At 72.0% G+C, this 114145-nt stretch carries 102 protein-coding genes, 2 tRNA genes and 1 riboswitch (2 of these 105 running past the window's edge); of the genes, 68 read left to right on the top strand and 36 right to left on the bottom strand.

Translation table 11 applies throughout. The features are described 5' to 3' along the window. Positions 1-2592, top strand: the 3' portion of a protein-coding gene (locus tag ACZ6BB_RS04140) for an ATP-binding protein (protein ID WP_471613754.1). It extends 81 nt beyond the left edge of the window; only the last 2592 of its 2673 coding nucleotides appear in the window; its start codon lies beyond the left edge, outside the window; its stop codon occupies positions 2590-2592. Between the two features lie 34 nt (positions 2593-2626). Here the strand turns inward: ACZ6BB_RS04140 and pcaDC are convergent, their stop codons facing one another. Genes pcaDC through pcaH form a run of 4 tightly spaced genes read right to left on the bottom strand, consistent with a single transcriptional unit; the run spans position 2627 to position 6544 of the window. Then, entirely contained in the window at positions 2627-3748 is a 1122-nt protein-coding gene (gene pcaDC / locus ACZ6BB_RS04145) for a bifunctional 3-oxoadipate enol-lactonase/4-carboxymuconolactone decarboxylase PcaDC (RefSeq protein ID WP_471613755.1), read from the bottom strand. Continuing rightward, a complete protein-coding gene (gene pcaB / locus ACZ6BB_RS04150) occupies positions 3745-5163 on the bottom strand; it encodes a 3-carboxy-cis,cis-muconate cycloisomerase (protein WP_471613756.1) in 1419 nt (472 codons plus the stop codon). Before pcaB ends, pcaDC begins: the two co-directional genes overlap by 4 nt. Then, positions 5160-5765: a protocatechuate 3,4-dioxygenase subunit alpha gene (gene pcaG / locus ACZ6BB_RS04155; RefSeq protein ID WP_471613757.1), complete on the bottom strand. Its 606-nt coding sequence runs from the start codon at positions 5763-5765 to the stop codon at positions 5160-5162. Before pcaG ends, pcaB begins: the two co-directional genes overlap by 4 nt. A gap of 5 nt (positions 5766-5770) precedes the next feature. Then, a complete protein-coding gene (gene pcaH, locus ACZ6BB_RS04160) occupies positions 5771-6544 on the bottom strand; it encodes a protocatechuate 3,4-dioxygenase subunit beta (protein ID WP_471613758.1) in 774 nt (257 codons plus the stop codon). A gap of 422 nt (positions 6545-6966) precedes the next feature. Here pcaH and ACZ6BB_RS04165 point away from each other — a divergent pair, with 422 nt between their 5' ends. Next, the gene (locus tag ACZ6BB_RS04165) at positions 6967-7428 is read left to right on the top strand and encodes a MarR family winged helix-turn-helix transcriptional regulator (RefSeq protein ID WP_471613759.1); all 462 of its coding nucleotides are present in this window, start codon (positions 6967-6969) and stop codon (positions 7426-7428) included. 2 nt (positions 7429-7430) lie between these two features. Here ACZ6BB_RS04165 and ACZ6BB_RS04170 read toward each other — a convergent pair whose 3' ends face one another. Then, positions 7431-8426, bottom strand: coding sequence for a DUF3048 domain-containing protein (locus ACZ6BB_RS04170; RefSeq protein ID WP_471613760.1), 996 nt, complete (start codon positions 8424-8426; stop codon positions 7431-7433). 130 nt (positions 8427-8556) lie between these two features. Here ACZ6BB_RS04170 and ACZ6BB_RS04175 point away from each other — a divergent pair, with 130 nt between their 5' ends. Next, entirely contained in the window at positions 8557-9747 is a 1191-nt protein-coding gene (locus tag ACZ6BB_RS04175; RefSeq protein ID WP_471613761.1) for a zinc-dependent alcohol dehydrogenase, read from the top strand. Positions 9748-9803: 56 nt separating this feature from the next. Here the strand turns inward: ACZ6BB_RS04175 and ACZ6BB_RS04180 are convergent, their stop codons facing one another. Continuing rightward, entirely contained in the window at positions 9804-10880 is a 1077-nt protein-coding gene (locus ACZ6BB_RS04180; protein ID WP_471613762.1) for an ATP-dependent DNA ligase, read from the bottom strand. Positions 10881-10968: 88 nt separating this feature from the next. Here ACZ6BB_RS04180 and ligD point away from each other — a divergent pair, with 88 nt between their 5' ends. Next, positions 10969-11979 carry a non-homologous end-joining DNA ligase gene (ligD, locus tag ACZ6BB_RS04185; RefSeq protein ID WP_471613763.1) on the top strand — a complete coding sequence of 337 codons (1011 nt, stop codon included), beginning with the start codon at positions 10969-10971 and terminating at the stop codon, positions 11977-11979. A gap of 57 nt (positions 11980-12036) precedes the next feature. Here the strand turns inward: ligD and ACZ6BB_RS04190 are convergent, their stop codons facing one another. From ACZ6BB_RS04190 to ACZ6BB_RS04200, 3 genes are all read right to left on the bottom strand, one after another. After that, entirely contained in the window at positions 12037-14166 is a 2130-nt protein-coding gene (locus ACZ6BB_RS04190) for a HEAT repeat domain-containing protein (RefSeq protein ID WP_471613764.1), read from the bottom strand. Positions 14167-14271: 105 nt separating this feature from the next. Beyond that, positions 14272-16476 (bottom strand): OmpL47-type beta-barrel domain-containing protein, encoded by a 2205-nt coding sequence (locus ACZ6BB_RS04195; RefSeq protein ID WP_471613765.1) that lies wholly within the window; start codon positions 16474-16476, stop codon positions 14272-14274. Then, positions 16476-18956, bottom strand: a complete 2481-nt coding sequence (locus tag ACZ6BB_RS04200; protein ID WP_471613766.1) for a ThuA domain-containing protein — start codon at positions 18954-18956, stop codon at positions 16476-16478. Before ACZ6BB_RS04200 ends, ACZ6BB_RS04195 begins: the two co-directional genes overlap by 1 nt. A 199-nt stretch (positions 18957-19155) precedes the next feature. Between ACZ6BB_RS04200 and ACZ6BB_RS04205 the strand changes: the two genes are divergently transcribed. After that, the gene (locus tag ACZ6BB_RS04205) at positions 19156-20208 is read left to right on the top strand and encodes a multicopper oxidase domain-containing protein (RefSeq protein WP_471614118.1); all 1053 of its coding nucleotides are present in this window, start codon (positions 19156-19158) and stop codon (positions 20206-20208) included. A gap of 33 nt (positions 20209-20241) precedes the next feature. On the opposite strand, the gene ACZ6BB_RS04210 is transcribed toward ACZ6BB_RS04205, so the two are convergent. Beyond that, the gene (locus ACZ6BB_RS04210; RefSeq protein ID WP_471613767.1) at positions 20242-21117 is read right to left on the bottom strand and encodes a hypothetical protein; all 876 of its coding nucleotides are present in this window, start codon (positions 21115-21117) and stop codon (positions 20242-20244) included. A 152-nt stretch (positions 21118-21269) separates the two neighbouring features. On the opposite strand from ACZ6BB_RS04210, the gene ACZ6BB_RS04215 reads away from it, so the two are divergent. Continuing rightward, positions 21270-22328 carry a LacI family DNA-binding transcriptional regulator gene (locus ACZ6BB_RS04215; protein WP_471613768.1) on the top strand — a complete coding sequence of 353 codons (1059 nt, stop codon included), beginning with the start codon at positions 21270-21272 and terminating at the stop codon, positions 22326-22328. A 10-nt stretch (positions 22329-22338) separates the two neighbouring features. Here the strand turns inward: ACZ6BB_RS04215 and ACZ6BB_RS04220 are convergent, their stop codons facing one another. Then, the gene (locus ACZ6BB_RS04220) at positions 22339-22746 is read right to left on the bottom strand and encodes a hypothetical protein (RefSeq protein WP_471613769.1); all 408 of its coding nucleotides are present in this window, start codon (positions 22744-22746) and stop codon (positions 22339-22341) included. A gap of 457 nt (positions 22747-23203) precedes the next feature. On the opposite strand from ACZ6BB_RS04220, the gene ACZ6BB_RS04225 reads away from it, so the two are divergent. Together ACZ6BB_RS04225 and ACZ6BB_RS04230 are read left to right on the top strand one after the other, a co-directional pair. Continuing rightward, a complete protein-coding gene (locus ACZ6BB_RS04225) occupies positions 23204-25039 on the top strand; it encodes a helix-turn-helix domain-containing protein (RefSeq protein ID WP_471613770.1) in 1836 nt (611 codons plus the stop codon). A 67-nt stretch (positions 25040-25106) separates the two neighbouring features. Next, positions 25107-25277, top strand: coding sequence for a hypothetical protein (locus ACZ6BB_RS04230; RefSeq protein ID WP_471613771.1), 171 nt, complete (start codon positions 25107-25109; stop codon positions 25275-25277). A 114-nt stretch (positions 25278-25391) separates the two neighbouring features. On the opposite strand, the gene ACZ6BB_RS04235 is transcribed toward ACZ6BB_RS04230, so the two are convergent. Both ACZ6BB_RS04235 and ACZ6BB_RS04240 read right to left on the bottom strand, forming a co-directional pair. After that, entirely contained in the window at positions 25392-26606 is a 1215-nt protein-coding gene (locus ACZ6BB_RS04235; protein ID WP_471613772.1) for a glycoside hydrolase family 64 protein, read from the bottom strand. A 275-nt stretch (positions 26607-26881) separates the two neighbouring features. Then, a complete protein-coding gene (locus ACZ6BB_RS04240; protein ID WP_471613773.1) occupies positions 26882-27673 on the bottom strand; it encodes a VOC family protein in 792 nt (263 codons plus the stop codon). 282 nt (positions 27674-27955) lie between these two features. On the opposite strand from ACZ6BB_RS04240, the gene ACZ6BB_RS04245 reads away from it, so the two are divergent. The 3 genes from ACZ6BB_RS04245 to ACZ6BB_RS04255 all read left to right on the top strand — a co-directional run bounded on the left by ACZ6BB_RS04245 (position 27956) and on the right by ACZ6BB_RS04255 (position 29958). After that, on the top strand, positions 27956-28204 hold the full coding sequence (locus tag ACZ6BB_RS04245) for a WhiB family transcriptional regulator (protein ID WP_471613774.1): 249 nt from the start codon (positions 27956-27958) through the stop codon (positions 28202-28204). Between the two features lie 212 nt (positions 28205-28416). Beyond that, the gene (locus ACZ6BB_RS04250) at positions 28417-29757 is read left to right on the top strand and encodes an SDR family NAD(P)-dependent oxidoreductase (RefSeq protein ID WP_471613775.1); all 1341 of its coding nucleotides are present in this window, start codon (positions 28417-28419) and stop codon (positions 29755-29757) included. A gap of 128 nt (positions 29758-29885) precedes the next feature. Next, a tRNA-Trp gene (locus tag ACZ6BB_RS04255) sits at positions 29886-29958 on the top strand. Between the two features lie 23 nt (positions 29959-29981). Here ACZ6BB_RS04255 and ACZ6BB_RS04260 read toward each other — a convergent pair. The 4 genes from ACZ6BB_RS04260 to ssgD form a co-directional block, all read right to left on the bottom strand. Further along, on the bottom strand, positions 29982-30959 hold the full coding sequence (locus ACZ6BB_RS04260; RefSeq protein WP_471613776.1) for an acyl-ACP desaturase: 978 nt from the start codon (positions 30957-30959) through the stop codon (positions 29982-29984). Positions 30960-31183: 224 nt separating this feature from the next. Beyond that, the gene (ddaH, locus tag ACZ6BB_RS04265) at positions 31184-31960 is read right to left on the bottom strand and encodes a dimethylargininase (protein WP_471613777.1); all 777 of its coding nucleotides are present in this window, start codon (positions 31958-31960) and stop codon (positions 31184-31186) included. A gap of 159 nt (positions 31961-32119) precedes the next feature. After that, the gene (locus ACZ6BB_RS04270) at positions 32120-33751 is read right to left on the bottom strand and encodes an ABC-F family ATP-binding cassette domain-containing protein (RefSeq protein ID WP_471613778.1); all 1632 of its coding nucleotides are present in this window, start codon (positions 33749-33751) and stop codon (positions 32120-32122) included. A 311-nt stretch (positions 33752-34062) separates the two neighbouring features. Next, complete coding sequence (ssgD, locus tag ACZ6BB_RS04275; protein ID WP_471613779.1) at positions 34063-34479, bottom strand: spore wall synthesis regulator SsgD; 417 nt, start codon at positions 34477-34479, stop codon at positions 34063-34065. Positions 34480-34797: 318 nt separating this feature from the next. Here ssgD and ACZ6BB_RS04280 point away from each other — a divergent pair, with 318 nt between their 5' ends. The 4 genes from ACZ6BB_RS04280 to mmpA all read left to right on the top strand — a co-directional run bounded on the left by ACZ6BB_RS04280 (position 34798) and on the right by mmpA (position 37252). Next, positions 34798-35844 carry a WD40/YVTN/BNR-like repeat-containing protein gene (locus ACZ6BB_RS04280; protein ID WP_471613780.1) on the top strand — a complete coding sequence of 349 codons (1047 nt, stop codon included), beginning with the start codon at positions 34798-34800 and terminating at the stop codon, positions 35842-35844. A 69-nt stretch (positions 35845-35913) separates the two neighbouring features. Beyond that, positions 35914-36240, top strand: a complete 327-nt coding sequence (locus tag ACZ6BB_RS04285; RefSeq protein WP_471613781.1) for a plasmid stabilization protein — start codon at positions 35914-35916, stop codon at positions 36238-36240. 47 nt (positions 36241-36287) lie between these two features. Continuing rightward, positions 36288-36977 (top strand): endonuclease V, encoded by a 690-nt coding sequence (locus ACZ6BB_RS04290; protein ID WP_471613782.1) that lies wholly within the window; start codon positions 36288-36290, stop codon positions 36975-36977. Between the two features lie 128 nt (positions 36978-37105). After that, positions 37106-37252 carry a morphogenic membrane protein MmpA gene (gene mmpA, locus ACZ6BB_RS04295; protein WP_471613783.1) on the top strand — a complete coding sequence of 49 codons (147 nt, stop codon included), beginning with the start codon at positions 37106-37108 and terminating at the stop codon, positions 37250-37252. A gap of 34 nt (positions 37253-37286) precedes the next feature. Here the strand turns inward: mmpA and ACZ6BB_RS04300 are convergent, their stop codons facing one another. After that, on the bottom strand, positions 37287-38465 hold the full coding sequence (locus ACZ6BB_RS04300) for a saccharopine dehydrogenase family protein (protein WP_471613784.1): 1179 nt from the start codon (positions 38463-38465) through the stop codon (positions 37287-37289). A 92-nt stretch (positions 38466-38557) separates the two neighbouring features. Between ACZ6BB_RS04300 and ACZ6BB_RS04305 the strand changes: the two genes are divergently transcribed. The 4 genes from ACZ6BB_RS04305 to ACZ6BB_RS04320 all read left to right on the top strand — a co-directional run bounded on the left by ACZ6BB_RS04305 (position 38558) and on the right by ACZ6BB_RS04320 (position 43785). Further along, positions 38558-38974 (top strand): MmcQ/YjbR family DNA-binding protein, encoded by a 417-nt coding sequence (locus ACZ6BB_RS04305; protein ID WP_471613785.1) that lies wholly within the window; start codon positions 38558-38560, stop codon positions 38972-38974. A gap of 122 nt (positions 38975-39096) precedes the next feature. Continuing rightward, positions 39097-40308 (top strand): CaiB/BaiF CoA transferase family protein, encoded by a 1212-nt coding sequence (locus ACZ6BB_RS04310; protein ID WP_471613786.1) that lies wholly within the window; start codon positions 39097-39099, stop codon positions 40306-40308. 46 nt (positions 40309-40354) lie between these two features. Next, positions 40355-41569, top strand: coding sequence for an acetyl-CoA C-acetyltransferase (locus ACZ6BB_RS04315; RefSeq protein ID WP_471613787.1), 1215 nt, complete (start codon positions 40355-40357; stop codon positions 41567-41569). A 41-nt stretch (positions 41570-41610) separates the two neighbouring features. Beyond that, on the top strand, positions 41611-43785 hold the full coding sequence (locus tag ACZ6BB_RS04320; RefSeq protein WP_471613788.1) for a 3-hydroxyacyl-CoA dehydrogenase NAD-binding domain-containing protein: 2175 nt from the start codon (positions 41611-41613) through the stop codon (positions 43783-43785). Between the two features lie 180 nt (positions 43786-43965). Here ACZ6BB_RS04320 and ACZ6BB_RS04325 read toward each other — a convergent pair whose 3' ends face one another. Further along, on the bottom strand, positions 43966-44697 hold the full coding sequence (locus tag ACZ6BB_RS04325; protein ID WP_471613789.1) for a MerR family transcriptional regulator: 732 nt from the start codon (positions 44695-44697) through the stop codon (positions 43966-43968). A 79-nt stretch (positions 44698-44776) separates the two neighbouring features. On the opposite strand from ACZ6BB_RS04325, the gene ACZ6BB_RS04330 reads away from it, so the two are divergent. The 5 genes from ACZ6BB_RS04330 to ACZ6BB_RS04350 all read left to right on the top strand — a co-directional run bounded on the left by ACZ6BB_RS04330 (position 44777) and on the right by ACZ6BB_RS04350 (position 50927). Next, positions 44777-45256 carry a macro domain-containing protein gene (locus ACZ6BB_RS04330; protein WP_471613790.1) on the top strand — a complete coding sequence of 160 codons (480 nt, stop codon included), beginning with the start codon at positions 44777-44779 and terminating at the stop codon, positions 45254-45256. A 50-nt stretch (positions 45257-45306) separates the two neighbouring features. Beyond that, on the top strand, positions 45307-45783 hold the full coding sequence (locus ACZ6BB_RS04335; protein ID WP_471613791.1) for a F0F1 ATP synthase subunit B family protein: 477 nt from the start codon (positions 45307-45309) through the stop codon (positions 45781-45783). Positions 45784-45892: 109 nt separating this feature from the next. Beyond that, the gene (locus tag ACZ6BB_RS04340) at positions 45893-47857 is read left to right on the top strand and encodes a Xaa-Pro dipeptidyl-peptidase (protein ID WP_471613792.1); all 1965 of its coding nucleotides are present in this window, start codon (positions 45893-45895) and stop codon (positions 47855-47857) included. Further along, positions 47854-49119: a M14 family metallopeptidase gene (locus ACZ6BB_RS04345; RefSeq protein WP_471613793.1), complete on the top strand. Its 1266-nt coding sequence runs from the start codon at positions 47854-47856 to the stop codon at positions 49117-49119. The genes ACZ6BB_RS04340 and ACZ6BB_RS04345 overlap by 4 nt, the downstream gene beginning before the upstream one ends. Before the next feature lie 83 nt (positions 49120-49202). Then, the gene (locus ACZ6BB_RS04350; RefSeq protein ID WP_471613794.1) at positions 49203-50927 is read left to right on the top strand and encodes a BCCT family transporter; all 1725 of its coding nucleotides are present in this window, start codon (positions 49203-49205) and stop codon (positions 50925-50927) included. Positions 50928-50996: 69 nt separating this feature from the next. Here ACZ6BB_RS04350 and ACZ6BB_RS04355 read toward each other — a convergent pair whose 3' ends face one another. Further along, positions 50997-51947, bottom strand: a complete 951-nt coding sequence (locus ACZ6BB_RS04355; RefSeq protein ID WP_471613795.1) for an FAD-dependent oxidoreductase — start codon at positions 51945-51947, stop codon at positions 50997-50999. A gap of 66 nt (positions 51948-52013) precedes the next feature. On the opposite strand from ACZ6BB_RS04355, the gene ACZ6BB_RS04360 reads away from it, so the two are divergent. Together ACZ6BB_RS04360 and ACZ6BB_RS04365 are read left to right on the top strand one after the other, a co-directional pair. Further along, positions 52014-53042, top strand: coding sequence for an oxidoreductase (locus ACZ6BB_RS04360; protein ID WP_471613796.1), 1029 nt, complete (start codon positions 52014-52016; stop codon positions 53040-53042). 73 nt (positions 53043-53115) lie between these two features. After that, complete coding sequence (locus ACZ6BB_RS04365; protein WP_471613797.1) at positions 53116-54756, top strand: ABC-F family ATP-binding cassette domain-containing protein; 1641 nt, start codon at positions 53116-53118, stop codon at positions 54754-54756. A gap of 78 nt (positions 54757-54834) precedes the next feature. Here ACZ6BB_RS04365 and ACZ6BB_RS04370 read toward each other — a convergent pair whose 3' ends face one another. The 3 genes from ACZ6BB_RS04370 to ACZ6BB_RS04380 form a co-directional block, all read right to left on the bottom strand. Further along, positions 54835-57222 (bottom strand): Tex family protein, encoded by a 2388-nt coding sequence (locus ACZ6BB_RS04370; protein WP_471613798.1) that lies wholly within the window; start codon positions 57220-57222, stop codon positions 54835-54837. A 248-nt stretch (positions 57223-57470) separates the two neighbouring features. Beyond that, on the bottom strand, positions 57471-57614 hold the full coding sequence (locus ACZ6BB_RS04375) for an LPFR motif small protein (protein ID WP_471613799.1): 144 nt from the start codon (positions 57612-57614) through the stop codon (positions 57471-57473). A gap of 85 nt (positions 57615-57699) precedes the next feature. Beyond that, a complete protein-coding gene (locus ACZ6BB_RS04380) occupies positions 57700-58566 on the bottom strand; it encodes an SCO6745 family protein (protein WP_471613800.1) in 867 nt (288 codons plus the stop codon). A 127-nt stretch (positions 58567-58693) separates the two neighbouring features. Here ACZ6BB_RS04380 and ACZ6BB_RS04385 point away from each other — a divergent pair, with 127 nt between their 5' ends. Beyond that, on the top strand, positions 58694-59653 hold the full coding sequence (locus tag ACZ6BB_RS04385) for a GlxA family transcriptional regulator (RefSeq protein WP_471613801.1): 960 nt from the start codon (positions 58694-58696) through the stop codon (positions 59651-59653). 11 nt (positions 59654-59664) lie between these two features. Then, on the top strand, positions 59665-60300 hold the full coding sequence (locus ACZ6BB_RS04390; protein ID WP_471613802.1) for a DJ-1/PfpI family protein: 636 nt from the start codon (positions 59665-59667) through the stop codon (positions 60298-60300). Between the two features lie 16 nt (positions 60301-60316). On the opposite strand, the gene ACZ6BB_RS04395 is transcribed toward ACZ6BB_RS04390, so the two are convergent. Beyond that, entirely contained in the window at positions 60317-61060 is a 744-nt protein-coding gene (locus ACZ6BB_RS04395; RefSeq protein ID WP_471613803.1) for an enoyl-CoA hydratase/isomerase family protein, read from the bottom strand. Positions 61061-61307: 247 nt separating this feature from the next. On the opposite strand from ACZ6BB_RS04395, the gene ACZ6BB_RS04400 reads away from it, so the two are divergent. Then, on the top strand, positions 61308-61823 hold the full coding sequence (locus tag ACZ6BB_RS04400) for an ATP-binding protein (protein ID WP_059080109.1): 516 nt from the start codon (positions 61308-61310) through the stop codon (positions 61821-61823). A 42-nt stretch (positions 61824-61865) separates the two neighbouring features. Here ACZ6BB_RS04400 and idi read toward each other — a convergent pair whose 3' ends face one another. From idi to galE, 4 genes are all read right to left on the bottom strand, one after another. Further along, positions 61866-62459, bottom strand: a complete 594-nt coding sequence (idi, locus tag ACZ6BB_RS04405; protein WP_471613804.1) for an isopentenyl-diphosphate Delta-isomerase — start codon at positions 62457-62459, stop codon at positions 61866-61868. 126 nt (positions 62460-62585) lie between these two features. Continuing rightward, complete coding sequence (locus ACZ6BB_RS04410) at positions 62586-63113, bottom strand: GNAT family N-acetyltransferase (RefSeq protein ID WP_471613805.1); 528 nt, start codon at positions 63111-63113, stop codon at positions 62586-62588. Continuing rightward, positions 63104-64042 (bottom strand): cation diffusion facilitator family transporter, encoded by a 939-nt coding sequence (locus ACZ6BB_RS04415; RefSeq protein ID WP_471613806.1) that lies wholly within the window; start codon positions 64040-64042, stop codon positions 63104-63106. Before ACZ6BB_RS04415 ends, ACZ6BB_RS04410 begins: the two co-directional genes overlap by 10 nt. 168 nt (positions 64043-64210) lie before the next feature. Then, the gene (galE, locus tag ACZ6BB_RS04420) at positions 64211-65179 is read right to left on the bottom strand and encodes a UDP-glucose 4-epimerase GalE (RefSeq protein WP_471613807.1); all 969 of its coding nucleotides are present in this window, start codon (positions 65177-65179) and stop codon (positions 64211-64213) included. Positions 65180-65592: 413 nt separating this feature from the next. Here galE and ACZ6BB_RS04425 point away from each other — a divergent pair, with 413 nt between their 5' ends. The 20 genes from ACZ6BB_RS04425 (at position 65593) to ACZ6BB_RS04520 (ending at position 86856) form a co-directional block, all read left to right on the top strand. Then, positions 65593-67398, top strand: coding sequence for a DUF5941 domain-containing protein (locus tag ACZ6BB_RS04425; protein WP_471614119.1), 1806 nt, complete (start codon positions 65593-65595; stop codon positions 67396-67398). Beyond that, the gene (locus tag ACZ6BB_RS04430) at positions 67395-68147 is read left to right on the top strand and encodes a phosphocholine cytidylyltransferase family protein (protein WP_012999194.1); all 753 of its coding nucleotides are present in this window, start codon (positions 67395-67397) and stop codon (positions 68145-68147) included. The genes ACZ6BB_RS04425 and ACZ6BB_RS04430 overlap by 4 nt, the downstream gene beginning before the upstream one ends. Beyond that, positions 68135-69199: an iron-containing alcohol dehydrogenase family protein gene (locus ACZ6BB_RS04435; RefSeq protein WP_471613808.1), complete on the top strand. Its 1065-nt coding sequence runs from the start codon at positions 68135-68137 to the stop codon at positions 69197-69199. The genes ACZ6BB_RS04430 and ACZ6BB_RS04435 overlap by 13 nt, the downstream gene beginning before the upstream one ends. Positions 69200-69227: 28 nt before the next feature. Further along, positions 69228-69956: a CDP-alcohol phosphatidyltransferase family protein gene (locus tag ACZ6BB_RS04440; protein ID WP_471613809.1), complete on the top strand. Its 729-nt coding sequence runs from the start codon at positions 69228-69230 to the stop codon at positions 69954-69956. Continuing rightward, positions 69953-70837 carry a glycosyltransferase family 2 protein gene (locus ACZ6BB_RS04445; RefSeq protein ID WP_471613810.1) on the top strand — a complete coding sequence of 295 codons (885 nt, stop codon included), beginning with the start codon at positions 69953-69955 and terminating at the stop codon, positions 70835-70837. The genes ACZ6BB_RS04440 and ACZ6BB_RS04445 overlap by 4 nt, the downstream gene beginning before the upstream one ends. 95 nt (positions 70838-70932) lie before the next feature. Further along, on the top strand, positions 70933-71862 hold the full coding sequence (locus tag ACZ6BB_RS04450) for an ABC transporter permease (RefSeq protein ID WP_471613811.1): 930 nt from the start codon (positions 70933-70935) through the stop codon (positions 71860-71862). After that, positions 71855-72622: an ABC transporter ATP-binding protein gene (locus ACZ6BB_RS04455; protein ID WP_471613812.1), complete on the top strand. Its 768-nt coding sequence runs from the start codon at positions 71855-71857 to the stop codon at positions 72620-72622. The genes ACZ6BB_RS04450 and ACZ6BB_RS04455 overlap by 8 nt, the downstream gene beginning before the upstream one ends. A 417-nt stretch (positions 72623-73039) precedes the next feature. Beyond that, positions 73040-73942 carry a squalene synthase HpnC gene (gene hpnC / locus ACZ6BB_RS04460; RefSeq protein ID WP_471613813.1) on the top strand — a complete coding sequence of 301 codons (903 nt, stop codon included), beginning with the start codon at positions 73040-73042 and terminating at the stop codon, positions 73940-73942. Beyond that, positions 73939-74889, top strand: coding sequence for a presqualene diphosphate synthase HpnD (hpnD, locus tag ACZ6BB_RS04465; RefSeq protein WP_471613814.1), 951 nt, complete (start codon positions 73939-73941; stop codon positions 74887-74889). The genes hpnC and hpnD overlap by 4 nt, the downstream gene beginning before the upstream one ends. Further along, the gene (locus ACZ6BB_RS04470) at positions 74889-75029 is read left to right on the top strand and encodes a DUF6380 family protein (protein WP_471613815.1); all 141 of its coding nucleotides are present in this window, start codon (positions 74889-74891) and stop codon (positions 75027-75029) included. Before hpnD ends, ACZ6BB_RS04470 begins: the two co-directional genes overlap by 1 nt. Then, positions 75026-76453, top strand: a complete 1428-nt coding sequence (gene hpnE, locus ACZ6BB_RS04475) for a hydroxysqualene dehydroxylase HpnE (RefSeq protein ID WP_471613816.1) — start codon at positions 75026-75028, stop codon at positions 76451-76453. Before ACZ6BB_RS04470 ends, hpnE begins: the two co-directional genes overlap by 4 nt. A 68-nt stretch (positions 76454-76521) precedes the next feature. Next, on the top strand, positions 76522-77595 hold the full coding sequence (locus tag ACZ6BB_RS04480; RefSeq protein WP_383892263.1) for a polyprenyl synthetase family protein: 1074 nt from the start codon (positions 76522-76524) through the stop codon (positions 77593-77595). A gap of 137 nt (positions 77596-77732) precedes the next feature. Then, entirely contained in the window at positions 77733-79727 is a 1995-nt protein-coding gene (gene shc / locus ACZ6BB_RS04485; protein ID WP_471613817.1) for a squalene--hopene cyclase, read from the top strand. After that, complete coding sequence (locus ACZ6BB_RS04490; RefSeq protein ID WP_471613818.1) at positions 79727-80371, top strand: phosphorylase family protein; 645 nt, start codon at positions 79727-79729, stop codon at positions 80369-80371. Before shc ends, ACZ6BB_RS04490 begins: the two co-directional genes overlap by 1 nt. A gap of 5 nt (positions 80372-80376) precedes the next feature. After that, a complete protein-coding gene (gene hpnH, locus ACZ6BB_RS04495; RefSeq protein ID WP_471613819.1) occupies positions 80377-81399 on the top strand; it encodes an adenosyl-hopene transferase HpnH in 1023 nt (340 codons plus the stop codon). A 4-nt stretch (positions 81400-81403) separates the two neighbouring features. After that, entirely contained in the window at positions 81404-82561 is a 1158-nt protein-coding gene (gene ispG / locus ACZ6BB_RS04500; RefSeq protein WP_471613820.1) for a flavodoxin-dependent (E)-4-hydroxy-3-methylbut-2-enyl-diphosphate synthase, read from the top strand. Positions 82562-82602: 41 nt separating this feature from the next. Next, the gene (gene dxs / locus ACZ6BB_RS04505; RefSeq protein WP_471613821.1) at positions 82603-84570 is read left to right on the top strand and encodes a 1-deoxy-D-xylulose-5-phosphate synthase; all 1968 of its coding nucleotides are present in this window, start codon (positions 82603-82605) and stop codon (positions 84568-84570) included. Next, a complete protein-coding gene (locus ACZ6BB_RS04510; protein WP_471613822.1) occupies positions 84567-85973 on the top strand; it encodes an aspartate aminotransferase family protein in 1407 nt (468 codons plus the stop codon). The genes dxs and ACZ6BB_RS04510 overlap by 4 nt, the downstream gene beginning before the upstream one ends. 131 nt (positions 85974-86104) lie before the next feature. After that, the gene (locus tag ACZ6BB_RS04515; RefSeq protein WP_471613823.1) at positions 86105-86737 is read left to right on the top strand and encodes a helix-turn-helix domain-containing protein; all 633 of its coding nucleotides are present in this window, start codon (positions 86105-86107) and stop codon (positions 86735-86737) included. Next, positions 86734-86856 (top strand): DUF6126 family protein, encoded by a 123-nt coding sequence (locus ACZ6BB_RS04520; protein ID WP_059080090.1) that lies wholly within the window; start codon positions 86734-86736, stop codon positions 86854-86856. The genes ACZ6BB_RS04515 and ACZ6BB_RS04520 overlap by 4 nt, the downstream gene beginning before the upstream one ends. A 14-nt stretch (positions 86857-86870) precedes the next feature. Here the strand turns inward: ACZ6BB_RS04520 and ACZ6BB_RS04525 are convergent, their stop codons facing one another. Further along, positions 86871-87668, bottom strand: coding sequence for a tyrosine-protein phosphatase (locus ACZ6BB_RS04525; RefSeq protein ID WP_471613824.1), 798 nt, complete (start codon positions 87666-87668; stop codon positions 86871-86873). Between the two features lie 223 nt (positions 87669-87891). Here ACZ6BB_RS04525 and ACZ6BB_RS04530 point away from each other — a divergent pair, with 223 nt between their 5' ends. The 4 genes from ACZ6BB_RS04530 to ACZ6BB_RS04545 all read left to right on the top strand — a co-directional run bounded on the left by ACZ6BB_RS04530 (position 87892) and on the right by ACZ6BB_RS04545 (position 93349). After that, a complete protein-coding gene (locus tag ACZ6BB_RS04530) occupies positions 87892-89967 on the top strand; it encodes an alpha-galactosidase (protein WP_471613825.1) in 2076 nt (691 codons plus the stop codon). Between the two features lie 305 nt (positions 89968-90272). Then, positions 90273-90429, top strand: a riboswitch (cyclic di-AMP (ydaO/yuaA leader). A gap of 4 nt (positions 90430-90433) precedes the next feature. After that, a complete protein-coding gene (locus ACZ6BB_RS04535) occupies positions 90434-91432 on the top strand; it encodes a M23 family metallopeptidase (protein ID WP_471613826.1) in 999 nt (332 codons plus the stop codon). Positions 91433-91656: 224 nt separating this feature from the next. Then, entirely contained in the window at positions 91657-92373 is a 717-nt protein-coding gene (locus ACZ6BB_RS04540; protein WP_471613827.1) for a DUF6250 domain-containing protein, read from the top strand. Between the two features lie 190 nt (positions 92374-92563). Further along, on the top strand, positions 92564-93349 hold the full coding sequence (locus ACZ6BB_RS04545) for an SGNH/GDSL hydrolase family protein (protein ID WP_471613828.1): 786 nt from the start codon (positions 92564-92566) through the stop codon (positions 93347-93349). 192 nt (positions 93350-93541) lie between these two features. On the opposite strand, the gene ACZ6BB_RS04550 is transcribed toward ACZ6BB_RS04545, so the two are convergent. Both ACZ6BB_RS04550 and ACZ6BB_RS04555 read right to left on the bottom strand, forming a co-directional pair. After that, entirely contained in the window at positions 93542-94162 is a 621-nt protein-coding gene (locus tag ACZ6BB_RS04550; protein ID WP_471613829.1) for a TetR/AcrR family transcriptional regulator, read from the bottom strand. A 41-nt stretch (positions 94163-94203) separates the two neighbouring features. Beyond that, entirely contained in the window at positions 94204-95385 is a 1182-nt protein-coding gene (locus ACZ6BB_RS04555) for a Glu/Leu/Phe/Val dehydrogenase dimerization domain-containing protein (protein ID WP_471613830.1), read from the bottom strand. 180 nt (positions 95386-95565) lie between these two features. Between ACZ6BB_RS04555 and ACZ6BB_RS04560 the strand changes: the two genes are divergently transcribed. The 15 genes from ACZ6BB_RS04560 to ACZ6BB_RS04630 all read left to right on the top strand — a co-directional run bounded on the left by ACZ6BB_RS04560 (position 95566) and on the right by ACZ6BB_RS04630 (position 110368). Beyond that, positions 95566-96744 carry an MBL fold metallo-hydrolase gene (locus ACZ6BB_RS04560; RefSeq protein WP_471613831.1) on the top strand — a complete coding sequence of 393 codons (1179 nt, stop codon included), beginning with the start codon at positions 95566-95568 and terminating at the stop codon, positions 96742-96744. A 390-nt stretch (positions 96745-97134) separates the two neighbouring features. Beyond that, positions 97135-99429: a sensor histidine kinase gene (locus ACZ6BB_RS04565; protein ID WP_471613832.1), complete on the top strand. Its 2295-nt coding sequence runs from the start codon at positions 97135-97137 to the stop codon at positions 99427-99429. A gap of 80 nt (positions 99430-99509) precedes the next feature. After that, positions 99510-99941: a roadblock/LC7 domain-containing protein gene (locus ACZ6BB_RS04570; protein WP_275455118.1), complete on the top strand. Its 432-nt coding sequence runs from the start codon at positions 99510-99512 to the stop codon at positions 99939-99941. Between the two features lie 2 nt (positions 99942-99943). Further along, positions 99944-100315, top strand: a complete 372-nt coding sequence (locus tag ACZ6BB_RS04575) for a DUF742 domain-containing protein (RefSeq protein WP_012999161.1) — start codon at positions 99944-99946, stop codon at positions 100313-100315. Further along, positions 100293-100892, top strand: coding sequence for a GTP-binding protein (locus ACZ6BB_RS04580; protein WP_471613833.1), 600 nt, complete (start codon positions 100293-100295; stop codon positions 100890-100892). The genes ACZ6BB_RS04575 and ACZ6BB_RS04580 overlap by 23 nt, the downstream gene beginning before the upstream one ends. Next, on the top strand, positions 100889-101446 hold the full coding sequence (locus ACZ6BB_RS04585) for a GAF domain-containing protein (RefSeq protein ID WP_471613834.1): 558 nt from the start codon (positions 100889-100891) through the stop codon (positions 101444-101446). Before ACZ6BB_RS04580 ends, ACZ6BB_RS04585 begins: the two co-directional genes overlap by 4 nt. 195 nt (positions 101447-101641) lie before the next feature. Beyond that, on the top strand, positions 101642-102670 hold the full coding sequence (tdh, locus tag ACZ6BB_RS04590) for an L-threonine 3-dehydrogenase (protein WP_471613835.1): 1029 nt from the start codon (positions 101642-101644) through the stop codon (positions 102668-102670). A 154-nt stretch (positions 102671-102824) separates the two neighbouring features. Beyond that, complete coding sequence (locus ACZ6BB_RS04595) at positions 102825-104024, top strand: glycine C-acetyltransferase (protein ID WP_471613836.1); 1200 nt, start codon at positions 102825-102827, stop codon at positions 104022-104024. Positions 104025-104096: 72 nt separating this feature from the next. Then, positions 104097-104996, top strand: a complete 900-nt coding sequence (locus ACZ6BB_RS04600; protein ID WP_471613837.1) for a LysR family transcriptional regulator — start codon at positions 104097-104099, stop codon at positions 104994-104996. Positions 104997-105037: 41 nt separating this feature from the next. Next, positions 105038-105394, top strand: coding sequence for an MmcQ/YjbR family DNA-binding protein (locus tag ACZ6BB_RS04605; protein WP_471613838.1), 357 nt, complete (start codon positions 105038-105040; stop codon positions 105392-105394). 179 nt (positions 105395-105573) lie between these two features. Further along, a tRNA-Pro gene (locus ACZ6BB_RS04610) sits at positions 105574-105647 on the top strand. Positions 105648-105941: 294 nt separating this feature from the next. Then, a complete protein-coding gene (locus tag ACZ6BB_RS04615) occupies positions 105942-107003 on the top strand; it encodes an ArsR family transcriptional regulator (protein ID WP_471613839.1) in 1062 nt (353 codons plus the stop codon). Between the two features lie 187 nt (positions 107004-107190). Next, positions 107191-108126: a hypothetical protein gene (locus ACZ6BB_RS04620; protein ID WP_471613840.1), complete on the top strand. Its 936-nt coding sequence runs from the start codon at positions 107191-107193 to the stop codon at positions 108124-108126. Between the two features lie 87 nt (positions 108127-108213). Further along, positions 108214-108672 carry a hypothetical protein gene (locus ACZ6BB_RS04625; RefSeq protein WP_471613841.1) on the top strand — a complete coding sequence of 153 codons (459 nt, stop codon included), beginning with the start codon at positions 108214-108216 and terminating at the stop codon, positions 108670-108672. Between the two features lie 235 nt (positions 108673-108907). Continuing rightward, a complete protein-coding gene (locus ACZ6BB_RS04630) occupies positions 108908-110368 on the top strand; it encodes a tetratricopeptide repeat protein (protein WP_471613842.1) in 1461 nt (486 codons plus the stop codon). Between the two features lie 13 nt (positions 110369-110381). On the opposite strand, the gene ACZ6BB_RS04635 is transcribed toward ACZ6BB_RS04630, so the two are convergent. The 5 genes from ACZ6BB_RS04635 to ACZ6BB_RS04655 all read right to left on the bottom strand — a co-directional run. After that, positions 110382-110909: an NUDIX hydrolase family protein gene (locus tag ACZ6BB_RS04635; protein ID WP_005484552.1), complete on the bottom strand. Its 528-nt coding sequence runs from the start codon at positions 110907-110909 to the stop codon at positions 110382-110384. A 109-nt stretch (positions 110910-111018) separates the two neighbouring features. Further along, on the bottom strand, positions 111019-111732 hold the full coding sequence (locus ACZ6BB_RS04640; protein WP_471614120.1) for a GntR family transcriptional regulator: 714 nt from the start codon (positions 111730-111732) through the stop codon (positions 111019-111021). 43 nt (positions 111733-111775) lie between these two features. Beyond that, entirely contained in the window at positions 111776-112777 is a 1002-nt protein-coding gene (locus ACZ6BB_RS04645; protein ID WP_471613843.1) for a proline racemase family protein, read from the bottom strand. Between the two features lie 25 nt (positions 112778-112802). Continuing rightward, positions 112803-113699: a dihydrodipicolinate synthase family protein gene (locus tag ACZ6BB_RS04650; protein WP_471613844.1), complete on the bottom strand. Its 897-nt coding sequence runs from the start codon at positions 113697-113699 to the stop codon at positions 112803-112805. Positions 113700-113790: 91 nt separating this feature from the next. Further along, a protein-coding gene (locus ACZ6BB_RS04655) for an FAD-dependent oxidoreductase (protein ID WP_471613845.1) crosses the window boundary here: on the bottom strand, positions 113791-114145 show its 3' portion. The gene runs 1142 nt beyond the window's last position; only the last 355 of its 1497 coding nucleotides appear in the window; its start codon lies beyond the right edge, outside the window; its stop codon occupies positions 113791-113793.

The following is a 114145-nucleotide window of genomic DNA, read 5'->3' on the forward strand; positions in this document are numbered from 1 at the left end:
ATCGACGAACTCCGCGTCGACCAGGCGTCACCCGGGAGCGTCCTGGTCTTCGACGGCGAGGCCGGCGTCGGCAAGACCGCCCTCCTCACCGAGGCCCGCAGGATAGCCGAGGAGCGGGGCTGCACGGCCTGGTACGCACGGGGCGGTGAGACCGTCACGTCCGTCCCCTTCAACGTCGTACGCCAGTTGCTCCAGCCCGGCCTGCTCGGGCTGATGGAGGAGGAGACCCGCGAGTACCTGGGCGACTGGTACGACATCGCCGGACCCGCGCTGGGAGTCGCGGAACCCGGCGCGCGCCAGCCCGACCCCCAGGGCGTCTGCGACGGTCTGGTCGCCGCCGTGAACCGTCTCGTGCGCCGTGCGTGGCCGCTCGTCCTGCTGATCGACGACGTCCACTGGGCCGACCAGGAGACCCTGCAGTGGCTGTCCGCCCTCGCCGACCGCCTGAGCGAGATGTGCGTCCTCGTCGTGATGGCCTACCGCCCCGGTGAGGCCACCGGCGAGCGGGCCGAACATCTCGCCGGGATCGCCGCCAAGGCCCGGCCGGTCACCACCCTCAGCGCACTGACCCCCGGGGCCACCGCCGGGCTCACCCGCGCCACGGTCGGCCGGCACGCCGACGACCCGTTCTGCCGCGAGGTGTGGGCGGTGACCGGCGGCAACGCGTACAACACCGTCGAGCTTCTCGCGAAGGTGAAGGACAGCGGACTGGATCCGGTCGAGGACTCGGCCGCCGAACTGCGCGCCCTGAACCGCTCGGCGCGGGGCCACGGCCTCGTCGCCCGCCTCGAAGAACTCGGTGTCGAGGCCACCCGCTTCGCCTGGGCGGCGGCCATCCTCCACACCGGCATCACCGTGGAGATCGTGGCACGCCTCGCCAGTCTGTCCCTGGCCAAGGCGAGACTGTGCGCCGAACTGCTGACCTCCGCCCGCATTCTCACCGAGCCCGATCCGGCCAACCGTCAGGTGGACGACGGAGACCTGGAGTTCGTGCATCCGCTGATCGCCACCGCGGTCTACGACTCGATCCCGCCCGGCATCCGGACCGCGTTCCACGGAGTCGCCGCGACGGCCGTCACCGAGTCCGGGCGCGGTGCCGCGGCGGCCTCCCGCCACCTCATCGAAGTCCATCCGGACGGCGAGGCCGACCTGGTCGAACAGCTGCGGGCCGCCGCGAAGGAACACCTGGCCGTGGGCGCCCCGGACGCCGCCCGCCGCTGTCTGGAGCGAGCCCTGAAGGAGCCGCCCCTGCCGGACGTCCGGGTGCGTGTGCTCTACGAACTGGGCTGCGCCACCCTACTCACCTCCCCGGCCACCACCGTCGCCTACCTCCGCTCGGCACTCGCCGAACCGGGACTCGACAACGCGGAACGGGTGGACGCGGTGTTCCGCCTCTCCCAGGTGCTGGTGCACAACGACCAGCTGGACGAGGCCGTCCGTACCGTCGACGCGGAGATCGCCCGGCTGGATCCGGGACCCGCCCGGATGCGGCTCCAGGCCGCGCGGTACATGTGGGAGGGCGTCCACGCGGGCGAGGAGCTGCCGCCGACGCATTCCCAGGAGCTCGCCGCGCTCGCCGCGACCTGCACGGGCCGGGACAACTCCGAGCGGGCGCTGCTCATCCTGCGCGGCTTCGACGCGATGACACGCGGCGAGAACGCCGAAGAGGTGGTGGAACTCTGCGACCGCGCGCTCGTCAACGGCCGCCTCGCGCCCGGGCTCGGCTGGACCGACTCCGAGTGGGGCATCGAACTGCTGCTGATGCTGGCCACCACGTACGCCTACGCCGACCGGCTCGACCGCGCGGAGAGCCTGTACACCGAGGCGTTGCGGACCTACGAGTCCGACGGATGGAGCGGCGGCCATCTGGCCCTCGCCCACGCCTATGTCGGGCTCGGACACCGTATGCGGGGCCGCCTCAGGGACGCGGAAGCCTCGCTGCGCAAGTCGCTGGTGCTCGCCGAGCGGGTCGGTCGCGGACTGCCCCTGTACTGGACCACGACCTGCAACCTCGTCGACACGCTCCTCGTCCGCGGGCACGTCGACGAGGCATGGCAGGTCGCCGAGCAGTACAACTTCGCCCCGCCGTACCCGTCCACCATCGTGCTGCCCGAACCTCGCTCCGTCCGCGGACGGCTGCTCCTCGCCGTGGGCCGCACCAAGGAGGGCATCAACGAACTGGAGGCCGCCGAGAAGGCCACGGCCACGCGGGGGCACCACAACCCCGTGTCGGCCACCTGGGGCGGAGCCCTGGCCCGGGCCCTCGCCACCGAGGACCCGCGCCGCGCCGCCGAACTCGCCGCGAGCGTCCGCCGCCGTGCCGAACGCTTCGGCACGGACACCGCCATCGGCGAGGCACTGCGCGTCGAGGCGGCACTCGCCACCGGCCGCAACGCCGTCTCCCTCCACACCCAGGCGGTCACCTACCTGGCCGCGTCGCCCGCCGCCTACGAGCACGCCGCGGCCCGCGTCGAGTACGGCACCGCCATCCGCTCGGTGTCCGAACTCGAACGGGGCCTGACCCTGGCCGAGTCCTGCGGCGCCGACGGTCTGGCCCGGCAGGCACGGGAGGCGATCGACCGGCTCGGCTAGGGCGGGGCCGGTGTCCTGGCCCCGGGCGGGCCGCTCAGTCCTGGTCCTCCTCCGCCAGCACCCGCTGGGCCGTGGCGAAAGCCGAGTTCGCCGCGGGCACTCCGCAGTAGACGGCGCTCTGGAGGAGGACGGCGCCGATCTCCTCAGGGGTGAGGCCGTTGCGGCGGGCGGCCCGGATGTGCATGGCCAGTTCGTCGTAGTGGCCGTGGGCGACCAGCGCGGTCAGGGTGATCATGCTGCGTTCGCGGCGCGACAGGGTGGGGTCGGTCCAGATCTCGCCCCAGGCGTAGCGGGAGATGAAGTCCTGGAAGCGGGCCGTGAACGGCGTCTGCCGGGACTGGGCGCGGTCCACGTGCGCGTCGCCGAGGACCTGGCGGCGCACCTCCATACCGCGTTCGGCGTGGCCGTCGAAATGCCCGCGCAGAGCGGCCAGTACGGCTTCCGGACGCTCGGCGGGGGCGAGGTGGGAGGCACCGGGGATCTCCGTGAGCGACGATCGGGGCACCGCGTCCGCGATCTCCCGCAGATGTGCGGGCGGTGTCGCCGGATCCTGCCGGCCGGCGACGAGAAGCGTGGGCGCGGAGATGCCCGGCAGGTCCTCGCGGATGTCGAAGGAGGCGAGCGCGTCGCAGCAGGCGGCGTAGGCCGCGGGGTCGGCGTTGCGATGGTCGTCGACCAGTGCCGGCACGGTGAACCCGGGTGTGAACCAGCGTGCGTCGGCGGTCTCCGCCAGCCCCGCGAGCCCCTCACGGCGCACCAGCTCCGCCCGCTCCCGCCACGGCCGGGACCCGTTGAAGTGGGCCGAGGAGCAGATCACGGCGAGGGACGAGACCCGCTGTGGGTGGTGCGCCGCCAGGTGCAGCCCGACCGCGCCGCCCAGGGAGACCCCCGCGTACGCGAACCGCTCGATGCCCAGGGTGTCCGCCAGGCCCAGCACCAGTGCGGCCAGGTCACCGACCGTCGCCCCGGGGGCGATCAGGCCGGCCGGGGAGCCGCCGTGCCCCGGCAGGTCCCAGCGGATCACCCGGTGCGTGATCGACAGTTCGGGCGCCACCTTGTCCCACAGCCCGGCCGACGTGCCGAGGGAGGGGCCGAGCAGCAGCGGGGGAGCGGAAGTCGGGCCTTCCGCACGGTGGTTGAGGATCCTGTCGGTCAACGTCGCTCCAGTGCACGGTCGGTGAGGGTTCCGGCGGAGCCGGTGTAGCGCCTGGGATCGACGAGATCCGTCAGGTCGAGATCGAGGTCGCTCAACTCCGGCTCCTCGGCCAGCAGTTCGCCCAGCGGGCGGCCCTCGGCGTGGACCCGCCGGGCCGCCCGGGTCAGCAGCTCCTTGGCGCGGGCCCGGCCCAGCACGGGGGCCAGCTCGGCCGCCAGCCGCTCGGAGACGATCAACCCGTGGGTGAGGTCCAGATGGGAGCGCATCACGTCGGCGTTCACCCGCAGCCCCCGCGCGAGGTCCACCGCGTCCCGCGCCGCACCGCCGACCAGGCGCAGCAGATCACGCAGCGGCTCCCACTCGGCGTGCCACGCCCCGGCCGGCCGCTCGTCCTCGGCGGCCTGCGCGCCGTACAGTGCCGCCGCCAGCTGGGGCGCCCGCCGGGCCGCCGCCGCGATCAGCGTGGACCGTACCGGGTTCGCCTTGTGCGGCATCGCCGACGAGCCGCCCCCGCTGCCCTCGGCGACCTCCGCGATCTCCGTACGGGCCAGGGTGAGCACATCCGCCGCGATCTTCCCCAGGGCGCCCGCGGCGAAGGCGAGCGCCCCGGCGAGGTCCGCGATCGGGGTGCGCAGGGTGTGCCAGGGCAACTCGGGCTCGCGCAGACCCAGTTCACGGGCGTACGCGGCGACGAGGGCACGGGTGTCGGGCGGGGTGTCCACCGGGAGACCGGCTGGGGCCGGGGAGTCCGCCGGGGCGGGCCCGTTGCCGACCGCGTTCTCCGCGCCGGTCGCCCGGAAGACGGTGAAGGCCGCCAGCGTGCCCGCCGCGCCCCCGAGCTGCGCGGGCAGGCTCGCCCGTACGACCGCGAGCCGGTCCCGGGCGTCCAGGACCAGGGAGCGCCAGCCCGCCGCCTTCAGCCCGAAGGTCGTGGGCACGGCGTGCTGGGTGAGCGTGCGGCCCGGCATCACGGTGTCCCGGTGCGCGGCGGCGAGGGCGGCCAGCGCGGACTCCGTACGCCCGAGGTCGGCCAGGATCAGGTCGAGGGTGCGGGCGGCCACCAGCATCGTCGCCGTGTCCATGATGTCCTGGCTGGTCGCCCCCCGGTGGACGTACGGACCGTAGGGGTCGCCCACCGCCTCGGTGAGGTCCGCGACCAGCGGGATCACCGGGTTGCCGCCGCCGCGGGCGCGCTCCGCGAGGGACCGTACGTCGAAGGCGGCGGCGTCGGCGGCCGACGTCACCGCGGGCCCGGCCGCGGCGGGGACCAGCCCCAGCGCGGCCTGGGCGCGGGTCAGCGCGGCCTCGGCGTCGAGCAGAGCCCGCAGGTAGGCGGTGTCGCCGGTCGCGGACGCGGCCGGGGAGCCGGTCCACCCGGGGGCGAGCAGACCGGCGTCGGCGTCAGCAGAAGTCACTGGAACTCCAGGAAGACCGTCTCGCCTTCGCCCTGAAGGCGGATGTCGAAACGGTAGGTGCCGTTCCCCTGGTCCTCGGCGATCAGCGTGCTCCGGCGCGCCTCGTCCACCCGGGAGAGCAGCGGGTCGGCGGTCAGCGCCGCCTCGTCGCCCGGCAGATAGATCCGGGTGAACAGATGGACGAGCAGGCCCCGCGCGAAGACGCACACGCTGAGGTACGGCGCGTTCCGCCCGCGCGCACCGGGCCGCAGCGTACGGGCCGTCCAGTGGCCGGCCGCGTCGGCCTGGACGCGGCCCCAGCCGGTGAACTCCACGCCGTTGCGGCCGAGGAAGCCGCCGCTCGCGGGGTCGCGCCGCATGGAGCCGTCGACCCGGGAGAGGTTGCCGTCCGGGTCGGGGCCCCACAGCTCCAGGAAGGCGTCCGGCAGCGGGGCGCCCTCGCCGTCGAGGATGTGGCCGTGGAGGGTGATCGTGTCGGGGTGGCCGACGGGGGCGATGTCGCCGCCGCCGGGGAAGGGCAGGGCGTGGCCGTAGAACGGGCCGACCGTGTGGGACGGAGTCGGGAGCACCGTCTCCGGGCAGCTGGTGTCGATCTTCGTCATGGCGGTCAGCGTCCTTCTTCGATCCAGGTGGCCTGTGGGCCGTCGAGCACGATGTCCCAGGCGTAGCCCATCGAGAACTCCGGCACGGACAGGCTGTGGTCGTAGGTCGCGACCAGCCGCTGCCGGGCCGCGTCGTCCGTCACCGACTGGATGATCGGGTCGTAGGGGAACAGCGGGTCGTTCGGGAAGTACATCTGCGTCACGAGCCGTTGGGTGAAGGCCGAGCCGAAGAGCGAGAAGTGGATGTGGGCCGGCCGCCAGGCGTTGACGTGCTGGCGCCACGGGTAGGGGCCCGGCTGGATCGTCGTGAAGTGGTACCGCCCTTGGTCGTCGGTCAGGGTGCGGCCGACACCGGTGAAGTTCGGGTCCAGGGGCGCGTCGTGCTGCTCGCGCTGGTGGGCGTAGCGGCCGGCCGAGTTGGACTGCCAGATCTCGACCAGCTGGCCGCGCAGCGGGCGCCCGGCGCGGTCGAGGAGCCGGCCGGAGACGGTGATGCGCTCACCGATCGGCTCGCCGCTGTGCTGGCGGGTGAGGTCGTTGTCGATCTCGGTGATGTCCCGTTCCCCGAAGGCGGGTGAGGCCAGCTCCACCAGCTCCGGGTCCTGGGTGACGTCGATCCCGATGGGCGGCTGCTTGGGGTGCCGCAGCACCGAGGACCGGTACGGGGCGTAGTCCCGGCGCGGCTGGTGTTCCACGGGCGCGCCGTCGGCGACGCGCTTGGCGTAGGCGGCGTGTTCGGCGGCGATCTCCTGGTCGATGTCCGCTTGGGTGAGAGTCATGGCGGTTCCTGACGTCTTGTCGGGCTCGTCGAAGTCGGGGGCCGGGGGCCGGGGCGGGGCGCGGGCGGGGGTCCGGATCACGCCCCCGAGGGGTGCGGGGCCGCGTCCGAGGCAGAGTGCTCCAGGGCGGGGGCGGGGCCCCGGTCCACCTCGGTTCATCTCTGCGATTTAGTCAGCGCACTGAGTATTTAGGTGAAGTTTCGTTCACGCTGCCACCTCGTCGGTCCTCTCGTCAAGGCCCGTGAGCGTAGTGATGTCACTCGTGTGCGGGGATCTGGACACACTCTGCCGGATGTCGGATGATTATTCAGTGCACGTACGAATCGCCGTCCATGGCTGATGGCTGATGGCTGATGGCTGATGGCTGATGGCTGATGGACGTCGGCGCACGGTGTCCGACTCATTCGAGCCGAGGAGTGAACATGGCCGCGGTGGACCTCTCCGCCCATCCCGGGCACCTGGCCCGGCGGCTGCAGCAGGCCCACTACCTGCTGTGGAACGCGATGGTCTCCGAGGAGATCACCTCGCCGCAGTTCGCCGTCCTCAACACGCTCGTCGCCGAGCCGGGGCTCGACCAGCGCACGGTGGGGGAGCGGGTGGGGCTCGACCGTTCCACGATGTCCGAGGTCATCAGCCGGCTCGGGCGCCGGGGCCTCCTTGGCAAGGTGCGCGATCCGCAGGACGGGCGGCGGTTCCTGCTCCGGCTCACGGAGGACGGCGTGCGCACGCACCGCAGGCTCACGGTACGGACGGCCCGGATGAACCAGGTCTTCCTGGCGCCGCTGTCGGCGGACGAGCAGGACCTGTTCTTCGAGCTGATCCGGCGGGTCGCCGACGCGGCGGAGGAACTGCGCAGCCCCGCCGAGCCCTCGGGCGCCCGGTAGTCTCACGCCTTCACGTACACCACCCACACCTGGCCTCGCGCGAAGTCCAGAGGCTTGCCGTCCGTCGTCGTGAAGGTCGTGCCGTCCGTCGCGGTCCGGCGCTCCCAGCGCGCGTCGAAGGCGCGGCCGTCCCGCAGGACCTCCGCCCGCCCCGAGCCGACCGTCTGTGTGTACGGGGTGTTGTTGCCCAGGTAGTCGTGGAAGCGGGACGCGCGGATCGTCACGTGCTGGACGACGACCGTGGCCGGGGCGACCCGGGCGCCGTCCGTGGTGATCGTCGGGGTGCCGTCCATCGAGACCTGCCAGCGGTGGCTGTCGCCGGACCAGGTGAAGGTGAAGCGGGCCGCCGGATAGCGAACGGTGCGGGAGTCCTCGGGCGTGCCGCCGTCGGGGGCGGGACCGTAGCGGAAGCCGGTGGTCAGGGCGTCGGCGCCGGGCGGCGGGCCGACCAGCTTCACGGGGCGCAGATACAGGTTGTGCGGGACCGGCTTCTCGTCGCCGCGGTAGTACGCGTCACCGGCGTCCTCGGGGGTCTTGGCGTGCAGCGGTGCCCGGTCTATCAGCGGCAGGAGCTTGCTCTGCGCGCCGGAGAAGGCCAGGGTCGGCTCGTCGAACTGGCGCAGCAGCTCCAGATCGGACTCACGGGCGCTGCGCACCGGGCCGACGCTCGCCGGGAACTTCGTCGCGTACACGGCCATCAGCCGGCTGAGACCGCCCTCGACCTGCTCGGCGTAGACCACGTCGGCGCCGTCGAGGCCGGTCTGGGGGCGGGCGGCGGAGACGTTGTCGATCTTCACGGCGAGCACGGAGCCCGCGGGTGGCGCACTGGCCCGGTCGTCGCCGCTGCCGTCACTGCGCCCGTGCCCGCCGTCGCCGTCCGGGCCGGTACAGCCCGCCAGCAGGGCCGCCGCGGCCAGGGCGGCGAGCAGTGCCCCCGTCGTCGCGCGGCGCCCCGCCCGCGCTCGCGGTCTTCTGCCTGTCGAGCTCGTCTCGTCCATGATGTCTTCGATTGTGCGCTTATCCGGTGATGGATGGCCATACCGGTTCGTTTCTGACTGGTTCGGGGGTGAGGTGTCGGGTACCCGGGCGGAACGTGCCGACCGAGACAGGGAACGGAGCGTGGGCGCGATGAAGGCAGTGACGTGGCAGGGCAAGCGGGACGTGCGCGTGGAGACCGTGCCCGATCCGGTGATCCAGGAGCCGACGGACGCGGTCATCCGGATCACGTCCACCGGGCTCTGCGGCTCCGACCTGCACCTGTACGAAGTACTCACCCCCTTCATGACGCCGGGCGACATCCTCGGGCACGAGCCCATGGGCATCGTCGAGGAGGTCGGCGCCGGAGTGCCCGACCTGGCGGTCGGGGACCGGGTGGTCGTGCCGTTCCAGATCGCCTGCGGCGCCTGCTGGATGTGTCTCACCGGCCTTCCCACCCAGTGCGAGACCACCCAGTGCACCGGCGAGGGCATGGGGGCCGCCCTCTTCGGCTACACCCGGCTGTACGGTGCGGTCCCGGGTGCCCAGGCCGAGTACCTGCGCGTACCCCAGGCACAGTTCGGCCCGATCAAGGTGCCGCAGGGACCGCCCGACGACCGCTTCCTGTATCTCTCCGACGTGCTCCCCACCGCCTGGCAGGCGGTCGAGTACGCGCACATCCCGCCCGGCGGCAGCGTCGCCGTGCTCGGCCTCGGCCCCATCGGGGACATGGCCTGCCGGGTGGCTCTGGAACGCGGTGCCGAGCAGGTGTTCGGGATCGACCTGGTGCCCGAGCGGCTGCGCCGGGCACGTGAGCGAGGTGTCGAGACGTTCGACCTGCGGGACTACGAGGACGAGAAGGACCTGGTCGGCGCGGTCCAGGACCGCACGGCCGGACGTGGGCCCGACTCCGTGATCGACGCCGTCGGCACCGAGGCGCACGGGAGCGCGGTCGCCCGGCTCGTCCAGAACACCGCCGGGCACCTGCCCCGCGCGATCGGCGCGCGCGTCGCCGAGCACTTCAGCGTGGACCGGCTGGCAGCCCTCTACACCGCCATCCACCTCGTACGACGTGGTGGCACCATCTCGCTCTCCGGTGTGTACGGCGGCAAGGCCGACCCGCTGCCGCTGCTGACCATGTTCGACAAGCAGATCCGGCTGCGCATGGGCCAGGCGAACGTCCGCACCTGGACCGACGACATCCTGCCCTTCCTCACCGACGGTGACCCCCTCGGTGTCGACGACTTCGCCACCCACCGGGTGCCGCTCGCCGACGCGCCGCACGCGTACGAGATGTTCCAGCGCAAGGAGGACGGGGCGATCAAGGTCGTCATGGAGCCCTGACGGGCGGCCCCGGCGCCGGGCCTCGACGGGCGGCCACGGCGCCGGGGCGGAGGCCGTCAGGGTCCGGTGCCGGGGCCGAGGATCTCCGCCAGGTCGTAGGTGACCGGCTCCTCCAGCTGCCCGTAGGTGCAGCTCTCCGCCGTGCGGTCCGGGCGCCAGCGGCGAAAGCGGGCCGTGTGGCGGAAGCGGACGCCGTTCTCCATGTGGTCGTACGCGACCTCGGCGACCCGCTCGGGCCGCAGCGGCACCCAGGAGAAGTCCTTCTTCGCCGACCACCGGCTCGGCGCCCCCGGCAGCCGGGCCGTCTCGTGCGCCGCCTCCTCGGACCAGGCCGCCCAGGGGTGCTCCCCGGCGTCCTCCATGCGCCACGGCTCCAGCTCCGCCACCAGTTCCGCGCGCCGCTTCATCGTGAAGGCGGCGCAGACGCCGATGTGCTGGAGGGCGCCGCCGGCGTCGTACAGGCCCAGGAGCAGGGAGCCGACGACCGGCCCGCTCTTGTGGAAGCGGTAACCGGCCACCACCACGTCCGCCGTCCGCTCGTGCTTGATCTTGAACATGGCCCGCTCGTCCTGCCGGTAGCGCAGATCGAGCGGCTTGGCGATCACCCCGTCCAGGCCCGCCCCCTCGTACTGCTCGAACCACCGCTCCGCCAGCTCGCGATCCGTGGTCGCCGGAGCCACGTGCACCGGGGCCGTCACCCCGGACAGGGCCAGCTCCAGCAGCGCGCGCCGGTCGGTGAGCGGGACGTCGAGCAGCGACTCGTCGTGCAGGGCGAGCATGTCGAAGGCCACGAAGGAGGCCGGAGTCGTCTCCGCCAGCATCCGGACGCGGGAGTCGGCGGGGTGGATGCGCTCGGTCAGGGCGTCGAAGTCCAGGTGCCCGCCCCGCACGATGACGACCTCGCCGTCCATCACACAGCGCTCCGGCAACCGCTCGCGCAGGGCTGCGACCAGTTCGGGGAAGTACCTGGTCAGCGTCTTGCCCGTACGGCTGCCGATCTCCACCTCGGCGCCGTCGCGGAACACGATCGCCCGGAACCCGTCCCACTTCGCCTCGTAGTGCATGGCCGGCGGGATCTTCGCCACGGACTTGGCGAGCATCGGTTTCACGGGCGGCATCACCGGCAGATCCATGCTCCGATTCTGCGACCGCGGTCCGGGCGCCGCGCGGTGGGATACGCCGGGTATGCGGCTTTCCGCCGCTCCGCCTACCGTGGCTCGCATGGGCGAAGCGGTGGAGCTGGAGGCGGCGGGGCGGACGGTACGGCTGTCCAGCCCGGGGAAGGTCTTCTTCCCGGAGCGCGGCTTCACCAAGCTGGACCTCGCCCGGTACTACATCGCCGTGGGCCCCGGCATCCTGCGCGCCCTGCGCGACCGGCCCACCACGCTGGAGCGCTACCCGGAGGGGGTGACGGGCGAGAACTTCTTCCAGAAGCGGGCCCCCAAGAACATGCCCGACTGGATCCCCACCGCCCACATCACCTTCCCCAGCGGCCGCAGCGCCGACGAGATGTGCCCCACCGAGGTCGCCGCCGTCGTGTGGGCCGCCCAGTTCGGCACGCTCACCTTCCACCCGTGGCCGGTCCGCCGCGCCGACGTCGACCGCCCCGACGAACTCCGGATCGACCTCGACCCCCAGCCCGGTACCGACTACGCGGACGCGGTCCGCGCGGCGCACGAGCTGCGCGAGGTGCTGCACGAGTACGGCGGGCTGCGCGGCTGGCCCAAGACCTCCGGCGGCCGGGGCCTGCACGTCTTCGTGCCGATCCGGCCCGACTGGACCTTCACCCAGGTGCGCCGGTCCGCCATCGCCGTGGCCCGCGAACTGGAGCGCCGGATGCCCGAGCAGGTGACCACGGCCTGGTGGAAGGAGGAACGCGGCGCGAAGATCTTCGTCGACTACAACCAGACCGCCCGCGACCGCACCATCGCCTCCGCGTACTCCGTACGGCCCCACCCGCACGCGCCCGTCTCCGCCCCCCTCACCTGGGACGAGGTCGGGGCCGCCGCGCCGCGCGACTTCGACCTGGGGACCATGCCGTCACGTTTCGCCGAGGTGGGGGACGTCCACGCCGACATGGACGAGCACGCGTTCTCGCTGGAAGCGCTGCTGGAACTGGCGGCACGGGACGAACACGACCACGGCCTCGGGGATCTGCCGTATCCGCCGGAGTACCCGAAGATGCCGGGCGAGCCGAAGCGGGTGCAGCCGAGCAGGGCCAAGAAGGACTGACGCGCCGCTCGTGGCGCGCGGGTGGTACGGGTGACGGGGGAGGAGGTGCCCCGCCTGTCACGCAGTGCTCCCTTCCGGGCCGGTCCCCGCGCCGGTCTCCAGGGCCGTGACCATGCGGCGGCAGTCCCTCAGCAGTTCCTCGTCGGCCGTGATGTCCTGGCCGGAGTCGGCGGACCCGTCGTGGTGATGGCGGCGCGGTGACGCCAGCTCCGCCCGCAGCAGGGGAAGCGCCGGTGCCGCGGCGGCGCCCATCTCGGCGAGGCAGGCCGCGAGGGACGGCCGGAACCCCGGGTCGGCGGTCCAGTGGTGCAGCAGGCGCGGCAGTGCCGCCTCGGTGTCGGCGGTCACCTGCCAGAGGGCGATCGCGGCGCGGGCGGTCCCGTCCGCCGTGCGCAGGACGTCGCTCAGGGGCGCCGCCGCCGGCCCCAGGGAGCCGAGCAGCCGCAGGGCGAGGTCGCGGACGGCCCGGTCGCCGGACTCCAGACCGGACCGCAGGGCGGGCAGCGCCGTCGCGGTGTCCCCGGTCGTCGCCCACAGGGCGTGGGCCGCAGCCAGACGGTCGTCGGGGGACCCGGCGTCCCGGGTCAACTCCCGCAGCAGCGGCGCCGTTCCGGACGCCGCCTCGCCGTAGCGGGACAGGGCGCGCAGCACGCACCGCCGCGTCGTTCCGCTGCCCCCGCCTGCCCGGAGCCGTCCGACGAGCAGATCCAGCGACTCGGCGTGCGCGATGAGACCCAGCCCGCCGACGAGCCGGTCCCCGGTGCTGCTCCGGTCGTCCGGTCCGAGCGCGGCGAGCCGGTCGTGCAGCACGGGTCCCAGCTCGGCGGCGATCTCGGGGTCGAACGCCCGCAGCCACCGTTGGAGATTCGCCGGTGGTTCCGGGAGCCGGCCCACCACGGACCCCACCGCGTTCACCACGCGCTCGTCGCCCCGGAGCGCGAGCAGGTCGATGGCCCTGCCGAACGCCATGTCGTCCCAGGACAGGCCGCTCTCGTCGCCCCGGGTGCCCGCCGAGAACTCCATGAGGAAGGAGACCACCTCATCGGTCACGACACCGGTGATCGGGGCGAGATCGCGCAGCTGCCCCAACGCGGCTCGGCACAGCGGGAGTTCCGGCTCGCGCAGCTGCCGGGCGAGCGCGGTCACCGGTTCGTCGTCCGGGGCCCGCCAACCCCGCAGCACCTCGCCGCACATGGCGATCGCCCGCATGCGCCGCTCCCGGTCGGGGCTGCCGAGCTGGTCGATCAGCAGCGGGAACCGTAGGTCGGTCCGGTCCCCCAGGCCGCGGTGCAGCCGGCGCAGGACGTCGGGGGTCGCGTCGGAGCCGGCCTCCGCGTGCTGTGCGGCTTCCAGCTCGCGCAGATGCGACACCAGTGTGTGCGTCCGGGGACGCTCCGGCGTCTGCCGAGCCGTCCCGGCGGCGGACGTCTTCCGCTCGTACGCGTGCCGCATCACCGCGATGGCGATCTCCGCGGTGTCCTCCGGCAGCGACCCCGGCGCGCAGCGCGCCAGGTGATCGAGCGCGGTCAGCCGTGCCTCGGGGGCGCAGTCCTCCGATCGGGCCGCCGCGCCCAGCACGGGACCCGCCCGCTCCGCCACACCTTCCCCGTGCTCGACCGCCAGCTCTCCGACGGCGTCCACCAGGGCCAGCTGCGCCTCCGCGTCCCGCTCGTGCGGCAGCCGGGCCCTCAGCGCGGCGAAGGCCCGCACCGGGTCCGGGTGCAGCCGGGCCAGCGAGGCGGCGGCCGCCGCCCGTACCTCGGGGTCCGGGTCGGTGAGCAGCCCGAGGAAGACGTCCGCACGCGCGCGGACCCCCTCCCAGGCGTCCAGGAACGGCCGGACGTACGCCGCGTCCTCCTCCTCGTCCTCGAAGAGGCCGCCGATCTCCTCCGGATCGGGCTTCTCCTCGCCCTCGCCCCCGATGCTGCCCAGCAGATACACGATCGCGGCGCGGTCGGCGAGGCCCTCCCACGACGCCAGCTCGAACAGGAACGGGATGCAGGCCACGGTGCTGTCGTACACGTTCCCCTGGTGGTGCACCGCCCCGTACATGCCGTCCAGCGCGAGGTCCCGCTCGGCGGGGTCGTCCGAGGCCAGACCCCGCAGCAGGTCCGGGACGTCGGTCGCCGAATCGGTGTACGCATGCCCCATCGACGCCCAGTCGACGTCGTCGATCCCCGTGAGCACAAAGCCTCCCCGTCGCACGGCAGTGGCGTACGGCAGCCACAGGTCACAGCTTGCCGTACGCCACCGACAACGGGCCGGTCGGGCCGGAGCGGCTCCGGGGAGTCCCTACAGCTCCTTGATCCTGACGTCCCGGTAGGAGACGACGTCCGTCGTGCCGTGCACCTGGAGGCCGAGGTAGCCGGAGGCGAACCGCCGCCCGTCCGTGCCCGGGTCGTCCGCGCGGGGCGGGCTGAAGTCCTGGCCGCCGGTGTTGTCGAACTCGTTGATCAGGACGCCGTTGCGGTAGACCGAGTAGTGCTGGTCGACCACGCGGATCTCGTAGTCGTTCCAGGTGCCTTTCTGGGTGACGCCCGCGCCGGCGAGCCCCACCCGGTCGAAGCCGTACACCGACCCGGTCTTGTACATGTCGCCGTCGGGCCGGTCGAAGACCTGGACCTCATGGCCGTACTTGATGGCGACCCACTCCGGCCGCGACTCCTCCGGGTGGTCGTGGACCCCGGGGAAGCGTACGAACACACCGGAGTTGGCGTTGCCCGTGCCGGGGGCGTCGTCACGCCACTGCAGGCGCAGCGAGAAGTCGCCGTACTTCCGTTCGGGGAACCACAGCATGCCGAGCCCGGCCCTCGTGGTGCCGGAGGTGATCGAGCCGTCGGTGTTCCGTGCGAACGAACCGCCGCCCACCTGCTGCCACTTGGCGAACGACTCGGCCGTGCCGTCGAGGATCGTGCGGTAGCCCTCCGTCTGTCCGGGCCTGCCGATGCCGGACTCCTGCGCCGCCTCCCGCACGGCGGTGTGCTCGCGCGCGTCGACGACCCCGTCCCTGAGCAGCTTGCCGAGGACGGTGTCCACGTGCTTCAGGAACAGGGCGTGGGACGTCCACTCCTTCTCGTCCTCGATCAACTCGTTGATGCGGCACCGGTTGTCGGTGACCCGGTTCGGCACTCCCGAGTCGACCGTGCCGACGAAGACCGTCAACCGCTCGTCGTACTCGGCGCAGTTGGGGGCGGGAACCCCGCCGCCCGCGACGACGGTGAAGCTCACCGAGCGCGCGGCGGCCGTGTTGCCCGCCCTGTCGCTCGCCCGGTAGGTCACCGTGTGGGTGCCCGCGCGATCGACCACCACGGGCGCGGTGTAGGCGAGATAGGGGCCGCCGTCCAGCGAGTACTCGATCGCGGCGACGCCCGAGCCGCCGTGGTCGGTCGCGCTGACGGTGACCTTCGCGCTCCTGAGGTACGCGCCGGCGGAGTTCCGCTCGCCCTCGACGGTCGCGCCCGTCACCGGGGGAGTCCTGTCGTCGGCGGGCGGTGCCACGACGGTGAAGCCGACGTTCTTCTCCGCCGCGACGTTCCCCGCCTTGTCCGTGGCCCGGTACCGCACCTTGTGCGTGCCGGTCTCGTGCACCATCACGGGTGCGGTGTACGGCCGCCAGGCCCCCGAGTCGCCGAGCGCGTACTCGATGGTGTTGACGCCCGATCCGGTGTCCGACGCGGAGACGGTGACCGTCGCCATGGACACGTAGTCGCCCTGCGGGTTCTTCTCGCCGGTCACGGTCGCCGAGGTCTCCGGCGCGGTCGTGTCGTCCGTCGGCGGCGCCACGACGGTGAACCCGACGCTCTTCTCGGCCGCCGTGTTGCCCGCCCTGTCGACCGCCCGGTAGCGGACCTTGTGCGTGCCGACCCGGTCGATCACCACGGGCGTGGTGTACGGCAGCCAGGCGCCGGTGTCGCCGAGCGCGTACTCGACCCGCTCGACCCCGGAGCCGCCCGTGTCGGTCGCCCGCACGGTCACCGACGCCGAACCGACGTACGCGCCCCCGGAGTTCTGCGTCCCGGCGACCTCGGCCGACGTCTCCGGCGCGGTGGTGTCCTCCCCCGTCCCCTCCGTCACCACGAGGATGCCCTGCATCTGACCGTGCCCGGGGATCGTGCAGTAGTAGCGGTAGCGGCCCGGGGTGAGCGTGACCTCGGCGGTGTGCCGGCCGCCCTGGTCGTCGCCGGGGTTGGCGAGGATGTTCAGCGGCACGTCGTTGTTGTACTCCGGGTCGGAGACGTCGAACGTCAGGGTGTGCGGCATCCCCATGGTGTTGCCGGTCGCCCTGCTGTTCTCGAAGACGATGGTGGCGGGGCCCGCCACGGCGGTCTGCGGGGCGGTCGGGTACTTGGTGATGTCGTCACCGGCGGTCCAGGTCAGCACCTGGGCGGCGGCCCGCTCCCGCGAGCCCTCCGTACGGCCGGACGCGGGCGTCGACGTCAGCCCCGCCACCGTCAGCAGGGCAGCCAGCAGGACCGCCCACACACGTCTGTTCCCCATCACTCCGCCTTCCTCGCCAGTTCGCCGGCCGCCGGCGTCGGACCGCCGCCCGTGTAGGTGACGCGCCACAGCGCCGACCTGGCGTCCGAGGTGAAGAAGCCGCGTCCGTAGTCGAGGACGTACAGCGCGCCGTCCGGTCCGAACTTCCAGTCCATGAGGTTCCTGATGCCGTCGGCCCCGACCGGCACGATCTTCTTCAGCGACTCCGCGTGGACCGGGAGTCCGCCGCTGCCCTGGTTCTTCGGATCCATGACCACCGCGTGGCGCGGCTGGTCGGCGTCGTAGAAGTCGCCGACGAACCACTTGCCGTCCCAGTAGGCGGGCCAGCGGAGCGAGTCGTCACCCGAGGCGGAGTACCGGTAGACCGGCCCGTTCATCGTGGCCTGGCCGCCGCCCTTGAGCCACGGCAGCAGGTACGTGGCCTCCTCGTTCTTGTACGAGGGCAGGCCGCTCGCGTCCCGGGGGAAGTCGGGGGCGCCGCCCTGCGGCGAGTACCAGATGTTGTTGCCGGTCACCGGGGGCAGGTTGACGAGCCCGTCGTTGTTCGGGGACTCGTTCTTCGGGTGGTCGCAGTCGTACCAGCCCAGCGGCTTCGACGGGTCCGGCAGATTGCGGTCCCGGTAGGGCTGCTTGTTGCCCATGCAGTACGGCCAGCCCCGGTTGCCGGCCTCGGTGATCGCGGCGAACGTGTCGTACTTCGCCGGACCCCAGGTCGTCGACGGCGTGCCCGCGTCCGGGCCGACCCAGCCGGCGTAGAGGACGTCGGTCTGCCGGTCGACGAAGATCCGGGCGGGGTTCCTGACGCCCATCACATAGATCTCGCCGCGTGTCTTGCCGCCGCCCTCGGCGGTCTCGCGGCCGGTGAAGAGGTTGCCCGGGGGCAGGGTGTAGGTGCCGTCGGGCTCCGGATGGATGCGCAGGATCTTGCCGTTGAGGTTGTTGGTGTTGCCGGCGGTGCGGCGCGCGTCGGCGAACGACAGCCCCTTGTAGTTCGGTTCGGGGTTGTTGCCGGAGTAACCGCCGCTGAACCCGCTGGAGTTGTTGTCCCCGGTCGCGATGTACAGGTTGCCCTTGGAGTCCCAGGTCATCCCGCCGCCCGCGTGACAGCAGCTGTGGATCTGCACCGGCCACTTGAGCAGCGTCTTCTCGCTGCCCAGGTCCAGCTTGTTCGTCGCGAGGTCGAGGGTGAAGCGGGAGACGCGGCGCTCGGCCGTCCGGCTGTCGCGGTCGATCCGGGAGTGCGGTGTGTAGTGCAGGTACACCCAGCCGTTCTGCTGGAAGCCCGGGTCCAGCTCGATGCCCAGCAGTCCCTCCTCCACCTTGATCAGCTCGTCGCCGCCGCCCTTGTTGCCGAAGACGGTGAGCGCGCCCGCGAGGGTGACCTTCTTCGTCCTCGGGTCGTAGACGTGGATCTCGCCCCTGCCCTTGCCGATGTCGGGGCTGTTCCAGTCGGTGACCACCGGCCGGGACGAGTCGGCGCCGCCCCGGCCGATGTAGAGGACCCGTCCGTCGGGTGCGGTGACCAGGCCGTGCGGCTCGCCGATCTGGTCGTTCTGCCCCGGCTGGTTGGGCCGGGTCAGCCGCTCGGCCTTGTAATTGGCGTCGATGGTGGCCTTGCAGTCGGCGCGGGCCAGCCGGGACGTCCACAGCAGGGCGCCGCGCAGATGGCCGCGGAAGTCGCTCTCGTCGTACGCCGAGACTGTTCCGCCCATCGCCGTGTAGAAGGAGCGGCCGCCGTCGTAGTCCCGGCACCAGCTCACCGGATGGTCCCAGCCGTTGGCGCTCGCTCCCGGCTGGTACGTGGACTCGCGGACCCGGGCCACGGTGTGCACGGTGCCGGAGGGGTTCTTGGTCCAGTTGAGCCACTTGTCCGGCCGCTTCCACTGCACGGGCAGGTCCTTGGTGGCCGGATGCCTCCGGTCGCCGACCTCGACGGTCGCCCGCTGTACGGCCGTCGGGCCGGACGCGGCCGGGCGGGCACCGATCAGGCCAGTGAACCAGTCCGAGTACGGCTCGGCGCGGGCCGCGTCATGGACGCCGACGAAACCGCCGCCCGCCTCCATGTAGCTCTCCAGCCCCGCCTCCTGCTCGGGATCGAGGACGTCTCCGCCGCCGGTGAGGAAGACGACGGAGTTGAACCCGCTCAGCCGGCTCGCGTCGGTGAAGACGGACGCGTCGCCGGTGGCGACGACCTCGAACCGCTCGGAGACCGGCCCCGACAGACCGATCCGCTCGATCGCCTCGATCCCGGCGTTCACCACGGGCGACTCGTCCCCGGCCGCCGCGGAGCCGTGGAAGATCAGTACCCGGGGGCCGGAGCCGCCCGGCGGCGAGGTGATCGACATCGTTGTCAGCTGCGGTTCCGGCGCCTGGCCCGCATGGGCCGCGGGGCCCGACAGGAGCCCCGCGGCGACGACCGAAGCGGTCAGCGTGGCCGCCCAGGCCCGTCTCCTGGTGTCGCTCAACCCTCGTAAGTACATGGGCACCTCCTCGGTCACAGCAACAGCGCCATGGAAGCTAGCCCCCATTTGAGCGGCTCGCCAAGACCTATGACCGGAATGGTGCGAACTTTGTCCCGGGTGTGGAGAAACGGCTGGCGTGCCGCTACCGTCACACAGGTTGATCACAGGTGCGTCTCTGCAAGATCCGTATGAGCGTGGGGAGTTCCGCATGGACGCGATGGACAGACGAGGCTTCAACCGGCGGGTGCTGCTGGGCGGCGCGGCCGCCGCGACATCGTTGTCCGTGGCCATCGACACCGTCGCTGCCCCCGAGGCCGTGAGCGCCGCCGCCAAGGCGAGGAGGGCTCCGGCGGGCGGTGAGGTCAAGCACGTCAAGATGTACGCCGAGAAGCTGGCCGACGGGCAGATGGGCTACGGACTGGAGAAGGGCAAAGCCTCCGTACCGGGCCCGCTGATCGAGCTGAACGAGGGCGACACGCTGCACATCGAGTTCGAGAACACGATGGACGTGACGGCGAGCCTGCACGTCCACGGCCTCGACTACGAGACCTCCAGCGACGGCACCAAGCTGAACAGGAGCGAGGTCGAGCCCGGCGGCACCCGCACCTACACCTGGCGCACCCACGCCCCCGGCACCCGTCCGGACGGCACCTGGCGTCCGGGCAGCGCCGGCTACTGGCACTACCACGACCACGCCGTCGGCACCGAACACGGCACGGGCGGCATCCGCAAGGGTCTCTACGGTCCGGTCGTCGTCCGCCGCAAGGGCGACGTCCTGCCGGACAAGACGGTCACGGTCGTCTTCAACGACCTGCGCATCAACAACAAGCCCGCCCACACCGGCCCCGACTTCGACGCCACCGTCGGTGACCGCGTCGAGTTCGTCGTCATCACGCACGGCGAGTACTACCACACCTTCCATTTGCACGGTCACCGCTGGGCCGACAACCGCACCGGCACACTCACCGGCCCCGACGACCCCAGCCAGGTCGTCGACAACAAGATCGTCGGCCCCGCCGACTCCTTCGGCTTCCAGGTCATCGCGGGCGAGGGCGTCGGGGCCGGCGCCTGGATGTACCACTGCCACGTCCAGAGCCACTCGGACATGGGCATGGCGGGCCTGTTCCTGGTGCGCAAGACGGACGGGACGATCCCGGGGTACGAGCCGCACAAGCCGCACACGGCCGCCGATCCGCACACGGCCGCCGATCCGGAGGCGGCCGGCTCGACGGACGGGGCCGGCTCGGCCGGGATCTCCTACCACCACTGAGACACGGGCAGGACGGGCGACGCCCGCAAGGGCTCACTCCGCCCAGGACGCCTCGACATCGAACACGAACCACTCGGCGTACGGCTCCTCCTGGACGTACAGCCGCGACCCCCGGCTCACGACCCGGCGCCTTCGGCGCACGGGGGCGCCGTCCGGGCGGGTCAACGGCGCCGTGCGGGTGGTCTCGACGGAAGAGTCGGTGAGGCGCGCCAGGGTGAGCAGGTCGTGGGCGCCCCGGTAGCCGCCGAGGAACGCGACCCGGTCCTCGTGCACGGCCACGCCCCTCGCGCCGCGCACCCCCGTGGTACGTGCCCGGGCCGGGCCGTCGCCCCGGATCTCCACCAGTGGGAACCCTGTGTAGGGGTACACCCAGGTCGCGGCACGGCCCACATTGAGGGCGTAGCAGTCGGCGATGTGGCCGACACCCGGCGGTGGCCGGTACGCCCACAGCGGGGTGCCCGTGCTGCTCCAGCGGCGTGCGCCCGGCGCGCTCAGCGGGTCGCCGAAGACGCCCTCGTCGAAGTAGCCGATCCACAGATCACCGGCTTCGTCGGTCAGCAGGTGCTCGATGCCGTCGCCCACGCCGAACGCCCACGAGGGGCGGCCCAGCGGGTCGAAGATCTGCACCTGGTCGGTACCGTCACGGCTGCGTGAGTCGGCGACGACGAAGCCGCCGTCCGGAAGGGCGTCGAGCAGGGGAAAACGGGCCGACACCGGGCCGAGCCCTGTCGCGTGGGAGCCGCAGTCCGCGACCGTGACGACCACGGCGTCGTACGGCGCCGAAGGTTTCGCGTGCTCGGTCAGCAGCCAGTGGGCACCACCGAAGGCGTCGACCGTGCTGTGTCGGAGGTGAAGGTCGCGGTACGCGCGCGGGAGGCGGGCGTACGGGGACAGGCGCTCAGCCCTCATGGGCCTTTCTCATGGTCATCCGGGGATCCTCGGGCACCGACGGCCCGTCGCGCAATGGGATTTCGGCCGCGCCGGCCGATGATCAGGGAGCGCTCTCAACGGTTTCTCTCCGGGGCTATCCTGATCGCACCCGCCCCGGAGGAGAGACCCCAGTGACCGAGACAGCGTCGCGCCCCACGTTGGAGGCCGTGGCCGCGCGGGCCGGGGTGTCCAGGGCGACGGTCTCGCGGGTGGTCAACGGGGGCGAGGGCGTGCGGGAGGTACTGGTCGAGCGGGTGCGCAGGGCGGTCGAGGAACTCGGGTACGTGCCGAACCAGGCGGCCCGCAGCCTCGTCACCCGGCGGCACGACGCCGTGGCCGTGGTGATCGCCGAACCGGAGACCAGGGTCTTCGCCGACCCCTTCTTCGCGCTGCAACTCCGGGGCATCAGCAAGGAGTTGACCGCGCACGACTCCCAACTCGTCCTGCTGCTCACCGAAGGCCCGGAGGACTACGCGCGCGTGGGCCGGTATCTCGCCGGCGGGCACGTCGACGGGGCGCTGGTCTTCTCGCTGCACCTGGACGACCCGCTGCCGGGGCTGATCCGGGGCGCCGGCGTCCCGACCGTGTTCGGCGGCCGGCCCGGCTGGGCGGACGGCGCGCGCGGCGACACGCCCACCGTGTACGTCGACAGCGACAACCGGGGCGGCGCCCGGGACGCGGTACGCCATCTCGTCGGCCTCGGCCGCACCCGGATCGCCCACATCACCGGGCCTCTCGACCAGACCTCCGCGGTGGACCGGCTCGACGGGTTCCGGGACGTCATGGTGGACGCCGACCCCCGGCTGATCGAGGAGGGCGACTTCACCCCGGCGGGCGGGGAGCGCGCGATGCGGGCACTCCTCGACCGCTGCCCGGAGGTGGACGCGGTGTTCGCCGCCAACGACGTGTCGGCGGCCGGGGCGCTGCGCGTGCTGCGGGAGCGGGGGCGGCGGGTGCCCGAGGACGTCGCCGTGGTCGGATTCGACGACATGCTGCCGGTGGCCGAGCACTCCGAACCGCCGCTGACGACGATCCGTCAGGACATCGAGGAGATGGGCCGGTTGATGGCCCGGCTGCTGCTCCGGGGGCTGGAGCGGCGAGTCGCCGACCGACAGGCGGGCCGGACACCGGTCGGCGCGCCGACCAGCGTGGTCCTGCCGACCACGTTGGTGCGACGCGCCTCCGCGTAGGAGCTCCGGCTCAGCAGACGACCCGGTCGAAGTAGAAGTGGTCGGCGCTGGTGATCTTCCGCCAGATGGCGTCCTTGCCACGGCGGTCCTCCGACTTCGCTTCCCTCGACTGGCCCCACCAGTGGTAGTAGGTCTTGCAGTCCTTCGGGAATCTCACGGCATCGGTGTCGTAGAAGTACGAGTAGTTGTCCTCCCGCTGCCCGGGGGACAGCCAGACCCGCGCCTTTTCCATGTTGCCCACCCGCACCGGGTTGCCGTGGCACGGCAGGTTGTCGCCGTTCTCCCAGGTGCCGTAGGAGTCGGCCCAGCAGTTGGAGATGGACACGTAGGCGTTGGTGTTGTTGTCGACCTCCCCGCCGCAGCCCGGAGTTCCACAGGTTTCCGCCGCTGCCGGACCGGTCAGAGTGGTCAGATTCATCGTCGCTGCGACCACGGTGACCAGTGCCGTGTATACGAAGCCTTTCCTCACAGGATTCCCTCCCTGGATGCCCCGGCGTCCCGCGGCACGTTCCGCGGAGTCCCCGCTCGGGACGGACGGGTGCAGGTGTCGCCGGCGCGGCAGCGTGCCGTGGTGCGTGTCCCCCCGTCACCGGTTCGCCCGGCGAGGAAGATCTTCGATGGCCGGAAACCGAAGGGCAAGAGCGGCACGGCAAGTTGGCACGCCTGGAACGCGGTCCACGCGCTGGACTGGGAGAACGCGGAGCTCTGGAACGACTCCGCCGCGGCGAGGGGCCCGCGCGCACCGCCTGTGTACGCCGAGGTACGGGTTCTGGCGTGGCGAACCGGCGTTCGACGGTGGCGCATACTGTGCGCACGGCTGCTGGGGGGCAGCCCTGTACCGGACCGATGCTGTGGCAGAGAACCAGGGGAACCACATGGCGGAGGCGTCGCATCGCAAGCAGCTGGGGGCCCTCCTCGAGGACCTCAAGCAGCGCAGCGGGCACAGCTATCAGTGGATCGGCCGGAGCGTCCGCGCCAGCAAGTCCACCGTGTACCGGTACTGCACCGGGCAGATCGTGCCGCCGGACTTCGCCACGATCGAGCGCATCGCGAAGGCGTGCAACGCCGGCAGGACCGAGATGGCGGCGCTGTACCAGCTGTGGACGGCCGCGTCCGCGGCCCCGGACGAGGTGCCGTCCGGCGTGGACCAGGTGCCGGAGAGGGTCCCGGACGAGGTGCCGGAGAGCGTCCCGGACGAGGCTCCTGGCGACGTTCCGTACGACGTCCGGGACGACATACCTGAGGAAGCCGAGCGGCCCGGCGTCCCCGTCTCCGCCGGACCGGGCGCCCCCGTCGGCACGAACTCCCCAGCCGCCGGGCCCACCGACCGCGTGCGACGACAGCGAAGACGCTCGCTGCTGCTGGTGTTCTCCGCCGTCCTGCTGACCCTGCTGGTGGCCGTGACCGCAACGGGCAGCAGCCCAAAGGCCCGTGACGTCTCGTCAGGGACGTCGGAACAGTGGATACCCGGCCCTGCCTGGGTGAGCGCCCCGGCCCCGGTACCGTCCACCCTCTTCGGCGTGACCCTCAACAGCACCACGGGCACCATGCCGTCGTTCCGGACCGGTGCCGTGCGGCTGTGGGACAGCGACACGCGCTGGTCCAACATCCAGCCCCGGCGCGGCGAGTTCGACTGGAGCGTCCTCGACCGACTGGTCGACGGTGCCGAACGGGCCGGTCTGCCCGCGCTGTTCGTCATGGGCGGCACTCCGCGCTGGGCCAGTCCGGACGGCCCGGTCGGCCCCTACGCCGATGGTTCCCGGGCCGCGCCCCCCGACCGTCTCGCCGACTGGGACACGTTCGTGCGCGCCCTCGTCGAGCGCTACGAGGGCCGCATCGAGGCGTACGAGCTGTGGGTGCTGGCGAACGACTCCCGGTTCTACGACGGCAGCGTGCGGACGCTGGTCGAGATGGTCCGCAGAGCCGGCCGGACGATCCGGGCCACCGACCCGGACGCCACCGTCGTGTGTCCCGGTATGGGGCGCCTGTGGGATCCGGAGGCCGTTCGCGTGCTCGAACGCTTCGCGGAACTCGGCGGATACCGCCACTGCGACGTCGCGGGCGTCAAGCTGTACCAGCGCACGGCCTCCGACCCTCCGGAGACCATGCTCGCGCTCACCCGCACCGTCGACCGCATACTGCACCACGCGGGGGTCCATCCCCGCCTGTGGAACACCGGCACCATGTACGAGATCCCCCTCCAGAAACCTCTGGGCCGCCGCCGTGCCGCCGACTACGCGGTGCGCTTCTACCTCGTGGGGCTGTACGCACGGAACGCCAACGTCGAGCGCATGTACTTCTACAACTGGGGCGGCACCAAGATCCCCATCGTGCTGCAGGCCGAGGGCGGTGCGCCGACACAGGCGGCGCTGGCGGTCGAGCGCCTGCAACGCTGGCTCGCCCACGCCCGGATCCACTCGTGCGGCCACGGCCTGGCCTCGGGCCTCGGCGACAACGTGTGGGAATGCAGGTTCACCGTGACGGAGTCCCGACTGCGCCACGAGGCCACCATCCGCTGGACCGACTCCGGCACCGCCGTCACCACGTCCGAGCCGGGCCTGGCCTCCGTGCACCGGATCGACGGCACCGTGACCCCCGTACAGCCCGGCGACACCATCAGAATCACCGAGCAGCCGATCCTCCTCGAAGAGCACCCACAGAGTCTCAGGCCGGTGCGCCGGGAGCCGTCCCGGTCGGGCGGGCGGGGCTGACGCCCGGGCGCCCGACCGGGGTGCAGGCACGGTGTCCCGTGCACGCCCGCCTCGGTAGCCTGCGCGCATGGACCTTCTCGCCGGTGTGCTCGTGATCGTCCTCGGTCTCCCGCTGATCGCCCTGGTGAGCCTCAAGGTCGCGAACGGCCGGCTCCAACGGACGGGCATGGCGATCTGGTTCATGGGCTCACCGGTGCTCCTCGTGCTCGGCGGATGGCTGATCCACAGAGCCCTCTGAGCGTCGGGGACACGCGGTCCGGACCGGCCCGGCGCGCTCATCCGGTCCGCGTCCGCGCGTCCTGCGACGCAGCCCCGGCCGACAGGTGCCGGCCGGGGCCTCGGGGTGGGGCGCTCACGCGCCCACGGTCACCGTGAAGCGGCGTGGGTTGCCGTCGTGGGCCGCGCCCGACACGTCCGGCTGGCCGTCGGGGCGCACGTCGTCGTAGGGAAAGGCGTATCCGATGGGCGAGTTGGCGTGCACCACTCGTGACCAGTGGTTCGTCACGGTCCCCCGGTAGTAGTCGGCCGTCGTCGTCCCGTTCGGCTGGGTGGGGCGGGTGAGCATGATCGAGCGGTTGAATCCGGCGGCGAGCCTGGCGAGCAGCGCCTTCTTGGTGTCGGAGTCACCGGGGTTGTTGGCGAACGGCCCGTGGTTGCAGGTGAAGACGTCCTTCGAGGTCGGTCGGGCGAACGAGTGCCCGCCGGCGAAGGTGAGCGTGTCGCCGACGACGCGGCCGGCGAGGACGCCCCGCCCGCCCTGGAGGTCGATCCGCAGGTCCGTGCCCCGGTACTTCTCCCACACCTGGTCGATGTAGGAGTTCCAGTAGGCGCGGAACGGCATCAGGTCGGGCCGGCCGAAGTACGGCGCCATCAGGTTCTGCGGTGAGATGACCCGCAGCACCTTGCCGTCGCCGCCCCGGATGACGAGCTGGTCCCACGGCTGCCCGTCCCGCGCCGACTGCGCCACCAGGTCCGCCGCGATCCGGCCCACCGCCCCGTCGGGCAGCGGCGCGACCGTGTGCGTGCCGTCGCCCTCCAGCGTCAGCCCGATCGGGAGGGCCGTGACCAGGTCGACGTAACTGATGTTGGCGAACAGCTGCGTGGAGTTGAACGTGAACTCGCAGAACGACCAGGTCTTGCCGTAGTTGGCGTCGGCGGGCGTCGCGAAGGCGGGCTCGACCAGCGCCGGGCCCGGGTTGAGGAAGAACTGCAGGGTGCTGTCGCGCACGAAGTAGATCCGGGCGCCGAACATCTGAGGGAGCGTCAGCACGGTGGGCGCCGAACCCGCCGGGCCGAGCGGGATCGCGCAGTCGACCGGCAGGGGGGTCTGCGGCGCCGCGGGCGAGGACGGCCGGTAGACGCTGCCGTCGGGCCGCAACAGCACCCAGGCACCCGTCGCCTGTTCGTGCCCGGTGACGTACGCCCGGACCGTGCCCGGCAACGAGGCGTTGCGCAGGGCGAGTTGACAGGTCGCGGGGGCGGCCTGGGCGGGTGCGCCCAGAGCGCCCCCGAGGGCGGTCGCGCCGGCGGCGGCGGTTCCGGACAGGAAGATACGGCGGGAGATCACGACGGCCTCCTGGGACGTGGGGGAGTGGAGGCACAGCGGACGGGGCCCCTGCTGTGGTGCACCCACTGTTCCCAGGGGAAGTTGAGCCGTCAAGACTTATGACTGAGAGCGCTCTCAAGACTTTTGTGTCTTCATGAGGTGACGACAGGCCGAACGATGTCCGAACCCGTGTCCCGGCGGAAGCCCTCACTGGGCGCGCGGCGAAGCGGTCCGCACGCCGTCCTCGCCGTCGGCCGGCACGGCCCCCACTCCCGACGGTGTGGGCCGACCGGGACTCAGTCCTGCGGCTGCTCGCTCCTGATCACGGCGAACCGCGCCCCGTACGGATCGGCGAGCCTGGCGGAACGCCCCGCGCCCGCGAAGTCCGTGGCGGGCGTGAGGACGCTGCCGCCCAGCTCCCGCGCCCTGTTCACCGCGGCATCCGGGTCCGGCACCTCGAAGTACGGCAGCCAGTGCGGCCCGAAGACCGCCTCGCCCGGGTCCCCGTCGAGCGGGACGATGCCGCCGAACACGGCACTCGGCCCGGTCCCCGCCGGACTCACGCAGGTATAGCTGTCGCCGGCCACGTCGATCGCGGAGGTCTCCCAGCCGAACACCGCGTTGAAGAACCCGGCGGCCGCGGGCAGGTCCGGTGTGTACAGCTCCAGCCGGCACAGCGCGCCCGGGTCGGTGACGACGTCGAGCCCCTTGTTGCCGCGCGGCTCCCAGACGCCGAAGGCGACGCCCGCCCGGTCGGCGAGGATCGCCATGCGGCCCTCGTCCGCGACGTCCATGGGGCGCAGCAGCACCGAGCCGTGGGCCTGCTCGACCGCCTTGGCCGTGGCGTCGGCGTCCGGTGTCTGGAAGTAGACGTTCCAGGACGGCGGGCCCTGCTCGGGTGGGTTCTGCATACCGGCCGCGGCGGTGCGGCCGTCGAGCTGGAAGAAACCGTAGCCGCCCATGTCGGGTCCGGCCGAGCGGAACTGCCAGCCGAAGAGACCTTGGTAGAAGGTGGCGGCGGCTTCGATGTCGGGGGTGCCGAGGTCGATCCAGTTCGGGGCGCCGGTGACGTAACGGGTGGTGAGCATTGCTGCGCTCCTCCGGAGGGGGTGCGAGGGGCTCGTTCCTGTACCTGCCGAGTCTGGCACCGTCCACGGACGATCGCCCGCCCCGTGTCCCGACGCGCGTCGCGATGCCCGCGTCCCGGCAGGAGGTCCGTGCTCCTCATGGGCGTCGCCCGGCGCGCCGTCGTGCGTCGCCGCACCCGCTCCGGGGAACATGCGGGGCGAGAGGCCCCAGGGACCGGTCCGGGCCGTCGTGTTGATGCCGCGTTGATCGAACGTTTTTCGGCGCGCGGCACGATGCTGGACATGCACAACGACACGATCACCCCGATCGACAGTGCCTGGCAGGAGCGGGCGCTGTGCGCGCAGACGGGGGCCGACTTCTTCTTTCCCGAGCCCGGCAGTTCGGTGCGCGAGGCGAAGCGCATCTGCGGGATGTGCGAGATGCGCACCGCGTGTCTCGAGTACGCCCTGTCCCACGACGAGCGGTTCGGCGTCTGGGGCGGACTCTCCGAGAAGGAGAGACTACGGCTCCGCCGCGCCGAGAACGGCTGACCCGAAGGCCTCCCGCACCACGCGCCCCACGGCGCCGCCACCCCACCGCTCGCCTCGTGAACTGCTCCCCGCCGTCCGCCGGTCGGTGACAAACCGGTGGGCCCTGACGAGGGCGGTCGCATAGGATCCGGGCACGCTTCCGACGGCCGTGCGGGTCGTACGGGACAGCGGTACGGGGGACAGGGCGCTAGACACGCGGGGCGGGGGCACGCATGGGCGAGGGCGGCGGGATCACCGAGGAGGAGCTGGCGGCCTTCCACCGCACGGTCGGCAGGCTGCGGGCGCTGCCCGTGGACGACCCCGTGCGGCTGCGGACCGAGCGGGTCGCCGCGTCCTTCGCACGCGACGGCTGGAAGCGCCGGCGCAAGGCGCTCGACGCCGAGAGGTCCGCCGCGGACGCCGCCGTGACGGCTGCGACCGCCACCGGCGCCCCGGAACGGCGCGAGGACGCCCCGCTGTCGATACGAGCGGCGGGCGGCGGGGGAGTGCTGCAGAAGTCGCGGCACTGCTATGTCTGCAAGGCGTCCTATCGACAGGTCGATGCCTTCTACCACCGGCTGTGCCCGGTGTGCGCCGCCGACAACACCGCGCGGCGGGCTCTGAGCACCGACCTGAGCGGCCGCCGTGTGCTGCTCACCGGCGGCCGGGTGAAGATCGGCTTCCAGCTGGCGCTGATGATGCTGCGTGACGGCGCCGACCTGCTCGTCACCAGCCGCTTCCCGCACGACACGGTGCGCCGTTTCCGGGCCGAGCCCGGCAGCGAGAAGTGGTTCGACCGGCTGACCGTCGTCGCCGTCGACCTGCGCGACCCGCGTCAGGTGCTGGGCCTGTGCGAGCAGTTGCGGCAGGAGGGCGAGCCGCTCGACATCCTGGTGAACAACGCGGCCCAGACGGTACGCCGGCCGCCGGAGTCGTACGCGCTGCTGGCAGGCGGTGAGCTGGACGCGCTGCCCGAAGGGGCGCGGCAGGCCCCCGGGTTCACGCCGATGCGGATGCTGGAGGACGGCGCCGCCGCCCTTCCCGTCGCGCTGCGCGAGGCCGACGAGGCCGGACTGCTGCCCGACCCCTCCCCGGAGAACTCCTGGTCCGCGAGGCTCGGTTCGCTCGACCCCGCGGAGGTCCTGGAGACGCAGCTGGTCAACTCCCTCGCCCCCGCGCTCCTCTGCGACCGGCTGCTGCCGCTGCTGCTCTCCGCGCCGCGCCCCCGCCGGTACGTGGTCAACGTGACCGCCGTCGAGGGCCGTTTCGCCGTACGCAACAAGACGGCCGGGCATCCGCACACCAACATGGCCAAGGCCGCGCTCAACATGCTCACCCGCACCAGCGCGGCCGAACTCGCCGACCAGGGCGTGCACATGTGCGCCGTCGACACCGGCTGGATCACCGACGAGAACCCGGCCCCGAAGAAACAGCGCATGGCGCGTGCCGGTTTCCGCACCCCGCTCGACATCGTCGACGGCGCGGCCCGCGTCTACGACCCGATCGTGCGCGGCGAGGCGGGCGACCCGGTGTCGGGCGTCTTCCTCAAGGACTACCGGGAAGCGGCGTGGTGAGCCGGATCCGGGTCCTGTCGTCACCTGCCCGTCTGCCTCCGGGCGACGACGGGAAGGTCACAACCGGGAGGTGACGGCAGGAAGATGACGGCCGAAGGTGACGGCCGGACCTAGGATGGCCCGCAAGGCGGGGCGTAGCGCAGAGGCAGGCGCGCCGGTCTCCAAAACCGGAACACGCCGGTTCGAATCCGGCCGCCCCGCCCCCTCACGCCCGTCGATGCCGGTCAGGCCCCGGCGCGAGCCGCCATCCGGGCCTTGCGGGCAGCGAGCTTCTCGTCGAACTTGCTGGCCTCCGCGTCGAGGCCGCCCATGTAGAGGCCGAGTTCCTCCTGGGCCTTCATGCCCTCGGGGCCGAGGCCGTCGATGTCCATGATCTTCAGGAAGCGGATGACGGGCGCGAGGACGTCGTCGTGGTGGATGCGCATGTTGTAGATCTCGCCGATGGCCATCTGTGCGGCGGCGCGCTCGAAGCCGGGCATGCCGTGGCCGGGCATGCGGAAGTTGACGACGACGTCGCGGACGGCCTGCATGGTCAGGTCGGGGGCGAACTCGAACGCGGCCTTGAGCAGGTTCCGGTAGAAGATCATGTGCAGGTTCTCGTCGGCCGCGATGCGCGCCAGCATGCGGTCGCACACCGGGTCACCGGAGTGGTGGCCCGTGTTGCGGTGCGAGACGCGGGTGGCGAGCTCCTGGAAGGCGACGTACGCGACCGTGTGGAGCATCGAGTGCCGGTTGTCCGACTCGAAGCCCTCACCCATGTGGGACATACGGAACTCTTCGAGCTTGTCCGGGTCGACCGCGCGCGAGGCGAGCAGGTAGTCGCGCATCACGATGCCGTGCCGGCCCTCCTCCGCGGTCCAGCGGTGCACCCAGGTTCCCCAGGCGCCGTCACGGCCGAAGAGGGTGGCGATCTCGTGGTGGTAGCTCGGAAGGTTGTCCTCGGTGAGCAGGTTCACCACCAGGGCGATCCGGCCGACCTCGGTGACCTTCGACTGCCCCTTCTCCCAGGCCTCGCCGTCCTCGAAGAAGCCGGGGAAGTTGCGGCCGTCGCTCCACGGCACGTACTCGTGCGGCATCCAGTCCTTGGTGACCTGGAGATGCCGGTTGAGTTCCTTCTCGACGACTTCCTCCAGCGCGTACAGCAGGCGTGCGTCGGTCCATTCGGTGGACGGGCTGCCGAGGTGAGGAGAAGTGATCGACACAGGTGCTCCAGGGGGACGAACAGGGGGTTTGTCTTCCGGGCGGCCACGGGCGGGTGACCTCAACCTACGGCATCGTAGGCTACGAATCCGTAGGTTACGATGCCGTAGGTTAAGAGTGCTGTAAAGAGTGCTGATCAGCGGGGTGTCGCAGGGCTCCGGCGGGCATGCCGAAGGCCCCGTGGAGCCGCAGGTCCCGGGGCCGACAGCGTGCAGGGATCACCCGCTCAGGCGTACAGATCCCGCAGCCGCACCGAGAGGCACGTCACACAGCCCTCCAGCTTCTCGAACTCGCTGATGTCGACCACGACCGGCTCGTACCCGAGGTCGGAGTACAGCTCGGCCGTCTTCGGGGCGCTGGCCGCCATCAGCAGCTTGTCGCCGCCGAGGAGCACCACGTGCGCGCCGGCCTCCTCGGGCACCGGCAGGAAGCGCCCGAACAGCGAGGGCGTGTCCATCTTCGGGATGTTCCCGACGACCGTGCCGTCGGGCAGCGCGGTGACCGCCGACTTCAGATGCAGCACCTTGCTCACCGGCACGGAGACGACCCGCGCCCCCAGCGGCTCGAACGCGGCCCGCAGCTGCTGCACCCCGGCCGCGTTGGTGCGCCCGCCCCGGCCGACGAACACGGTGTCGCCGACCTTGAGGACGTCGCCGCCCTCCAGCGTGCCGGGTTCCCAGACCCAGTTCACCGAGCAGCCGAGCGCGGCCACGGCCTCCTCGGTCCCCTCGGTCTCCTCCCGCCGGGACTCGGCGCCGGGGCGCGCGATCAGGGCCACGTTCTTGTACATCACCACGGTGTCCTCGACGAACACCGAGTCCGGGCAGTCGTCGGCCGGTTCCACCTCGATCGTCTCCCAGCCGTGCTCGCGCAGAGCCTTCCCGTACGCCTCCCACTGCTCGACCGCGAGGTCGACGTCCACCTCCGTGCGTTCGACGTGGGTGACGAGGCCCTCGGCCAGGCGGGGGCTCGGACGGCGGACAAGGGCTTTCCTGCTGGGCACGTGGGTGACTCCGAATCGAACGACGGTTTTCCGGCGCCCGTGAAGCGACGCCGGTCCGCCATCATGCAGCCCCGGCCCAGGTGGACAAAACCCCCGGAGCCAGGCTGTGGCCCTCCTGAGATACTCGGCGGTAGTCGCCACCCCCGCCGGCCGGCCCGGTCAGCCGGCCGCCTCGATCTCCTCCGGCGTCGTCGCCCGCAGCTCTCCCTCCTCCAGCAGCAGCCACCGGGTGATGCCGATCGACTCCAGGAACGGCAGGTCGTGGCTGGCCACGATCAGCGCCCCCTCGTACGACTCCAGCGCGGTCGTCAGCTGCCGCACGCTCGCCATGTCGAGGTTGTTCGTCGGCTCGTCCAGCATCAGCAGCTGCGGGGCGGGCTCGGCGAGCATCAGGGCGGCGAGGGCGGCCCGGAACCGTTCCCCGCCGGACAGCGTCGCCGCCGGCTGGTCGGCTCGGGCGCCCCGGAACAGGAAGCGGGCGAGACGGGCCCGGATCCGGTTGTTGGTCGCGTCCGGCGCGAACCGGGCCACGTTCTCGGCGACCGTCAGCCCGTCGTCGAGGACGTCGAGCCGCTGCGGCAGGAACCGCATCGGGACGTGCGCCGTCGTCTCGCCGCTCACGGGCTCCAGCTCGCCCGCGATCGTCCGCAGCAGCGTGGTCTTGCCCGAGCCGTTGCGGCCGATCAGCGCGATCCGCTCCGGCCCACGCAGATCGAGCCCGCCCTTCACCCGGGTGCCGTACCGCAGCTCCAGGTCCAGCAGGGTGAGGACGGTACGGCCCGGAGGTACGGCCGTGTACGGCAGCTCGACGCGGATCTCGTCCTCGTCCCGTACGGCCTCCACCGCCTCGTCGAGGCGTTCCTTCGCCCCGGCGAGCCGCTCCTCGTGCAGGAGGCGGTGCTTGCCCGCGGACACCTGGGCCGCCCGCTTGCGCGCCCCCGCCACGATCTTCGGCACCCGCTTCTGGTCCTGCATCTTCTGCCCGAACCGCTTGCGCCGGGCCAACTTGACCTGGGCGTCGACCAGTTCACGCTTCTGCTTCTTCAGGTCGGTCTCTGCGACCCGCACCATCCGCTCGGCCGCCTCCTGTTCGGTGGCGAGCGCCTCCTCGTACGCGGAGAAGTTGCCGCCGTACCAGGTCACCTCGCCGTCGTGCAGATCGGCGATCTGGTCGACCAGGTCCAGGAGTTCACGGTCGTGACTGACCACGACCATCACCCCGGACCAGGACGCGACGGCCTCGTACAGCCGGCGCCGTGCGTACAGGTCGAGATTGTTGGTCGGCTCGTCCAGCAGGAGGACGTCCGGCCGGCGCAGCAGCAGCGCGGCCAGGCGCAGCAGCACCGACTCGCCGCCCGAGACCTCGCCGACCGTACGATCCAGGTCGACGTGGCCCAGGCCGAGTTGGCCGAGGGTCGCCAGGGCGCGTTCCTCCACGTCCCAGTCGTCGCCGACCGCCGCGAAGTGCTCCTCGGCCACGTCGCCCGACTCGATGGCGTGCAGCGCGGCACGGGCGGCGGCGATACCGAGCGCCTCGTCGACCCTCAGGCCGGTGTCGAGCGTGACGTTCTGCGGAAGGTAGCCGATCTCTCCGGCCACGCGGACGGTGCCGTCGGTCGGGACGAGTTCCCCGGCGATCAGCTTCAACAGGGTTGATTTCCCTGACCCGTTGACGCCGACGAGTCCGGTCCTGCCGGGGCCGAACGCGATCTGCAGATCGTCCAGGACAGGGGTGCCGTCGGGCCAGGCGAACGACAGGGACGTACAGGTGAGGGAGAGGGGAGTAGACATGAGGAACCTCGCGGGTGCGGGAAGCGGCCAGGGGCGACGCGTTCGAAACACCGCGAGGGCGACACGACGAGGGGCAGGAAGAAAGCCCGCTGCCGACAGGACGGCTCGTACGCCGAGGTCGCACGCAACGCACACACGAGGCCGGGATACGGCAGGGTGTGTGACGCGGTGTCTCAGGACCTCAGACGAGCAACGTCCTTCTCCAATCGACGGCAACAGGACCGTGAACCAACGTACGGAGAGGGTTGGAAGGCTGTCAACGCATTAACGCGCTGCCCCCACCCGGGGCGGCGCGTGCCGGGGACGGGCCCTCAGCAGGCGTCGCGCATCAGCTGCGCCAGGTCGTGGTCGAGGTCGACGTGGTGGTGCTCCAGGCCCAGCGGCACCAGATCGATCGTGCCGTCCAGAAAACGCCGTATCTCCCCGGCGTGGACGTGCACCACGGCGGTTCCCTCGGGGGCGTGGAACTCCAGGACCAGCCTCTCGTAGCCGTACGGGCGGACGCGTACGTCCCCGTAGCCGACGGACTCCTCCAAGCCGGTCACCAGCAGTTCCCGGGCGAAGGTCCAGCAGACCTCGACACCCTCCAGCGTGGCCGGGGCGGGGAAGGTCATGCGGACGGCGAAGGGGTCGCGACGGTCGTAGTGGAGCGTGGCGGGAATGCTCGGCATCCGCGGGGCGGCGGCGACGAGTCGGGCCTCTACGGGCTGCTCGATGACGGTGGACAACGCCTTGCTCCCTCGTGACGGGTGGACGGGCTCCGGAGTGACGGGTGGACGGGCTCGGACGGCTGAGGCCGGGCACTGCAGAAGACGCCGGATCGGGCCGATCCGTGCACAGGAGGGTCGAGTGACCTCTGTCACCGAGCCCAATCACCGACGTGATCGATTTCTCGTCCCGTGTTCCCGGGGTATGGGAGAGGACACCGGCCGCCGCCCGCTGGTTCCCGGCCGAGGCCATCTGGACGGCACCCGGCCGGTGCACTAGCTTCGCCCGCCATGGGGGGCTTGGGGCAGTCGAGACGGATGAGTCGGACGAGTCGGACGATGGCGACGGGCCTGGCCGCGGCGGCACTGGCCGCCGCCCTGGCGGTGCCCGCGCAGGCGCACGGTGACGGCAGGCCACCGCACTGGGAACCGAAGCAGACCGGCACCGACGCGCGCTTTCGCGGTCTGGCCGCCGTCAGCCGGAACACCGCGTGGCTGGCGGGTTCCGCGGGGACGGTGCTGCGTACCGGCGACGGGGGCAGGACCTGGCGCGACGTCTCACCGCCCGGCGCACGGGAGCTGCAGTTCCGGGACATCGAGGCGTTCGACGCGCGCAGGGCGGTCGTGCTGGCCATCGGGGAGGGCGAGGCCTCCCGCGTGTACCGCACGGACGACGGCGGCGCGACATGGACCGAGTCGTTCCGGAACACCGATCCGCGCGCCTTCTACGACTGCCTCACCTTCTTCGACACCCGTCACGGACTCGCCATGAGCGACCCGGTCGACGGGAAGTTCCGCATCCTGTCCACGAAGGACGGGGGCCGCTCCTGGGCGGTCCTGCCGAACGAGGGCATGCCCCCGGCCCTGGAGGGCGAGGCGGGCTTCGCCGCGAGCGGGCAGTGCCTGGTCGCCTCCGGCCCGCGGGACGTCTGGATGGCGACCGGCGGGGCCGCACGCGCGCGGGTGCTGCACTCCGCCGACCGCGGACTGACCTGGACGGCGGCCGACACCACCGTCCCGGCCGGCGACCCGGCCCGGGGCGTCTTCGCCCTCGCCTTCCGCGACCGGGCGCACGGCATCGCCGTGGGAGGCGACTACCGCGCCGACCAGCCGTCCCCACGGGCCGCCGCCACCACCGGGGACGCCGGCCGCACCTGGAAGCCCGCCGCGCAGCCGCCGCCCGCCTACCGCTCCGGGGTCGCCTGGCTCCCGCACAGCCGTACGGCCGCCCTCGCCGTCGGCCCCACCGGCACCGACGTCACCACCGACGGCGGCCGCACCTGGCGCACGGTCGACACCGGCTCGTACGACACCGTCGACTGCACACCGGACCGGGGCTGCTGGGCGGCGGGGGAGAAGGGGCGCGTGGCCCGGCTGGAGAACTGATCGCCACGGGGTTGGTCCGGCGGTGCGGGGTACCCGTGGCGTGTTCCAACCACGAAGGGAGTGATCTGCATGCCACGCGGTTCGAGCCCCAAGAGGGAACGCCAGTACGAGCACATCAAGGAGAGCGCCGAGGACCGGGGCGAGAGCGAGTCGCGCGCCAAGGAGATCGCCGCCCGGACGGTCAACAAGGAACGCGCCCGGTCCGGCGAGTCCAGGACCGCGAGCCGCACCTCCACGCAGGACATGTCGTCGGGCGAGCGTGGGGGCCGGCGCTCGCACCGGGGAGCCGGGGGCCCCACCCGCGACCAGCTCTACGAAGAGGCCAAGAAGCGCGGCATCAAGGGCCGTTCGGACATGAACAAGAGCCAGCTCGAGCGCGCCCTCGGCGACAAGTAGCCCCGAACCGCCCCGCCGTGCCCGGGATGCGTACGCTCGTCAGCACCATGACGACCGTACGCATCCCGGCGGGCTGGCCCGCCACCGCAGAGCAGGCCCTGGCCGTGCAGGACGAGTTGCGGGGCCGGGTGGTCCTCGACGAGACCGGGCCGCCGCCCGGCACCGGGCACGTCACCGGTGTCGACGTGGCCTACGACGACGAGCGGGACGTGGTCGCGGCGGCGGCCGTGGTGCTCGACGCGGCGACGCTGGCCGTGGTCGCGCAGGCCACGGCGACCGGGCGGGTCTCCTTCCCGTACGTCCCCGGACTGCTCGCGTTCCGTGAGATCCCGACCGTGCTGGCCGCGCTCGACGCGCTGCCGTGCGATCCCGGTCTCGTCGTCTGCGACGGCTACGGCCGCGCCCACCCGCGCCGCTTCGGCCTCGCCGCCCACCTGGGCGTCCTGACCGGCCTGCCCACGATCGGCGTCGCGAAGAACCCCTTCACCTTCACCCACGACGAACCGGGCACCCCGCGCGGCAGCGCCGCCCCGCTCCTCGCGGGCACCGAGGAGGTGGGCCGCGCCCTGCGCACCCGCGACGGCGTCAAGCCGGTCTTCGTCTCCGTCGGCCACCGGGTGGGCCTCGACAACGCCTGCGCCCACACGCTCGCCCTCACCCCGGCCTACCGTCTCCCGGAGACCACGCGCCGCGCCGACTCCCTCTGCCGCCGTGCCCTGCGGGAGACGGCCGGCTGAACCGCGGTACCGGGCCGCGAGCGGGCGCCGGAGCATTCCTCGTGCGTACGTACGGACCTGATACCTGAGTACGAACTGAGTACGTGTACGGATGCCGGCGCACCGTCATGATCGGCAGGCTGTGCCCTATGACGACGCACCGAGCCCCGAAGCCCGCCGCCAGCCCCACCCAGTCCGTCGAGCGTGTCGTGACGACCGGGCTGCTGCTCGCCCTGATCGCGGGGCTGGCCTGGATCGCCGGGATGGTCTACACCCTGACGGGATGGGCCCAGTAGGTCCCTGCCGGGCCTGCCGGGAGGGACGGTGCCGCTACCGGGAGGCCGCCACCCGGAACGTGATGCCCGCCGCGCGCAGCCGCTCGATCAGGCTGTCGCCCATCGCGACGGCCGTGGTGACCTGCCCCGCCGTGGCCGGCAGGTCGTCGAGGGCCAGGCACAGCGCGGACTCGGCGAACATCTTCGCCGTCTCGCCGTAGCCGGGATCGCCGCCCGCGACCTCCGTGAAGACCCGGCGCCCGCCGCCCTCGCCCACGAACCGCACCGAGAACCAGCTCTTCGCCCGCTTCTCCGCGCTCGGCCCCTCGCCCGGCTTGAGCCGGTCGCCCAGCCAGCGCCGCACCGGCGGCACCTGGGCCGCGGCGACGACCGCGCCGACGAACGCGACCCCGCCCACCGCGTAGGGCAGCGTCTTCACGGCCGCGTAGTGGCGGTAGCGGAAGTCCGGCCCGTAGCACCGCAGGGCGCGCGCCGAGCGCTGCACCACCTGCGCGTCGATGGTCGGCAGCGGCAGCGCCCACGCCCCGACCTCCTTGGCGAACCGGGGCGCGCTCACCGGCGCGTACGCCCGCCGCCCCACCGTGCGCGGCTCGTGCCGTTTGCGGTCCTGCGCGGCCGCCATCGCCTGCCGGGCGCGCGAGAACCCGGTGAGGGCCGAGTTGAACGTGCCGCCCGAGAACATCCCCTCGGCGCGCACGAAGCCGTCCACGGTGATCGGCACATCCTCGGGGAGCTGACGCACGGTGAAGTACGCGCCCAGGTCGTGCGGTATCGAGTCGAAACCGGCCGCGTGCACGATCCGGGCGCCGGTCTCCCGCGCGCGTGCGTCGTGCCGGACGAAGGTCAGGTCGACGAACTCGGGCTCACCGGTGAGGTCCAGATAGTCGGTGCCCTCGTCGGCGCAGGCGGCCACCAGCTCCTCGCCGTGCGTGATGTACGGGCCGACGGTCGTGGCCACCACCCGTGCCTGCCGGGCGAGTTCGCGCACGGCCCGCGGATCGGACCCGTCCGCCTGGAGCACGCCGATCTCCGCGCCACCGGGCAGCCGCTCGCGCAGCGCCGCGAGCTTCTCCGCGTTGCGCCCGGCGATCGCCCAGCGCAGCCCCCCGGGCGCGTGCGCGGCGAGATACTCCGCGGTGAGTTCCCCGACGAACCCCGTCGCCCCGTAGAGCACGATGTCGTACGCCCGATCCGCCCTGCTGTGCCCGCTCATCGCACCTCTCAGCACTCGCCCACGCGCCGTTGTCGGTGGCTGAGGCTAGCGTGAGTGACGAGCAGCGAAGCGCGCGGGATCCGGAGGTGGCCGTGACCGTACCCAGGAACGCCCTGAAAAAGTGGGAGAAGGTGCGCGAGTTCGCCCTCGGGATGCCCGGTGCGGTCGAGGAGTTCCCGTGGGGCGAGAGTGTCGCGAAGGTCCACAAGAAGGTGTTCGTGTTCCTCGGCACGGACGACGGCAGCCATCCGCTGGGCGTCACCGTCAAGCTCAGGGACGAGGAGACGCATGCCCACGCCCTGGCCTGCCCCGGCGCCGAGCCCGCGGGATACGGCCTGGGCAAGGCGGGGTGGGTGCGCGTCCCGCTGGAGGAGGAGGGCGCCCCGGTCGCGGAGCTGCTGTGCGACTGGGTGGAGGAGAGCTACCGGGTGATCGCCCCGAAGAGGCTGACGGCCGAGCTGGAGGCCCGCGCCGCCCCCGGCGCCGGGAGCCCGGAGCGCGCGGGCTGACACCCCGCCGGGACTCCGGGCACAATGACTAAGCGTTTGCTCACTCGGGGCTTGTGCGGAGTGGACCCCGTTCCTAACATCACTGGTGTTACATCATCTGTGTCACAGAGCATGGGGGCTCGATGACAGTGGCGAAGACGCCCGGGCACGGCCCGCTCGCCGGTGTGCGCGTGGTGGAACTCGCGGGCATCGGACCGGGACCCTTCGCCGCCATGCTCCTCGCCGACCTCGGCGCCGACGTCGTCCGCGTCGACCGGCCGGGCGGCACGGGTCTCGCCGTGAACCCCCTCTACGACGTGACCAACCGCAACAAGCGGTCGGTGATCGTCGACCTGAAGTCCCCGGAGGGCCCGGACCTCGTCCTCGACCTGGCCGACCGCGCCGACATCCTGATCGAGGGCTACCGCCCGGGCGTCGCCGAGCGCCTCGGCGTCGGCCCCGCGACCTGCCACGCCCGCAATCCGGCGCTCGTCTACGGCCGGATGACCGGCTGGGGCCAGCAGGGCCCGCTCGCGCAGCGCGCCGGCCACGACATCGCCTACATCGCGCTGACCGGCGCCCTCGGCATGATCGGCACCCCGGACGCCCCGCCGCCCGCCCCCGCCAACCTCCTCGGCGACTACGCGGGCGGCTCCCTGTACCTCGTCGTCGGCGTCCTCGCCGCCCTCCACCACGCCCGCGCGACCGGCACCGGCCAGGTCGTGGACGCGGCCATCGTCGACGGCACCGCGCACCTCTCCGCGATGCTCCACGGCATGCTCGCCGCCGGCCGCTGGCAGGACCGCCGCGCCGCCAACCTCCTCGACGGCGGCTGCCCCTTCTACGGCACCTACGAGACCGCCGACGGCCGGTACATGGCCGTCGGCGCCCTGGAGCAGCAGTTCTACGACGAGTTCGTGGGCCGCCTCGGCATCGCGGACCGGGCCCCGGCCCGCAAGGACCTGGCCGCCTGGGACGAGCTGCGCGCGACGGTCGCGGCCCGCTTCGCCACCCGTACGAGGGACGAGTGGACGGCCGTCTTCGAGGGCTCCGACGCCTGTGTGGCCCCCGTCCTCTCCCTGGGCGAGGCCCCGCACCACACGCATCTCGCGGCCCGGGGCACCTTCACCGACTTCGGCGGCATCACCCAGCCCGCCCCCGCGCCCCGCTTCTCCGCCACGCACACCTCGGTCCGCAGCGGCCCCGCCCAGCCGGGTGCCGACACGGCGGACGTGGCCCACGACTGGGGCATACCGGGCCTGGCGCGAGACGCCTCCGCCGAGGCCGGCCCGTCGCCGGACGCGTCCGGCACCGGCGCCTCCCCGTCGGACGCGTCCGTAAAGGACACCGCCTGACCCCGGCCCCCGGGCCGCACCCTCCCGCACTGGAAAGGCCAGACTCGTGAGCACCGAAGCGTACGTGTACGACGCGATCCGCACCCCGCGCGGCCGCGGCAAGGCCAACGGCTCCCTGCACGGCACCAAGCCCATCGACCTCGTCGTCGGCCTGATCCACGAGGTCCGGCGTCGCTTCCCCGGCCTCGACCCGGCCGCGGTCGACGACATCGTGCTCGGCGTCGTGGGCCCGGTGGGCGACCAGGGCTCCGACATCGCCCGGACCGCCGCGATCGCCGCCGGACTGCCGGACACGGTCGCCGGCGTACAGGAGAACCGCTTCTGCGCCTCGGGTCTGGAGGCCGTCAACCTGGCCGCCGCCAAGGTGCGTTCGGGCTGGGAGGACCTGGTGCTCGCGGGTGGCGTCGAGTCGATGTCCCGGGTGCCGATGGCCTCCGACGGCGGAGCCTGGTTCAACGACCCGATGACCAACCTGGCCGTCAACTTCGTGCCGCAGGGCATCGGCGCCGACCTCATCGCCACGATCGAGGGCTTCTCCCGGCGCGACGTCGACGAGTACGCGGCACTGTCCCAGGAACGTGCGGCCGCCGCCTGGAAGGACGGCCGCTTCGACCGCTCCGTCGTCCCGGTCACCGACCGCTCCGGTCTCGTGGTCCTCGACCACGACGAGTACATGCGTCCCGGCACGACCGCCGACTCCCTCGCCCGGCTGAAGCCGTCCTTCGCGGACATCGGCGACCTGGGCGGCTTCGACGCGGTCGCGCTGCAGGAGTACCACTGGGTCGAGGAGATCGACCACGTCCACCACGCGGGCAACTCCTCCGGCATCGTCGACGGCGCCTCCCTCGTCGCCATCGGCACCCGGGAGATCGGCGAGCGGTACGGGCTGCGACCGCGCGCCCGGATCGTCTCCGCCGCCGTCTCCGGTTCCGAGCCCACCATCATGCTCACCGGCCCCGCACCCGCGACCCGCAAGGCCCTCGCCAAGGCCGGGCTGACCATCGACGACATCGACCTCGTCGAGATCAACGAGGCGTTCGCGGCCGTCGTCCTGCGCTTCGTGCGGGACATGGGCCTCTCGCTCGACAAGGTCAACGTCAACGGCGGCTCGATCGCGCTCGGCCACCCGCTCGGCGCGACCGGCGCGATGATCCTCGGCACCCTCGTCGACGAACTGGAGCGGCAGGACAAGCGGTACGGGCTGGCCACGCTCTGCGTGGGCGGCGGTATGGGCATCGCGACGATCGTGGAACGCGTCTGAAACCCCGGCGGAACCAAGAGACTTCTACGGAGACCCCCGCTATGACCGAGAGCACCACCATCCGCTGGGAACAGGACCGCACGGGCCTCGTCACCCTCGTCATCGACGACCCGAACCAGTCCGCGAACACCATGAACCAGGCGTTCCGCGACTCCCTCGCGGTGATCACCGACCGCCTGGAGGCCGAGAAGGACAGCATTCGCGGCGTCATCATCACCTCCGCCAAGAAGACCTTCTTCGCCGGCGGCGACCTGCGCGACCTCATCCGGGTCACCCCCGACACCGCGCGGCAGCTGTTCGACGGCGGCCTGGAGATCAAGCGCAACCTGCGCCGCATCGAGACCCTCGGCAAGCCCGTCGTCGCGGCGATCAACGGCGCGGCCCTGGGCGGCGGCTACGAACTGGCCCTCGCCTGCCACCACCGCATCGCCCTCGACGTCCCCGGCTCGAAGATCGGCTGCCCCGAGGTCACCCTCGGCCTGCTGCCCGGCGGCGGCGGTGTCGTGCGCACCGTCCGCCTGCTGGGCATCGCCGACGCCCTGCTGAAGGTGCTGCTGCAGGGCACCCAGTACAGCCCGCGACGTGCCCTGGAGAACGGCCTGATCCACGAAGTGGCCACCACCCAGGACGAGCTGCTGGACAAGGCCCGCGCCTTCGTCGACGCCCACCCCGAGTCGCAGCAGCCCTGGGACCGGCCCGGCTACCGCATCCCCGGCGGCACCCCCTCCCACCCGAAGTTCGCGGCGAACCTGCCCGCCTTCCCCGCCACCCTGCGCAAGCAGACAGGCGGCGCGCCCTACCCGGCGCCGCGCAGCATCCTCGCCGCCGCCGTCGAGGGCGCCCAGGTCGACTTCGAGACCGCCCAGGTCATCGAGGCGCGCTACTTCGTGGAGCTGGCGGCGGGCCAGACGTCCAAGAACATGATCCAGGCCTTCTTCTTCGACCTCCAGGCCGTCAACTCCGGGGCGAACCGCCCCCAGGGCATCGAGCCCCGCCAGGTCCGCAGGGCCGCCGTCCTCGGCGCCGGGATGATGGGGGCCGGCATCGCCTACTCGTGCGCCCGCGCGGGCATCGACGTCGTCCTGAAGGACGTGACGCCCGAAGCGGCCGCGAAGGGCAAGGAGTACTCGGAGAAGCTCTGTGCCAGAGCGGTCGCCAAGGGCCGCACCACGCAGGACGAGGCGGACGCCCTCCTCGCCCGCATCACCCCCACCGCCGACCCGGCCGCCCTCGCGGGCTGTGACGCGGTCATCGAGGCCGTGTTCGAGAACACCGAGCTGAAGCACAAGGTCTTCCAGGAGATCGAGGGGGTCGTGGCACCGGACGCCCTGCTCTGCTCCAACACCTCCACCCTCCCCATCACCGAGCTGGCCGAGGGCGTCGTCCGCCGGTCCGACTTCATCGGCCTGCACTTCTTCTCGCCCGTCGACAAGATGCCGCTCGTCGAGATCATCAAGGGCGAGCGGACGGGCGACGAGGCGCTGGCCCGCGCCTTCGACCTCGTCCGCCAGATCAGGAAGACCCCGATCGTCGTCAACGACTCGCGCGGCTTCTTCACCTCCCGGGTCATCGGGCACTTCATCAACGAGGGCGTCGCGATGGTGGGGGAGGGCATCGAGCCCGCGTCCGTCGAGCAGGCGGCGGCCCAGGCGGGCTACCCCGCCAAGGTCCTGTCCCTCGTGGACGAGCTGACCCTCACCCTGCCCCGCAAGATCCGCGCCGAGTCCCGGCGGGCCGTGGAGGAGGCGGGCGGCACATGGGTGGAGCACCCGGCGGACGCGGTCGTCGACCGGATGGTCGACGAGTTCGCCCGCCCGGGCCGCAGCGGTGGCGCCGGGTTCTACGACTACGGCCCCGACGGCCGCCGCGGCAAGCTCTGGCCCGGACTGCGCGAGCACTTCACCAGGCCCGGGTACCGGATCCCGTTCGAGGACATGCAGGAACGCATGCTCTTCGCGGAGGCCCTGGACACGGTCCGCCTCCTCGAAGAGGGCGTCCTGACCTCCGTCGCCGACGCCAACATCGGCTCCCTCCTCGGCATCGGCTTCCCCGGCTGGACCGGCGGCGTCCTGCAGTACATCAACGGCTACGAGGGCGGCCCCGCCGGCTTCGTGGCCCGGGCCCAGGAACTCGCCGACCGCTACGGCCCCCGCTTCACCCCACCGCGGCTGCTCCTGGAGAAGGCGGCGAGGGGGGAACGCTTCACCGACAGGTGAGCCGACCGGCCCTGAAGGACCACCGGCGTCGGGCCTGAGAAGCAGTGGGCGCAGCCCCTGCTTCTCAGGCGCGCGGGACTTGCGCGAACGACCCCCACCGGGCGGACGGCCGGGGGTCGAAGGGGCGCAGCCCCTGGGGGACGGGACGGGTAGGGGCGGCGGGGGCGAGGAGAAGGCCCCTCAAGACTCCACCACCCACCCCCGCATCTCCTCCGTCAACGACCGCTGAAACGTCGTCAACAACGCCTGCACCACCAGCGGCTGCATCCGCGCCGACAACGCCCGCGCTGCCTGCGCGTCCCGCTCCGCCACCGCCTCCCGGAACAGCCGCGACAACGCGTACGCGGCAGCCCGCGAGTGCTCGATCAGCACACTCCGCGCGGCCAGGATCGACTCCTCGGACAGGGGCACGTCGAGCAGCTCCACCCCGAGCCGCAGCAGCCCGGTGTCCACCCGCAGACCGTCCCCGTCCCGCTCGGCCACGCCCATCGCGAGCAGCCGCTCCACGTCCGCGTCACCCAGGGCCCGCCCGGCCCGCCGGTCCAGCTCCTCCCGCGTGACCGTCTCCACCGCGTCCGGCGCCCACGACGCCACCACCGCACGCTGCAGCGCGAGGTCGCGCGGGGTGAGGTCCGGCGGCAGCTGCCCCAGATACCGTTCGATGGCCGCGAGGGTCATGCCCTGCCGCTGCAGTTCCTCGATCAGCGCGAGCCGCGCGAGGTGGTCCCGGCCGTAGTGACCGACCCGGCGGGGCCCGATCACCGGCGGCGGCAACAGCCCCCGGGTGCCGTAGAAACGGACCGTACGCACCGTGACCCCCGCTCGCGCGGCCAGCTCGTCCACGGTGAGAACGATCTCTGCGGCGCTCTCGACGGAGCCGCCGCCGGCGCTCTCTCCGGTGTCGGTGGTCATGCACAGCAGTATCGCCGTCCCACCGGCGCCGTGACACCTCGGACGGCCGATTGTCGGTCCCGCCCCGTACGGTGGCGTCATGCCGGGGATCACCTACGTCCGGGGGGACGCCACCACGCCGCTGGGGAAGGGCGTCAAGATCATCGCCCATGTCGCCAACGACATGGGCGGCTGGGGCAAGGGCTTCGTCCTCGCCCTCTCGCGCCGCTGGCCGGAGCCGGAGGCCGCCTACCGCGCCTGGCACCGCGCCCGGGCGGACAACGACTTCGGACTCGGCGCCGCCCAGTTCGTCCGGGTCGGCCCGTACACCTGGGTGGCGAACCTGGTGGGCCAGCACGGCACCCGCACCGGCAGCAAGGGCGTACCCGTCCGCTACGAGGCCGTCGACACGGCCCTCGCCCTGCTCGCCGACAAGGCCCTGGAGCTGGAGGCATCGGTCCACATGCCCCGGATCGGCTGCGGACTCGCGGGCGGCAGGTGGTCGCGGGTGGAACCGCTGATCGCCGACCGCCTGGTGCGGCGCGGGATACCGGTGACGGTGTACGACCACGGGGACTGAACCCGGACCGGGGGTGGTACCGCCGGGATGCGAGCGGGTAGGGCACCGGTATGCATCTGTTCCCCATGGACATCGGCCCGCTGAACCCCCTCGTCGCGGAACTCGTCGTCACGGCGGGGCTGTTCGCGCTCGTGTTCCTCTTCTTCGTCCGTCTCGTGCCCCGCGTCGAGCGCGTCCTGGACGAACGGGAGGCGGCGACCAAGGGCACCGAGGCGGAGGCGGAAGCCCTGCGTGAGGAGATCCAGGTCAAGCGGGCGGAGGTGGCACAGGTCCTGGCCGAGGCGCGTCACGAGGCCACCCGCATTCGCCGGCGTGCCCACGAGGAGGGCGCCGCCCTGATCGCCGGGGCCCGTGCCGACGCCCGAGCCGAGTGCGCCGCCCTGCTCGCCGAGGGCCATGCCCGCCTCACCGAGGACCGTGCCACGGCCGAGGCCGAACTGCGTGTCCATGCCCGGGCACTGGCCTCCGACCTCGCCGGCAGGATCGTCGGCGAACCGGTCGGGGAGAGGGTCCAGCCGCGCCCCTGAGGATCATGGACCCCTCGTGGTGGCTCCTTTCGGCCAGAGCGTGGCCGAAGTCCCGCGAGCACCAAAAGTGCCTCTGTTGCACGGGAGTTGACCGCAGTACCGTCCGCGCATGCCGATACCTGTGCGACGTGCACGCTTCACGACCTGGAGATCGCTCGCGACGGCGGCCACGGCCGCCGCTCTCACGGCCTCGTTCCTCACCCCGGCGGTCGCCGGCACTCCGGCCCCCCGGAAGAGCGAACCGGTCTACTCCTACGACAACGCCATCCGCGAGGCCGTCTGGGTGGACACCGGGCTCGACGGTGACCGGGACGGGAGGAAGGACCGTGTCGCCGTCGACATCGTCCGTCCGAGAGAACCCGCCCAGCGGGGCCGCAAAATCCCCGTGATCATGGACGCCAGCCCGTACTACGCCTGCTGCGGACGCGGCAACGAGAGCCAGCTCAAGACCTACGACGCGGCCGGGAACATCGTCCAGACGCCGCTGTTCTACGACAACTACTTCGTGCCCCGCGGCTATGCGTTCGTCGCCGTCGACCTCGCCGGCACCAACCGCTCCGACGGCTGTGTGGACGTCGGCGGCCGCTCCGACATCCGGTCCGCCAAGGCGGTCGTCGACTGGCTCAACGGCCGCGGCAGGGCGTACACCACCCGCACGGGCACCACGAAGGCCAAGGCCGGCTGGACCAACGGCCGTACCGGCATGATCGGCAAGAGCTACGACGGCACGATAGCCAACGGCGTGGCCGCCACCGGCGTCGAAGGTCTGGAGACCATCGTCCCGATCGGCGCGATCTCCTCCTGGTACGACTACTACTTCGCCGAGGGCGCCCCGCTCTACAACTCCGGACCCGACTGGCTCGCCGACTACGTGGAGAGCCCCGAGGCCCGCGCCAAGTGCGGAGCCGTCCAGCGGAAACTGGTCGAGGGCGCCCCGCGCACCGGCGACTGGACCCCGCTGTGGACCGAGCGGAACTACGTCAAGGACGTCCGGAAGATCGACGCCAGCGTCTTCGTCGTCCACGGACAGCAGGACCTGAACGTCCGCCCCAAGCACTTCGGCCAGTGGTGGGACGCCCTCGCCGAGCGGGGCGTCGAGCGCAAGATCTGGCTCTCGCAGACCGGACACGTCGACCCGTTCGACTTCCGCCGCGCGCAGTGGGTCGACACCCTGCACCGCTGGTTCGACCACGAACTCCTCGGCTACGACAACGGCATCGACGACGAACCCATGGCCGACGTCGAACGCCACCCGAACCGGTGGGAGACGTCCACGGTCTGGCCGCCCCGCGCGGCGAAGACCACGACCCTCCGCCCGGGCAAGGGCAGTGCACCGGGCGTCGGCACCCTCGGCCTGCGCAAGGGCTCCGGCACCGAGACCTTCACCGACGACCCGACGCTGAACGAGACCGACTGGGCCGCGCACGTCGACCGGTCCACCCCCGGCAAGGCGGGCTTCGTCACCGCTCCGCTCACCAAGGACCTGCGGCTGTCCGGCTCCGGCGAGGTCACCGTCACCGCGACGCCCACCACCTCCGCCGCCCACCTCTCGGCGGTCCTCGTCGACCTCGGCCCGGACACCATCCGCGACTACGGCGCGGCGGGCGAGGGCATCACCACCCTCACCGAGCGCACCTGCTGGGGACCGAGCACCACCGGCGACAGCTCCTGCTTCCGGGAGACCCGGGCGAAGACCGCCGCCGTCGAGTACACGATCTTCAGCCGCGGCTGGGCCGACCTCGGCCACCACGCGTCCGGCACCGGAGCCCCGCTCACGCCCGGCAAGCCGTACACGATCACCCTCGACCTGCACGCGAGCGACCATGTCGTCCCGGCGGGCCACCGCCTCGCACTGATCGTCGCGGGCACCGACGAGGACCTCATCGACCCGCCCGCCGGCACACCGGCCCTGACCATCGACCTCAGGAAGACCTCCGCGAAGGTCCCACTGGTCGGCGGTGCCAAAGCCTTCGAGCGGGCCACCACCGGCGCCACGGCCGCCCCCGGGGCCACCGTCCTCGACGGCGTCCGCGACCCGGGCCGGGCCGCCCGTGTCCCGGGCGGCACGGAATGAGGGCCCGGATCGCGGTACTGATCGCCACGGCGCTCGCCGCACCCCTGCTGTCGGCACCCGCCTACGCGGCGGACACCGTCCCGCCGCGCACCGCGTTCGAGGAGTCGGGCGGCGCCCGCTGGACCGGCCTGCCCGAGGAACAGGAGTTCCTGGCCGCCGTGGACCGGACGAGCGACCGTGTGTCGGTCACCCGGATCGGCACGACCGGGCAGGGCCGCCCGCTCCAGCTCGTCCGCGTCGGCGCCCGCGCCGCCTCGCGCACGGTCCTGCTCATCTGCAGCCAGCACGGCGACGAGCCCTCGGGCCGCGAAGCCTGCCTCAGCACCGTCCGTGACCTCGCCCACACCAGGGACGCGCGTACCCGGCGGCTGCTGAGATCCACCACCGTCCTCGTCGTGCCCACGGCCAACCCCGACGGCCGGGCCGCCGACACCCGGGGCAACGCCGACGGCGTCGACATCAACCGCGACCATCTCGCCCTGCGCACGGCCGAGGGCCGGGCGCTCGCCGCCGTCCTGCGCGACCGCGCACCCGACATCGTCTACGACCTGCACGAATACGGCGCCACACCCCGGTACTACGACAAGGACCTCTTCGACCTCTGGCCCCGCAACCTCAACACCGACGCGGCCGTCCACGCCGAGGCCCGCACCCTGTCCCTGGACCACGTCCGCCCGGCCGCACGGACCGCCGGTCACTCGACCGGCACCTACGGCATCTGGACCGACCCGGTCACCGGCGACCCGATCCGCCAGGTCGCCGGCGACGGCCAGGAACGCATCCTGCGGAACATGTCCGGAATCAAGCACTCGGTCGGACTGCTGATCGAGAGCCGCGTGGATCCGCCGACGGGCGGCACCGAGGGACCGGCCGACAACCTCCGCCGGGTGAACTCGCAGCTCGCCGCGTTGAAGGGTCTGTTCTCCTTCGCCGGTGAACGCGGCCGACACGTCGACCGGGTCACCGGCGCGGCCCGGCTCGCCGGCCTCCGCGACACCGGCCCGGTCTACCTCGGCGGAGCCGACAACGACCCGGCCGAACCCGCCGAGGTGATCCAGGACCCACCCTGCGGCTATCGGCTCACCGCACAGCAGTACGAGGACGTCGCCGATGAGCTGGCCCTGCACGGCGTCCGCGCACGCCCCGGTGGCGACGGCGCGCTCGTACCGCTGCGCCAGCGGCAGCGCGCGCTCGTGCCGCTGCTGCTCGACGAGCGGGCGCCGTACCGACTGACGGAGGGAGAGCCCGACACGACCTGTTGAACAAGTAAGGGTCGAGGTCACATGTGATAGGCGTTCCTGGGCAGGAGAGGTTCAGTTCCAGCCACTCTTGAAAGGTTCCACCTGTGACGCACGACCACCACACCACCCACCACGGGGGAGGCGCGCTTCCGGGCTCGGAAGCGGGCCTCCCCGGCGGCGGGCGGCCCGGGACGGACCGCGTCGTGTTCGGCGTGACGGCGGCACTCACCCTGGCCTTCGTCCTCTGGGGCGCCATCTGGACCGACTCGCTCGAAACCGTCTCCGGCAAGATGCTGAGCGGGCTGATCCACAACGGTGGCTGGGCCTTCATGCTGGCCGCCTCCTGTTTCGTGATCTTCGCCCTGTGGCTCGCGGTCAGCCGCTACGGCCGTATCCACCTGGGGGTCGAGGGCGAGAAGCCCGAGTTCCGCACGGTCTCCTGGGTCGCCATGATGTTCAGCGCCGGCATGGGCATCGGTCTGATGTTCTACGGCGTGAGCGAGCCCCTCGCCCACTACACCTCGCCCCCGCCGGGCACGAACCCCGAGGGCTCCGGCGAGCGCATGGAAACGGCGATGGCGACCACCCTCTTCCACTGGACGCTGCATCCCTGGGCGATCTACGCGGTGGTCGGCCTGGCCATCGCCTACAGCACCTTCCGCAAGCGGCGCCGCCAGACCATCAGTGCCGTCTTCACCCCGCTGATCGGCGAGAAGCACGCGAACGGCACGTTCGGCCGCGTCATCGACATCCTCGCGATCGTGGCCACGATCTTCGGCTCGGCGGCCTCCCTCGGCCTCGGCGCCCTCCAGATCGGCTCCGGCTTCAAGGAGCTGGACTGGATGGACAAGGTGAGCACCGGCCTGCTCGTCGGCATCATCGCGGTCCTCACCCTGGCGTTCGTCGCCTCCGCCGTGTCCGGGGTGGAGAAAGGCATCCAGTGGCTGTCCAACACGAACATGGTGCTGGCCCTGCTGCTGGCGGTCTTCGTCTTCGTCGCCGGCCCGACCATCCTGGTCCTCGACCTGCTGCCCACCTCGGCCTTCGCCTACCTGGGCGACCTCGCCCAGATGGCGGGCCGCACCGAGGCGTCCGGCGGCGAGGGCGTGGCCGACTGGCTCGGCAGCTGGACCGTCTTCTACTGGGCGTGGTGGATCTCCTGGACGCCCTTCGTCGGCATGTTCATCGCCCGGATCAGCCGCGGTCGTACCATCCGCCAGTTCATCGGCGGCGTCATCCTGGTCCCCAGCACGGTCAGTCTCGTCTGGTTCGCCGTCTTCGGCGGTACGGCGATGAAGCTCCAGGAGCAGGGGCGGCTCGGTGAGGAGGCCACTCCGGAGGGCCAGCTCTTCGCGGTCCTCCACGAGTTCCCCGCCGCCACGGTCTCCAGCCTGCTCGTGATGATTCTCGTCGGTATCTTCTTCGTCTCCGGCGCCGACGCCGCCTCGATCGTCATGGGCACGCTCTCCCAGCGCGGAGCGCTCGAACCCGGCCGCTTCGTCGTCGTCTTCTGGGGTGCCCTCACCGGCGCCGTCGCCGCGATCATGCTTCTCGTCGGCAGCGGCCAGGGCGACGCCCTCACGGGCCTGCAGAACCTGACGATCCTCGCCGCGGCCCCGTTCGTCCTCGTCATGATCGGCATGTGCGTCGCGCTCATGCGCGACCTGCGCCGGGACTCGGTGATCGTCCGCGAGGAGATGGCCTCCGAGGCGGTCGAACTGGCGGTCATCGAGGGCCACAAGCGGTACGACGGAGAGTTCGAGATCAGGGTCGGCCCGGGTCAGGGAACGGAGATCGAGGGCGACCCGATCGGCCACCGCCCGGAGTGAAAGGGGCGGGGCGCGGGCGGACGCGAACGGATCGCGGCCGCCCGCGCGGCGTTCCCGCGCCCAGGCCGGTCACCCGGAGGCGAGGCGTGCCGCCTCCCGCGCGCACCCCCACGCCACCGTGACCCCCGCCCCGCCGTGACCGTAGTTGTGCACCAGCACCCGCCCGCCCGGCAGGACCTCGCGCTCCAGACGCACGCCCGGGCGGGCGGGCCGCAGCCCCACCCTGTGCTCGATGATCCGCGCCCCCGCGATCTCGGGCCGGACCGCCGCACACCGCCGCACGATCTCCTCCGCGACCACCGGGTCCGGAGTCAGGGACCAGGCGTCCTCCTCCGCCGTGCCGCCCAGGATCAGACGGCCCGGCTGCGGGATGAAGTACGTGCTCTTCGACCCGGAGTGATCGGCCGACGTGAGCCAGGTGGTGACGCCGGGGTTCTCCACGACCACCAACTGCCCCCGCACCGGCCGTACGGAGGGATCCGGCACCAGCTCCCGCGCGCCCAGCCCCGTGCAGTTGACGACGACCGGAGCGTCGACCGCCGCGAGATCCGGGACCGTACGCGACTCCACCACGCCGCCCGCCGCGACGAACCGTTCACGCAGCCACCGCAGATGGACCGGCATGTCGACCAGCGGCAGCCGCGCCCACAGCCCGACGCCCGGGTACTCGTCGGCCGTCGCCGCCCGCAGCCCGGACACCCGGGAGGCCCACGCACCCAGTCCGTCCAGTCCGGTCCCGCCGTGTACGCCCTCGACCATGCGTACGCCCGTCTCGCCGGACCGGGCCGCCAGCTCCTCGTACACGGCCAGGGTGACGAGCGCCCACTCGCCCACGAGCACCTCCGGCTCGATCCGGTAGGGCCACCACAGTCCGCCCGCGACGGCGGACGTCGTCAGCTCCGCGGGCTCCCGTGTCCAGATCCGAACCCGCCCGCCGCCCTCCGCCAGCACGACGGCCGTCGTGAGACCGACGACTCCGCCGCCGACCACGATCACATCGCTGTTCGATTCATGGGTCACGCGGGGACGTTAACGGAATATGGTCCGCCGTGCTCACAAGTCTCCCTTTGTGGGGATACTCACACCATGTCTGCCGAGTACGCGACCTTCGGCCTGGCACCGGCGATGCGAGCCGGTGGCGTCCTCGCCAACGGTGACTACCAAGCGCACCGGGACTTCGTGGACTTCATCGTCGACGGGCGCCCGCTGCTGTTCCAGCTCTCCGACCTCGACGCCGTCTCCCCCCTCGCCTCCGACGTCCCGCCCTCGATCTTCACCGCCCAGGTGCACAGCCTGCTCCTGGAGGCCGAAGCACCGCTGACGGACGGCCGTTACGTCATCTACGGCTGCCCCGAATGCGCCGACCTCGCCTGCGGCGCCGTCACCGCGGTCATAGAGCGGGCCGGCGAGGACTTCGTCTGGCGGGACTTCGCCTGGCAGACGGGGGAGGAGGCCGACCTCGAACGGAACGGCTACACGGGCATCGGCCCCTTCCTGTTCCACGGCCCCGAGTACCGCGGCGCGCTGCGGTCCCTGCTGTCGGAGTCCGCCGCCGAGCCCTCGGCCCGCCGCCGGGTCCTCCTCATCGGTGCCCGGGTCGCCGTCCTCGCCAAACTCGCCGCCGCGCTGCGGGCCATCGGCATCGGCACCGACCTGGCGCAGGACGCCACCGGCGTGCCCGACGAGGAACTGCGCGCCTACGGGGCCGTGGTCTTCGGCCGGGCCGTCCGTGAGGCGGACCGCGCCGCCGTACGGCTGGCCTTCGACCGCGCGGGGGTCAGGGTCGCCTACGTCGACGGGCTGGCCCCGATCATTCCGCTGCTCGTCGCCCAGATCGAACACGCCCTCGACCGCAGCCCCGAGCAACAGCGCCGTCTGACCCGTCTCGTCGCCGCCGGAGGGCAGGCCGGCATCGAGATCACCTCCACCTGCCGGGTGGAGCTCATCGCCTACCGTCTGGACCGGCTGTACCGCCCGCACACCTACCGCTTCTTCGACGGGATCCTCCCGGCCGGCCGGCACCGCATCGGCCTGGACCCCAAGGCCGTGAAGGGAGAATCGTTCATCGTGGCCCGCACCGCGGGAACGGTCCTGGTGGAACCCATGGCACGATGAGGGCCGCCGGGCGGCGGCCCCGCCCCCGGCGCGGCTGGGAGGTCCCGCCCCCCTGTCGTTAGGATCGCCCCCTGTGACCGCCACCCTCGTCGTCAAGAACCTCGCCGCCGGCCACGGCGACCGCTCGCTCTTCTCCGGGCTCGACCTCGTCGTCGCCCCCGGCGATGTGATCGGGCTGGTCGGTGCCAATGGCGCCGGCAAGTCCACGCTGCTCAGGCTGCTCGCCGGGCTGCTCCCGCCGGAGGAGGGCGAGCTGCGGCTGTCCCCGCCCTCGGCGACCGTCGGCCACCTGCCGCAGGAGCCGGAGCGCCGGGAGGGCGAGAGCGTACGGGAGTTCCTCGCCCGGCGCACCGGTGTCGCCGAGGCCCAGCGCGTGATGGACGAGGCCACCCAGGCCCTGGTGGACGGCGCGCCCGGCGCCGACGACGCGTACTCGGTGAGCCTGGAGCGCTGGCTCGACCTGGGCGGCGCGGACCTGGACGAGCGGGCGGAGGAGGTCACCGCCTCCCTCGGCCTCGGCGTCGGCCTGGACCAGCCGATGACCGGCCTCTCCGGCGGTCAGGCCGCCCGCGCCGGACTCGCCTCGCTCCTGCTCTCCCGCTACGACGTCTTCCTCCTCGACGAGCCCACCAACGACCTCGACCTGGACGGCCTGGAACGGCTCGAACGCTTCGTGTCCGGTCTGCGCGCGGGCACCGTCGTCGTCAGCCACGACCGCGAGTTCCTCACCCGCACCGTCACCAAGGTTCTCGAACTCGACCTGGCCCAGAACCGGATCAACCTCTACGGCGGCGGATACGAGGCCTATCTGGAGGAGCGGGAGACGGCCCGCCGGCACGCCCGCGACGACTACGACGAGTACGCCGACAAGAGGGCCGCCCTCCAGGACCGCGCCCAGATGCAGCGCTCCTGGATGGACAAGGGCGTCAAGAACGCCCGGCGCAAGGCGAACAACGACAACGACAAGATCGGCCGCAAGTTCCGCAGCGAGGCGAGCGAGAAGCAGGCCGCGAAGGCCCGGCAGACCCAGCGCATGATCGAACGGCTGGACGTCGTCGAGGAGCCGCGCAAGGAGTGGGACCTGCGCATGGAGATCGCGGCGGCCCCGCGGTCCGGTGCCGTGGTCGCCACGATGCGCGACGCGGAGGTACGGCGCGGCGACTTCGCCTTCGGGCCGGTGTCGCTGCAGATCGACTGGGCCGACCGCATCGCCATCACGGGCGCGAACGGCGCCGGCAAGTCGACGCTGCTGGGCGCGCTGCTCGGCCGCGTCCCGCTGGACTCGGGGCAGGCCACCCTCGGCTCGGGCGTCCTGGTGGGCGAGGTCGACCAGGCGCGAGGGCTGTTCCACGGCCCCGAGTCCCTGCTCGACGCCTTCTGCGCGGCCGTCCCCGACACCGAACCCGCCGAGGTCCGCACCCTCCTCGCCAAGTTCGGCCTCAAGGCGGCCCACGTCCTGCGCCCGGCGGTGACCCTCTCCCCGGGCGAACGCACCCGCGCGGCGCTCGCGCTGCTCCAGGGCCGGGGCGTCAACCTCCTGATCCTCGACGAGCCCACCAACCACCTGGACCTGCCCGCGATCGAGCAACTGGAGTCCGCCCTGGACTCCTACGAGGGCACGCTGCTCCTGGTGACCCACGACCGCCGGATGCTGGACGCGGTCAGGGTGACCCGCCGACTGACCGTGGAGGCGGGCAAGGTGACGGAGAGCTGAAGCCCCACCGGAGGGGCACCGCCCCTTGGGCACGGACGGGCAGTGGCGGCGGGGGCGAGAGAACCCCCGCCGCCACACTCAGCCGCGCTTCTTGTCCACCAACCCCGCCCGCCGCAACGCGTCAGCCATCGCGCTGTTCGACGGCGCCGCGGCCGCACCCCCCTGCCGGGCCCCGCCCCCACGCCCCTGCTGCCGAGGCGGCTGCCCCCCACGGGCACCCCGCTGCTGCCGAGGAGCCCCACCGGACGATCCGGCCGCCCCCTTCGGCGCCGCCTCGTCGTCCAGCCGCAACGTCAACGAGATCCGCTTGCGCGGAATGTCGACGTCGAGCACCTTCACCTTCACGATGTCCCCGGGCTTCACCACATCCCGCGGATCCTTCACGAACGTCCGGGAGAGCGCGGAGACATGCGCGAGACCGTCCTGGTGGACACCGACGTCGATGAACGCCCCGAAGGCCGCCACGTTCGTCACGACCCCCTCCAGCACCATCCCGGACACCAGGTCGGAGATCTTCTCCACGCCCTCCTTGAAGGTGGCGGTCTTGAAGGCCGGCCGGGGGTCACGCCCCGGCTTCTCCAGTTCCTTCAGAATGTCCGACACGGTCGGCAGACCGAAGGTCTCGTCCACGAAGTCGTTCGGCTTCAGCGACCGCAGCACGCCCGTGTTGCCGATGAGCGCCGCCACCTCCTGCCCGGAGGTCTTCACCATCCGGCGTACGACGGGGTACGCCTCCGGGTGGACGCTGGACGCGTCCAGCGGGTCGTCGCCGCCCCGGATCCGCAGGAACCCCGCGCACTGCTCGTACGCCTTGGGGCCGAGCCGTGGCACACCCTTCAGCTGGGAACGCGAGGTGAAGGGGCCGTTGGCGTCGCGGTGGGCCACGATGTTCTCGGCCAGGCCGGAGGAGATGCCCGACACGCGTGCGAGGAGCGGCGCGGAGGCCGTGTTCACGTCCACGCCCACGCCGTTCACACAGTCCTCCACCACCGCGTCCAGCGAACGCGACAGCTTCACCTCGGACAGGTCGTGCTGGTACTGCCCGACACCGATGGACTTCGGATCGATCTTCACCAGCTCGGCCAGGGGGTCCTGGAGGCGGCGCGCGATGGACACGGCGCCGCGCAGCGAGACGTCCATGCCCGGCAGCTCCTGGGAGGCGAAGGCCGACGCCGAGTACACGGACGCGCCCGCCTCGGACACCATCACCTTGGTGAGCTTCAACTCCGGGTGCTTGGTGATCAGTTCACCGGCGAGCTTGTCGGTCTCGCGGGAGGCCGTGCCGTTGCCGATCGCGATCAGGTCGACCGCGTGCTCCTTGGCGAGCCGCGCCAGCTTGGCGATGGCCTCGTCCCACTTGTTGGCCGGGACATGGGGGTAGATCACGTCGGTCGCCACGACCTTGCCGGTGGCGTCCACCACGGCGACCTTCACACCCGTACGGAAACCGGGGTCGAGGCCGAGCGTCGCGCGGGTGCCGGCGGGAGCGGCGAGGAGCAGGTCGCGCAGGTTCGCCGCGAACACGTTCACCGCCTCGTCCTCGGCGGCCGTCCGCAGGCGCAGCCGCAGATCGATGCCGAGGTGGACGAGGATCCGGGTCCGCCAGGCCCAACGGACGGTGTCCGTCAGCCACTTGTCGCCGGGGCGCCCGCGGTCGGCGATCTGGAAGCGACGGGCGACGATCCCCTCGTACGAGGAGGGACCAGGCTGCTCGGAGGGCTCCTCCGGCTCCAGGACGAGATCGAGGACGTCCTCCTTCTCGCCGCGCAGCATCGCCAGGATGCGGTGGGAAGGCAGATCGGTGAACGGCTCCGCGAAGTCGAAGTAGTCGGCGAACTTGGCGCCCGCCTCCTCCTTGCCGTCCTTCACCTTGGCGGCCAGCCGCCCCCGCACCCACATGCGCTCGCGCAGCTCGCCGATCAGGTCGGCGTCCTCGGAGAACCGCTCGGTGAGGATCGCCCGCGCGCCGTCCAGCGCGGCCTGCGGATCGGCGACGCCCCGCTCGGCGTCCACGAAGGCCGCGGCGGCCGCCAGCGGCTCGACGGTCGGGTCGCCGAGCAGTCCCTCGGCCAGTGGTTCGAGCCCCGCCTCACGGGCGATCTGCGCCTTCGTGCGCCGCTTGGGCTTGAAGGGGAGGTAGATGTCCTCCAGCCGCGCCTTGGTCTCCGCGGCCCGGATCTGCGTCTCGACCTCGGGCGTCAGCTTGCCCTGCTCGCGCACCGAGTCGAGGATCGCCGTCCGCCGCTCCTCCAGCTCCCGCAGATAGCGCAGCCGCTCCTCCAGCGTGCGCAGCTGCGTGTCGTCGAGCATCTCGGTCGCTTCCTTGCGGTAGCGGGCGATGAAGGGCACGGTCGAACCGCCGTCGAGCAGCTCCACCGCGGCTCTGACCTGCCGCTCCCGTACGCCGAGTTCCTCGGCGATCCTGCCTTCGATGGACCGTACTTCGATGGACCCGGGTGTCGTCACGTTCCCGTACCGCCTTCTCCGCTGGGGTTGCGCGGCAATTGTGGCAGGTGGCGACGACAGTGGGGGCTCAGGGCGTGAGACTCGTCGGGCCGGCCGGGGACGGACCCGACCGGACCTGGCCGGACCCGACCGGACCGGGACGGACGGGGAGCCGGACGCGTCGCCCGCGTCCGGCTCCGGAGTCCACGGTCCGGCCGTCCTCAGGTCCGGCCGTCCTCAGGTCCGGCCGTCCTCAGGTCCGGCCGTCCTCAGGCCCGGCGGGCCCGCCCGCCGCCGCGCGTCGAATTCGACGCGCCGCCGAAGAGGCGGGCGACGGCCCGGAACGGCAGGGTGACCACCGTCGCGATGGCCCCACCGATCTGCCGCAACACGTCTGCGATGGCACGGAACACGTACTTCCCCTTTCGTCTCCCGGCTGGCTGGGCCAGGAAAGATCGGGTACCGCGCCCCGCGTCGTTCATGCCTGGCGCGGGCGGATCAGCCCTTGCCGATCATCCCCGCCGGGAACGCCCCCGCGGCGAGCATGGGCGTCACCAGCGCGGTCATCAGCTCGGTGAGCCGCTCCACCCCGGGCGCGCCCAGATGCTCGTAGGGCGCGCTGTCGAGGCGGTCCGTGGCGTCCTCGATCTCCCGGCGCAGGGCCACGCCCGCCTCCGTCAGCGCGCCCTCGCCGTCCACCAGTCCGCGCTCGCGGAGCCGGGCGCTCGCGGCGTCCCACTCGTCCCGGGTCCAGCCGCGCGTGCCGACGGCCCACTTCGGGGACATGCCCTTGCCGGTGGCGGTGTGGCTGACCAGCGCCTCCACCGGGTCCAGACCGGCGTCGAGGAGGACGGCGAGATGTCCGTCGCCGCGGTGCTCGCGCAGCAGGGTGGCCGCGTGCCAGAGCGCGAGGTGGGGGCGTTCGGGTAGGGGGAGATCGGCGTGCGCCGCGTACAGGGGGCGTGCGGTCCTCGTGCACGCCTCCGTGGCGCGCAGAGCCAGCCGGGCCGCCTCGGCGACCTCCTCGGAGGCGGCCGACTCCTCGCCCAGCAGTCGCCGCAGCGTGGCGTCGACCGCACGCTCTCGGGCCGCCAGCACCACCGCGGGCGGGGCGATCTCCCACACGGCGGGCACGTGCTCCGCCACCCGCTCGTGGCGGAAGTTGAAGAACGTCGCGGTCACCACGCCCGCGCCGACCCCGCCCATGGCCGCGGCCCGCACCGCGAAGTACGCCGCCCGTGGGTCCTTCACCCCCACGGCGGTCAGCTCCCGGCCGAGATCCGGCGAGAAGTAGTGCGCTGAGTGGAACGGGTTGAGGAGGCCATGGCAGCGCCGTCCGGCGCGCTCCGGCAGGGAAGAGGTCATGGCGGCATGTTACCGACCGGTTGGTAGGTGGGAGGGGGCCGGTCACGCCCCGGTCTCCTCCCCATGGCAGGAAAGGTGGGGAACTCGTCATTGCGGCCATGGCCCGCCCCGCCGAAGAATCGATGACATGCGAACTGTCCTGGTCGTCCTCTTCGACGGTGTGCAGAGCCTCGACGTCACCGGCCCGCTGGAGGTCTTCGCCGGGGCGGAACTGCACACACCGGGGACGTACCGCATCGCCACGGCCTCCCTGGACGGCGCGGCCGTGCGTACGTCCAGCGGCCTCACCCTCGTCCCGGACCACTCCCTCGCCACGGCGCCCGACCCGCACACGCTGCTCGTGCCGGGAGGCCAGGGGACCCGCAGCCCCGCCCCCGAGGTCGTCGCCTGGCTGCGCGAGCACGGCCCGCGCGCGGAGCGCCTGGTCTCGGTCTGCACCGGCGCGATCCTGCTCGCCGAGGCGGGCCTCCTGGACGGCCGCCGGGCCACCACCCACTGGGCGTACTGCGACACATTGGCCCGCCACCACCCGGCGATCGAGGTCGACCCCGAACCCATCTTCGTCCGCGACGGACGCATCGCCACCTCAGCCGGTGTCACCTCCGGCATCGACCTGGCCCTCGCGCTCGTCGAGGAGGACATCGGCCGCGAGGCCGCCCTCACCATCGCCCGCCACCTCGTCGTCTTCCTCCGCAGACCGGGCAACCAGGCCCAGTTCAGCGCCCAGCTGGCCGCCCAGACGGCCCGGCGGGAGCCGCTCCGCGAGGTCCAGCAGTGGATCACCGAGCATCCCGGAGCCGACCTGGGCGTGGAACACCTGGCCGCCCGCGCCCGGCTCTCCCCCCGCCACTTCGCCCGCGCCTTCCGGGCCGAGACGGGCATGACCCCGGGCCGGTACGTCGACCGCGTCCGCCTCGAACACGCCCGTCGCCTTCTGGAGGACACTACCGACGGTGTCGAGGAGATCTCCCGCACCTGCGGCTACGGCACCTCCGAGGCCATGCGCCGCGCCTTCGTGAAGGCCCTCGGTACCTCCCCGGCGGAGTACCGCCGGCGCTTCCGCCCGGCCTGCGCCCCCACCCACTGAAAGGAACCCCCATGCAGATCGCCGTCGTCCTCTTCGACCGCTTCACCGCCCTCGACGCGGTGGGCCCCTACGAGACCCTCGGCCGACTCCCCGACGCCGAACTCGTCTTCGTCGCCGAGGAGACCGGTCCGGTCCGCTCCGACACCGGAGCCCTGGCGCTCACCGCCGACAGGACGCTCGCCGAGGTCCCGCACCCGGACATCGTCGTGGTGCCGGGCGGCCCCGGCCAGTTCGCCCAGATGGAGAACGAGACCCTCTTCGCCTGGCTGCGCACGGCCGACCGCACCAGCGCCTGGACGACCTCCGTGTGCACCGGCTCGCTGCTGCTGGCCGGTGCCGGGCTCCTCGAAGGCCGCCGGGCCACCTCGCACTGGCTGGCCCTGGACTTCCTCGCACAGTACGGCGCCGAGCTCACGGGGGAGCGGGTCGTGATCGACGGCAAGTACGTCACCGCGGCCGGGGTCTCCTCCGGCATCGACATGGGCCTGACCCTGGTGGGCCGGATCGCGGGCGACGAGCACGCCCGGGCCGTCCAGCTGATGACCGAGTACGACCCGCAGCCGCCCTACGACGCGGGCGCCCCGCACAAGGCTCCGGCCCACCTGGTGGAGGAGTTCCGCACCAACAGCCGTTTCGCCCTGATGTGACCCGCGCGGCCGCCCCTCACGCCGTCCAGGTGAACCGGGGCCGCCGCCGTTCCAGGAACGCGGCGACGCCCTCCGCGGTGTCGGCGCTGCCGCGGGCCTGCTCGGCCCAGTGGGCGTCGCGGTCGGTGCGGCCGTTCGCGAACTCCTTGGCCGCCGCCTGGGTCAGCCGGGAGCGCGAGACCAGCACCCGGGTGAACTCCGCCACCCGCCCGGCGAGTTCGCCCACGCCCAGGACCTCGTCCACGAGTCCCGTGCGCAGCGCGCGCTCCGCGTCGATCAACTCGCCCGAGAACAAGAGGTACTTGGCGGTGCCCGGCCCGACCAGCGACACCAGCCGCCGGGTGGAGGAGGCCGGGTAGACGAGCCCCAGCTTCGCGGGAGTGATCCCGAACAGCGCGCCCTCCTCGGCGAACCGCAGATCGCAGGCCGCCGCCAGCTGCGCGCCGCCGCCCACGCAGTGCCCCCGGATCGCCGCGAGGACCGGCAGGGGGAAGTCGGCGAGCGCCTGCTCGGCGCGGCCCGCCAGCTCCTGGGCCTCGCCCGGGGACTCCCGCAGCGTGGAGATGTCGGCGCCCGCGCAGAACGTCCCGCCCTCCCCGGTGAGCACCAGAGCCCGCACCCCGGGGTCGGCGGCGAGCCGGTCGAGCAGCGGCGGCAGCGCCCGCCACATCCCGGCCGTCATGGCGTTGCGCTTGGCCGGGTGGTGGACGACGACGGTCGCGACCCCGTCGGCGACCGTGTCCAGCAGCTGAGGCTCCATGGACCGGATGCTAGTGCGGTGGCCCGGCCCGGCCGGTCACCGGCTCCGGCGTCAAACCCGTACAACCCGAATAGTTCCGGAAGGGACAAGCGCCGAACAAAATCGGTCGCATGTCTGACGAGATCGCTCGCGGACGGTCGGGAAGTCGTCGATACGCGCTGACTTCTGTTCAGTCCGTCGTGCCCGGCGTCGCGTTACCAACACTCGACATGTGGTGACAATCGAGCGCAAGGGTGGCGACCGGACAATGGACGACCAAGGGCGCGGGAGCGACCCACGCCCTGACGGCGGCGGACACGGCTCCGACGACCCGAGGCCGCCGGAGCCACTGCCCTACGAAGGGGTCTGGCGGTTCACCGCTGCCGCCGTCGACGCCTCGGTGCCGCAGGCGCGGCGCGCCGTCCGGGACCTGCTCGCCCGTCAGGGCGTACCGATCTCGGACGACCTCGTCCAAGGACTTCTGCTGATCGTCTCCGAGCTGGTGACGAACGCCGTGAAACACGCGGCGCTCCTGTCCCCCACGCTGGCCGTCGAGGTCGCCGTCGGAGCGGAATGGGTGCGGGTGTCCGTGGAGGACAACCACCCCTACCGCCCGACCGCCCTGGAGACCGACCACGGCCGGCTCGGCGGCCGCGGTCTCCTCCTGGTGCGCGAGATCACCCTCGAGGCGGGCGGCGTCTGCGACGTCGAGCACACCGCGAGCGGCGGCAAGGTGATCTGGGCCGCCCTGCCGCTCAGACCCGCACACCTGATCCAGGGGTGAGTGCCCGCCGGCCGATGGATCGGGTCCACCGGACCGGGGCCGTCACCAGCCCGCGGACGGGCCCGTCAGCTCCCTGACGGCCGGCCGGGCCGCGTCCAGCACCGTCATGAACCAGGCCGAGAAGGTGTCCTTGGCGTGCCGCTCCGCCAGCTCGTCCGGGGTCACGAACGCGGTGGCCCCGACCTCCTCTGGGTCCGGCCGGAGCGGGGCCTGCAGCAGCCCGACGAAGAGATGGTTGAACTCCTGCTCCACCAGGCCCGAGTCCGGGTCCGGGTGGTTGTAGCGGACCGTGCCCGCCTCGCCGAGCAGCGCCGGGGAGACCCCCAGCTCCTCGTGCGTCCGCCGGGCGGCCGCCGCGAAGGGGGACTCGCCCGGGTAGGGGTGCCCGCAGCAGGTGTTCGACCAGACGCCGGGGGAGTGGTACTTGCCGAGGGCCCGCTGCTGGAGCAGCAGCCGCCCGCGCTCGTCGAAGAGGAACACGGAGAACGCCCGGTGCAGCTGACCGGGCGGTTGATGAGCGGCCAGCTTCTCCGCGGTGCCGATCGTGGTGCCGTCCTCGTCGACCAGCTCCAGCAGGATCGCTTCCGTGGTCCCGTACTGCGAACTCTGCACCGCGGTGGCAGGTGTGATCGGCATGCCCATCCTTCGCCTCGTTCTTCGAGCCTCAAGTCTGCCGCACGAAACCGTCGCTCCCGGCACTTCGCGCGAACCCGCATGTCCCTACCCGCCCGTCCCGCCCCGCAGACACACGCGGCCCGCGCGTCAGACCCCGAAGGCGGCCGGATACCTGATGACGCCGGGTGTCACCGGCGCGGAACCGTCCAGCACCAGGGCCATCATCGCCGCGTCCGGCACGTCGAAACCCGGCCGGATGCCGTACTCGGACGCCCGTACGAAGCCGAAGCGCGGGTAGTACTCCGGATGCCCCAGGACGAGGACCAGCCCCTCCTGACGCGTGCGTGCCGCCTCCAGCACCGCGCGTACGACGGCCGCGCCCGCGCCCCGCCGCTGCACCTCGGGCAGCACCGCGACCGGGGCCAGCGCCAGCGCGGGGGCCTCGTCCACATGACAGCGCGTGATCAGCGCGTACGCCGCGAGCGTGCCGTCCGGCGCCTCGGCGACGTACGACAGCTCCGGCAGCCACGCCCCGGGGTCCTCGCGGAGCGCGTCGACGAGCCCGGCCTCCGCGTCGGTCCCGAAGGCGGCGGCGTTGACGGCGTACACCCCCTCCCGGTCGGCGGACGTCTCCTGCCGTGTCGTCCAGTGGGTCGTCCCGGTGGTCAGTGACACAGCTTCGCCTCGTGTTCCGCGTGGCCGCCCGGCTCCAGCTGGAAGGTGCAGTGCTCGACGTCGAAGTGGTCGCCGATGCAGCCCTGGAGCTCGTGCAGCATCTTCTCGTGGCCGATGGAGTCCAGCGTGTCGGAGCCGACCACCACATGGGCGGAGAGCACCGGCATACCGGACGTGATCGTCCAGGCGTGCAGGTCGTGGACGTCCTCCACGCCGGGCAGTGCCAGGATGTGGGCCCGCACCTCGGCCATGTCGACGTTCTTCGGCGCCGCCTCCAGCAGGACGTCGAGGGTCTCGCGCAGCAGCTTCACCGTTCGCGGGACGATCATCAGACCGATGACCAGCGAGGCGATGGGGTCGGCGGCCTGCCAGCCGGTGAGCAGGACGACCGTCGCGGAGATGATCACCGCCACCGAGCCGAGCGCGTCCGCGGCCACCTCGAGGAAGGCGCCCCGTACGTTCAGGCTCTCCTTCTGGCCGCGCATCAGCAGGGTCAGCGAGATCATGTTCGCCACCAGGCCGACCGCGCCGAACACGACGGTCAGGCCGCCCTCGGTGCCGACCGGCGTGATGAAGCGCTGGACCGCCTCGTACAGCACGTAACCGCCGACACCCAGCAGCAGGAGACAGTTCGCGAGCGCCGCGAGGATCTCGGCGCGGGCGTAGCCGAAGGTGCGGTTGCCGCTCGGCGGCCGGTTGGCGAAGTGGATCGCGAGGAGCGCCATTCCCAGGCCGACCGCGTCCGTGGCCATGTGGGCCGCGTCCGCGATGAGCGCGAGCGAATCGGCGAGCACGCCGCCGACGATCTCGACCGCCATGACGGTGAGCGTGATCGACAGCGCGATGCGCAGCCGTCCGCGGTACGCCGCTGCCGCCGTACCGGTGGTCGGCGCGTGGTGCGCGTGCCCGTGATCGTGCCCAGCCCCCATGGGGTGCCCGCCTCTCGAATGCGTCCGTGTGTTCGGCTCCGGATCACAGTGAACTACGGGTGGGGGGTATCCGGCAACGCGGCACTGAACACCGTTGTCATGTGCTCTGACCTGCGGAAACGATGCGCAGGTCAGAGCGTTGCCATGATCGGGGCGGGGCTTCGCCGGTCAGAGGCCGCGGTGCAGCCGCCAGCCCGCCCAGGCGGACTCGACCATCTCGCGCACGTCCCGCCGGGCCGTCCAGCCGAGCTCTCGTGCGGCCCGCGCGGCCGAGGCGACCGCGCGCGGCGCGTCGCCGGGGCGGCGCGCCTCGACGAGCGCGGGACGCCGGTCGCCGGTCACCTCGCCCACGAGATCGATGAGTTCGCGGACCGAAACGCCCTCGCCGCGGCCGATGTTGACGGTCAGGTCGCCCGCGGCGCCCCCGGACAGACGCCGGGCCGCCGCGAGGTGCGCGTCGGCGAGATCGGCCACGTGGATGTAGTCCCTGACGCAGGTGCCGTCCGGGGTCGGGTAGTCGTCGCCGAAGATCCGCGGGGCCTCGTCACGGGTGAGGCGGTCGAAGACCATCGGGATGACGTTGAAGACGCCCGTGTCGGCCAGGGCCGCCTCGGCGGCCCCCGCCACGTTGAAGTAGCGCAGGCACACGGTCGCCATGCCGTGGGCCCGGCCCGCGGCCCGGACCAGCCACTCACCGGCGAGCTTGGTCTCGCCGTACGGGCTCATCGGGGCGCACGGGGTGTCCTCGGTGATGAGGTCCACGTCCGGGTTGCCGTAGACGGCGGCGGAGGAGGAGAAGACGAAGCGCTCGACCCCGGCTCCGGCGGCCGCCTCCAGGAGGCCGGCGAGACCGCCGACGTTCTCCTGGTAGTAGCGGGTGGGCTGGGCGACGGACTCGCCGACCTGCTTGCGGGCGGCGAGGTGGACCACGCCGGTCACGGCGTGCTCGGCCAGCACGCGCTTGAGCAGGTCGCCGTCGAGGGCGGAGCCGTGGACCAGGGGGATGTGCCCGGGAAGGCGGCCGCGGACCCCCGCGGAGAGGTCGTCCAGTGCGACGACCTGTTCGCCGGCCTCGGTCATGACCTTCGCCACGTGTGCGCCGATGTAGCCCGCCCCGCCTGTGATCAGCCATGTCATGGGGTCACCTTATGCGGGGCCGTGCCGGGGCCCGTGGTGTGTCCGTTCGCCGGGGAGGGTGTGCGGGATTGGCGGGCACGGCGCCCGCCATGGCCTGCCGCACGGTCTGCCGTGCGGCGTGGAAGAGGCGTGGATCGAGGTCTCCGGAAGGACGGGCGCCCACCCCTTCGCCCCCTATGAACCGATATCCGCACCGGAGTTTGTGGCGCACCCCCCACATCCCCGATGATGATCGCGGCGGAGACCCGACGGCCTGAGCAGGCGCGATCGATCGGGCCGTGAACGGGCGGTGAACGCCTGCTTCTCTTCATCCGATAACCTCTGCCGACACGCTGCCGGCCCCCAGGGCCTGGGCGCCTTCCACCACGTACATGTCCGGCGCGGTCGCGTCGGCACCCAGGGAGTGAGTTCCTCTGTCGACCGCCATCCTCACCGGTCAGCCGGTGCCCGGATCGTCGCTGGAGGGCGATCTGCGGTCGCTCGGCTTCGACGTACGGGTCGCCTCCGACGCCGGTGACGCCGCGAGGCTCCTGGCGACGGTGCCCGCGGACCAGCGGGTCGCGATCGTCGACGCCCGGTTCGTCGGCCATGCGCACGCCCTGCGCCTGGGACTCACCGACCCCCGCTTCGACGTCGCCGCCCTCCCCGGCGCCGTGACCGTGCGGCCCGCCGCCCGTCAGGCGCTGACCCGGGTGCTGGCCCGCGAGAGCTCCACCGCGAGCGGCGGCACCACCGTCGCCGTCGACAGCGTCGCCGACCGGATCGTCACCGGCCTCGACGCGGACGGCGTCAGCCCGTACCGCCCCGAGCTGGGCACCCTGGTCGCCGTCGTCCCCGACGGTCCGCAGGCCCGTGACGAGGCCCGGCGGGCCGTCGACGCCGTCGACGACGAGGCCGTACGCCTGCGCACGGCGGTGAAGTCCCGCGACGGGTTCTTCACCACCTACTGCATCAGCCCCTACTCCCGCTACCTCGCCCGCTGGTGCGCCCGCCGGGGCCTGACCCCGAACCAGGTCACCACCGCCTCGCTGATCACCGCCCTGATCGCGGCCGGCTGCGCGGCCACCGGCACCCGTGGCGGCTATGTCGCGGCCGGCCTGCTGCTGATCCTCTCCTTCGTCCTCGACTGCACCGACGGCCAGCTGGCCCGCTACTCCCTGCAGTACTCCACGCTGGGCGCCTGGCTCGACGCGACCTTCGACCGCGCCAAGGAGTACGCCTACTACGCGGGCCTCGCCCTCGGCGCCGCCCGCGGCGGCGACGACGTCTGGGCCCTCGCCCTCGCCGCGATGGTCCTGCAGACCTGCCGGCATGTCGTCGACTTCTCCTTCAACGAGGCGAACCACGACGCCACCGCCAACACCAGCCCCACCGCCGCCCTCTCCGACCGGCTCGACAGCGTCGGCTGGACGGTCTGGATCCGCCGCATGATCGTCCTGCCGATCGGCGAGCGCTGGGCGATGATCGCCGTCCTCACGGCCCTCACCACTCCGCGCATCACCTTCTACGCGCTGCTCATCGGCTGCGCGTTCGCCGCCGCCTACACCACGGCGGGCCGCGTGCTGCGCTCGCTGACCCGCAGGGCCGAGCGGACGGACCGTGCCGCGCAGGCACTGGCGGACCTGGCCGACAGCGGGCCGCTCGCCCAGGCGCTGGTCTCCCTCCTGCCGGGCCCGCCGCGGAAGACGGCGGTGCTCAGCGCGGCTCTCGGAGCCGTGGCCGTGGTGACCGCGGCCTGGGTCTGGGGCCCTGCCTGGCAGGTCGTCCCCGTGGCCGGCCTGTACGTCCTGCTGTCGGCGGAAGCCGTCGGGCACCCCCTCAAGGGCCCCCTCGACTGGCTGATCCCCCCGCTCTTCCGCGCCGCCGAGTACGGCACCGTCCTGATCCTCGCGGCCGGGACCGAGGTGAACGGCGCCCTTCCCGCGGCTTTCGGGCTCGTGGGGGCCGTCGCCTACCATCACTACGACACGGTGTACCGCATCCGCGGCGACGCCGGCGCGCCGCCTCGGTGGCTGGTGCGGGCGATCGGCGGTCACGACGGCAGGACACTGCTGGTCACCGTTCTCGCCGCGCTGCTCGCGCCCACAGAGTTCAAGGTCGCGCTCACGGCTCTCGCCGTGGCCGTGGCGCTGCTGGTGCTCATCGAGAGCATCCGCTTCTGGGTGACCGCCCATAAGACAGGCGCACCCGCCGTACACGATGAAGGAGAACCCGCATGATCGGCCTCGTGCTGGCGGCCGGCGCCGGACGGCGTCTTCGCCCCTACACCGACACCCTTCCCAAGGCTCTGGTGCCGGTCGGCCCCGAGGGCGCCGAGGACAGCCTGACCGTTCTCGACCTCACCCTCGGCAACTTCGCCGAGATCGGCCTGACCGAGGTCGCGATCATCGTCGGGTACCGCAAGGAAGCCGTCTACGAGCGCCGCGAGGCGCTGGAGCAGAAGTACGGCGTCAAGATCACCCTGATCGACAACGACAAGGCCGAGGAGTGGAACAACGCCTACTCCCTGTGGTGCGGCCGTGACGCCATCAAGCACTCGGTGATCCTCGCCAACGGCGACACCGTGCACCCGGTCTCCGTGGAGAAGACCCTGCTCGCCGCCCGCGGCGACGGCAAGAAGATCATCCTCGCCCTCGACACGGTGAAGTCCCTCGCCGACGAGGAGATGAAGGTCGTCGTCGGCCCCGAGGGCGGCATGACCAAGATCACCAAGCTGATGGACCCCGCCGAGGCGACCGGTGAGTACATCGGCGTCACCCTCATCGAGGGCGAGGCCGCCGACGAGCTGGCCGACGCCCTGAAGACGGTCTTCGAGACGGACCCGCAGCAGTTCTACGAGCACGGCTACCAGGAGCTCGTGAACCGCGGCTTCCGCATCGACGTGGCGCCCATCGGTGACGTCAAGTGGGTCGAGATCGACAACCACGACGACCTCGCCAAGGGACGTGAGATCGCGTGCCAGTACTGACGAGGCTCATCCCCTCGCCGGTCGTCGTGGACATCCGTCCCGGCGCGCTCGATGACCTGGCGACGATCCTGTCGGACCAGCGCATCGCGCCGTCGGGCCGGCTGGCCTTCGCGATCAGCGCCGGCTCCGGCGCGGCGCTGCGCGAGCGGTTCGCCCCCGCGTTTCCGGAGGCGGACTGGTTCTCCGACGCCGACGGCACCATCGACGGAGCGGTACGGCTCGCCGACTCGATCAAGAAGGGCGGTCACTACGACGCCGTGGTCGGGCTCGGCGGCGGCAAGGTCATCGACTGCGCCAAGTACGCGGCCGCCCGGGTGGGCCTGCCGCTGGTCGCCGTCGCCACCAACCTCGCCAACGACGGCCTGTGCTCACCGGTCGCCACCCTCGACAACGACGCGGGTCGCGGCTCCTACGGTGTGCCGAACCCGATCGGCATCGTCATCGACCTCGACGTCATCCGTGAGGCCCCGGTGCGCTTCGTGCGGGCCGGTATCGGCGATGTGATCTGCAAGATCTCCGCGGTGGCCGACTGGGAGCTGTCCAGCCGGGAGACCGGCGAGAAGGTCGACGGACTGGCCGCCGCCATGGCCCGGCAGGCCGCCGAGGCCGTGCTGCGCCACCCCGGCGGGGTCGGTGACGACGCCTTCCTGACCACGCTCTCCGAGTCGCTCGTGCTGTGCGGGATCTCCATGTCGGTGGCCGGTGACAGCCGTCCCGCCTCGGGCGCCTGCCACGAGATCAGTCACGCCTTCGACCTCAGCTTCCCCAAGCGCAACGCCCTGCACGGCGAACAGTGCGGTCTGGGCGGCGCGTTCGCCACGTTCCTGCGGGGCAACCACGAGGTCGCGGGACAGATGGTCGAGGTCCTGCGCCACCACGGCCTGCCGGTCCTCCCGGACGAGATCGGCTTCACCGTGGACGAGTTCGTCCAGGTCGTGGAGTTCGCCCCGCAGACCCGGCCGGGCCGCTACACCATCCTGGAACACCTCGAACTGAGCAACGACCAGATCAAGGACGCCTACGCCGACTATGCCAAAGCCATCAGTAGCTGAACTCCGGCCGGTCGTTCACCCTCCGGGGGTGAAGGACCGGCGGAGCGGTGAGCACTGGGCCGGCCGGCTCTACATGCGCGAGATCTCGCTGCGGATAGACCGGCACCTGGTCAACACCCGGGTCACGCCCAACCAGCTGACCTACCTGATGACCGTCTTCGGCGTCCTCGCCGCCCCGGCCCTGCTGGTGCCGGGCGTCCCGGGCGCCGTCCTCGGTGTGCTGATGGTCCAGCTGTACCTGCTGTTCGACTGCGTCGACGGCGAGCTCGCCCGCTGGCGCAAGCAGTACTCGATGACCGGCGTCTACGTCGACCGGGTCGGCGCCTACCTGTGCGACGCGGCCGTGCTGGTCGGCTTCGGTCTGCGCGCGGCCGACCTGTGGGGCACCGGCCGGATCGACTGGCTGTGGGCCTTCCTCGGCACGCTCGCCGCTCTCGGCGCCATCCTGATCAAGGCCGAGACGGACCTCGTCGGGGTCGCCCGCCATCAGCAGGGCAAGCCGCCGGTCCAGGAGTCGGCCGCCGAGCCGCGCTCCTCCGGCATGGCGCTGGCCCGCAAGGCCGCCGCCGCCCTGAAGTTCCACCGGCTCATCCTCGGTGTCGAGGCCTCCCTGCTGATCCTGGTCTTCGCGGTCCTGGACCAGATGCGGGGCGACCTCTTCTTCTCCCGGCTCGGCGTCGCCGTACTCGCCGGCATCGCGCTGCTGCAGACCCTGCTGCACCTGGTGTCCATCCTGGCCTCCAGCAGGCTGAAGTGAGCGGGTCCACGAAGGTCGGCGCGGTGATCATCACCATGGGCAACCGCCCCGACGAACTCCGCGCCCTCCTCGACTCGGTCGCCAAGCAGGAGGGCGACCGGGTGGAGGTGGTCGTCGTCGGCAACGGCTCGCCCGTCCCGGACGTCCCCGAGGGCGTGCGGACGGTCGAGCTGCCCGAGAACCTCGGCATACCCGGCGGCCGCAACACAGGCATCGAGGCGTTCGGACCCAGCGGCCGGGACGTCGACGTCCTGCTCTTCCTCGACGACGACGGCCTGCTCGCGCGCCACGACACCGCCGAACTCTGCCGCCGGGCCTTCGAGGAGGACCCGAGGCTCGGCATCGTCAGCTTCCGGATCGCCGACCCCGACACGGGGGAGACCCAGCGGCGCCATGTGCCCCGGCTGCGGGCCGCCGACCCGATGCGCTCCTCCCGGGTCACCACCTTCCTCGGCGGCGCCAACGCCGTACGCACCCAGGTCTTCGCCGAAGTCGGCGGGCTCCCGGACGAGTTCTTCTACGCCCACGAGGAGACCGACCTGGCCTGGCGGGCCCTCGACGCGGGCTGGATGATCGACTACCGGTCCGACATGGTGCTGTACCACCCGACGACCGCCCCCTCCCGGCACGCGGTCTACCACCGCATGGTCGCGCGCAACCGCGTCTGGCTCGCGCGCCGCAACCTCCCGGCCACGCTCGTCCCGGTCTACCTGGGCGTCTGGCTGCTGCTGACCCTGCTGCGCAAGCCCTCCGGGCCGGCGCTGAGGGCCTGGTTCGGCGGTTTCAAGGAGGGCTGGACGAGCGCCTGCGGCCCCCGCCGGCCCATGAAGTGGCGTACGGTGTGGCGGCTGACCCGACTGGGCCGACCGCCCGTCATCTGACAAGCTCGAAATCTGAGAGCATTCGGCCGTACCCGGCCCAGGTTTCCGCCTCGGCCCGACCAGGCCACGCACTTTGAGGACGAAAGTTTCCATTTGTGAGTGAGACAACGCATGACGGCAGGGTTGTGGTGAGCGACCGTCCGTCGCCCGACGACGGGCTCTCCGCCACGGAACTGGCCGCCAAGTACGGGCTCGCCGTGAGCGGCGCCCGGCCCGGACTCGTGGAGTACGTCCGCCAGATGTGGGGGCGGCGTCACTTCATCCTGGCCTTCTCCCAGGCCAAGCTCACCGCGCAGTACAGCCAGGCCAAGCTCGGCCAGCTGTGGCAGGTGGCCACCCCGCTGCTCAACGCGCTGGTGTACTTCCTGATCTTCGGCCTCATCCTGGGTGCCGACCGCGGCATGCCCCGTGAGGTGTACATCCCGTTCCTGGTCACGGGTGTGTTCGTGTTCACCTTCACCCAGAGCTCGGTGATGGCGGGCGTCCGCGCGATCTCCGGCAACCTCGGCCTGGTGCGCGCCCTGCACTTCCCGCGCGCCTCGCTGCCGATCTCCTTCGCGCTCCAGCAGCTCCAGCAGCTGCTGTTCTCGATGATCGTGCTGTTCTGCGTGGCGGTCGGCTTCGGCAGCTATCCGTCCCTGTCCTGGCTGCTGATCGTCCCGGTGCTGGTGCTGCAGTTCCTGTTCAACACCGGCCTCGCGCTGATCATGGCCCGTATGGGCTCCAAGACGCCGGACCTCGCGCAGCTGATGCCGTTCGTGATGCGGACCTGGATGTACGCCTCCGGCGTCATGTTCTCCATCCCGGTGATGCTGGAGGACCACCCGAAGTGGATCGCCGACGTCCTCCAGTGGAACCCGGCCGCGATCTACATGGACCTGATGCGCTTCGCGCTGATCGACGGCTACGGCTCGGAGAACCTGCCCCCGCACGTGTGGGCGGTCGCCGGCGGCTGGGCGGTGCTGATCGCGCTCGGCGGTTTCGTGTACTTCTGGAAGGCGGAGGAGAGGTACGGCCGTGGCTGAGTCACTGATCCCCACCGTCGTCGCGGACGAACTGCACATCGTCTACCGCGTCAACGGCGCCAAGACCGGCAAGGGCAGCGCCACCGCCGCGCTCAGCCGCATCCTCAAGCGCGGCGAGGAGCGGGGTGTCCGCAAGGTGCACGCCGTCAAGGGCGTCTCCTTCGTCGCCTACCGCGGCGAGGCCATCGGCCTGATCGGCTCCAACGGCTCCGGCAAGTCCACCCTGCTGCGCGCGATCGCGGGTCTGCTCCCGGCGGAGAAGGGCAAGGTCTACACCGACGGCCAGCCCTCGCTCCTCGGCGTCAACGCCGCCCTGATGAACGACCTCACGGGCGAACGGAACGTCATATTGGGCGGCCTCGCGATGGGCATGTCCCGCGAGCAGATCAGGGAGCGCTACCAAAGCATCGTCGACTTCTCCGGCATCAACGAGAAGGGCGACTTCATCACCCTGCCGATGCGCACCTACTCCTCCGGCATGGCGGCCCGGCTGCGCTTCTCCATCGCGGCGGCCAAGGACCATGACGTCCTGATGATCGACGAGGCCCTCGCCACCGGCGACCGCGCGTTCCAGAAGCGGTCCGAGGCCCGCATCCGTGAGCTGCGCAAGGAGGCCGGCACGGTCTTTTTGGTCAGCCACAACAACAAGTCCATCCGCGACACCTGCGACCGCGTGCTGTGGCTGGAACGCGGCGAACTGCGCATGGACGGCCCGACGGACGAGGTCCTGAAGGAATACGAGAAGTTCACGGGCAAGTAGGGCCCCCGGCCCGACACGACCCGGGCCCCACCGGAACTGTTCCGGTGGGGCCCGGCGTCTGCAAGGGATACCGGGGAGCGGCGTCGCGCAAAGGGAAACGCCAACTTCGGCAAGGACCGTGTCAACTCCGGCCACCCATAGGAATCTTGGGGGCAATCGGTGCGTTCTTGTGATGTGCAGGACACCCCGACGGAGCATGGTGCGTTGTACAACGTAAGCTGTAACGGTGCCGAATCGCGGCAAGTGGGTCCATAATGCGCGACACCCGGCATCCGCCGCAGACGCCGCCCACTGGGCGGCGTGTCCGAAATAGTGCGAATTGGGTCGGCAGTGTAGAACGGGAGATGTGACGGCCATGGCTCTGAAGACTCCCCAGCTCAACCACGCTTCTGCCGTGCCCGCGCCGGGTGACGAGCGGTGACCGAAACCGGGACGGCGCGCACCGGTGACCCGGAGCGCGACACCCTCGACAAGGCCGGGGCCGAGAACTTTCCCGTCGCCCCGTTCTTCCTGCCCCGGACCTGGCGCGAGGACCTCATGGCCGTCTACGGCTTCGCCCGCCTCGTCGACGACATCGGTGACGGCGACCTCGCCCCCGGCGGCGCCGACGCCCGTCTCCTCGGCGTCCGCCCGCGGGACGCCGACGACCGGCTCCTCCTCCTCGACGCCTTCGAGGCCGATCTCGCCAGGGTCTTCGACGGCACCCCGGGCCACCCGCTGCTGCGCCGCCTGCAGCGCACGGTCCGCGGCCGCCGTCTCGCCCCCGAGCCGTTCCTCGCCCTGATCGCCGCCAACCGCCAGGACCAGCTGGTCAAGCGGTACGAGACCTACGACGACCTGCTCGCCTACTGCGCGCTGTCCGCGAACCCCGTCGGCCGGCTGGTCCTCGCCGTCACCGGCACCACCACCCCCGAGCGGGTCCGGCACTCCGACGCGGTCTGCACCGCGCTGCAGATCGTCGAACACCTCCAGGACGTCGCCGAGGACCTGGGCCGCGACCGGATCTACCTTCCGGCCGCCGACATGAAACGTTTCCACGTCCAGGAGGCCGATCTCGCCGCACCCACCGCGGGCGCGTCGGTGCGCGCGCTGATCGCGTACGAGGCGGAACGCGCCAGGAACCTCCTGGACGCCGGCACCCCCCTCGTACGAAGCGTCCACGGCAGACTGAGGCTGCTCCTCGCGGGGTTCGTGGCGGGCGGCAGGGCGGCCCTGCACGCGATCGCCGCCGCCGAGCACGACGTACTTCCCGGCCCGCCCAAGCCCGGCAGGCTCCGGCTGCTGCGCGAGGCGGGCGCGACCCTGCGAGGAGAGGGGTGATCCGGACCGTGGAGTCGGAACCACGCACGTCCGCGCCGGTACTCGCCGCCTACAGCTACTGCGAGGCCGTCACCGGACAGCAGGCGCGTAACTTCGCCTACGGCATCAGGCTGCTGCCGACGCCCAAGCGCCGCGCGATGTCCGCGCTGTACGCCTTCTCCCGGCGCGTCGACGACATCGGTGACGGCGCGCTCGCGGTCGAGGTCAAGGCGGCCCGGCTGGAGGAGACCAGGACGCTGCTCACCCGGGTCCGGGACGGCTCGGTCGACGAGGACGACACGGACCCCGTCGCGGTCGCCCTCGCCCACGCCGGGACCGCCTTCCCGATCCCGCTCGGCGCGCTCGAAGAACTCATCGACGGCGTCCTCATGGACGTACGCGGCGAGCACTACGAGACCTGGGACGACCTGAAGGTCTACTGCCGCTGTGTGGCCGGATCCATCGGGCGGCTCTCGCTCGGCGTCTTCGACGCCGAACCGGGGGCGCGCGGCGCGGAACGCGCGCCCGAGTACGCCGACACCCTCGGACTCGCGCTGCAACTGACCAACATCCTCAGGGACGTTCGCGAGGACGCGCAGGGCGGCCGTACCTACCTGCCCACCGACGACCTCGCGAAGTTCGGCTGCTCGGCCGGGTTCGCCGGGCCGCTCCCGCCGGCCGACTCCGACTTCGCGGGTCTGGTGCACTTCGAAGTGCGCCGGGCCCGCGCCCTGTTCGCCGAGGGCTACCGGCTGCTGCCGATGCTCGACCGCCGCAGCGGCGCCTGCGTCGCGGCCATGGCCGGCATCTACCGCCGGCTGCTGGACCGCATCGAGCGCGAGCCGGAGGCCGTCCTGCGCGGCCGGGTCTCGCTGCCCGGCCGGGAGAAGGCGTACGTAGCCGTGCGCGGCCTCTCCGGTCTCGACACCCGCCACGTGTCGCGCCGTACCGTCAGGAGGCGCGTCTGATGGACAATTCACTCAGGGGTGAATCCATCGGGGAAAAGTGGTACGCAACCCTCCGCGGCACCGTGGCGTCCCTGACTGCGACGGACCGCCGCGGCTGGATGCGACACCCCGGCGGACCGGCAGGGGAGGGTGCACGATGACGGACGGCGCACAGCCCGGGGGACCACCCGACGGGCACCGTACGGGCCGGACCCCCGGCACGGCCGTGGTGGTCGGCGGGGGACTGGCCGGTGTCACCGCCGCGCTCTCGCTCGCCGACGCCGGTGTCCGGGTCACCCTCCTGGAAGGGCGGCCCCGCCTCGGCGGACTGGCCTTCTCCTTCCGGCGCGGCGACCTGACCGTCGACAACGGACAGCATGTGTACCTGCGCTGCTGCACCGCCTACCGCTGGTTCCTCGACCGTGTCGACGCGGCGGCGCTCGCGCCCCTGCAGGATCGTCTCGACGTGCCCGTTCTCGACGCCGGGGGCAGGGCCGGGCGACGGCTGGGCAGGCTGCGGCGCGACGCGCTGCCCGTCCCCCTGCATCTGGGACGCAGCCTCGCCACCTACCCCCACCTCTCGCTCGCCGAGCGCGCGCGGGTGGGGCGCGCCGCACTGGCGCTCAAGGCGCTCGACCCCGCCGATCCCGCCCTGGACGCACGGGACTTCGGCGGCTGGCTGGCCGCGCACGGCCAGTCGGCGCGGGCCGTCGAGGCGCTGTGGGACCTCGTGGGGGTCGCCACCCTCAACGCGGTCGCCCAGGACGCCTCCCTCGGGCTCGCCGCGATGGTGTTCAGGACGGGCCTGCTGTCCGACCCGGGCGCGGCCGACATCGGCTGGGCCCACGTCCCGCTGGGCGAACTGCACGACGGGCGAGCCCGCAAGGCGCTCGACTCGGCGGGCGTGCGCACCGTGCTCCGCGCCCGCGTCACGTCCGTCTCCCCCAGGGAGGACGGGAGCTGGAGGGTCGAGACGCCCGGCGAGAGCCTGGACGCCGACACGGTCGTCCTCGCCGTACCGCAGCGCGAGACGTACGACCTGCTGCCCGCGGGAGCGCTCGACGAGCCCGGACGGCTGCTGGAGATCGGCACCGCGCCGATCCTCAACATCCACGTCGTGTACGACCGCAAGGTGCTGAGCCGGCCGTTCTTCGCGGCGCTCGGCTCGCCCGTGCAGTGGGTCTTCGACCGGACGGGGGCGTCCGGGCTGCGCGAGGGCCAGTATCTGGCGCTGTCGCAGTCGGCCGCCCACGACGAGATCGACACCCCCGTGTCCGCACTGCGCGAGCGCTATCTGCCCGAGCTGCAACGGCTGCTGCCCACCGCGCGCGACGCGCGGGTGCGGGACTTCTTCGTGACCCGGGAGCGCACGGCGACGTTCGCTCCCACCCCCGGCGTCGGACGGCTCAGGCCCGGCGCCCGCACCAAGGCACCCGGCCTGTACCTGGCCGGAGCGTGGACCGCCACCGGGTGGCCCGCGACCATGGAGAGTGCGGTCCGCAGCGGCATCGGCGCGGCGGACGCCGCCCTCGCCGCGCTGGGCCGGCCCCGGGACCACCTCTTCGACTTCGAGGAGGCCGCGTGACGCTCGAAGCGCACCGGGGCGGTTCCCGCACTCTCGGTACCACGAACACACCGACATCTGGAGAGACTGTGCCCACTGTGCCCCCGGCCGTGACGGCCGCTGCGAGGACCGCGGTGGACGTGACCGCGCTCCTGGAGCGCGGGCGGACCCTGGCCACCCCCGTGCTGCGGGCGGCCGTCGATCGCCTGGCGCCCCCCATGGACACCGTCGCCGCCTACCACTTCGGCTGGATCGACGCCCACGGCAACCCGGCGGACGGCGACGGCGGCAAGGCCGTACGTCCCGCTCTCGCCGTCATGTCCGCCGAGGTCACCGGCGCCGCACCCGAGGCCGGCATCCCCGGCGCGGTCGCGGTGGAACTGGTGCACAACTTCTCGCTGCTGCACGACGACCTGATGGACGGCGACGAACAGCGCCGCCACCGCGACACCGTCTGGAAGGTCCACGGCCCCGCCCAGGCCATCCTCGTCGGCGACGCCCTGATGGTCCTCGCCAACGAGATCCTCCTCGAACTGGGCACCGCCGAGGCGGCCCGTGCCACCCGCCGTGTCACCACGGCGACCCGGGCGCTCATCGACGGTCAGGCCCAGGACATCTCCTACGAGCACCGCGAGCGGGTCACCGTCGAGGAGTGCCTGGAGATGGAGGGCAACAAGACCGGCGCCCTCCTCGCCTGCGCCTGCTCCATCGGGGCCGTCCTCGGCGGCGCCGACGACCACACCGCCGACACCCTGGAGAAGTACGGCTACCACCTCGGGCTCGCCTTCCAGGCCGTCGACGACCTGCTGGGCATCTGGGGCGACCCGGTCTCCACCGGCAAGCAGACCTGGAGCGACCTGCGCCAGCGCAAGAAGTCCCTGCCGGTCGTCGCCGCCCTCGCGGCCGGCGGACCGGCCTCGGAGCGGCTCGGTGAACTCCTGGCCGCGGACGCCAAGGCCAGCGACTTCGAGAACTTCTCCGAGGAGGAGTTCGCCGCGCGCGCCGCCCTCATCGAGGAGGCGGGCGGCCGGGAGTGGGCCGTCCAGGAGGCCCGCCGCCAGCACACGATCGCCATCGAGGCGCTGGACTCGATCCGGATGCCCGAGCGGGTCCGGGACGAGTTCGCGGCCCTCGCCGACTTCGTCGTCGTACGGAAGAGATGACCACCCTCACCCAGGAGTCGACCCTCATCGGTCGAATAGCCCTCGCGTAGTCGCCGGCCGGTGCCCGTCACCGGACACGCACCGGCCGACGGCTGACCCACCGCAGAGAGATCCGTCCACTGCACGAAGGGGAAGCCATGACAGCGACGACCGACGGAAGCACCGGGGCCCTGCCGCCCCGCGCCCCCTCGGCCAGCGACACCGACCACGGCACCCCTGTGGCGGCAGGGGTCCAGGAGGCGGCCCTGCACGCCGTGAGGCGGGCCACCGACTTCCTGCTCTCCCGGCAGGACGCCCAGGGCTGGTGGAAGGGCGACCTGGAGACCAACGTCACCATGGACGCCGAGGACCTGCTGCTCCGCCAGTTCCTGGGCATCCGCGACGACGAGACCACCCGGGCCGCCGCCCTCTTCATCAGGGGCGAACAGCACCCGGACGGCACCTGGGCCACCTTCTACGGCGGCCCGCCCGACCTCTCGGCCACCGTCGAGGCGTACGTCGCGCTGCGGCTGGCGGGCGACGACCCGGCCGAGCCGCACATGGCGCGGGCGTCCGCGTGGATCCGGGCGCGGGGCGGGATCGCCGCCGCCCGGGTCTTCACCCGCATCTGGCTGGCCCTGTTCGGCTGGTGGAAGTGGGACGACCTGCCGGAGATGCCGCCGGAGATCGTGTACTTCCCCACGTGGATGCCGCTGAACATCTACGACTTCGGCTGCTGGGCCCGCCAGACGATCGTGCCGCTGACCGTGGTGTCGGCGAAGCGCCCGGTGCGGCCCGCGCCGTTCCCGCTCGACGAACTGCACACCGACCCGGGGCGGCCGAACCCGCCCAGACCCCTGGACCCGCTGGGCAGCTGGGAGGGCGCCTTCCAACGGCTCGACAGGGCCCTGCACGGCTACCGCAAGGTGGCATGGAAGCGGCTGCGCCGGGCGGCCATGAACAGAGCGGCCCGCTGGATCGTCGAGCGCCAGGAGAACGACGGCTGCTGGGGCGGCATCCAGCCGCCCGCCGTGTACTCGGTCATCGCGCTGCACCTGCTCGGCTACGACCTGGAGCACCCCGTGATGCGGGCCGGGCTGGAGTCCCTCGACCGGTTCGCCGTGTGGCGCGAGGACGGGGCGCGGATGATCGAGGCGTGCCAGTCCCCGGTGTGGGACACCTGCCTCGCCACCATCGCCCTCGCCGACGCCGGGCTGCCCGCCGACCACCCCCAACTGGTCAAGGCCGCCGACTGGATGCTCGGCGAAGAGATCGTCCGCCCCGGCGACTGGTCGGTGAAACGGCCCCAACTCCCGCCCGGGGGATGGGCGTTCGAGTTCCACAACGACAACTACCCCGACATCGACGACACCGCCGAGGTCGTCCTCGCACTGCGCCGGGTGCGGCACCACGACCCCGAGCGCGTGGAGAGGGCCGTCCGGCGCGGGGTGCGCTGGACCCTGGGCATGCAGTCCGGGAACGGGGCGTGGGGCGCGTTCGACGCCGACAACACCAGCCCGTTCCCCAACAGGCTGCCGTTCTGCGACTTCGGCGAGGTCATCGACCCGCCGTCCGCCGACGTCACCGCGCACGTGGTGGAGATGCTCGCGGCGGAGGGCCTGTCCCACGACCCGCGCACCCGGCGCGGCATCGAGTGGCTGCTCGCCGAACAGGAGCCCAGCGGAGCCTGGTTCGGCCGCTGGGGCGTCAACTACGTCTACGGCACCGGGTCGGTGGTCCCCGCCCTGGTGACCGCGGGGCTGCCCGCCGCGCACCCCGCGATCCGCCGGGCCGTGGCCTGGCTGAAGACCGTGCAGAACGACGACGGCGGCTGGGGCGAGGACCTGCGTTCCTACCCCGACCCCGCCGAATGGGGCGGCAAGGGCGCCTCCACCGCCTCCCAGACCGCGTGGGCGCTGCTCGCGCTGCTGGCGGCGGGGGAACGGGACACCAAGGCCGCCGAACGCGGCGTCGAGTGGCTGGCCCGTACCCAGCGGGAGGACGGCTCCTGGGACGAGCCGTACTTCACCGGCACCGGCTTCCCCTGGGACTTCTCGATCAACTACCACCTCTACCGGCAGGTCTTCCCGCTCACCGCGCTCGGCCGCTACGTCCACGGCGAGCCGGCCGTCCTGAAGCCCGGGAAACGCTGATGACCGCGCCCTCCGCCCCGGCCCCGCTGCTGATCGCCTGCGCGCTCGGCATCGAACGGCTCGCCCTGCGCAGCGGCGACCGGGGCGGCGCCGGAGGCCCGGTCACCGTCCTGCGCACCGGTATGGGGCCGAGGGCCGCCGAGCGGTCCGTCACCCGGGTGCTCGCCGACCCGGGGCTGCGTGACGCGGCCGTGCTGGCCACCGGGTTCTGCGCCGGACTCGCGCCGGGCATGCGGCCCGGCGACCTGGTCGTCGCCGAGGAGACCTGGGGACCCGGCGGCGCCGTCACCCGCTGTGTCTCCTCCCGGCGCCTGGTCGAGGAGGTGGAGCGCGCCGTGCCCGGACGCGTGGTCCACACCGGCCCGCTCACCGGATCCGACCATGTCGTACGCGGTCAGGAACGGTCCGATCTCTACGCGACGGGCGCACTCGCGGTCGACATGGAGTCGGCCGTCACGCTCCACTGCGCCGTGCGATCGGGCGCACGCCCGGTTGCGGCCGTCCGGGTGGTCGTGGACGCTCCAGAACATGAACTGGTCCGGATCGGCACGGTACGCGGTGGAATATCGGCTTTCCGCGTTCTTCGTGCCGTCCTTCCCGCTTACTACGAATGGCACCGTTCCTTGCTGCTCCCCAGGAGGTGAGCCAGATGGCCATGCCGCTCCGCCAGTCCATCAAGGTGGCGACGTATCTCGCTGAACAGAAGCTCCGCAAGCGGGAGAAGTTCCCGCTGATCGTCGAGCTGGAACCGCTCTACGCCTGCAACCTGAAGTGCGAGGGCTGCGGCAAGATCCAGCACCCGGCGGGTGTGCTCAAGCAGCGCATGCCGGTGGCGCAGGCCGTGGGCGCCGTCCTGGAGTCCGGTGCGCCGATGGTGTCGATCGCCGGCGGCGAACCCCTGATGCACCCCCAGATCGACGAGATCGTGCGGCAGTTGGTGGCGAAGAGGAAGTACGTGTTCCTGTGCACCAACGCCCTGCTGCTGCGCAAGAAGATGGAGAAGTTCAAGCCCTCGCCGTACTTCGCGTTCGCCGTGCACATCGACGGTCTGCGGGAGCGGCACGACGAGTCGGTCGCCAAGGAAGGCGTGTTCGACGAGGCCGTCGCCGCCATCAAGGAAGCCAAGCGGCGCGGCTTCCGGGTGACCACCAACTCGACCTTCTTCAACACCGACACCCCGCAGACCATCATCGAGGTCCTCAACTTCCTCAACGACGACCTCCAGGTCGACGAGATGATGATCTCCCCCGCCTACGCCTACGAGAAGGCCCCCGACCAGGAGCACTTCCTCGGTGTCGAGCAGACCCGCGAACTGTTCAAGAAGGCGTTCGCCGGCGGCAACCGCCGCCGCTGGCGGCTCAACCACTCGCCCCTGTTCCTCGACTTCCTGGAGGGCAAGGTCGACTTCCCGTGCACGGCGTGGGCGATCCCCAACTACTCCCTCTTCGGCTGGCAGAAGCCCTGCTACCTGATGAGCGACGGGTACGTCACCACGTACCGGGAACTGATCGAGGACACCGACTGGGACGCCTACGGCCGGGGCAAGGACCCGCGGTGCGCCAACTGCATGGCGCACTGCGGCTACGAGCCGACCGCCGTCCTCGCCACCATGGGCTCGCTGAAGGAGTCCCTGCGCGCCATGCGCGAGACGGTCTCCGGGAACGGGGGGTGACGCGGTGAGCGCCGTGTCGCTGGGTGTGCCCGAGGTGCCGGTCCGGCCGATCGCCGAGCGGCGCGTGTCGCGAGGCATCCGGGTCGGGTCGGTGGCGGTCGGGGGCGGGGCCCCGGTCTCGGTGCAGTCGATGACGACGACCCGTACGTCGGACATCGGCGCCACCCTGCAGCAGATCGCCGAGCTGACGGCGTCCGGCTGCCAGATCGTCCGCGTCGCCTGCCCCACGCAGGACGACGCGGACGCCCTCCCCGACATCGCCCGCAAGTCGCAGATCCCGGTGATCGCGGACATCCACTTCCAGCCGAAGTACGTGTTCGCGGCGATCGAGGCCGGCTGCGCCGCCGTCCGCGTCAACCCGGGCAACATCAAGCAGTTCGACGACAAGGTCAAGGAGATCGCGCGGGCGGCGAAGGACCACGACACCCCGATCCGGATCGGGGTCAACGCCGGCTCGCTCGACCGGCGGCTGCTCCAGAAGTACGGGAAGGCGACGCCCGAGGCGCTGGTGGAGTCCGCGCTGTGGGAGGCGTCGCTGTTCGAGGAGCACGACTTCCGGGACATCAAGATCTCGGTCAAGCACAACGACCCGGTCGTGATGATCGAGGCGTACCGGCAGCTGGCGGCCCGGTGCGACTACCCGTTGCATCTGGGGGTCACCGAGGCCGGTCCGGCGTTCCAGGGCACGATCAAGTCCGCCGTCGCCTTCGGGGCGCTGCTCGGCGAGGGGATCGGCGACACGATCCGGGTGTCGCTGAGCGCTCCGCCGGTAGAGGAGATCAAGGTCGGCATCCAGATCCTGGAGTCGCTGAACCTGCGGCAGCGGCGGCTGGAGATCGTCTCGTGCCCCTCGTGCGGACGGGCGCAGGTCGATGTGTACCGGCTGGCGGACGAGGTGTCCGCCGGGCTGGAGGGCATGGAGGTCCCGTTGCGGGTCGCGGTCATGGGCTGCGTCGTCAACGGGCCCGGGGAGGCGCGCGAGGCGGACCTGGGGGTCGCCTCCGGCAACGGAAAGGGGCAGATCTTCGTGAAGGGCGAGGTCATCAGGACCGTGCCCGAGTCGAAGATCGTGGAGACCCTCATCGACGAGGCGATGAAGATCGCCGAGCAGATGGAGCGGGACGGCGTCGCGTCGGGGGAGCCGGCGGTCACCGTGAGCTGACAACACGGGCTGAGAGAGCACGGATCGAGAGGGGGCCCGACGTGACGATTCTGGAGAGCATCCGGCAACCGCGCGACCTGAAGGCGCTGACCGAGGCGGAACTCGGTGAACTGGCCGAAGAAATCCGGGGGTTCCTGGTGCACGCGGTCGCCAGGACCGGCGGTCACCTGGGGCCCAACCTGGGGGTGGTGGAACTCACCGTCGCGCTCCACCGGGTCTTCGAGTCGCCCACCGACCGCATCGTCTGGGACACCGGTCACCAGAGCTATGTGCACAAGCTGCTGACCGGCCGTCAGGACTTCTCCAAGCTGCGTGGCAAGGGCGGCCTGTCCGGCTATCCCTCGCGCGAGGAGTCCGAGCACGACATCGTCGAGAACAGCCATGCCTCCACCGCCCTCGGCTGGGCGGACGGCCTCGCCAAGGCCCGCCAGGTACTGGGGGAGCGGGGCCACGTGGTCGCGGTCGTCGGCGACGGCGCGCTCACCGGCGGCATGGCCTGGGAGGCGCTCAACAACATTGCGGCCGCCAAGGACCGACCCCTGATCATCGTGGTCAACGACAACGAGCGCTCGTACTCACCGACCATCGGCGGCCTCGCCAACCACCTGGCCACCCTGCGCACCACCGACGGCTACGAGCGGGTCCTCGCCTGGGGCAAGGAGATGCTGCTGCGCACCCCGGTCGTCGGCAAGGAGGTCTACGAGGCGCTGCACGGCGCGAAGAAGGGCTTCAAGGACGCGTTCGCGCCCCAGGGCATGTTCGAGGACCTGGGCCTCAAGTACGTCGGCCCGATCGACGGACACGACACCGGGGCCGTCGAGTCGGCGCTGCGCCGCGCCAAGCGCTTCCACGGCCCCGTCCTGGTGCACTGCCTGACGCAGAAGGGCCGGGGGTACGAGCCCGCGCTCGCCGACGAGGAGGACCACTTCCACACGGTCGGCGTGATGGACCCCCTGACCTGCGAGCCGCTCGCGCCGGCCGGCGGACCGTCCTGGACCTCGGTCTTCGGCGACGAGATCGTCCGGATCGGGGACGAACGCGAGGACGTCGTGGCCGTCACGGCGGCCATGCTCCACCCGGTGGGACTCGGCAGGTTCGCGGAGAAGTTCCCCGACCGGGTGTGGGACGTCGGGATCGCCGAGCAGCACGCCACCGTGTCGGCGGCCGGCCTCGCCACGGGCGGCCTGCACCCCGTCGTGGCCGTCTACGCGACCTTCCTCAACCGGGCCTTCGACCAGCTGCTGATGGACGTGGCACTGCACCGGTGCGGGGTCACCTTCGTCCTGGACCGCGCCGGCGTGACCGGTGTCGACGGTGCGTCGCACAACGGCATGTGGGACATGTCCGTCCTCCAGGTCGTACCCGGGCTGCGGATCGCCGCCCCGCGTGACGCCGAGCAGCTGCGGACACAGCTGCGCGAGGCCGTCGCGGTGGACGACGCCCCCACGCTGATCCGGTTCCCGAAGGAATCCGTGGGGCCGGAGATCCCGTCCCTGGAGCGAGTGGGCGGCATGGACGTCCTGCACCGCTCCGACGCGCCGGAGGACCCGGCGGTCCTGCTGGTCGCCGTCGGCGTGATGGCGTCGGTGTGTCTGCGGGCCGCCGAGCTGCTCCAGGCACGGGGCATCGGCTGCACGGTCGTCGACCCGCGCTGGGTCAAGCCCGTCGACCCCGCGCTGCCGCGGCTCGCCGGCGCCCACCGCCTGGTGGCCGTCGTGGAGGACAACAGCCGGGCCGCCGGGGTCGGTTCGGCGGTCGCCCTCGCCCTGGGCGACGCCGAGGTCGACGTGCCCGTACGGCGGTTCGGGATTCCGGAGCAGTTCCTCCCGCACGCCAAGCGCGGGGAGGTGCTGGCCGACATAGGGCTGACGCCGGTCGAGATCGCCGGCCGGATCAGCGCCTCGCTGGCCGCCGGCGGGGGCGAGGCGGCGAAGGGGGACCTGTCCGGGGCCGGGCCGTCCGGGGCCGGACCCTCCGTGGCCGAGCCGTCCGAGGAGAAACCACGATGACCACCCTGGAACCCGCTGCCACCGAGGAGTTCGACCTCGGCAGACTCCTGGCCGAACGCGGCGCCGAGCGCTACGAGCTGCACGCCCGGCATCTCAATCACCAGCTCCCGCGGATGCTGCACACCATCGGCTTCGACAAGGTCTACGAGCGGGCCGAGGGCGCCTACTTCTGGGACGCGGACGGCAACGACTACCTGGACATGCTCGCCGGGTTCGGGGTGATGGGGCTCGGCCGCCACCACCCCGTGGTCCGCAAGGCCCTGCACGACGTGCTCGACGCCCAGCTCGCCGACCTGACCCGGTTCGACTGCCAGCCCCTGCCCGGCCTGCTCGCCGAGAAGCTGCTCGCCCACAGTCCCCACCTGGACCGGGTGTTCTTCGGCAACAGCGGCACGGAGGCCGTCGAGACCGCGCTGAAGTTCGCCCGGTACGCCACCGGCAGGCCACGGGTCCTCTACTGCGACCACGCCTTCCACGGACTCACCACCGGCTCGCTCTCCGTCAACGGCGAGGACGGCTTCCGGGACGGCTTCGCACCACTGCTGCCCGACACGGCCCTGCCGCTCGGCGACCTCGACGCGCTGGCCAGGGAGCTGAAGAAGGGCGATGTGGCCGCCCTCGTCGTCGAGCCCGTCCAGGGCAAGGGCGTGCACGAGGCGCCGCCCGGCTATCTGCGCGCCGCCCAGGAACTGCTGCACCGGCACAGGGCGCTGCTGATCGTCGACGAGGTGCAGACCGGGCTAGGGCGGACCGGGGACTTCTACGCCCACCAGCACGAGACCGGGGTCGAGCCCGATCTGGTGTGCGTGGCGAAGGCGCTCTCCGGCGGCTATGTGCCGGTCGGCGCCACCCTCGGCAAGGAGTGGATCTTCAAGAAGGTCTACTCGTCCATGGACCGCGTGCTCGTGCACTCGGCGAGCTTCGGCTCCAACGCCCAGGCAATGGCCGCCGGCCTCGCCGTCCTCTCCGTCATGGAGAACGAGCGGATCGTGGCGAACGCCCGGGCCACGGGCGAGCTGCTGAAAGCCCGGCTCTCGGCGCTGGTCGACAAGTACGAGCTGCTCAGCGACGTACGCGGCCGGGGACTGATGATCGGCATCGAGTTCGGCAGGCCCAGATCACTGAAGCTGCGCAGCCGCTGGACGATGCTCCAGGCGGCCCGCAAGGGGCTGTTCGCCCAGATGGTCGTCGTACCGCTGCTGCGACGGCACCGCATCCTCACCCAGGTCTCCGGCGACCATCTGGAGGTGATCAAGCTGATCCCGCCCCTGATCGTCGGGGAGCGGGAGGTGGACCGCTTCGTCGAGGCGTTCACCGAGGTCATGGACGACGCGCACAGCGGCGGCGGACTCATGTGGGACTTCGGCAGGACGCTGGTGAAACAGGCGGTGGCCAACCGCTAGAGAGGGGCCGGGTGGAGGTGCGGTCCGGTGAAGGTGCGGGCCGGGTGGAGGGGCTGCCGGTGTCGGGGGCGGCTCTTTGCCTCTGAGGCAAGGGATTTGCCGCTGAGGCAAAACTCCGGCTGAATGGAGGCATGAGCCCCTCCGAGGGTACGCACCCTCCCGAGCCCCCGGCGGACGAGGCGCTGCCCGCCGTCGCACCGCAGCTGCGGGCCCTGCGCCGCCGGGCCTCCCTCACGCTGGAGGCCGCGGCCCGCGCCGCCGGCCTCTCGCCCGCGCACCTCTCCCGACTGGAGACCGGTCGGCGTCAGCCCTCGCTGCCGATGCTGCTCACCCTGGCCCGCGTCTACGGCACGACGGTCTCGGAGCTGCTCGGTGAGACCGTCGCCGAGCGGGACGCCGTGCTGCGCGCCGGCGACACCGAGCCCACCCGGGCCGGCGGCTGGACGTACTGGCAGGCGGGCGCGCCCGGGCGCGGGATGCAGGCGCTGCGTGTCCATGTGCCGCACGGCTCGCAGGGCGACATCGTGCGGGTGCATCCCGGGGAGGAGTGGCTCTACGTCGTGACCGGGCGGCTGCGCCTGCGTCTCGGCGACACCGCGCATCTGCTCACGCCCGGTGACAGCGCCCACTTCGACTCGCTGACCCCGCACCGCATCGCCGCCGCCGACCAGGACGGCGCCGACCTCCTGTTCGTCCACACCCTGCTGCAGAGCCCGGCCGCCGCGCTGTGCCTGGGGCCGATCACTCCCGGAGAGACGCCATGACCGACCTGGAAGAGAAGTTCCCCCGTGCCCTGTGGGTGCGGCTGATCATCTACATCGCGGTCGGCCATGTCTTCGCGGCCTTCATCTATCTGCTGTTCGAACTGGGCGCCCGGCAGTAGCCGCTCGCCCGGTCCTAGTCGAGCAGACGCTCGCGCAGCCGCTCGCGGGTCCGCGGGGTCACCTTCAGACCCTGCTCCAGATACGTGTCGACATCGCCCCAGGTCTCCTCAAGGGTGTCGAGGGCCGCTTGGAGGTATTCGGCGCGAGCGTCGAAGAGAGGGCTCAGCAGCTCCATGATCTCCGGGGACCAGGCACTCTTGGAGGTGCTGCTGCGGTGCACCTTGTAGCGGCGGTGCTTGGCGTTCGACTCCAGGTAGTCGGTGACGACGGCCTCGCGCTCGACACCGAGGGCGAGAAGCGTGACGGCGACGGAGAGCCCCGCGCGGTCCTTGCCCGCCGCGCAGTGCATCAGTGCGGGCACACTGTCCTCGGCCAGAGCGTGCAGCACGCGGGAGTGCTCGGGCGTACGCTCCTTGATCATCTTCCGGTAGGAGGCGATCATCCGGCCGGCCGCCCTGCCGTCCCCCAACAGCGCGCGCAGCTGGTCCAGGTCGCCGTCGCGGACCATCTTCCAGAACTCGGCACCGTCCGCCGGGTCGCTCAGCGGCAGGTTCACATTGAGCACGCCGGGGAGCGTGACGTCCGGCCCCTCCAGCTTCTGGTCGGCCGCGTTGCGGAAGTCGAAGACGGTGTGCAGGCCCAGGGACGCGAGGAACGCCACGTCCTCGTCGGTGGCGTGCGCGAGGTGCCCGCTGCGGAACAGGACTCCGTGACGCACGCGGCGGCCGTCCACCGTCGGCAGACCCCCCACATCACGGAAGTTGCGCACTCCGGTCAGCTCGGGCTCGGTCGACGGGATCTGCTGCGTCACGGGGGCTCCCTCCCATCCGGCCGTCGGCGGCAATCGCCGGCGGGCACGCACTCCGCACTGAGGCGCGCCCTCGACGATACGACATGGGTGCATGGCCCCATGAGTTGTCCACAGGGGGTGCGGCGCACTCGTCCGCGGTTGTCCACAGGCCCCGTCGAGCACGCGGACCGACCTGCGATGATGTTTCCGCCTGATCGCACCTGATCGAATCTGTGGGGGCTTGATGTTGGACATCGGCGCAGACGGCCGGACCTGGATTCTCACCGGGCCCAGGAGCAGTTATGCCCTGCGGCTCACGGAGGACGGCGAGCTGCTGCATCTGCACTGGGGGCCGCGGATCGCGCTGGCCGACGCCGAGGAGCTGGCCGCCCGGCAGCGGTTGCCGTACTGGCCGTTCGAGGCCCCGGTCGACGGACACGAGGAGTACCCCGTCGAGGGCGGTCCCCGTTTCACCCGGCCCGCCCTGTCCGTGCGCACGGACGAGCGGCGCGGCACCGAGTGGACCTTCCGGGAGCACGAGGCCGAAGGCGACGAGCTGCGGCTGCGGTTCGCCGACGGCGGGCTCGGGATCACGCTGCACTACCGGCTGCGCGGCGACGTGATCGAGCGCTGGGTGACCCTGGTCAACGACGGGCCGGCGGTGGAGCTGCTGCGGGCGGACTCGGCGACCTGGACGCTGCCGACACGCGCGGAGGAGACCTGGCGGCTGTCCCAGCTGCACGGACGGTGGGCGGCCGAGTCCCGTCTCGTGCGAAGCGACCTCACCTACGGCGAGAAGGTCATCGGCAGTCGGCGCGGCCACACCGGGCACCAGCACCTGCCCTGGGTCGCCCTGGACACCGACGCCACCGAGGAACGCGGCGAGGTCTACGGCTGCGCCCTCGGCTGGTCGGGGTCCTGGCGGATCGCGGTCGCCCAGCTGCCGGACGCGCGTGTGCAGATCACCGGTGGCGCCGGGTACGACGAGTCCGGTCTGCTGCGGCTGGGGACGGGGGAGACGTTCACCACGCCCGTCTTCGCCGGACTGTGGAGCGACGGCGGCCACGGCGGGGCGAGCCGCGCCTGGCACGCGTACCAGCGGACGTACGTCATCCCGGACGCGGACCAGGACCGGCCGGTCCTCTTCAACTCCTGGGAGGCCACCGAGTTCGACATCTCCGAGGAGCAGCAGGGCGCGCTCGCGCGGCGTGCGGCGGCCATCGGGGTGGAGCTGTTCGTCGTGGACGACGGCTGGTTCGGGGCGCGGACGAGCGACCGGGCCGGCCTCGGTGACTGGACGCCCAATCCGGACCGCTTCCCGAAGGGGCTCAAGCCCCTCGCCGACTATGTGCACGCCCTCGGCATGCAGTTCGGTATCTGGGTCGAGCCCGAGATGGTCAACCCTGACAGCGAGCTGTACCGGGCGCATCCCGAATGGGTCCAGTTCCAACCGGGACGAAAGCGGACGGAGCTGCGTAATCAGCTCGTCCTCAACCTCGCGCGCGAGGACGTCCAGGAATACCTCTGGGAGAAACTGGACGCGCTCTTGTCCAGCGCGTCGATCGACTACGTGAAGTGGGACTTCAACCGCTGCTTCACGGATGCCGGCTGGCCCGGCGAGCCGTACCCGCAGAAGCTGTGGGTCGAGCACGTGCACGCCTACTACGCCCTGCTGGACCGGCTGCGGGCCGCGCACCCGGGGGTGGCCTTCGAGTCGTGCTCCGGAGGCGGCGGCCGGATCGACCTCGGGGTGATGGCCCGGACGGACCAGGTCTGGACGTCGGACAACACCGACCCGCTCGACCGGCTCGCCATCCAGCACGGCTTCAGCCAGATCCACCCGGCCCGGACCATGGCCGCGTGGGTCACCGACAGCCCGAACAACCAGCTCAACGGTCGCGTCAGCTCGCTGCGGTTCCGCTTCGTCAGTGCCATGGCGGGTGTGCTCGGGGTCGGTGGCGACCTCACCGAGTGGACCGAGGAGGAGCTGGCCGAGGCGGGGGAGTGGGTCGAGCTGTACAAGCAGATCCGGCCCGTCGTGCAGCGCGGTGATCTCCACCGGTTGCGGCCGCCGACGGGTGGGCTGAGCGCCGTGCAGTACGTCCACGGTGGCGAGGTCGTGGTCCTGGCCTGGCTCCAGGCCCAGCACTACGGCGAGCCGCCCGCCCCGCTCCGGCTGCGCGGGCTGGACCCGACAGAAACGTACGAGTGCCGCGAAACGGGCGAAGTGCATCGAGGGGCCGTGCTGTTGCATCACGGGCTGTCGACGGGGCTGCGCGGTGACTTCGATGCGACAGTTATCCGCCTGCGTCGCACTTGAGCGATCTGTCCGAAATGCAGCCTTAATTCCAACAAGCCCTGGAATAAAGCCTACTGGCACGTAGGGGCGTGAGCAGCGTCATATTCGTGACGTTCCGCTGTCGCCATGTGCACGTAATTCGTGCACGTTTCCAGGGCGGTTGGGAAATGGGCAGGACCAGTCTTTTACGGAGCGTGAGGGTGGATTGATGTAAGGATCAGGTAGGAAGGCACACAGGAAGTCCCAATGGTTGTCTCTGTGGGCACAAGTCGCTTACGTTCTGCGTCAATCCGGACGGACGCCCAATCCTGCCGCCGACCGGAGCCGCACACCGAACCGATCCACGGCAGGAGCGGGGGACCCACAGGAATCACCGCCTGTTCCGGTCTCCGGAAAAGGCTAGGGGTCAAGCCGTGCGCGAGCACGGCCGGACATCTCCAGTCCGCACCCGACAGCTCACCTCGCAGGCGCCGGAGAGGAATTCGCCATGCCCGCGAAGGGTAAGCACCGCCGTCCCAAGTCCCAGCGTTTCACCCGCTCGATCGCCGCCGCCGGGACCGGTGGTGCGGCGCTCGCACTGCCGCTGATCGGAGCCGCCGGCGCCCAGGCCGCCACCCCGGCGACCGCCGTGTCGGGTGTGTCCGAGAAGACGGCCACCATCGCCACCGAGCAGGCCGTGGCCGAGGCCGGTGCGCGGATCGCGCAGGCGGAGAAGTCCGCCCAGGCCGAGAGGACCGCCACCAAGAAGACGGCCAAGACCTACTCGGTGAAGGTCGGCGACTACCTCGCGAAGATCGCGGACGAGCAGGACGTCGAGGGAGGCTGGAAGCGCCTCTACTCGGACAACCGCGCGGCGATCGGCTCCGACCCGTCGCTGATCCACCCGGGGCTGAAGCTGTCCATCGGCGGGCAGGCCGCGGGCGGTACCTCGCAGTCGTCGAAGCCGCAGCTGTCGCAGTCGTCGAAGGCCGCCGAGTCGTCCGAGTCGTCGAAGTCCTCCGGCCCCTCGAAGCAGGAGTCCAAGGACACCCAGGCGTCGACCTCCACGTCGAACGGCCAGTCCTCGTCGGCCAACGGCTCCGGGTTCAGCCTGCCCATCCAGGGCGCCACCGTCGGCACCGCGTACAAGACCGCCGGCAGCATGTGGTCCAGCGGCTACCACACGGGCGTCGACTTCGTGGCCCCGACCGGCACCGCCCTCAAGGCCGTGGGCGCGGGCACCGTCGTCTCCGCCGGTTGGGGCGGCGCGTACGGCAACCAGGTCGTCATCAAGCTGGCCGACGGCTACTACGCCCAGTACGCCCACCTTTCCTCGATCTCCGTCTCCGCGGGGCAGTCCGTGAGCGGCGGTCAGCAGATCGGTCTCTCGGGCGCGACCGGCAACGTCACCGGGCCGCACCTGCACTTCGAGATCCGCACCACCCCCTCCTACGGCTCGGACCTCGACCCGCTGGCCTACCTCCGCTCCAAGGGCGTCAGCGTCTGAGGCTCCGCTCCTCGGTGATGTCGAAGGCCGGTCCCGCTCCGCCGGGGCCGGCCTTCGGCGTCGCGGTCCCGTACGGCGATCGCGTGTTGCGCCGTGTGTTGCGGTCGCGTGGCATGGCCGGCCGAAGCCTCGACAGGGGGTGGACGGGGCGACACAGTGATCTCCGTAAGCGCTTTCTACGCGGGCCCGTGCCCCGTGGCGCGTCGTCGACGGACAGGAGTGTCATGACCACCCGTAGAGCTTTCGGGGTTCTCGCGGCCGGTGCGGCCCTCGCGGCACTCGGCCCGGCCGGGACGGCGACCGCGCACACGCCCCGGCGCCGGGGCGGGCTGATCGCCGCCGACGACTTCCGGCACGGACTCGGGCACTGGGCGGTGGAGTTGGAGCGTGGCGGTGAGGTCACGGCCTCGCGGGGTGTGCTGGAGGTCGACGTGCCGGCCGGGGCCACGGTCTGGTTCCGGCGGCGGCTGGAAGGGCCGTACGCCGTCGAGTACACGGCCACTCCGGTCTCGGCGGGCGGGGCCAACGACCGGGTCTCCGACCTCAACAACTTCTGGAACGCCGTCGACGTGCGCTCGCCCGGTGATCTGTTCGCCACCCCGCGTGCGGGCGCGCTCGCCGAGTACGACCACCTGAAGACGTACTACGTCGGGTACGGCGCCAACACGAACACGACGACCCGCCTGCGCCGGTACATCGGTGAGCCGGGTGTGCGGCCGCTGATCCACGACTACACCGAGCCGCTGCTCGTCGCCAACGCGCCGCATCATGTGCGGATCGTGTCCGACGGGTCGAAGGTCCAGTGGTGGAACAACGGTCGGCTGGTGTTCGACTACGTGGATCCCGCGCCGTACACGCGTGGGCATTTCGCCTTCCGTACCACCTGGAGCCATTTCCGGATCGAGGACTTCCGGGTGTGGAGGTTGCGCGGTCGCCCTTGAGCGGCGGCGAGGGGGAGCGGGCTCGGGGACGGTGGGGTGCCGCCACCCCGACCTGCGGTATTCCGGGTTGACCAACACTTGATGCGTGGTCTATCTCACCGTCCGTCAAGCCCTTATTACGGTCGCGTAGGTCACATACGAAGGTGAATCATGGGCCGATGTGGCAGACGATTCGAATGACAGCAGAACGATGATCGGGTCGTACGTGGCGCTGGGGGACAGCTTCACCGAGGGCGTCGGCGATCCCGGGCCCGACGGGCGGTTCGTCGGCTGGGCCGACCGGTTCGCGGTGCTCCTCGCGGACCGGGTGCCCGAGGGCGACTTCGACTACTCCAACCTGGCCGTGCGGGGAAAGCTCCTCGACCAGATCGTGGCGGACCAGGTGCCGAGGGCACTTGAACTCGCGCCGGATCTCATCTCCTTCTGCGCGGGCGGCAACGACATCATCCGGCCGGGCACCGATCCCGACGAGGTCGCCGAGCGGTTCGAGCGCGCGGTGTCCAGGCTCACGTCGGCGGTCGGCACGGTCATGGTGACCACCGGGTTCGACACACGTGACGTACCCGTGCTGAAGCATCTGCGGGGCAAGATCGCCACGTACAACCTGCATGTGCGGGCCATCGCCGACCGGTACGGGTGTCCGGTGCTGGACCTGTGGTCCCTGAAGACGGTGCAGGACCGCCGGGCCTGGGACCTCGACCGGCTGCACCTGTCGCCGGAGGGGCACACGCGGGTCGCCCTGCGGGCCGGGCAGGTGCTGGGCGTCGACATCCCCGCCGACCCCGACCAGCCGTGGCCCCCGCTGCCGCCGCGCGGCACGCTGGAGATGCGGCGGGACAACATCCAGTGGGCACGGGAGTACCTCGTGCCGTGGATCGGGCGGCGGCTGCGGGGGGAGTCCTCCGGGGACCACGTTTCGGCGAAGGGGCATCTGTCGCCGGACGACATCAGGGTGCGGATCGGGGCGGTGGCCTGAGCGGGTTGCCTCCGGCGGTCGGCCGCATCCGATGCGGGGCCTGTCGCCGGGGGCTGTGCGCGCTGGGGTGTGACGCAGGGGCGTGGGGGTGCGGTCGGTGGGCGGGGCCCCGAGCGTCGTGGTTGCTCGCGTAGTTTCCCGCGCCCCTGGCTGGGTGGGCCCGTCCGTCCGGTGTCGCGCGGGGCGGTGGGGTCAGCGGGTCGCCGCTGTCAGGGATTCGAGGGTCAGGCCCAACTCGTGGGCCAGGGCCTCGTCGGCCCATTCCTGGGCCCGGGTGCGGGAGACGGCGCCGCCGTAGGCCGTCAGCTGGACGGCCAGGCCGTCCAGGAGGGCGGTGAGGCGCAGGGCCGTCGCCGGGGGGTCCGGGCAGCGGAACTCCTCGGCCGCCACGCCCGCCTCGATCACCTCGGTGAGGGCGGCCTTCCACCGGGTGTCCAGTTCGCGGGTGACCTCGCGCAGGGCGGGTTCCCGCAGGGCGGCCGCCCAGCCCTCGATCCACAGCCGCCAGCCCTTGGCCTGGCCGGTGGGCGCGTACCAGCGGACGGCCGCACGGAGCCGGCGCAGCGCCGTGGTGCGACGGCCCAGCAGCTTGCGGAGGTGGGCGAGGTCGTCCTCGGCGGCGTACCGGAACGCCTCGGCCACCAGTCTTTCCTTGGTCGAGAAGTGGTAAAGCACCAGGGCGTTGCTCACCCCGAGGACGGCGGCCACGTCGGCGATCCGCACCGCCGCGACGCCCCGCTCCTCGATCTGCTCGACGGCGGCCCGGAGCAGCTCCGCGCGCCGCTCGGCCACACTCAACCGCACCCTGCCCACACGGCAACCCTACCCAGGCTCGCGGACCGCCGCGGCGTCGCTCAGCGGTGCCGACCGAATCTCTCCGTGATGGCCGGTACCCGGTCGGCGGCGATGGCGTGGGCCGCGGCGCGGGGGGTCGTGCCGTCGGTACCGGCCCGGGTGAGCGTCAGGTCGACGAGGGCGCGCATGGAGCGGCGGACGTGGGCGAACGCCTCGTCGGCGGTGGGGGCGACGTCGCCGAAGAGGGTCCACCACCACCAGGCGTTCGTCCCGGAGTTGACCACGACGTCGGGCAGGACGGTGACCCCCCGGCCGGCGAGCGTCTCCTCGGCCGCCGGCAGGACGGGCATGTTGGCCGCCTCGACGATCAGCCGGGCGGTGACACGGTGCTCGTTGGTGGTGTCGATCGTGTAGGAGACGGCCGCGGGGACCAGTACGTCGGCCTCCGCGGCGAGCCAGGCGTCGGCCGGGCCCTCCCGGTCCTCGGGGCGCAGTGCCGAGCGGTCGACCGTACCGTGCGGGTCGCGGGCGGCGAGCAGCGCCTCGACGTCCAGTCCCGCCGGGTTCGTGATGGTGCCCTTGATGTCGGCCACGGCGACGATCGTGAGCCCGGCGCGGGCGAGGAAGCGGGCGGTGGCCCCGCCCATGGTGCCCAGGCCCTGTACGGCGACCCGCGTCCCGGCGTACGGCGCGGCGGCCCTGTCCAGGGCCGTGAGCACGGACTCGGCGACACCGCAGCCGCCGACCAGCTCGTCGAGGCCGATGCCGTCCACCTGGACCGCGAACGCGTCCGCGAGGCGCCGCCGGGCGGTGGTCTCGTCGTCGAGGAGGGGGTAGACCGCCTGGATAGTCGACACGAGGCCCGCCTCCGCCGCCGCGCGGTCCATGAGGTCCTGGGTGAGCCCGAGGTCCTCACCGGTGGTCCAGAAGTGCTCGATGTACGGGCGCATCGCACGCAGGTAGCGGACCAGGACGCCGTACGCCCCGGGATCCCGGGGGTCGAAGTCGATGCCGCCCTTGGCGCCGCCGAGCGGGACATAGCGGCTCGCGGGGTCGTAGTGCAATGCCTCCTTCATGGTCATGCCACGGGCGAGCCCGGCGACCTCGTCGAGGGTGCAGCCCGGCCGCATCCGCAGACCTCCGCTGGAGACCCCGCGCACCAGCCGGTCCACCACGAGATGGCCCTGTCGGCCCGTGACGTGGTCGGTCCAGGTCAGGGACACGAACGGGGGCGTGGTCATGGGACTCCTCGGGTCGGCCCGGCGCGGCGGGAAATCGGGGGGCGAAGAATGAGGCGGTGGGAACAAAGAGAGCTACTGAACAGTTGATCAGTATTGCACCGTGCGGGGTCGGGTCGGACCCGGCGTTGCCACAGGGGCGGCCCATAATGGGATGCCTGAGCGAATTCACCAGGAGGTGCCGTGTCCGGTTCCGGATCCCGTTCTCTCAGCTCGGGGCTGCGCGCAGCGCGGCCCGCCGCCTTCGGCGCGGACCCGAGCGGTGCCCGAATGGAGCGGATCCGCAGATCCCCGCACTTCGCGAACGGGGTCTTCGTGAATCCCGAGGGCGCCCAGGTCCGTCCTTCCGGAGGCGCCGCCGTCGAGATGGCGAAAAGCTGGTTCCGCAAGGACGAGCGGGTGCGGCGGGCCCCCGCAGGGCTGATCCCCGTGCATGCCACGACCCTCGCCGACCTTGCCTCGCCCCCGGCGAGCGGGCTGCGGATCACATGGATGGGCCATTCGAGCGTGCTCGCCGAGATCGACGGGCACCGGGTGCTCTTCGACCCCGTCTGGGGTGAGCGCTGCTCCCCGTTCGCCTTCGCCGGGCCCCGGCGGCTGCACCCCGTGCCGCTGCCGCTGGCCGCGCTCGGCCCGGTCGACGTCGTGGTCATCTCGCACGACCACTACGACCACCTGGACATGCCCTCGATCAAGGAGCTGGCCGGCACGGACACCGTCTTCGCCGTCCCGCTCGGTGTCGGCGCCCATCTGGAGCACTGGGGCGTCTCCGCCGACCGGATCCGCGAGCTGGACTGGCAGGAGGCGACGAAGGTCGGCGGTCTCACCCTGACGGCCACCCCCGCCCGGCACTTCTGCGGCCGGGGCCTGCGCAACACCCAGCACACGCTGTGGGCCTCCTGGGTCGTCGCCGGTGACGAGCACCGGATCTACCACAGCGGCGACACCGGCTACTTCGGCGGCTTCGCGGACATCGGCGCCGAGCACGGCCCGTTCGACATCACGATGATCCAGGTCGGTGCCTACTCCGAGTTCTGGCCCGACATCCACATGACTCCCGAGGAGGGGCTGCAGACCCATCTCGACCTGCAGGGCGGTGAGCCCGGCGGCGTGATGATGCCGATCCACTGGGCGACGTTCAACCTGGCGATGCACGCCTGGGCCGAGCCGGGCGAGCGCATGATGTGGGCCACGCACGGGGCGGGGGTCACGATGGCCGCGCCGCGGCCGGGGGAGCCGTTCGAGCCGAAGAGCACACCGCCGGTGGACCCGTGGTGGCGTGCCGTGTCCCGGCAGCCGGCCGGCGGCTGGTCCGCCTGGCCGCCCGTGGGGGACCGGCTGGACCTGGTGGCCGAGAGCTGAGAAAACCGCTCGGGAATTCTCCCGACAGGGTGATTTTTCGATCGACGTCGAGGGCCGGGGAGCATTGCGCTCCCCGGCCCTCGACGTCTTTTCGCGACCTGTTCTGAACGGCTCTGATCAGAATTCCAGCACGAAAGGAAAGTCAGAGGAACACGCGTCCGAAAAATAATCGGACTGTCGCACGAGGCCTCATACCAGAGCGGGACGCATTGCGAAGGTCTTTGTCAACTGCGCATCGCACATGACGCGTTGGCGACTACTGTGAGTTGCCGTCGGACGACGCTGGGCCGAATTCTTCGACTCTCACGACCGACACGCGATGGCGCACGCCCACGCCGCCCAGACGCGGCAATCCCCCCACGCTCCAGACGGACCAGTACGAGGACGCTGATGTCTCACCTTCGCGCACCGGCCGCCCGCGCAGACCGCCGTGAAGGCGGGCGGCACGGGCGATCGGCCACCCGCGCCGTCCCCTCGCTGCCCGAGATCCACATACGGCCACAGCTGATGCGCCTCGCGGTCCTGCCCCCCACCGCGGTCGCCCTCAGCGCCTGTGCCGCCGTCCTCTTCACCTTCCGCGCCGGCGGCGCCCGCCCCAGCCTCACCCTCTGGGCGGTCCTCGCCGGAACCGCCGCGGTGGCCCTCGCCGGCATCGCGATCGGCGCCGTGGCCGCCGGCCGCACCGCCCGCTCCGTGCGGGACCGCCTCGGCGCCCTGCGGCAGGTCAGCGGCAGGAGCGAGGACGACCTGCGCGCCCTCGTCGACGCGCTCCGGCGCGGTGACCAGCCGCCCACGCGCGGGCCGCACGCCAAGCCGGCCGCGGACGCCGACGACTTCGAACTGCTCGCCGCCGATCTGACCCGGGCCCACGACAGCGCCGTCACCGCCGTCGTCCAGGCCTCCCAGCTCTCCAGCCACGCGGGCAGCGAACAGAAGCTCGAAGTCTTCGTGAACCTGGCACGCCGGCTGCAGTCCCTGGTCCAGCGCGAGATCACCATCCTGGACGACCTGGAGAACGAGATCGAGGACCCTGATCTCCTCAAGGGCCTCTTCCACGTCGACCACCTCGCCACCCGGATCCGCCGCCACGCCGAGAACCTCGCCGTCCTCGGCGGCGCCGTCTCCCGCCGCCAGTGGAGCAACCCCGTCTCCATGACCGAGGTACTGCGCTCCGCCATCGCCGAGGTCGAGCAGTACTCCCGGGTCAAGCTGGTGCCCCCGGCCGACGGCACCCTGCGCGGGCACGCCGTGGCCGACGTCATCCACCTCCTCGCCGAACTCGTCGAGAACGCCACGGTGTTCTCCGCCCCGCACACCCAGGTCCTGCTCCGCGCCAACCTCGTCACCTCCGGACTGGCGGTCGAGGTCGAGGACCGGGGGCTCGGCATGCCCGTCACCGAGCAGAACAAGATGAACGCCCTGCTCGCCGACCCCGACCAGGTCAACGTCGCCAGCCTCCTCCAGGACGGTCGCATCGGCCTGTTCGTGGTCTCCCAGCTGGCCCGCCGCCACGGCATCCAGGTCCGGCTGCAGAGCAACATCTACGGCGGTGTCCAGGCCGCGTTCGTCGTCCCGCAGGGCCTCCTCGGCAACGAGCCGGGCGACCTGCCGCACACCCGGACCCAGACCCACCCGGAGCCCCAGTCCCACACCGGGCAGAGCACCGCCGTACGCCACCCCGACAAGCCCCGCCACGTCCAGGCCGCCCCACCCCAGCGGTCGTCCGGGTCCGGCCCGGCCGACCGCCCGGCGGCCGACCGGCCGGGCCGCACCGGCACCGGCCGGCCCGCGCCCGCAGAGCCCGCCCGTCCGGCGGGCGCCCGCCCCGAGCCCGGCCCCCGTTCCGCCCCGAGCCCGGCGCGTGCCTCCGTGCCCCGGCAGCAGGGTCCGGAGCGGGCCGGCGGCCAGCAGGTGCCCGGCCGGGGCAGCGGCCCGGTCCCGCTGCCCGTGCGGAGGGCCCGGGACGCGCGCCCCAACCCCGCCGAGGCGATGCCCGGCATCCGCCCCGACGACCGGCGGGCCGTCGACGAGAACGCCGGGGCACCCCCCACCCCCCGCGTCGGCGGTGCCGTACGCGGCACCATGGGCAAGCCCCAACTGCCCCGCCGCCGGGCCCAGCAGCACATCGTGCCGCAGCTCCGCGGCGGCCCCGCGCCCACGCCCTCGCGGGACCCCGATCACTACGTCGGCCACGACCCCGGGCTGATGGCCGCCTTCCAGCGCGGCATCGGGCTCGCCGAGGCCCGTCAGACGGAGAACTCCGACTGGGACACCTCCACGCTGGACACGACCGCCGCGGACCTCGCACCCCCCGCCCCCGACGCCGCCTCCCGCATCGACACGGGACAGCTGACGACCGGACAGTTGACGACCGGCCGGCCGACGGCAGGGCAGCCGACGACAGGTCTGCCGACGACCGGCCTGCCGGTCACGGGGCAGCCGACCACTGCCCACCAGAACACGGGCCTTGCCGCGGGCTCCTCGGCCCCGCCGGCCCACGGCGGTCCGGGCGGCACGGGCGCGCCGCACCGGGAGCCGGCCCCGAGGGACGTCCTCCGCCAGGACACCGCCCGGCCCTCGGGCGGACACCCCTCAGGCGCCGCCCCCATAGCCGTACCGCCGTCGGCCCTCGACGCGGCACACGACCGCACGTCCCGGCAGGACGGGAGCGCACCGGCCGGATGACCAGCCCCCTCACCACCCCCACCACGGTCCCCACCCCCTCCGCTCCCGCAGACCAACGCACCCCAAGGAGTCGATCCACCATGGCGAGCGATGCGCCGACCGGCCAGGTATCCGATCTCGACTGGCTGATGAGCGGCCTCGTCCAGCGCGTGCCGCACACCAGGAGCGCGGTGCTGCTCTCCTGCGACGGGCTCGTGAAGTCGGTCCACGGCCTCGATCCGGACAGCGCCGACCACATGGCCGCCCTGGCCTCCGGCCTGTACTCCCTCGGACGCAGCGCGGGAGTCCGCTTCGGCGACGGCGGCGACGTCCGCCAGGTCGTCGTCGAACTCGACTCGACCCTGCTGTTCGTCTCCACCGCGGGCTCCGGCACCTGCCTCGCCGTGCTCGCCGGGCGCGAGACCGACGCCGCCGTGCTCGGCTACGAGATGGCGATGCTCGTCAAGAGCGTCCGCCCGTACCTGGTCACCCATCCGCGTCAGGCCGTCCAACCCACCGCGATGAGGCCTTGAACGTGTCCGAGTCCGGCGACGGACCTCTGTACGACGACGCCGCCGGGCGTCTGGTTCGCCCCTTCACCGTCATCAACGGCCGGACCCGGCCGACCACCGCGCTCGATCTCCTCTCCCAGGTGATGGCCACCGGGGCGACCCCCCTCGGCTATCTGGGCCCCGAGCACGCGACCGCACTCGACCTGTGCCGGGCACCCGTCTCGGTCGCCGAGGTCGCCGCTCACCTCAAGCTGCCGGCGGCGGTCACCAAGGTGCTGCTGTCCGACCTCGTCGACTGCGGGGCCCTCACCACCAAGCCCCCGGTTTTCCACCACAACCCGACAGACCGGTCTCTTCTGGAGGCAGTGCTCGATGGACTACGACGACAGCTCTGACCCCTTTCCCACCGCACTGAAGATCTTGGTGGCGGGAGGGTTCGGGGTCGGCAAGACGACCTTCGTCGGCGCGGTGAGCGAGATCGCGCCGCTGAGCACGGAGGAACTGCTCACCACGGTGAGCGCCGCCACCGACAATCTCGACGGCATCGAGAACAAGGTCGAGACGACCGTCGCGATGGACTTCGGCCGCATCACCCTGGATCCGCGCCATGTGCTCTATCTCTTCGGCACCCCCGGGCAGCAGCGGTTCTGGTTCATGTGGGACGAACTCTCCGAGGGCGCCCTCGGTGCGGTCATCCTCGCCGACACCCGCCGTCTGGAGGACTGCTTCGCCGCCGTCGACTTCTTCGAGCAGCGCGGCCTCGGCTTCATCGTCGCCATCAACGAGTTCGACGGCTCCCACCGCTACGACGCCGAAGAGGTGCGCGCCGCCCTCGACCTCGACCCGGAGATCCCCGTCGTCTGCTGCGACGCGCGTATCTCCAGCTCGGGCGTCCAGACCCTGCTCACCCTCGTCCGGCACCTCCTCGCCCACACGCCGACGCAGCTCCCGAGCCACGGAGCCCACACGTGACGTACGACCCGCCGCGTCCGGCCGGCCGGCTGCTGCTCACCCCGGAGGACCCCGACGCCCCCGAGCGGGTGCGGCGGCTGCGGCACCTGGGGCTCGGTGCGTACGCCGAACCTGCCTTCGACGCCTTCGCGGACCGGCTCGCCGAGGTCGCCGCGGTGCCCTACGCGATGGTCAACTTCATCGACGAGAACCGGCAGTTCTTCGCCGGTCTGCATGTGTCGGCGCGGCCCACGGCGGACACCTCCCTGTTCGGGGTGGACCGGAGTCCGGCCCGTGACCACGGCTTCTGCCCCTACGTGGTGGTCCGCCGCAAAGGGCTCGTCCTCGAAGACGTGGTGGAGTACCCCAGGTTCGCCGGGAACCCCGTCGTCGACGACCACGGCATCCGCTCCTACCTCGGCGCCCCGCTGCTCGACCGCTCGGGCATCGCCCTCGGCACGGTCTGCGTCCTCGACGTCCAGCCGCGGCCGTGGGGCAGGGCCGGCCTGGAGACCATCAAGTCGATGGCCGCGGAACTGGCCGCCCGGATCGAGGGGCGGGAGGCGTACCCGTGACCGGGGGAGCGGGTGGCACTTCATGGCGGATGACGTCCCGGAGGGGTGTGAAGGAAAGCTGCGGCGGTGGTTAAGAAAACCTCGATGGACCCGGGGCACCGAGGTACGGCAGATTGATCGGCGATCCCACCCCTCTCCCCGGTACGGGCCTGTTCGTCATGCCCGGCGCCGGGGCGCACCCCCAGGAGCCGTGACGTGAAGGCGCTGGTCAAGGAGAAGGCGGAGCCCGGTCTGTGGCTCGTCGACGTCCCCGAGCCCGAGATCGGCCCCGGCGACGTACTGATCAAGGTCCTGCGGACCGGTATCTGCGGCACCGACCTGCACATCCGGGCCTGGGACGGCTGGGCCCGGCAGACCATCCGCACACCGCTCGTGGCCGGCCACGAGTTCGTCGGCGAGGTCGTGGAGACCGGCAGTGCCGTCACCGAGGTCCAGGTCGGCGACCGGGTCAGCGGCGAGGGCCACCTGGTGTGCGGCAAGTGCCGGAACTGTCTCGCCGGCCGCCGCCACCTGTGCCGTGCCACCATCGGTCTCGGGGTGGGCCGCGACGGCGCCTTCGCCGAGTACGTCGCGCTGCCCGCGACCAACGTCTGGGTGCACCGCGTCCCCGTCGACCTGGACGTCGCGGCCGTCTTCGACCCGTTCGGCAACGCCGTGCACACCGCCCTGTCCTTCCCGCTGGTCGGCGAGGACGTCCTGATCACCGGCGCCGGGCCCATCGGCCTGATGGCGGCGGCGGTGGCCAGGCACGCGGGCGCCCGCAACGTCGTGATCACCGACGTCAGCGAGGAACGTCTCGAACTGGCCCGCAAGATGGGCGTCAGCCTGGCGCTGAACGTGTCGGAGGCGGAGATCGCCGACGGACAGCGGGCGCTGGGGCTGCGGGAGGGCTTCGACGTCGGCCTGGAGATGTCCGGACGCCCCGAGGCCATGCGCGACATGATCGCCAACATGACGCACGGCGGCAGGATCGCCGTACTGGGCCTGCCGACCGAGGAGTTCGCGGTCGACTGGGCCCGGATCGTCACCTCGATGATCACGATCAAGGGCATCTACGGCCGGGAGATGTTCGAGACCTGGTACGCGATGTCGGTCCTCCTGGAGGGGGGACTCGACCTCGCTCCCGTGATCACCGGCCGCTACGGTCACCGCGACTTCGAGGCGGCCTTCGCCGACGCGGCGAGCGGCCGGGGCGGCAAGGTCATCCTCGACTGGACTGTCTGAATCTCGGCCCGGTCGGCCTCCGTGGCGCCCGAGCCGGTGCCGAGAGGCCGATCGTGCTCGCCCCTCCTTCGCCTGGCCTGCGCGTGTTCGACCTCTCGACACCGGCGCGCCCCTTCGGCTCACCCGCTCTTCGTCGCACCCTAGGAGCCCCCAGATGTTCGACTCGGTCCGTGACGACCTCCGCACCACCCTCGACGAGATCCGCGCCGCCGGCCTGCACAAGCCCGAGCGGGTCATCGGCACCCCGCAGTCGGCGACCGTCGCTGTCACCGCCGGCGGCCGGCCCGGCGAGGTGCTCAACTTCTGCGCGAACAACTACCTCGGTCTCGCCGACCACCCCGAGGTGATCTCCGCCGCCCACGAGGCCCTCGACCGCTGGGGCTACGGCATGGCCTCCGTCCGCTTCATCTGCGGCACCCAGGAGGTGCACAAGGAACTGGAGGCGCGGCTGTCGGCGTTCCTCGGCCAGGAGGACACGATCCTCTACTCCTCCTGCTTCGACGCCAACGGCGGCGTCTTCGAGACCCTGCTCGGCCCCGAGGACGCGGTGATCTCCGACGCCCTCAACCACGCCTCGATCATCGACGGCATCCGCCTCTCCAAGGCCCGCCGCTTCCGGTACGCCAACCGTGATCTCGCCGACCTGGAACGGCAGTTGAAGGAGGCCACGGAGGGCGGCGCCCGCCGGAAGCTGATCGTCACCGACGGCGTGTTCTCCATGGACGGCTATGTGGCCCCGCTCCGTGAGATCTGCGACCTCGCCGACCGCCACGACGCCATGGTCATGGTCGACGACTCGCACGCCGTCGGCTTCACCGGCCCCGGCGGCCGCGGCACCCCCGAGCTGCACGGCGTCATGGACCGCGTCGACATCGTCACCGGCACCCTCGGCAAGGCCCTCGGCGGCGCCTCCGGCGGATACGTCGCCGCCCGCGCCGAGATCGTCGCCCTGCTGCGCCAGCGCTCCCGCCCGTACCTCTTCTCGAACACGCTCGCCCCGGTGATCGCGGCGGCCTCCCTGAAGGTCCTCGACCTCCTGGAGTCGGCCGACGACCTGCGCGTCCGCCTCGCCGAGAACACCGCACTGTTCCGGAGCCGGATGACCGAGGAGGGCTTCGACATCCTGCCCGGCGACCACCCCATCGCCCCCGTCATGATCGGGGACGCCTCGAAGGCGGGCCGCCTGGCCGAGCTGCTCCTGGAGCGTGGCGTCTACGTGATCGGCTTCTCCTACCCGGTCGTTCCGCAGGGCCAGGCCCGGATCCGCGTCCAGCTCTCCGCCGCGCACTCGACGGCGGACGTCCACCGCGCGGTCGACGCGTTCGTGGCGGCGCGGGCCGAGCTGGAGGCCTGAGCCGCACCCCCGGGACGGCGGACCGGGCGGACCGGTTCTGGGGGAAAGCGCGCATTTGAGAGAATCGGTCTCATGATCGAAGCGCGGCGGCTCCACATCCTTCGTGCGGTGGCCGACCACCGCACGGTGACGGCGGCTGCCGCCGCGCTCTATCTCACCCCGTCCGCCGTCTCCCAGCAGCTGACGGCCCTGGAACAGGAGACGGGACACCGCCTGGTCGAGCGCGGTGCGAAGGGCGTCCGGCTCACCCCGGCCGGCGAGATCCTGCTCGGCCACACCCACGCGGTCCTCGCCCAGCTGGAGCAGGCGGCGGCGGAACTGGCCGCGTACAGCTCGGGCGCGGCCGGCACCGTCACGGTCGCCGCCTTCGCCACCGGGATCGCCCAGGTCGTCGCACCCGCGCTGGCCCGCCTCGCGCTGTCCGCACCCGGCATCCGGCTGCGCGTCCAGGACGCCGAGGGCGACGCGAGCCTGCCGATGGTCCTGGACCGGCAGGTCGACATCGCCGTCGCCGTCGAGTACCGGGGCGCCCCGGCCGCCGACGACCCCCGCCTCACCCACGTCCCGCTGTACGCCGAGCCCTTCGACGCGGTCGTGCCCCTCGGCCACCGCCTCGCCGACACGGCCGAGGTGCCGCTCGCCGAACTGGCCAAGGACCCCTGGATCGGCCCCTACCCCGGCAATCCCTGCCATGACGTCGTGGTCCTGGCCTGCGAGAACGCCGGCTTCCAGCCCCGCCTCGAACACTCCTCCGACGACTTCCGTGCCGTCGTCGCCCTCGCCTCCGCCGACGCGGGCGTCGCCCTCGTGCCCCGTTCGGCGCTGCGCGGCACGGACCTCACGGGCGTGGTCGTCCGCCCGGTCGACGGGGTTGCCCCCACGCGCCGTGTCTTCGCCGCCGTACGCCGTGGCGCGGAGGGCCACCCGCTGATCCGGCCGGTGCTGGAGGCGCTGGGGGAGGCGGCGGGGTGAGAGGGGTGTGAGTGTCAGTGGTGGCCGCTACGGTGCGTCCCATGCCGGATGCCGAAGACGTACGACGTACCGCCCTCTCCCTGCCCGACACCACGGAGAAGGTCGCCTGGAACATGCCCACCTTCAGGGTGGCGGGAAAGATGTTCGCGACACTGCCGGAGGACGAGACGTCCATGGCCGTGCGCTGCCCGAAGGAGGAGCGGGACGAACTGGTGCTCGCCGAGCCCGGCAAGTTCTGGATCGCCGACCACGAGGCGGGCTTCGCCTGGGTGAGGGTGCGGCTCTCCGCCCTGGAGGACGAGCCGGAGCTGCGCGACATCCTCGCCGACTCCTGGCGCCAGGCGGCCCCGGCCGGACTGCTCGACGCCCACCCCGAGTTGGGCCGCCCGGCAGCTTGACTGACGCGGCCCGACGCTCCGGCAGGGCCGGACCCGGTGCCGTCCGTGCCCGGTCCGCCGCCGGTCCGGGCGGCGCCGGAGCGTCGCGCCGCGACAAAACGGGTGCGCGACCACAGGGCCGAGTGCGGTATTGTTTGCGTGCGCGTTCAGCCAGGGGAAACCCCAGGTCAGACGGGCAACGGGACGTGGCGCAGCTTGGTAGCGCACTTGACTGGGGGTCAAGGGGTCGCAGGTTCAAATCCTGTCGTCCCGACTCGAAGGAGTCGCAGATCAGGGTCGTTTCGGAGCAATCCGGAACGACCTTTTTCGTGCGCCTCGACCCTCACCGAGAGTGACGGATCGTCGCCCGGTGTGATCCTCCGGAAGGCCGTCCCGGAGCGACGGGACCGGCACCTGAGAGCGCGCCCCGGTGCGCGTACGTCGTGTGACCGCGGTGTGTACATCTCGTGATTGCCTCAACTCCCTGGATCGGCCATTGTGTTGCCCTGGTAGTGAAAGCCCTGCGCAGTAGAGGGAGAACGTGTCGCTCCGGATACATTTCACCGAATTGGACATCGCGAGAACGCGCGTGGCGACACGGGTCGACCCTCTGTGGGAGCTCGCGGCGAGCCTCCATCGTCTGCAGTCGCGCCGAGGCCGCTGGGCCTACGCCGAGTGGTACCGCGCGGCCCGGGTGGCGATGCGCGAACGGGGCCTGGAGCGGGTCCTGCGCACCACCTTGCTGCCGCTGTACCCGAGGGCGGCCTACTTCCCCGACTTCCTCACACCCCCGCAGACGCTCGGCGACCTCGACGGCGGGCTCGACGAACTCCTCGCCACCCCGCCGAGCCGCGTCGGCGAGGAGATCGCACTGCTCGACGAGGCCGTGGGCGCCCCCTCCTGGGCACCCCGGCTCGCGGAGCCGGCGGAGCGGGAGGCGCTGGTCAAGGTGTTACGCGTCTACTACGGCGCCGTCGTTGCCCCCTACCAGGACCGGATGGCGGCCCGGGTCGAGGCGGAGCGCTCGGCGCGCTGCCGCGGAATCATGGACGGGGGCATCGAGGGCATGCTCGCCGGGCTCGGTCCCACCATGCGCTGGCGGCACCCCGTGCTGCACGTGCGCTATCCCGCGCTGGAACGGGACCTGTACCTCAACGGGCGGGGCATCACCCTCGTGCCCTCCTACTTCTGCTGGGACGCGCCGGTCAGCCTCGCCGACCCGGAGCTGCCGCCCGTCCTGTACTACCCGCTGCTCCACGAACAACCGGAACCCACCGGGCTGCTGGGAGACGCCCTCGCCGAACGGCCGCTGACGGACCTGCTGGGGCGGGCGCGCGCCGCCGCGTTCCACGCCACGGCCGCCGGAGCCACGACCGGCGAGATCGCGCGGGCCGCCGACGTGTCCGCGTCGTCCGCCAGCAGGCACGCGACCGCGCTGCGCAACGCCGGGCTGATCACCACCACCCGGCAGGGCGCGACGGTGCTGCACACCCTCACCCCGCTCGGCGCGACCCTGCTCCGTGCCGCGACCCGCACCCCGGCTTCCCGCACGTCCGCTCCCCACCCCTCGATTCCCCACCCCTCGGCTCCGCACGCGGCGACTCCCCACGCGGAGCCGGCCCTGCCCTGACCGGCGCCCCCCACGTGCCCGACCGCGCATCGACGCGCCTCCTTCCGCGCACCGGCATCTCCCCGCCGACCTGCGCTTTTGCGCTGAGACGCAAAGGCATGGCCCGGGACCGGGGCACAGGGAATCGTAGGCACCACGCCCCACAGGGGCACCGTCCGAAGCGGCCGTACCGGAGGGGGACCGGCACATGAAGCGAGCGTTCGTCCTCGCCTGCGTGACTGCGGCGCTCGTCGCCGCCACGGCGGCCGGCTGCACCACCGGTGAGCGGCACGACAGCTCCCGGACCGCAGCGGCCGGCGCGGCGGCGGATGCCGGGGGCGAAAGCCGCGAACTCACCGACGCCGAACAGATCCTCGTCGAGCGCGCCGAAGCACGGCTGGTCAAGACGTGCATGGAGGGCAAGGGCTTCAAGTACTGGGCGCGCTCGGTGCTGACGGTCGACGACCTCAAGGGCGGCGGATACGTGCTCACCGACCTCGCCTGGGCCAGGAAGCACGGCTACGGCAGCCGGCTCGCGGACAGGCTGCAGACCGTACAGAGCACCGACCCGAACCACGTCTACGCCGAAGGTCTCTCCCGGCAGGAGCGCCTCCGCTACAGCCAGGCCCTCGACGGAGGCACGGCGGACGGGATGCTCACCGCCTCGCTGCCCGCCGGCGGCACCGTCCGCACACCGCGGCACAGCTGCCAGACCGAAGCCAAGGAGAAGCTCTACGGGGACTTCGAGACCTGGTTCCGGGTGGAGAAGACCGCCACGAACCTGTCCCCCCTGTACGTGCCCGCCCTCCTCGCGGACAGCCGTTTCCGGCGCGCGGTCGCGCAGTGGTCCAGCTGTATGCGCCGAGCCGGGCACGACTACGCCGACCCGCCCGCCGCCCGCCGCGCGCTCCCCTCACTCACCAAGGGGTTGTCGTCCGAGCGGGCCCACGCGGCCGAGGTCGAACTGGCGGTCGCGGAGGTGACCTGCGCGACCGGGACACCGCTCGCCGAGACCGCGCGTGCGCTCGACACCGAGTACCGCGACAAGCGGCTCGGCCGGTACGCCGACGACATCGCCACCCACCGGCGCATGGCGCTCGCCGCGCTGGACCGGGCCGAGGACATCACCGGATCCACCGCCTGACACCCGGGCGACCGACCCCACACACGTCCGCGGCCGCACGGCCGCGGAGCACCCCCAGCACATCTGCCGAACAAGGAGTGATCCCTCATGCGCAAGACCCTGGCCGTAGCCGCCACGCTGGGCCTCGCGGGCCTCGCGGTGATCGTACCGACGAGCGGCGCCCAGGCCGCAGCCCCGTGCGACAACGCCTGGAACAGCGCCAACTCCGGCTTCTTCTACGCCTACTCGGGCGACAACTGCAGCGGCTACCTCGGCAGCGCCGACGGCTCCGACTCCAACTGGGGCAACGACCAGGGCGCGTTCCAGGGCGACGACACCAACAACGCGGAGTCCATCCTGCACAAGGGGACCTCCGGGCTCGCCGTGCAGGTCTTCAACGGCACCGGGACGGACTGGGCCGGCGGCCACACCTGCATCAAGAAGTCCGAGCTGTACATGAGCAGCCTCAACGGCTTCTCGTTCACCAGCGGTTACGACGTGGACAACGAGATCAGCTCCCACCGCTGGGTCGCCAACGCCGACTGCGGGAAGTTCCTGGACTCCTGACCATCCGGTAGCACCGCACCACGACTCCGTCCCGTGGCCCACCACACTCCTGGTGGGCCACGGGTGTGTCCGGGTCCGGAGGCAGGCGCACGGGGGTGATTCGGGGGGTGTCGGGGGTGCCCGGTGGACTGCGGGGAGCACCGGTCGCTTTGATGGGGGCGCGGGGTGATCCGTGCCGTCACGGGTCGAGGACCGCGAGCCGACGACACCCGACACGCGCCGGAGATGAACTGCCATGGTGACCGACCGGTACGGCAACCGCCTGCACGAATGCACCGCCGAGGGGGCGGAGCACCTGGACCGGGCCGTGGAGGGGCTGCTGTTCTTCCGGCCGGACTTCCCGGACGCCGTCAAGGCCGCGGTGGCCGCCTGCCCGGCCTCGCCGCTCGCCCAGGCGTTCGCCGCCTACCTCGGGGTGCTGGGGACCGAGCCGGGTGACGCCGCCCGGGCCGGCGGCCGGTTCGCCGACTTCGGCACCGGTCTGGACCGCACCTCCCTGCCCCCGCGGGAACGCATGCACATGGCGGCGGCCGAGGCCTGGCTCGGGGGCGATCTGCTGTGGGCCTCGCAGATCCTGGAGGACCTGGTCGTCGAGTGCCCCCGTGATCCGCTCGCCCTGGCGGTGGGGCACCAGCTCGACTTCTTCACCGGTGACGCCACCCGCCTGCGGGACCGGATCGGCGGGGCCCTGCCCGCGTGGGACGAGCACGACCCCCACCGCGGGCCACTGCTGGGCATGTACGCGTTCGGCCTGGAGGAGTCGGGGCACTACGGCCGCGCCCAGGAGGCGGGCCTCGCCGCCGTCGAACAGAACGCCCACGACATCTGGGCCGTCCATGCCGTCGCCCACGTGCACGAGATGCAGGGGCGGTTCGCCGAGGGCATCGGTTTCCTCGACGCCCGCATCGACCACTGGGCGAGCGGCAGTCTGCTGACGGTGCACAGCTGGTGGCACTACGCCCTGTACGCGCTGGAGGCGGGCGACACGGCGACGGCCCTGCGGATCTACGACGCCGTCCTGCACCACGAGAACTCGACCGGGTTCGTCATGGAACTCCTCGACGCCGCCTCGCTGTTGTGGCGGCTGTTCCTGGACGGCTCGGACCAGCACGCCCGCTGGCAGGCGCTGGCCGACGCGTGGGCCGCGCGCGAGGACCCGCCGTTCTACGCCTTCAACGACGTGCACGCCGTGATGGCGTTCGTGGGAGCGGGGCGGCTGGAGACGGCGGACGCGTTCGTGGCCGACCGGACGCGCTGGCTGCGGGGACCGCGCGACGGCGGGCGCGCCCCCACCAACCGTGTGATGACCGGCCGTATCGGCCTGCCCGTGTGCCAGGCGCTGGTGGCGTACGCCCGCGAGGACTACCCGGCGGTGGTGGAACTGCTCTGGCCCGTCCGCCGCCGGCTGCACACCTTCGGCGGCAGCCATGCCCAGCGGGACGCGATCCAGCGGACCCTTCTGGAGGCGACCCTGCGCGCCCGCCGGGACGACCTGGCGCGGCTGCTGCTCGGCGAACGCACGGGCCTGAGCCCCCACAGCCCCTACAACTGGCTCGGCCGGGCCCGGCTCGCCGACGCCCTCGGCGAGGCGGGCCGGGCCGCCGTCGCCCGCGACACGGCGGCCGGGCTGGCGGCCCCCGCCGCGCGGATGCTGGGCGGGAACCCGCACCGCGCCCACATCGGGGGAAGGCCCTGAGTGGCCGCCGCGGCTAGGACAGACAGCCCACGTGCGCCAGGGCCTGCTTCAGCAGGACCCCCTGGCCACCGGGCATCTCGTTCTGCACGGACGCCGACGCCGCCTCCTGGGGGCTGAACCACACCAGGTCGAGGGCGTCCTGCCGGGGCCGGCAGTCGCCCGACACCGGGACGATGTAGGCGAGGGACACCGCGTGCTGACGCGGGTCGTGGAACGGGGTGATGCCCTGCGTCGGGAAGTACTCGGCGACGGTGAAGGGCTGCAGCGCGGACGGAACACGCGGCAGCGCGACCGGTCCGAGATCCTTCTCCAGGTGCCGCAGGAGCGCGTCGCGCACCCGCTCGTGGTGCATCACGCGGCCGGAGACCAGATTGCGGCTGACCGTCCCGTCCGGGCCGATGCGCAGCAGCAGCCCGATACTGGTGACTTCGCCGCTGTCGTCGACGCGCACGGGCACGGCCTCGACGTACAGGATCGGCATCCGGGCGCGTGCCGATTCGAGCTCGTCGGACGGCAGCCAGCCCGGCGTGGTTTCGGTCATGTCAGACATTGGCCGATCATACTTTCAACGTCAGTCGGTGCGCGCGTCGCTCCGATCACACCTGTCACTGATGCCCGGGTCCCTCCCCTCGCATGCGCGGCGAGGCCGATCAGTCGCGCGCGGCCCACAATCCGCGCACATGACCGAGATGGCGGGTCATCACCGTGTGCACGGCGGCCTCGTCGCGGTCGAGCAGAGCGTCGAGGAGTTCCAGGTGCTCCTGCGCGGAGGAGAGCAGCCGGCCGGATTCGGCGAGCGCGGTCAGACCGTAGAGGCGGGCTCGTTTGCGCAGGTCACCGACCACCTCGACGAGATGCGCGTTGCCCGCGAGGGCGAGCAGACCGAGGTGGAAGCGGGTGTCGGCCTCGACGTAGGCGATGAGGTCCCCGGCGGCCGCGGCGGCGACGATCTCCCGGGCGGCGGGCCGCAGCGCCTCCAGCGAGACCGGGTCGGCGGTCCGGGCCAGGCCGACCGTGGTCGGGATCTCGATGAGCGACCGTACGTGGGTGTACTCGTCGAGCTGTCTCTCCGTGACGGCGGTGACCCGGAACCCCTTGTTGGGCACGGTGTCGACCAGGCCCTCCTTGGCCAGATCCAGCATGGCCTCCCGCACCGGCGTCGCCGAGACGCCGAAGCGGGCGGCGAGCGCGGGCGCGGAGTACACCTCGCCCGGCCGCAGCTCGCCGGCGATCAGCGCGGCCCGCAGCGCGTCGGCGACCCGCTCGCGGTAGCTGCTCTTCTTGCCGCCGAGCACCGGCAGGGCCGGGGCCGGGGGAGCGGCGGCGGCAGCGTCGGACGGGGCGCCGGTGCGCTGCGAGGCCATGGGAGGCATGCGGTCTCTCCTGGAGTCCTGAAGTCCCGGAATCCTAGAGGACGAATCCGGAGGGGAACGGGTCGGACGGGTCGAGCAGGTACTGGGCCGTGCCGGTGATCCAGGCGCGGCCGGTGAAGCTGGGCAGCACGGCCGGGACGCCGGCCACCTCGGTCTCGCCGAGCAGCCGCCCCGTGAACCGGGTGCCGATGAAGGACTCGTTCACGAACTCGGTGTGCAGGGGCAGTTCGCCGCGCGCGTGCAGCTGTGCCATGCGGGCGCTGGTGCCCGTGCCGCAGGGGGAGCGGTCGAACCAACCGGGGTGGATGGCCATCGCGTGGCGCGAGTGCCGGGCGGTGGCTCCGGGGGCGTACAGGTGGACATGGTGGAGACCGCGGATCGACGGGTCCTCCGGGTGGACGGGCTCCTCCTGCGCGTTGACGGCGTCCATCAGGGCGAGCCCGGCCCGCAGGATGTCGTCCTTGCGGGCGCGGTCGAACGGCAGGTCGAACTGCGTCAGCGGCAGGATGGCGTAGAAGTTGCCGCCGTACGCGAGGTCGTAGGTCACCGTCCGCCCGTCGGCGAGCGTGATCTCGCGGTCGAGGCCGGCGGAGAACGACGGCACGTTCCGCAGGGTGACCGCCTTCGCCGCGCCGTCCTCCACCGCCACCTCGGCCACGACGAGCCCCGCCGGGGTGTCCAGCCGGATGGTGGTGACCGGCTCGACGACCTCGACCATGCCGGTCTCCACGAGCACGGTCGCGACACCGATGGTGCCGTGGCCGCACATGGGCAGATAGCCGGAGACCTCGATGTAGACGACACCGTAGTCGCAGTCGGGGCGGGTCGGCGGCTGCAGGATCGCCCCGCTCATCGCCGCGTGGCCGCGCGGCTCGTTCATCAGCAACTGCTTGACGTCGTCGCGGTGTTCACGGAACCACAGCCGTCGTTCGTTCATGGTCGCGCCGGGGATCGTGCCGATCCCGCCGGTGACCACCCGGGTGGGCATTCCCTCGGTGTGCGAGTCGACGGCGTGCAGGACGATTTTGCTGCGCATGGCCGGACCTTCCCTTCCGCCGTGGTTACGCGAGGCCCGCGGCGACGGCCTTCTCGGTGGCCGCCCGGATGACGGCCTCCTGCTCCGGCAGCAGCTCCACCCGGGGCGGTCGGCAGCGTCCACCGGGCCGGCCCACGATGTCCATCGACAACTTGATGGCCTGGACGAACTCGACCTTCGAGTCCCAGCGCAGCAGCGGGTGCAGCTGCTCGTACAGCCCCTTGGCCGTCGCGAGGTCGCCGTCCACCGCCGCGTGGTACAGCTCGACCGTCGCGGCCGGCAGGGCGTTCGGGTACCCGGCGACCCAGCCCTTGGCGCCCGCGAGCGCCAGCTCCAGCAGCACGTCGTCCGCGCCGATCAACAGGTCCAGTTCCGGGGCCAGTTCGGCGAGCTGGTAGGCCCGCCGGACGTCACCGGAGAACTCCTTGACGGCCCGGACGTACCCCTCGCCGTGCAGCTTGGCGAGCAGTTCGGGGACGAGGTCGACCTTGGTGTCGATCGGGTTGTTGTACGCCACGACCGGCAGGCCCGCCTTCGCGACCTCCGCGTAGTGCGCGAGCACCGACCGCTCGTCGGCGCGGTACGCGTTCGGCGGCAGCAGCATCACCGACGCGCAGCCCGCGTCCCGCGCCTGCTCGGCCCAGCGCCGGGACTCGGCGGAGCCGTACGCGGCGACCCCCGGCATCACGCGCGCGCCGCCGATCGCGGCCACGGCCGTCTCGACGACCTTGACCCGCTCCTCGGGCGTCAGCACCTGGTACTCGCCGAGCGAGCCGTTCGGTACGACGCCGTCACAGCCGTTCTCGACCAGCCACGCGCAGTGTTCCGCGTAGGCGTCGAGGTCGACGGAGAGATCGTCGCGGAGGGGGAGCGCGGTGGCGACGAGGACACCGCGCCAGGGACGGTTCTCGGTGGTGGTCATGGGTTTCCCTCTCCATGGGGTGTGACATGGTACTGACGCCCGCCGGTGTGATTGCCGTGGCAGGGGCTCAGGGGCTCAGGGGCTCAGGGGCTCAGGGGCTCAGGGGCTCAGGGGCTCCGGGGCTGGGGCTGGGGCTGGGGCTGAAGGGCTCAGGGGGGTCGTCGTGTTCCTCCTCGGGGGTCTGCCCCGCGCGTGCCAGCACGCCCAGCGGCACCGGGCGCGCGAGCGGCCGCCGGGTCGCGGTCTGCGGGCAGTCGGCGATCCCCGCCACCGCCGGCTCGCACATCCGGCCCTGGCACCAGCCCATCCCGGCACGGGTCAGCAGTTTGACCGTCCGTACGTCCCCGGCGCCCAGCTCCCCGACGGCCTCACGGACGGCGCCGGCGGTGACCTCCTCGCAGCGGCAGACGACGGTGGCGTCGGTGACCCGCTCGGTCCAGCGCGCC

This window comes from Streptomyces sp. NPDC041108 (assembly GCF_055592645.1).

Bases quoted from the DNA above. Each gene is read 5' to 3' on its own strand.
- ACZ6BB_RS04290 (WP_471613782.1), top strand. From the start codon at position 36,288: ATGACGACCGTACGCATCCCGGCGGGCTGGCCCGCCACCGCAGAGCAG.
- ACZ6BB_RS04565 (WP_471613832.1), top strand. From the start codon at position 97,135: ATGTCTCACCTTCGCGCACCGGCCGCCCGCGCAGACCGCCGTGAAGGC.
- ACZ6BB_RS04165 (WP_471613759.1), top strand. From the start codon at position 6,967: ATGGCCGCGGTGGACCTCTCCGCCCATCCCGGGCACCTGGCCCGGCGG.
- ACZ6BB_RS04530 (WP_471613825.1), top strand. From the start codon at position 87,892: ATGTTGGACATCGGCGCAGACGGCCGGACCTGGATTCTCACCGGGCCC.
- ACZ6BB_RS04330 (WP_471613790.1), top strand. From the start codon at position 44,777: ATGCCGGGGATCACCTACGTCCGGGGGGACGCCACCACGCCGCTGGGG.
- ACZ6BB_RS04580 (WP_471613833.1), top strand. From the start codon at position 100,293: ATGGACTACGACGACAGCTCTGACCCCTTTCCCACCGCACTGAAGATC.
- ACZ6BB_RS04490 (WP_471613818.1), top strand. From the start codon at position 79,727: ATGACCGCGCCCTCCGCCCCGGCCCCGCTGCTGATCGCCTGCGCGCTC.
- ACZ6BB_RS04170 (WP_471613760.1), bottom strand. From the start codon at position 8,426: ATGGACGAGACGAGCTCGACAGGCAGAAGACCGCGAGCGCGGGCGGGG.
- ACZ6BB_RS04340 (WP_471613792.1), top strand. From the start codon at position 45,893: ATGCCGATACCTGTGCGACGTGCACGCTTCACGACCTGGAGATCGCTC.
- ACZ6BB_RS04595 (WP_471613836.1), top strand. From the start codon at position 102,825: ATGTTCGACTCGGTCCGTGACGACCTCCGCACCACCCTCGACGAGATC.
- ACZ6BB_RS04320 (WP_471613788.1), top strand. From the start codon at position 41,611: ATGACCGAGAGCACCACCATCCGCTGGGAACAGGACCGCACGGGCCTC.
- ACZ6BB_RS04395 (WP_471613803.1), bottom strand. From the start codon at position 61,060: ATGGAGCCTCAGCTGCTGGACACGGTCGCCGACGGGGTCGCGACCGTC.
- ACZ6BB_RS04335 (WP_471613791.1), top strand. From the start codon at position 45,307: ATGCATCTGTTCCCCATGGACATCGGCCCGCTGAACCCCCTCGTCGCG.
- ACZ6BB_RS04605 (WP_471613838.1), top strand. From the start codon at position 105,038: ATGCCGGATGCCGAAGACGTACGACGTACCGCCCTCTCCCTGCCCGAC.
- ACZ6BB_RS04430 (WP_012999194.1), top strand. From the start codon at position 67,395: ATGATCGGCCTCGTGCTGGCGGCCGGCGCCGGACGGCGTCTTCGCCCC.
- ACZ6BB_RS04645 (WP_471613843.1), bottom strand. From the start codon at position 112,777: ATGCGCAGCAAAATCGTCCTGCACGCCGTCGACTCGCACACCGAGGGA.
- ACZ6BB_RS04535 (WP_471613826.1), top strand. From the start codon at position 90,434: ATGCCCGCGAAGGGTAAGCACCGCCGTCCCAAGTCCCAGCGTTTCACC.
- ACZ6BB_RS04360 (WP_471613796.1), top strand. From the start codon at position 52,014: ATGTCTGCCGAGTACGCGACCTTCGGCCTGGCACCGGCGATGCGAGCC.
- ACZ6BB_RS04620 (WP_471613840.1), top strand. From the start codon at position 107,191: ATGAAGCGAGCGTTCGTCCTCGCCTGCGTGACTGCGGCGCTCGTCGCC.
- ACZ6BB_RS04205 (WP_471614118.1), top strand. From the start codon at position 19,156: ATGGACAGACGAGGCTTCAACCGGCGGGTGCTGCTGGGCGGCGCGGCC.
- ACZ6BB_RS04385 (WP_471613801.1), top strand. From the start codon at position 58,694: ATGCGAACTGTCCTGGTCGTCCTCTTCGACGGTGTGCAGAGCCTCGAC.
- ACZ6BB_RS04245 (WP_471613774.1), top strand. From the start codon at position 27,956: ATGCACAACGACACGATCACCCCGATCGACAGTGCCTGGCAGGAGCGG.
- ACZ6BB_RS04625 (WP_471613841.1), top strand. From the start codon at position 108,214: ATGCGCAAGACCCTGGCCGTAGCCGCCACGCTGGGCCTCGCGGGCCTC.
- ligD (WP_471613763.1), top strand. From the start codon at position 10,969: ATGGGCGAAGCGGTGGAGCTGGAGGCGGCGGGGCGGACGGTACGGCTG.
- ACZ6BB_RS04325 (WP_471613789.1), bottom strand. From the start codon at position 44,697: ATGACCACCGACACCGGAGAGAGCGCCGGCGGCGGCTCCGTCGAGAGC.
- ACZ6BB_RS04310 (WP_471613786.1), top strand. From the start codon at position 39,097: ATGACAGTGGCGAAGACGCCCGGGCACGGCCCGCTCGCCGGTGTGCGC.
- ACZ6BB_RS04390 (WP_471613802.1), top strand. From the start codon at position 59,665: ATGCAGATCGCCGTCGTCCTCTTCGACCGCTTCACCGCCCTCGACGCG.
- ACZ6BB_RS04180 (WP_471613762.1), bottom strand. From the start codon at position 10,880: ATGGATCTGCCGGTGATGCCGCCCGTGAAACCGATGCTCGCCAAGTCC.
- ACZ6BB_RS04520 (WP_059080090.1), top strand. From the start codon at position 86,734: ATGACCGACCTGGAAGAGAAGTTCCCCCGTGCCCTGTGGGTGCGGCTG.
- ACZ6BB_RS04555 (WP_471613830.1), bottom strand. From the start codon at position 95,385: ATGACCACGCCCCCGTTCGTGTCCCTGACCTGGACCGACCACGTCACG.
- ACZ6BB_RS04470 (WP_471613815.1), top strand. From the start codon at position 74,889: ATGGACAATTCACTCAGGGGTGAATCCATCGGGGAAAAGTGGTACGCA.
- ACZ6BB_RS04220 (WP_471613769.1), bottom strand. From the start codon at position 22,746: ATGAATCTGACCACTCTGACCGGTCCGGCAGCGGCGGAAACCTGTGGA.
- ACZ6BB_RS04250 (WP_471613775.1), top strand. From the start codon at position 28,417: ATGGGCGAGGGCGGCGGGATCACCGAGGAGGAGCTGGCGGCCTTCCAC.
- ACZ6BB_RS04545 (WP_471613828.1), top strand. From the start codon at position 92,564: ATGATCGGGTCGTACGTGGCGCTGGGGGACAGCTTCACCGAGGGCGTC.
- ACZ6BB_RS04280 (WP_471613780.1), top strand. From the start codon at position 34,798: ATGGCGACGGGCCTGGCCGCGGCGGCACTGGCCGCCGCCCTGGCGGTG.
- ACZ6BB_RS04510 (WP_471613822.1), top strand. From the start codon at position 84,567: ATGACCACCCTGGAACCCGCTGCCACCGAGGAGTTCGACCTCGGCAGA.
- ACZ6BB_RS04630 (WP_471613842.1), top strand. From the start codon at position 108,908: ATGGTGACCGACCGGTACGGCAACCGCCTGCACGAATGCACCGCCGAG.
- ACZ6BB_RS04195 (WP_471613765.1), bottom strand. From the start codon at position 16,476: ATGGGGAACAGACGTGTGTGGGCGGTCCTGCTGGCTGCCCTGCTGACG.
- mmpA (WP_471613783.1), top strand. From the start codon at position 37,106: ATGACGACGCACCGAGCCCCGAAGCCCGCCGCCAGCCCCACCCAGTCC.
- ACZ6BB_RS04270 (WP_471613778.1), bottom strand. From the start codon at position 33,751: ATGTCTACTCCCCTCTCCCTCACCTGTACGTCCCTGTCGTTCGCCTGG.
- ACZ6BB_RS04300 (WP_471613784.1), bottom strand. From the start codon at position 38,465: ATGAGCGGGCACAGCAGGGCGGATCGGGCGTACGACATCGTGCTCTAC.
- ACZ6BB_RS04285 (WP_471613781.1), top strand. From the start codon at position 35,914: ATGCCACGCGGTTCGAGCCCCAAGAGGGAACGCCAGTACGAGCACATC.
- ACZ6BB_RS04380 (WP_471613800.1), bottom strand. From the start codon at position 58,566: ATGACCTCTTCCCTGCCGGAGCGCGCCGGACGGCGCTGCCATGGCCTC.
- ACZ6BB_RS04225 (WP_471613770.1), top strand. From the start codon at position 23,204: ATGGCGGAGGCGTCGCATCGCAAGCAGCTGGGGGCCCTCCTCGAGGAC.
- ACZ6BB_RS04230 (WP_471613771.1), top strand. From the start codon at position 25,107: ATGGACCTTCTCGCCGGTGTGCTCGTGATCGTCCTCGGTCTCCCGCTG.
- ACZ6BB_RS04240 (WP_471613773.1), bottom strand. From the start codon at position 27,673: ATGCTCACCACCCGTTACGTCACCGGCGCCCCGAACTGGATCGACCTC.
- idi (WP_471613804.1), bottom strand. From the start codon at position 62,459: ATGCCGATCACACCTGCCACCGCGGTGCAGAGTTCGCAGTACGGGACC.
- ACZ6BB_RS04345 (WP_471613793.1), top strand. From the start codon at position 47,854: ATGAGGGCCCGGATCGCGGTACTGATCGCCACGGCGCTCGCCGCACCC.
- ACZ6BB_RS04200 (WP_471613766.1), bottom strand. From the start codon at position 18,956: ATGTACTTACGAGGGTTGAGCGACACCAGGAGACGGGCCTGGGCGGCC.
- ACZ6BB_RS04650 (WP_471613844.1), bottom strand. From the start codon at position 113,699: ATGACCACCACCGAGAACCGTCCCTGGCGCGGTGTCCTCGTCGCCACC.
- shc (WP_471613817.1), top strand. From the start codon at position 77,733: ATGACAGCGACGACCGACGGAAGCACCGGGGCCCTGCCGCCCCGCGCC.
- ACZ6BB_RS04415 (WP_471613806.1), bottom strand. From the start codon at position 64,042: ATGGGGGCTGGGCACGATCACGGGCACGCGCACCACGCGCCGACCACC.
- hpnE (WP_471613816.1), top strand. From the start codon at position 75,026: ATGACGGACGGCGCACAGCCCGGGGGACCACCCGACGGGCACCGTACG.
- ACZ6BB_RS04570 (WP_275455118.1), top strand. From the start codon at position 99,510: ATGGCGAGCGATGCGCCGACCGGCCAGGTATCCGATCTCGACTGGCTG.
- hpnH (WP_471613819.1), top strand. From the start codon at position 80,377: ATGGCCATGCCGCTCCGCCAGTCCATCAAGGTGGCGACGTATCTCGCT.
- galE (WP_471613807.1), bottom strand. From the start codon at position 65,179: ATGACATGGCTGATCACAGGCGGGGCGGGCTACATCGGCGCACACGTG.
- ACZ6BB_RS04210 (WP_471613767.1), bottom strand. From the start codon at position 21,117: ATGAGGGCTGAGCGCCTGTCCCCGTACGCCCGCCTCCCGCGCGCGTAC.
- pcaG (WP_471613757.1), bottom strand. From the start codon at position 5,765: ATGACGAAGATCGACACCAGCTGCCCGGAGACGGTGCTCCCGACTCCG.
- ACZ6BB_RS04635 (WP_005484552.1), bottom strand. From the start codon at position 110,909: ATGACCGAAACCACGCCGGGCTGGCTGCCGTCCGACGAGCTCGAATCG.
- ACZ6BB_RS04515 (WP_471613823.1), top strand. From the start codon at position 86,105: ATGAGCCCCTCCGAGGGTACGCACCCTCCCGAGCCCCCGGCGGACGAG.
- ACZ6BB_RS04640 (WP_471614120.1), bottom strand. From the start codon at position 111,732: ATGGCCTCGCAGCGCACCGGCGCCCCGTCCGACGCTGCCGCCGCCGCT.
- ACZ6BB_RS04600 (WP_471613837.1), top strand. From the start codon at position 104,097: ATGATCGAAGCGCGGCGGCTCCACATCCTTCGTGCGGTGGCCGACCAC.
- pcaH (WP_471613758.1), bottom strand. From the start codon at position 6,544: ATGACTCTCACCCAAGCGGACATCGACCAGGAGATCGCCGCCGAACAC.
- ACZ6BB_RS04400 (WP_059080109.1), top strand. From the start codon at position 61,308: ATGGACGACCAAGGGCGCGGGAGCGACCCACGCCCTGACGGCGGCGGA.
- ACZ6BB_RS04175 (WP_471613761.1), top strand. From the start codon at position 8,557: ATGAAGGCAGTGACGTGGCAGGGCAAGCGGGACGTGCGCGTGGAGACC.
- ACZ6BB_RS04540 (WP_471613827.1), top strand. From the start codon at position 91,657: ATGACCACCCGTAGAGCTTTCGGGGTTCTCGCGGCCGGTGCGGCCCTC.